This is a genomic window from Cupriavidus basilensis (genome assembly GCF_000832305.1).
GTDB lineage: Bacteria > Pseudomonadota > Gammaproteobacteria > Burkholderiales > Burkholderiaceae > Cupriavidus > Cupriavidus basilensis_F.
Genome location: NZ_CP010537.1, coordinates 57672 through 173014 on the forward strand (window position 1 = coordinate 57672; position 115343 = coordinate 173014).

A 115343-nucleotide genomic window follows, 5' to 3' on the forward strand; every position below is an offset into this window, starting at 1 on the left:
TCGTGAGCGTGCAGTATCGCTTGCTTTTCTTACTCGCGCAGCCCCGTTCGTGCTTCGCGCTCCACCCACACGTTGGCGCTGTCGCCACCGGCGGGCGAGAGTTCCATGCGGTACTCGTAGCGGTCCGGACGATATTGGCCAAGCAGGAATTGCACCGGGCGACCAGCCTTGTCCAGCACCACGCGGCGCACCGCCAGCAGCGCACCGCCCACCGGCACGTCCAGCAACGGCGCCACCACCACATCGGCCAGCCGGGCCGAGAGCGTCTGGCTGGCGCGCCCAAGCTTCACGCCCGCAGCCTCGAGCAGGCGCAGCATCGGCGTGATCTCGAGATCCTTGCGGTTCAGGCCGCGGCCGAGGTCGGCCGGCAGATACGTTGTGATGTGCGACAGCGGGCGGCTGCCGTAGTGACGCACGCGCACCACCTTGACCACCGGGTCGCCTGGCTGCAGGCCAAGCGCTTCGGCGACTTCCGGAGTGGCATGCACATCGTCGATCGAGATCACCTTGACCGAGGTCTTCTGACCCATGTCGATGATGTTGTCGAGCAGGCTGCCGGGCCGGTCGCCGAGCGTGACCGGCTTGATCGGATGCGGGTTGACGAAGGTGCCAAGGCCACGGTGACGGCGAACCAGACCCTCCTGCACGAGGCGATCGAACACGCGCCGCATGGTCACGCGCGAGGCGTGAAACTGCTTGGCGAGGTCGATTTCACCGGGCAAGGGGCCTTGACCAAAACGGCCTTCCACGATCTGTTGGCGTAGTACCACGTAAATCTGGTGATACAGGGGAACGACGGCTTCACTCATGGTTTCCCTTGTGATTGGGCGACAGGTTTGAATTAGCCTTAATGTACTTTAAATCAGACATAGAGCCTAGTCATGTTGTCATAAGTTGCTTATTAGTTGCTTAAACGTTGCCAAGGCGTTGCGCGCGCGCACTGCATAGGCAGCATGCAGCGCAATCTCCATACATTAAAGCCATTGCGTGGCAGGGCAGCGCATGCCGTGCCGGACTGCAACGGCCGGGTGTCATCCGAAGGGTTGAAACCCGTCGCGAGCGACGACCGGTGCACCGGCAGCGAGGCATGTTTCACTCGCGATACAGCGCTTGCACCAAGGGTTTTCCTTAGGAACCTCGCTAAAGTCCTGATAGCAGGGGAATTTCGGCTGTCCCGGGGAAAGCACGGCCATGCAGTGCGTCCGGCCGTGTCACAGCCGTGTGACATGTCGCGTGCGGTTCACAGCAGCGGCGCCCGCGCTCGTCCTCAGGAAGCTAGAGAAAGGCTGATTGGATGGCTTTGTAGCCCTTGTGTTTCAAGGGATTACGGGTTTCGAGCCACGCCCTGGCACCGATTATGCGCAATGAGAGGCTGGTTTGGCGGAATGCCGGACCTGAGCCTTTAGCCGGCGTTCTCCCCGAGTGCCGGAGCGAGGCTGAGCCGCTGTGACATCCTCCTGGGAGCTTTGTATGAAAAAGACCTTACTTGCGTCGGCGATTGCTTTAGCCCTTGGGGCTGGCAGTCAGGCCTGGGCCAATCCGACCAACACCAATGATCCGACGAAATCGGATAACTTCAACACCCAGACAGCCACCGCAACGTCGACCCAGTCGGGCGGCGGCGCGTTGGCGAATGAGAATTCCACGGCAAACCAAGACAACAGCACGCACAACTGGACCTCCAACAAGACCTCTACCAAGGTTTCGAGCAGGACCACCACCAAGACCAACTCCGACAATAGCGGCAAGGTCACCTTCGACGCCGGCTATGGCAACGCTGGCGCCAACAACGGCAGCACGGCCACTGCCAACTTCAGCAACGCCTTCAACACTAACAAGGCCATCGCGATCAGCAAGCTAGATGGCAAGGTGAGTGGCATCAGGATCGACGGTATCGGCAACGTTGCCACCAACTACGGCAACGCCAATGGCGGCGCCGGTGGCAAGGGCGGCGCTGGCTATGGCGGTACCGGCAAGGGCGGCACCGGTGGCAATGGCGGAAACAGTGGCAATGGCGGCAGCGGCGGCAGCGGCGGTTCGGCTAGCAACGGCAGCGCCAATGCAGGCTATGCCTCCAACGGCAGCGCCCACGCAGGCGACGGCGGCAATGGCGGCAAGGCCACTGGCTGGGGCGGCGACGGCGGCAATGCCAAGGCGTCTGGTGGTGATTCGCTTGCTGGTAGTGCTGGCCTGGGCGGCAAGGGCGGTGGTGTCTACAGTGACGGCGGCGGCGCGCTCGGTGCGGCAAAGACGGGCAGCGGCGGCAAGGGCGGTAGCGCTGGTAGTGATGGCGGTGGCGCGCTTGCGGCAAGCGTTGGCGTCGGTGGCGACAGCAAGGCCAGGGGCAATAACGGAAGCGGTGGCAACGGCGGTGCCGGTACGGCTGCCGCGACCGGCGGCGGCGCATCGGCATCGGGTGGCGCTGGCGGCTCCAGTGGCGCTGGCACGGCTGTGGCTACTGGCGGTGCAGCCGGCGGCACGGGCGGCGCAGGCGGCTCGGGTAGCGGCGGCGCGGCGACCTCTATCGCCGGTGCAGCCACTGGCACGGGCGGCGCGGGCGGTGCCCAAGCCAGCGTGGGCGGTAACGGCGGTGCAGGCGGCAGCGCGACCAATGGCGGCGCATCGACCATGGCCAGCAACGGCAGCGCAACGGCCGGCAACGGCGCGGTTGGCGCATCGTCCGGCGCCGGCGGCGCTGGCGGCGTGGGCATGGGCGGCACCGGTGGTACCGGCAATGGAGCAGTGGGTGGAGCCGGCGGCGCCGGCGGCACCAACTATGTCGATGCTGGCACCTTCAATATGTCCAACACCATGACCAGCGTTGGTCAGTCGGCAGCGGGCATCATGATCGCCAACCAAAACAGCGGCTTCGCTTCGCTGGTGCAACAAAGCGTCAACGTCCAGGCCAACCTGGCGGTCGGCAAGTAAGGCAAGTGCGTGGCGGTGGCGTGCGCAGCGGGTGGATGGCCCGCGCGCACGTCCCGCCGGCACGGCCTGACTCCGGCAACTTAGGGCATTCCGGCGCGTTGTTCGTGTCCGGGATGCCCATTCGACGAAGAGTCCACTCGTCTTTTGCATGGCCGCCAGGATGGGGACGGCACACAGAAGGCTGAAGGAGACACCAATGCGATCGGTCCGCTCCGCTGTCATCGCGATGACGACAGCAATCCTGGTTTGGCCTGGCTTGCAGGCCTACGCCGAGCCGCAGCCCGCCGGGCCATCTGCCGCAGTGCCTGCGGTCAACACCGGATCCGTCATGCATGCCGATGCGACGGGCCCGGAGCAAGTCCCTGCTGCCGTGATGGGCGTCGGTCAGCGCGGTGCCTTTGCCGGTCTCGGCAAGCCCGTCGCGAGCGACAAGCTGGACGGCATTCGCGGCGGCTCCGAACTGGTCGTCAATGACATGCGCCTGAGCGGCACCGTGGCGGACAACAGCGCGAACCGTGTGATCAGCGGTGCCAACAGCATTGCCGAAGGATCCTTCGCCAGCGCTGCGGGCTTGCCGACCGTGATCCAGAACTCGGGCTCCAACGTGCTGATCCAGAACGCAACCATCATCAACGTCCAGTTCAAGCCATGATGCTGCGCAAGCTGCTTTTGCAAGCTACGGTGCTGCTGGCTTCGGCCGGCGTGTCCGTGGCCTGGGCCGACTACGTCAACGTGCCCGGTGATGGCGGAAACTACTACAACGTGCGCGTCACCAGCCTCAAGGAGGCCCGGTACAAGACCACGATCCGCCAGCAATACGATTTCAGCTGCGGGTCTGCCGCGGTGGCCACGCTGCTCACTTACCAGTACGGCTATCCGATCAGCGAGCAGACGGTGTTCCAGAACATGTACGTCAACGGCGACCAGGCCAAGATCAGGCAGGAAGGGTTTTCATTGCTGGACATGAAGCGCTTCCTGGAGTCGCGCGGCTTTCTCGCCGATGGTTATGAATTGCCCTTGTCGAAGCTGGAGGAAACGCAGATACCGGCCATCGTGCTGGTAGTCGAGAGCGGCTACCACCACTTTGTCGTGGTCAAGGGCGTGCACGGCAACCGCGTGCTGGTCGGCGATCCGGCGCTGGGCACGCGCGCGCTGTCCCGCGAGCACTTCGAAGCGATCTGGGACAGCCAGTTGCTGTTCGTCATCCACAACCGCGAAGATGCCGCGCGCTTCAACCTGGCGGCCGACTGGCGCGTTGCGCCTACCGGCCCTTATTCAATGGGTATCAACCGGGATAGTCTGTTCTTCACCGTCATGCCTTCACATGGCGGTAGCGACTTCTAAGGAACGCACCATGTTCCAGACATCCTCAAAGCGCGGACAGCATCGACGCAGCGGTGGCGGTTCGGCCACCGCCGTCGTGCTGCTCGGTGCAGGCCTTGCCTGTGCCGGGCAGGTCCGGGCAGACGAAGGCACGGGGCTCGAGGCGCTCAACACGCTAGATGCGACCGACGCCGCGAGCTCTACGGCACCGCCTGCCATGCAGGCGGAATCCCCCAATCCTTACCTGGCTGCCGCACTCAGCAGCATGGCCGGCTGGACCCCGGCCCCGCACGAACCCAGCACGCAGGCGCTGGATGATCAGCCTTTGGCCGACCAACCGCCGGCGGATCGTCAGGCGGACCCACTGGCCGATCTGCTGGCAAGCAAAGACGCCATTCTCAAGGCCACACCCGACACCACTTCCGTCGCCCCCGCCGTCGAAAATCCGCGTCTGCTCGTACAAGGCGACAGCGCTGCCGAGTGGAAGCCGGTTGCGCAAGAGCGCTTGCAAGATCTTCGCGGCGGCTTTGCCGTGGCTGCCAAAACGGCCCCAGCAGCGATGGGGGATGTAGTCTCGCCAAGGCCGGCCGCCGCCCGGGCGCAAGCCGATGCGCCGCCCGTGCATGCCGCGCGCAGCACCATGGCGAGCTGGAAGCCGGTCGCGCAGGAGCGCCTGGATGACTTGCGCGGCGGCTTCGACGTGGGCGCGGGCCTGCAAGTTTCGTTCGGTATCGAACGCGCGGTGATCATCAACGGTGCCCTGGTGGTGGCAACCAGCCTTACTATTCCAGACGTGAGCCGCATCACGGCTGACCAGGCAAGCCGGCTGGCCGCGGCGCTCGGTGTGGCCACCGGCGCAGTGGCAGCGGCCAACGCGGCCGTGAACAACGCGCTGGCCTCCAACCCCGTTACAGCGGCCAACGGCAGTAGCGGTACCGGTGCCAGCAGTAGCAGCACCAGCACCGGCACCAGCGCGGCCGGCACGCCTGGCTCGTCGGTGACCACCCTGCCCGCTTCCGCGATAGCGGCGGCTGGCGCGGCCGTGACGAGCAACGGCTTGCTGAACCTGATACAGAACGGCCCTGGAAACAGCGTCGCCGCCAGCGCGCTGGGCGGCTCACCGGCGACGGTGATCCAGAACTCGCTGAACAACCAGACGATCCAGAGCCTGGTGACCATCAATGCGGGGGTGAACACCTTGCAAGCATTCCGCTCCGAGATGGCCGGCCAGGCATTGAGCAACGCATTACTGAATTCCGCTAGCCGAAGGTAGGCAATAGACGAGATGAACGGCAGCGGCTGGCAGTGGGTTGAGTAGTAGATAGCAATTGCGACAAGAGGGGCAGTATGCGTTAAGCAGGTTGCGGACTCCTGCACGAAGCAGTCCGTCGTCCGGGGGAGGAAGGCGAAATGAAAAAAGGGTCGCTGCGCGGCATCCGGCAGGCTGGGTGCTCGACTTTGCTTTTGCTTGGCGGAATGGCGCAAGGCCAGACCCCGCCCGATGATGGACCCACCGCTGCAAGGCTGGATGCCCTGAAGCGGGAGGTCACCGAGCAGGCTGCCGTCCTGGAGGCGATGAAGCGGTCGATGGCGGAGCAGGAGGCCACCATCCGCGAATTGCGCAGCGTGCTGGGCAACGACGTGCTAGCCAGAAAGCGCGGTGGCCAGCGCGCGCCGGGCACTGGCGTGACACCTGGCGACACGGCAACCAATGCTGCGGCAGCGGCCGCCGGCTCGGCCGGCACGCAACAGCTGCCCAACACCAGCAACGTGCCGCAAGTCGGCGTGGCGCAAGCCAGCGACGGGCAGGTGATGGCGCAAGCCGGTGACGAGCAACCAGTGGGCAAGCCGCCTGAAGCCAACACCGCGCCGCCGACGATCGCGCCGATCTTCGACCAGCCCGGTGTGCTCACACCCGCGGGCAAGATCGTGGTCGAGCCGAGCTTCCAGTACGGGTATTCGTCCAACAACCGCGTGGCGCTGGTCGGCTACACGATCATTCCCGCTATCCTGATCGGTCTGGTCGACGTGCGCGAGGTCAAGACCTCGACCTACATCGAGGCAGTTGCCTTCCGCTACGGCCTCACCAAGCGCCTGGAGATAGAAGCCAAGGTGCCCTACGTGCAGACCTCCGGCTCCACGGTAAGCCGCGAGATTTTCACCGGCACCGCCGTCGACAACGTCTTCAATGCGAGCGGCAAGGGCCTGGGCGATGTGGAAGCCACCGTGCGCTACCAGATCAACTATGGCAACGAGAAGATGCCGTATTTCATCGGCTGGCTGCGCTACAAGTCCAATACCGGCAAGAGCCCGTTCGACGTGGTCACCGATTGCGTGACGCGCTGCGTGGGCAATACCACCGGCACTGGCCTGCCGCTCGGGCTGCCCACCGGCACCGGCTTCCAGGCGGTGCAGCCCGGCATTACGTGGCTGCTGCCGACCGATCCGGCGGTGTTCTTCGGCACCCTCAGCTACCTGCACAATTTCTCGCGGGACAACGTCAGCCGCACCGTGCTCAACGGGGAGAAGGAGAACCTGGGCAAGATCGCCCCGGGCGATATCCTCGGATTCAACTTCGGCATGGGCCTGTCGCTCAACGAGCATGCGTCGTTCAGTATCGGCTACGACCAGAGCATCATCTGGCCGACCAAGCAAAACGGCCAGACCGTGCCGGGCTCGGTGCGCATTACGCAGGGCACCTTGCTGGTGGGCTATTCATACCGCTTCAACAGCCGCTACACGCTGAACCTGTCGGTAGGCGCCGGGCTGACGCGGGACACCCCTGACCTGCAGGTCACGCTGCGCCTGCCAATCACTTTCTGAGGACCGTTCGCGCGTGAAAAATCGCTGTCGGAATCGCAAGGTGATGCTGGGATCGCATGTCGATTTCATCGCCTTGCGCTTACTTCCCGACTGGCGTACAAATGAGAAAACCCGTCCCCAGGGCGGATACGGATGCTCCTCCACCTCCACCATCTGGCTTGGCATGGCTGCGTGAAGGCGGCTCCGCATGCACACCGCTGCCGGGATAGTCCGAAACGGCCTGACGTGGCCTGAAGCGAGGAGAGAGTCATGCGCAAACGTATCTTCTGGTTGTTGCCCGATCTTGCGAGTGCTCGCCGCACCATGGACGACCTGCTGCTGGCTCGCATCGAGAACAGCCACATCCACTTTGTCGCGCGCGATGGCGCCGATATGAGCGGCTTGCATGAGGCCAACCTGTTCCAGACTTCCGATATCGTCCATGCCGCCGAGATGGGGCTGATGGTGGGCGGCGGCATCGGCATCGTGGCGGGTGCGCTGGTCGCGATGTTCCCGATCGTCAGCGAGACTCCGCAATGGGGCCTGGTTGGCGTGCTGGCGGTGCTGGGCGCGGTGTTCGGCGCCTGGGCTTCCAGCATGATCGGCTGCTCCGCGCCCAACAGCCGGCACAAGGCTTTCGAAAAAGACATCGAGGAAGGCAAGATCCTGCTGATGGTGGACGTGCCGCGTGGCCGCATCGAGGAAATCGAAGCGCTGCTGCAATCGGCCCATCCGGAAGCCCGCTTCGCCGGGCTGGATCCCGCCGTTCCCGCCTTTCCCTGAGTTCTCCCTTGCGCTTGCCCTCATCCTGATGGGCAGGACGGTCCCGTTGTCACACCGAGGCTTGGCGGCCTGAGGGCCGCCAGCCCCCGGCGGGTACGCGCCCGATATTTCCCCAGCGAGCCCTCCCGCGCCGCTTTTGCAACAGCGATTTGCCGAATCGCCTTGCTTTGAGGTAATTTGCTTGTCGCGCGCCTATCCGTGGCGCGCATGACAAAGCAAAAGATTCGTAAGCGAACGAGGGGTCGGAGATGAAGACAACATGGATGGCGTGCGGCCTGCTGGCCGCCACGCTGGGTGGGCTTGCGCCGTTGGCACAGGCCGAGCAAGGGGTCACCAGGACCACCATCAGGATCGGGCAATCGGCCGGGGTGACCGGGCCGGTGGCGGGCTCGGTCAAGGAGCAGATCGCCGGGGCGCAGGTCTACCTGAAAACGGTCAACGCCAACGGCGGTGTAGGGGGGCGGCGCATCGAGCTGGTGACGTACGACGACGGTTTCGACGCCAAGCGCACGCCCGACAATGTGCGCAAGCTGATCCAGGAAGACAAGGTGTTCGCGCTCTTCATGGTACGCGGCACGCCGCAGAACGAAAGCATCCTGCCCATTGTCAACACAGAGAAGGTGCCGCTGGTGGCGCCGCTGACCGGCGCCATCACCTTGCATCGCCCGGTCAGCCGCTACGTGTTCAACGTACGCGCCAAGTACCAGGACGAGGTGGCCCGCGCGATCAACCATCTTGCCACCTCGGGCATGACCCGCATCGCCATCTTCTACGCCAGCGACGGCTTTGGCCAGGACGTGTTCGAAGGCTTCAGCACCGCGCTGCAGGCGCGCGGCGTGCAGCCGGCGGCCAGTGCCTCGTTTGCGCGCCCGATGGGCGATATCCAGGCCGGTGTCGCCGCCATCAACAAGGCCAAGCCGCAAGCGGTGCTGGTCATCGGCTCCGGCTCCGAGGCGGCGCGCCTGATCAAGGAACTGCGCCGCGGCGGCAGCCAGGCGCAGTTCGTCACGCTGTCCAACAACGCTGCCGATTCCTTTATCAAGGAGCTCGGCGAGGATGCGCGCGGCCTGATCATCACGCAGGTGGTGCCAGGCACCAATTCCAGCCAGATGAGCATTGCCAGCGAATACCGCAGCCTGGCGCGGCAGCAAGGCGTGGACCCGAGCAATGCCGGGATGGAGGGCTTCATGTCGGCCAAGGTGCTGGTTGAGGGCTTGCGCCGTGCCGGGCCGGACCTGACGCGCGAGCGGCTGGTCGGCGCGCTGGAGAGCCTGCGCGACTATGACCTCGGCGGCATCCTGATCAGCTACAGCCCGACGCGGCACACGGGATCGTCGTTTGTCGAAATGTCGATCGTGTCGTCCACCGGCAAGCTGATCCGCTAGTTTGTGATTCAGGACACTGGGCCCGCTGCGGTATAGTCGCCGCATGGCTACCTTACCTTTTTCCCTCGAAGGCCGCGTGGCGCTGGTCACCGGCGGCGCGCAAGGCTTGGGCCAGGCGATTGCCGCCGGGCTGGCGCAAGCCGGCGCGCACGTCATCGTCGCCGCGCGCAACGCCGAGCGCGTGCATGCCGCCGTTGCCGCGCTGGCCGCTGACGGCGGCCGCGCCGAGCCGCTGGTGCTCGACGTCACCGACGCGGCCGCGGTTGACGCCGCCTTTGCCCACATCGATGCCACGCATGGCCGCCTGGATATCCTCGTCAACAACGCCGGCGCGCGCAACCGCAGCAATATGGCGCACCTGAACGCGGCGGACCTGCGCGAGATGCTGGAGACCAACCTGGTGGCGCCTTACGCCTTGTGCCGCCACGCGGCGCAGCTGATGCGGCGCGGGCGCTACGGGCGCATCGTCAATGTCAGCTCGATCGCGGGGCAGGTGGCGCGTGCCAACGATGTGCTGTATCCCGCTACCAAGGGTGGGCTCGATGCGCTGACGCGCGCCATGGCAGCGGATCTCGGACGCGACGGGGTGACTGTGAATGCGGTTGCGCCCGGGTATTTTGCTACCGAGCCGAATCAGCCGATGGTGGATGATGCTGGCGTTGCCGAGTGGTTGCGGCAGAGGACTGCGCTTGGGAGGTGGGGGCAGCCGGAGGAGATTGCGGGGGCGGTGGTTTTTCTGGCTTCGGGGGCGGCTTCATATGTTACTGGGCATGTTTTGGCGGTGGATGGGGGGTATCTGGCGCATTTTTGATTTTTGATTTTGGGTTGAAACTGGAACTGCAACTGCAGCTGATTAACTTCAAAGTCAAAGGCAGTTTCACCACCCCTGCGGGGCGGCGACCTACTTTTTTGTCTTGCCAAAAAAGTAGGCAAAAAAGGCGCGCCGGATGGGGCGACTACCCCGAGGCGCCCCATACGGCCTGGTACACCTTGACGGCTCGCTTCGCATCGCGCTGGGGTGATTGCCGCCTGGGGGCGGCAATCACGGCTACACCGGATCGCGGGGCTGGCGCCATGCTTGTGCTGGTTCTCGTCGGTGCGCAGGACCATCTCGTCGATTACGCCTTCCCCTTCTTGAAATGCGCCTGCAGCGCTTCAATCATCGCTGCCGCTGCTGTCGAATCTCCCCTCTCTCTCAAGCGCACCAGGCAGATGTCCCGCACCAGCGAAGGCAACTGCATTGGGCGGATTGCCAGGCTTTCTTGCTGGAACTGGAATAGCGCCAGGGCTGGCACCACGGTTACGCCAAGTCCGGCGGCTACCAGCGCGGCTACGGTGGCCAGGTGTTCCACTTCCATGACGCCGTTGAGCTTGAGTGGATGCAGCGCGGCATCCAGGTGCTGGCGCACGCTGCTGGTGCGGGAGAGCTGGATAAAGGGCAGGCCTGCCAGCGCCTGGGGTGTCACGCGCCGCCGGCTGGCCAGGGGATGGCCGGCAGGGCAGACCAGGTGGAAGGTGTCTGTTACCAAGGGCTCGATGCGCAGGTCGCTGTCCTGCGCGGGGGCGGGCGCCAGCGCAAAATCCGCGCGTCCGCGCCTGACCAGGTCGATGCAGCCGTCCGCCAGCAGGTCGAACAGTTCGATGGTGATGCCGGGGTAGCGCTGGTGGAAGGCGGCCAGGATCGGCGGCAGGTCGCCTGCCGCCAGCGAGGGCAGCGCGGCGATCGAGACGCGTCCTTTGCGGCGTTCGGCATGGTCGCGCAGTTCCGCGAAGGCGGTCTCGAAATCGGCCAGCAGCCGCGCCGCCACGTCTTCGAAGCGCCGTCCTTCCACGCTAAGCTCCACGTGGCGCGTGGTGCGCTCGAACAGCCGCGTGCCAGCTTGCTCCTCCAGCGTCTGGATCAGCGCGCTGAAGGCGGATTGCGACAAGTGGCAGGCCTGCGCCGCGCGGGTGAAGTTGCGGTGCGTGACCAGGGCCACAAAGGCGCGCAGGTGTTTGACGGAGAGGTTCATTGGCAAGCGCCAGCGGCTTCGGTTTAATCTGGAAAGTCGATAGATTAATCCAAATTATCCGCTTTTTGGTTGACGGTGCCGCGTCTAGAATAGCCGCATCGGCCAGCATTCCCGCGCGCGGCCACCTCTAGTTCACCCGGTTCTCACCTGGCTTTCATCCTATGACCGCCCCTTTGCTGATCGGCTCCGGCGCCGGCTTCTCCGGCGACCGCACCGACGCCGCCCTGCCCGTGGTGCGCACGCTGATCGCAGCGGGCGGGCCGGCCGTGCTGATGTTCGAGACGCTGGCCGAGCGCACGCTGGCGCTGGCCCAGCTGGCGCGCCGCAACAATCCCGCCCACGGCTACGAGCCCCTGCTCGACGCCTTGCTCTCGCCGGTGCTGGGGTTGTGCCTGGCCAACGGCATTCCCATCGTCGGCAATTTCGGCGCGGCCAATCCCCATGCCGCAGCGCAGCGCGTGCGCGCGCTGGCGGCGGAGTTGGGCCTGGCACCGCCGCGGGTGGCGGTGGTGGAGGGCGACGATCTCTCGCACGATGCGGGCCGGGCGGTGCTGCGCAAGATTGTGGGCGCGGGCTTTCCGGAGGCACGCTTCGTTTGCGCCAACGCCTACATTGGCGCGCAGGGCATTGCCGATGCGCTGCGCGCCGGCGCGCAGGTCGTGGTGTGCGGCCGCGTGGCGGATCCCGCGCTGGCAGTGGGCCCGGCCATGGCGCATTTTGGCTGGTCGTGGCAGGACTGGGACCGGCTGGCGCGCGCCACCATGGCCGGGCATTTGCTGGAATGCGGGGCGCAGGTCACCGGCGGCTATTTCGCCGATCCCGGCATGAAGGACGTGCCGGATGTGCATGCCGTCGGCTATCCCATCGTGCGCCTGGATGAAGATGGCAATATCGAAGTAAGCAAGGCGGCGGATACGGGCGGCTGCGTGGACCTGCGCACGGTCAAGGAGCAGCTTCTCTACGAGGTGCACGATCCCGCCGCCTACCTGACGCCTGACGTCATCGCCGACATCAGCGCGGCCACGGTCGAGCAGATCGGCCCGGACCGCGTGGCGGTGCGCAATGTGCGTGGCTTTGAGCGGCCCGAGCAGCTCAAGGCCAACCTGTTCTACGAAGGCGGCTGGATCGCGGAAGGCGAGATCTCCTACGCCGGCCCGAACGCGGCGGCGCGCGCGCGCCTGGCTGCGCAGATCGTGCGCAAGCGCATGGACCTGCTCGGCCATGCGGTGCCGATCCGCTTTGACCTGATCGGTGTGCTGAGCGTCTTTGCCGACGATGGCGGCCGCCTGCTGCAACAAACACAACCCGGCGAGGCACAGGCGCAGGACGTACGCCTGCGCGCCGCGCTGGCGCATGAGGACAAGCCCGTGGCCGAAGCGCTGCTGCGTGAAGTCAATGCGCTGTACACCTGCGGCCCCGCCGGCGGCGGCGGTGTGCGCACCGCGTTGCGCGCGCGGCTGAACGCCATGTCCTGCCTGGTGCCGCGCAGCGCCGTCACCGCAAGCCACTCCCTGCTGCCATGAACGCAACCGCTACCCCTACCACCATCGCGCTCTACCAGCTCGCGCACGGACGCACGGGCGACAAGGGGGATCGCTCCAACATCAGCGTGATCGCCTACGACGCGCGCGACTTCGACCACCTTGTCGCGCATGTCACCGAGGACGCGGTGGCGGCGCTGTTCCGCTACCGCCAGCCGGCGGCGGTCAAGCGCTACCTGGTGTCCTCGCTGCAGGCGATGAACTTCGTCATCGACGGCGTGCTCGACGGCGGCGTGAACGATGCCCTCAACCTCGATACGCACGGCAAGGCGCTGTCTTTCCTGCTGCTGCAACTGGAAATCCCTTTGCCCCCGCGGCTGGCCGGCGCTGGCTGAAGCACAACACAGAAGCACAACACGGAAGCAGAACACCGAAGTAAAGCGACATACCAGAACGACAAACCAGAACGATTCCAGATTCGAACAGGAGACCAAAGATGTCCGCATACACCAAGCCCGCCTCCCGCCTGAAGGTGGTCACCGGCATCGCCGCCGCGGCGCTCGCGCTGCTGGCCGGCCCGGCGCAGGCGGAGTTTCCGGATAAGCCGATTCGCTTCGTGGTGCCGTTCGCCGCCGGCAGCGCCACGGACCAGCTCGCCCGCGCGATCGGCCAGGCCATTACGGTCGATGCCAAGGTGACGGTGGTGGTCGACAACAAGCCCGGCGCCAACGGCTTTATCGCTGCCAGCGACGTGGCCAAGGCCAGCCCGGACGGCTATACCGTGCTGATCAGCACCAACACCACGCATGCGGCCAACGAGCATCTGTTCAAGAAGCTGCCCTACGATCCGGTCAAGGACTATGTGCCGGTGACCGCGCTGGGCCGTGGCGGCCAGATCATGGTGGTCAACCCGCAGTTGCCGGTCAGCAATGTGGGGGAATTCATCGCGCTGGCCAGGAAGGAGCCGGGCAAGCTCAGCTTTGGCAGCGGCAGCTCGTCCTCGCGCATTGCCGGGGAGCTGTTCCAGCAAATGGCGCATGTGCAGTTGCTGCACGTGCCCTACAAGAGCAACCCGCTGGCCATCACCGACCTGCTGGGCAACCAGATCCAGATGATGATCACCGATACCGCCACCGGCCTGCCCCAGGTCAAGAGCGGCAAGCTCAAGGCGCTGGGTGTGTCGGGCAAGACGCGCTCGCCGCTGGCGCCCAATGTGCCGACCATCGACGAGGCCGGCGTCAAGGGCTATGAGATGAGCTACTGGTTCGCCGCCTACGCGCCGGCCAAGACGCCGCAGCCGGTGGTGGACAAGCTCAACGCCCTGATGGTGAAGGCCGCCAGGAGCGAGACCGCGGCAAACTTCTACCGGTCCACCGGCACCGACGTGTTCACCAGCACGCCGGCAGAGCTGGCCAAGTTCCAGGCGCAGGAATCGGCCAAGTGGGGCCGCATCATCAAGGCCGCCAACATCCAGCCTGAATAAGAGGCCATTTCAAAGCGAATCTGGCGCCTCGCCGTGCGATCCACCCGCACGGCGAGCCGGCCAGGCCAGCTTACTGGGCCAGCGTCGCCTTGTAGCCCACCGCATACGGCAGCTTGCCGGGCTTGGCGCTGCCCACCGGCTGCGACAACGCCGTGAACTCCGTCTCGTTGAGCACCGTCAGCCCGCCCAGCGCCGCGGCGGTCCTGCCGCTGCTCACCAAATCGGCGGGGGCCAGCGCCACCATGGCGGTGGCCCCCGCGCGCACGGCGCTCAGGTAGCTCGCGGTGTCGTCCAGGCGGTAGTTGTCCAGGTTGACGCGCTGGCGCAGCCAGTCACCCCAGTAAAACTCCGTGAACTCCGTGGCATCCGCCAGTTGCTGGTAGCCGATGTCGCGCGTGAAATACACCAGAGAGCGGTAGCGGTCGTTGCCCAGGCCGTTGCGCAGGCCGAGCGACGGCGGCAGTTCGGCCGGCGTGGCCGGGCGGTTGGCGGTGTCCTTCAGCCACATCAGCTTGCGCTCGCGCAGCGTGCGGAAGAACGTGGCGCGATCCTGCGTGGCCAGGTTGTCCTGCACCTTGATCCACATCTTCGCCTGCGGGCCACCATCGGCCGCTTCCCACATGCTGGTGAAGGTGTGATGGCCGTCGGTCAGGTACGGCTTGCCCGCCGGGCCGATCACCATGGTCTTCATATCCGCGGGCTTGTTGCCGACCGCCTTGGTGCAGGTGAAGGAGGCGAGATTGTCCAGGCGCGAAGCAGCGGTCGTCGCGCTGGCCTTGTTCTGGCCGTTGGCCTCGCAGGCATCGTCGAACTTCTTGGCCGGGTCGGCAGCGTAGCGGCCCAGCTTGTAGTAGATCTGGTCGAAGCCGATGGCCGGCTGGGTCGGGCGCAGGTCGGCCAGCGTGACCTGCACGATATCGCCGGCCTTGGCTTGCAGGTAGGTGGTGGTCGGGGTTTGCGCGGCCAGCGGCGTGCAAACGCCCTGGAGGCGGCGCTTGGCGCCGGGCACGTCACGCAGCTGGTAGGCCAGCTTGGCGGTGACCGGCAGCAGCGCTAGCGACGCGGCTTGCTGCTGCGCGGCGACGGTGTCCTGCCAGGTTCCGGAGATCAGCCCGTTGGCACCGGTGGCGATGGCGCCGCTGGCCCCCATGGCCCCGATGGCCGCGTTGTAGTTCAGCGTGACGTCCGTGGCGATATTATCGGCGGCGAGCCGGTTGCCCGCGATCGACACGATGTTGCGGCGGGTGCGGCCGGTGGCCGCGTTGCCGTCGTCCAGCTCGGCCTCGGCGCATAGCCAGTCGCCGTCGGCGGCGCCAGCGGCAATGGCCTGCGCGCTCTTGAGCACCCAGCTGCCGTTGCGCGGGCTGCCGTCGGCATTGCTGGCGGCTTCGTCGACGAACAGCGTTGCCTGGCCATCCTGGCGTGCCACGAAGAGGCGGCCGATCTTGCTGCCGCCCAGCGTCACGGCGAAGGCGCCGGGGAAGCGCTGCTGGTCGGCGTCCGCGGCGAGCGTGCCGTTTTCGCCGCCGGCGCAATTGTCGGCATAGGCGGCACCGGCGCAGGCGCGCACTGTCCCGTTCGCGGAGATCTTGACCTGTCCCACGACGGCCGTGGCGCCTGCCTGGCGCAGATAGTTGTAGACGCCCGCGACATCGCTCAGTTGCGCGCCCTTGTTGGCCGCGCTCACGTGGCCCTGGAGCAGCGCGCCGCCGCCCGCGAGGAGGTTGGGCACCTGGCCCAGCGCACCGGACAGCACGCCGGAATCGACCACGAACTCAAAGCCGATGGCGCTCGCGGCGGTGGCCAGGGCCGCGGGTACGTCGGCACTGGCCGCCGCCAGCGTGGTGACTTTGTAGGTGTCGCCGCTACGCGTGTAGCTGCCCACCAGCGTGCCCCCCAGGCCAAAGCGGGAATCGAGAAAGCGCAGCGTGACCTGGCCGGCGGCCGGCTGGTCGAGCGCAACGGACACGGTATCGCCGAAGCTCACCGCGCCGACATAGAGCGAGCCGCCCGCCAGCGGCGTGAGCGCGGCCGGCTGCGTCACCGCGCCGCCATTGCTGCCATTGCCTGCGGTGCTGGCGCCGCCCGCTTGCGCAGCCTGCGTCTGGTCGCCGCCGCCGCAGGCGGCCAGCGCTGCCGTTGCCAGGGTACAGGCCACTGCAGCCCATTGCTTTCGCTTGATCATCGATCCTTCACCCGTTCGTTGTTTTCGTTTGTTCTCGTGTGTTCTCGTTTGCCGCCCGCCTGTGGGGGCGGGCGGCGGCAGGGCCACAATCTATGTCGGCTTGATGACGTGCTCGTGACGAAAGGTCTTGAAGCAAAGGCAACCAGGCCGGTGCGATCGCGGGAACCGGCGCATGCCGAAGCAACCTTGCTGGCGGGAGGGCCGCGCCACCGCTGGCGCGGGAGGCGGGCTACCATGCCGCCAACCACTCAACCATGGCCGCGCGGCAGCCTCCGACCGGCCGCAGGCGCACGCAAGGCACGCATGAACGCACCCGCATCGACGTTTCCCGGCTCCCTCGATCCCCAGGCCCTGATCCGCACCTATATTCGCGCCAAGGACGAGAACCGCCCCCATCTGATGGCGCACGCCTTCGCTGCTGATGCCACGCTGGAGATGACGGTCAAGTCCGAGGCCATCACGTTCCCGGCACGCAGTGAAGGCCTGGCCACGATCAGCGACGTGCTGGTGCGGCGCTTCGGCCAGAGCTACGACAATGTCTACACGTTCTGCCTGGCAGAGGCCCCGCCCGCGGCCGATGCGCAACGCTATGGCTGCGACTGGCTGGTCGGCATGACCGACAAGGCCAGCGGCGGCGTGCGCGTGGGCTGCGGCAGCTACGCGTGGGAGTTCTCCGGGCAAGATGGCGCCCGGCGCGTGCAGGCACTCACCATCGTGATCGAGGCCATGGAGGTGTTGCCCGCCGACGCCGCGCAACAGGTGCTGGACGGCTGGCTGGCCCGCCTGCCCTATCCCTGGAGCACTGCCTCGCATGTTTGCGCGCAGGCTCCGGCAGTGGCACAGTTGGCACCGGCGCTGGCGTATCTGCGTTCCAGCGCGGCGCAAGGCAGCCGTTGATCAGGCAGCGGCACGTGGTCTTGCGTGGCTTGCCCTCCTAAAGGATCGTCCTATGCTCCCGCCCCGCATTGCTGGCCGCCTGACGGCGCTTTCGATGTTCTGCGCCCTCGCCCTTGCCGGTGTGCCCGCGCTGGCGCAGGTCCAGCCGCCAGCGGCCCCGCCGGCCAAGCAGAAGACCCAGGTGCCCGGCTACTACCGCATGATGCTGGGCCAGTTCGAGGTCACCGCGCTCTATGACGGCTATGTCGACCTGGACACCAAGGTGCTCAAGTTCACCAGCCCGGGCGAGGTACAGAGCCTGCTCGCGCGCATGTTCGTGGCCTCCACGCCCGGCATGCAGACCGCTGTCAATGCTTACCTTGTCAACACTGGCGCCAACCTGATCCTGGTCGATACCGGCACGGCGGCTTGCTTCGGCCCTACGCTGGGCCGCGTTGTCGAGAACCTGCGCGCGGCGGGCTATAACCCCGCCCAGGTCGATACGGTGCTGCTGACCCATATGCACGGCGATCACGTGTGCGGCCTGATGGCCGACGGCAAGGCCGTCTTCGCCAACGCCAACGTGTATGTCGACAAGGCCGAGGCGGGCTACTGGCTGGACGAAGCCAGCGCCGCGCGCGCACCACGGGACGCGCAGTCCTCGTTCGCCATGGCGCGCGCCGCCGTCGCCCCTTACCAGGCAGCCGGCCGGCTACGCACCTTTGGCGCGGGCGACCAGCTGGTGGCGGGCGTGAGCGCGGTGCCGGCGCGCGGGCACACCCCGGGCCACAGTGCCTACCTGTTCAAGTCAGGCAATCAAAGCCTGCTGGTGTGGGGCGATATCGTGCACAGCCACGCGGTGCAGTTCCGCCGCCCAGAGGTGGCGCTGGAGTTCGACTCGGACAGCACGCAGGCGGTGCGCACGCGCAAGAAGATCTTCGCCGATGCCGCGCGCGGCAAGCTGTGGGTGGCGGGCGCCCACCTGCCGTTCCCGGGGATCGGCCATGTGCGCGTGGAGAGCAAGGGCTACGCCTGGGTGCCGGTGGAATACGGGCCGGTGCGCACTGACCGGTAATATCGATGCGACCCCAGTGCCGCGTTGCCGCTTAGCGCTTGAACCCTAGCAACAGCACGCCGGCGCCAACCAGCGCGATGCCGGCCCACTCGCGCAGATTGGGACGCTCGCCGAGAAAGATCACGGCGAACATCGCCACCAGCAGCAGGCTCAGCTTGTCCACCGGCGCCACCTTCGAGGCATCGCCAATCTTCAGCGCCCGGAAATAACACACCCATGAGGCGCCCGTGGCAAGTCCGGAGAGCACGAGGAAGATCCACGTCCGCGGCGACAGCGCGAGCGGGTTGCTCCACTTGCCCGTGAGCACCACGAAAACACTCAGCACCACGATGATCACCGCCGTGCGCACCAGCGCGGCAAGGTCCGAGTTGACGCCTTCCAGCCCGATCTTGGCGAAGATCGCCGTCAGCGCGGCAAATGCGGCCGACAGCAACGCCCAATGAAACCAACCGGTGGAAGAGGCCATGTGTGGTTGTGCGCGATGAAGGGTTGAGCGGCAGGCCGGCCCGGGGGGCCCGGCTCAGGTGCGCCGGCGCTCCATGGCCACCAGCGAGGGCACAAAGCCGAGCTGCCCGAAGAAGGCCGCCTCGGACGAGCGCCCGGCGCGCAGCACCCACGTGATATCGGGATCCTTGCCGACGATGTGGCGCACCAGCGCGCGGCCGATGCCGCGGCGGCGATGGCTCGGCGTCACTGCGACCATCGACAGATAGCCGTTGGAGATGTCGTCGCACAGCGCCCGCGCGAAACCCACGATCTCTCCGTTATCGACCGCCACCACCACCCGTTGCGAGTTGGCGATCAGCCGGGCGAAGCGTTCCGTGTTGGCAACGCGGTGCGCCCACCCATTTGCCGCAAGGAGTTGTCTGGCCGCCTCGATCTCTTCTGGCAGCAGATTGCGGATTTCCATCGGGGCTCCCCATGCAAGCAGATACGGCAACTCGGCGCTGCCCTTCTGATGGGGGGCGTCACGAGGCGAGTGCGGCGCGGGGCCGCAAAAAGACTGCAGGCAGTGTAGCGAGCGCGCGAAGGCCCGTCAATTTGCGGCGGGCCATGTTGCTTCCGCTCTGTAGCGGGGTATCATGTTTCCCATGAATGCCTCGATCTTCTCTTCCGCCCATCCGGCCGATCAGCTGGCCGAGTTCTCCGACGCCGACGCGGCGCTGGCTCGCATCCGTGAAATCTACGATGCCTCGGTCGGCGCGATCCGCGCGCGCTTCGACGCCTTCGCCCAGGGCCAGCCGCTGCCGTCCGCGGCACATGCCTGCTATCCCTACCTGGGCATCTCGGTCAATCTCGAAACCATGGTCACCGACAGCCGGCCATCCTGGGGCACGGTTGCCTACCCCGGGGTCTACGGCACCACGGTCACCCGCCCCGAACTGCTGGCCGATTACTACCGCGACCAGATCGAGCGCCTGATACGCTACCACCGCGTGCCCGTGGTGGTCGGCGTCAGCCGCCGCCCGATCCCGTTGCCGTTCGTCATCGAAGCCTCCACCACGGACATCAGCTACACCCAGGCGCGCGAGCTCGAAGCCTCGTTCGTGCTGCCCGAGCTGAGCCGCATCGACGACGCCATCGCCAACGGCACCTATGAGCCGGTGCCCGGCGAAGCCTGGCCGCTCTCGATGTTTCCCGGCGAGCGCGTGGACCTGGCACTGCAGCGGCTCTATCACTACACCGGCACCGCGCCTCAGCATTTCCAGCGCTTTGTGCTGTTTACCAACTATCAGCGCTACGTCGACGAATTCATCGCGCTCGGCCGCTCGCTGATGGCCGCCGAAGACGCGCAAGGCGCGGATGGCTACGCGCGCTTCGTGGAACCCGGCGATGTGGTGCAAGAGCGCGGCGAGGCCGAGCCCGACGACGCCCTGCGCCCGCGCGCGCTGCCGCAGATGCCCGCCTATCACCTGGTGCGCGAGGACAAGCTTGGCGTCACGCTGGTCAATATCGGCGTGGGCCCGTCCAACGCCAAGACCATGACCGATCACCTGGCCGTGCTGCGTCCGCATTGCTGGCTGATGGTTGGCCACTGCGGCGGCCTGCGGCGCTCGCAACAACTCGGCGACTACGTCCTGGCGCACGCTTATGTACGCGACGACCACGTGCTCGATCACGACCTGCCGCCCTGGGTGCCGGTGCCGCCTATCGCCGAGATCCAGGTCGCGCTGCAAGAGGCCGTGGTGCGCGTGACGGGTTTGTCCGGCAACGAGATGAAGACCCGCATGCGCACCGGCACCGTTGTCTCCACCGACGACCGCAACTGGGAGCTCAAGTCCAAGGCGTTGTACGCCCGCTTCAACCAGTCTCGCGCGATTGCCATCGACATGGAAAGCGCCACTGTCGCGGCCAACGGCTTTCGCCTGCGGGTGCCGTATGGCACCTTGCTATGCGTGTCCGACAAGCCGCTGCATGGCGAACTCAAGCTGCGCGGCATGGCCAATGCGTTTTATCGGCAGCGGGTGAGCCAGCATATGTCGATCGGGCTGGAGGCGATTCGCATCTTGCGCGAGGGCGGTGCCGAGCAATTGCACTCGCGAAAGCTGCGCAGTTTTGACGAGCCGGCATTCCGGTAGGCAGGCTCCTGCCGGCGTTCCCGTGCGAGCGGGGACGCCGGTGTCTTGCATCCCTCACTCACCACGCGCTCGGGCCCCCACGCGCCTTGGCCAGCTTGCCCTCGAAATGCGCCACCAGGAAGTCAAGGAACGCCCTGACCTTGGCTGACATATTGTGCCGTTGCGGAAACACCGCATGGATGTCGGCGCTCGGCAATGCATAGTCCTCCAGCAGCAACACCAGCCGGCCGCTGCGCAGGTATTTCGCGAGATCCCATTCCGCCCGCTGCAAGATGCCTTGCCCGTCGAGTCCCCACGTCAGCGTGACTTCGCCGTCATTGCTGCTCAGCGGCCCGCGTAACTTGACCGTTTCGGTTCTCTTCCCCTTGGTGAACCGCCAGATGCCGTAGGCCGAGTCGTTCTGCCGCAGCACGATGCATTGATGCCGCGCCAGGTCATGCGGCATGGAAGGCGTTCCGTGCGCCTTCAGGTAGGACGGGGCCGCACAGACCAGCCGGTGGTTCGCCATCAGCTATTGGCGATATGCCTCGGCAGGCATAGAATCTCGCGCTTCGCCCAGCTTCAGCACCATGACTACGAATCCCCATGCGGTTATCACGCTGGCCAGCCTGACGCTCGCTGGCTGCCTGCGTTATCCGCATGCATCTGGCCATCTCGTTCGCACCGCGACGATCGCCGCGTGCCTTGCCGATCTGATGGGGCTGGATGCGGCGCACTGCGAGCGCATACGGCTCGTCACGCCGGCGCATGACGTGGGCAAGCTCGCCATCCCCGATGCCGTATTGCTCAAGCCCGGCAAGCTGCTCCCCGAAGAGCGGCAGGTGATCGAGCGGCATGCGGAGATCGGCGCGAACATACTTGCGGGCAGTGCGGACGCGCTGATGCGTCTGGCATCGCAGGTCGCGCACCATCACCATGAGCGTTTCGACGGCACGGGCTATCCATGCGGCCTGGCCGGCAAGGAGATCCCGCTGGCCGCGCGGATCGTGGCGATCGCCGATGCGTTCGATGCCATGACGGAGTCGCGCTGCTATCGCCCCGGCATGAGCGACGACGATGCGCTGTCGATTGTCTCGGCAGGCTCCGGCACGCAGTTCGACCCGGGCGTGGCGAGCGTTTTCCTCGCCAGCATCCCGCAGATACTGCGCAGCCGGAAGTCAGCGCAAGCGTTGCTGGATGCTGGTTCGGAGATGGCCGTGGTCGCGCGCTTCTATGGCTTGAGTCGCAACGCATTGCGGCAGATCCCGCGCCAAGCCAGAGCCTGACGCGGGATCCGCCGCGCGTTCGTTGTGCCGTGGTGCGACTTACCGCGTTTCGTCAGAAGCGGTAGCCCACGCCCATGCTGAACAGCCATGGATCCAGGCTCACGTTCGAGACCTTCACGCCGGCCGCCTTCACATCGCTCGACAGCCACACCTTCTTGACGTCGGCATTGAGGAACCAGTTCTTGGTGAGCTTGTAGTCCATGCCGATCTGCAGGGCCGGCGCCACGCTCCAGCTATCGAGCGACAGCGAATTGTTGGCAATGTCGGCGCCCCAGATGCGCGTGAAGTTCAGGCCGGCGCCGATATACGGGCGGAACGTGCCGTTGGGAATGAAGTGATACTGCACCAGCAGCGTCGGCGGCAGATGTGTGAAGGAGCCGATCTTGTTGCCATCGAGGTAGACGTTCTGCTTCTGCGGCACGGTCAGCACCAGCTCGGCGGCGATGTGCGGCGTGAAGAAGTAGGTGACGTCGAGTTCCGGAATCCACTTGTTGTTGACCGTGATGCGGTCCGAGGCGCCAACGCCGCCGATCGGGTCGGACTTGCCGGCCATGTCGAGATAGGTGCTGCGCAGGCGCACCATCCAGTTGCCCTGCGCTTCATCGGCAGCAGCAGCGGGCGTTGCGGCAACGGCGCCGAGCAAGGCAAGGGTGGCGATGGCGGTGGTGCACAGACGGGAATACAGGTGCTTCTTCATGATGGTTGGCTCGTGTTTTAGGAAACTTCACGCACAGTTTGGCGCAGCGTTTCCGGTCGAGCCTTGACCGAAAGCAAGAAGATGGGCACCTGTGGCGCGCGCATGCGCATGCGTCGCCGCGTTGCGACAGTCCCGGGCCGCGCAGCGCTCTTTCGCATTTCCAATCCCGGACCAAGCTTCTAAGGACATGCGCAAATATTCGTGGCGGCGAGTTTGCACCCGCCTTACGCTGTGCGCACAGTCAAGCAACGAGCATGTCGTGGGCGTCCCGCAAGGGCGTCTTTCCGGGTGTGCCCCGTGGGGGCGGGGCACACCGGTTTTTCTGCGCCGAGGCCTTGAGCCCGGGCGTGGGCGGCATCAATCGACCAGGGCGTCCTCGCGCTGCGACGGGCTGGCTGCAAGCAGGTGGCGGTTCACGCCCGACACCACGGCCTTGAGCGATGCCGTGACGATACTGGCGTCGATGCCGGCGCCGAAGCCCGTGGCGGAGTCTCCTACCCGCACTTCCACATAGCAGGCCGCGGCAGCATTGGCGCCGCACGACAGCGCGTGCTCGTGGTAATCCATCACGCGCACCGGCATGTCCAGCGCGCCGTTGAGGCCGCTGACGAACGCATCGATCGGGCCGTTGCCCCGGCCGCGCGCGCTGAGCGCTTCGCCATCGCGCAGCAACGCCACTTCGATCTCCACCTGGCCGTCGCTGCCGGACACCATCTGGTGGCCCATATAGCGCAGCGGCGCCTCATGTTCGAGGTATTCGCGCTTGAACAAGCCATACAAGTCATCGGCGCTGGCCTCGAGCCCGCTCTCGTCGGTCATCGACTGCACCGCGCGGCTGAACTCGATCTGCAGGCGGCGCGGCATATAGATGCCGTGCACCTGCTCCAGCAGGTAGGCCATGCCGCCCTTGCCGGACTGGCTGTTTACGCGGATCACCGCATCGTAGCTGCGGCCAAGGTCGGCCGGGTCGATCGGCAGGTAAGGCACCTCCCAGATCGCGTCCGCCTTGTGTTGCGCGAAGCCTTTGCGAATCGCATCCTGGTGCGAGCCGGAGAAGGCCGTGAAGACGAGGTCGCCCACATACGGGTGGCGCGGATGCACGGGGAGCTGGTTGCAATCCTCCACGCACTGGCGCACTTCATCGATGTCGGAAAAATCGAGCCCGGGGTCCACGCCCTGCGTGTAGAGATTGAGCGCCAGCGTCACCAGGTCGACATTGCCGGTGCGCTCGCCATTGCCAAACAGGCAGCCTTCCACGCGATCGGCGCCCGCCATCACGGCAAGCTCGGCGGCTGCCACCGCGGTGCCACGGTCATTGTGCGGGTGCACCGACAGTACGATGTCCGCGCGCCGTGCAAGATGCCGGTGCATCCATTCGACCTGGTCGGCGAAGATATTGGGTGTGCTGCATTCCACCGTGGTCGGCAGGTTGAGAATGAGCGGGCGCGTGGGGCCGGGCTGCCAGATCGCGGATACCGCATCGCAAACCTCGAGCGAGAAATCCAGCTCGGTCATGCTGAAGGTCTCGGGGGAGTATTCGTAGCTCCATGCCGTCTCGGGCATGCCGTCGGTCAGCGCCTTGATCAGGCGGGTGCCCTCCAGCGCGATCTCCTTGACCTCCTCGCGGCTCGCACCAAACACGATGCGGCGAAACGCGGGGGCGATCGGGTTGTAGAGGTGCACCACGGCGCGCGCGGCGCCGCGCACGGATTCGATGGTGCGCCGTATCAGGTCCTCGCGCGCCTGCGTCAGCACCACGATGGTCACGTCGTCCGGGATGCGGTCTTCCTCGATCAGCATCCGCACGAAATCGAAATCGGTCTGCGAGGCCGAGGGGAAGGCCACTTCGATCTGCTTCAGCCCGATCTTGACCAGTTGCTCGAAGAAGCGGAGCTTGCGCTGCGGGTTCATCGGCTCGATCAGGGCCTGGTTGCCATCGCGCAGATCCGTGCTCATCCAGACCGGCGCGCGCGTGATGCGCTTGGCGGGCCAGGTTCGGTCGGCGATATCTACGGCAGTGGCAGGGCGGTATTTGGTGGCGGGGTTGCGCAACATCATGACGGTTCTCCTTCCTCGCGGGAAGATGCAAGACACAAGAAGCAAAGGGCAAAAAGCAAAAAGCAGGACGCAGGATCGCCAGGGCGTTGAAGCGCTCAACAGCGAAGGCGTCAGAATGCCAATGCGGAAAAAGGGTGGCGCGAGGCTGCCGAACTGCCACTAGGCACTAGGCCCGGCAACCGATCAGTAGGTCTAGCAGTAGCGAGGAGGAAAGACGCGGCGCCGACAGGGCCGGTGCAACCACAGCAATGGCGGTACCCAGCGCGCAACCTGCTGCCGGCACGCGCGCGGCTGCAGCGATGCGGGAGGCATCGGCGGCGCGGCGGTGGAAGCAGGTGGCTTGGTGCATTGCGTAGTGTGTGGGAAGCGGTGCGGATGACCCGGATGGCGCGGATGGCGCGGCTTATGCCAATTACCAAGGTGCGTCGATCACTTGTACTTGTCATGCATGCCGAGCCCGCTGTTCAGCGCTCGGCATCCGGCAAGAATAGTCGAGAACGCGAACGGGCGTCAAGGACGAGTGCGCCGGGTCCCCTGCGGATAACCGGCTGGCCAGCCACCTCCGCCTGGCCTTCAGCACGGACTTGTGGTTGAGCCCCGACGTGCGTCAGCGTACATAGGCGCTGAACGCTCAGCCGTTTGGCTGGTACAGAAGCGTGCGCATCGTGACTAGCCTGGATAGCACGCGACCGTCCGATTCCGCCATTTTCCTGTCCGGTCGCGTCAACCTGACGAGTCTGGCCAGCGGCATCCTGCTTCGGCTTTTGTCGGCGGGGGGCCGGGATTCAACGCCATACGGGGAGACATCATGAGAAACACCAAGACGTGGCCAGCATGGCTGGCCTGCGCCGCCATGGCATTGCTGATGGCGGGCTGTGGCGGCGGCGGTGGCAGCTCGGGCGCCGCATCGCCCACCACCGCGAGCACCGCCGCGGATACCACTCCGGTGAAATACTCGGTGACGCTCACGATGACCTCGGGACAGGTCGGGGTGGGCCGCAGCATCTCGATGTCGGCCTCGGTGGTGGACAGCAAGGGAGCGGACGTCACGTCGTCCAGCACCTTTGCCTGGACGTCGTCCAGCAACGCCATCGCCACCGTGGTGCCGGCCGCAAACGGCAGCGCCACCATCACGGGTGTGGCGGTCGGCACGGCCACCATCCAGGTGGTGGCCACCGTCAAGGCGGCGGACAACAGCACCACGCAACTGCCCGCGCAAACGGCCACGGTGGCCGTGCAGCCCACCGCCGTCAGCTACAACCTCGCACTGTCGAATCCGGTCCTGTCGCTGGTTGACGGGCAGGTACAGCCGGTCACGGCGACGCTGGTCGATGGCAACGGCGGCGACGTCAGCGCAGCCGTGCACGACTGGGCCTGGGCCAGCTCGATTAGCAACGTACAGGTCAGCGCCGCGCAGAATGCCGCATCGCTGACGGGCGTCAACAGCTCGGATACCGCCGCCGCGGTCGGCACGGTCACGGTCTCGGTCACCGCGCCCAACGGCATTGCTGTCAGCGGGCAGATGCTGGTGACGGTGCAGAAGAACACTGGCTACACCTACCGGCTCGAGCTATCACAAGGGGGCGTGCCCATCAACGCGCTGTCGGTGCTGAACGGCTATCCGCAGATCTTCAACGCGCGCGTGATCCGCAGCGATTCGCATGATTCCACCGCGGATTTCGACGGCACCTGGCGCTACGCCGCCACCTCGCCAACGCTTTCCGTTGCGGCGGACCCCGCTACGCGGCAGGCCACGTTGAGCACCAGCATCGTGATCGGCACGCCCACCGTGCAGAGCTTGCTGCAGGTGAGCGCGGCCAGCAGCAAGATAGCGGGCACGCCCAAGGCCAGCCTGACCGTGACGGAGCAGCCGAAGTGGGCGCTGGTCTATAACGGGCCGCAACCGCTCAAGCTGCTGCTGTCGCTGCCCGTGCCGACTCCCGTCACCGCCACGCTCATGAATTTCGGCGCCAACGCGCCCTATCTTGGCTGCACGGGCTGGAGCTGGACCAGCAGCGCCAACGTAGCGTTCGCGGGTGGCGTCAATGCCGCGCAGATCGTGGTGACGCCTTTGGCGCTCGGCGATTTCACAGTGACCGCAACCTGCACGGCCGGCCCTGAACTGCAGCCGATTTCCATCACGATTCCGGGAACGGTGAGTTGATGCGGCGCCCAGCTTTGGCCTGAGCTTTCACGCGGCGCCCGGCATGTGTTCCTGCCGGGCGCCGTTGTTGATGGAGATCGTGCCACGCAGATGTTGGCGAGGAGGGAAAGAGCGAGGGAGGAGGTGCCGAAGACGCTGTGAACCAGCGCGGCGAACCCAAAGCGTACCCGTTTCTGCGTGGATCAAAAACGTGGCCAGCGATGGGTTTTGGGGCGTGACCGTGCTGCCAATCAGCGCTTGGCCACGAAGCGGATGACTTGCTCGCTGGCCTGCGTGACCGGCGCTGGCTGCGCGCTGCCAGCGGTGCTGGAGCCGCAGGTATTGCACCCGCCGCTGTCGCAGCCGCTCGCGCAGCCGGCCGCGGCCTGTGGTGCCAGCCAGGCTGCCGCGCGCCGGCGCCATCCGGTGGCATCGGTGCCACCCAGGCGCGCAGCCAGCCCGGCCTTGATCCGTTCGCGGGTGCGCGGCGCATAGCGGGCCAGCACGGAGATCGTGCAGGCCAGCACGATCAGCGGCACCAGCAGGGTTTCAACGGCGTGGTAGAGGCTCATGGCTGCAATGTCCTCGCTTCAGCTCAGCATCAGGGTGATGTGGTACGTGGCAAAGGCCGCCACGTAGCCGAGCCCGAACAGGTAGGCCGTCGAGGCAGCCATCACCTTCCAGGAGCCGGTCTCGCGCCGGATCACCGCCATCGTGGAGATGCACTGCGGCGCGAACACGAACCAGGCCAGCAGCGACAGCGCGGTGGCCAGCGACCATTGCGCGGCGATCATCGGCACCAGCTGGCTGGCCATGGCGTCCTCGCTGCCGGACAGCGCATAGACGGTGGCCAGCGCGCCTACGGCGACTTCGCGCGCCGCCAGGCCAGGCACCAGCGCGATGCAGATCTGCCAGTTGAAGCCGATCGGCGCAAAGACATGCTCAAGCGCCCGGCCGATCATGCCGGCGAAGCTGAAGTCGATGGCCGGGGCGGTGGCGCCGTCCGGCGGCGACGGGAACGTGGCCAGGAACCACAGCACCACCGTCAGCGTCAGGATCACCTTGCCCACGCGGGACAGGAAGATGCGGGCACGCTCCCACAGGCCGATCGCCACGTCGCGCACATTGGGGATGCGGTACGAGGGCAGCTCCATCATCAGCGGGTGGTCGGTGCGGTCACGGCGGAAATACTTCAGCACGTACGCCACCACCAGCGCGCTCACGATGCCCGCCACATAGAGGGCGAACAGCACCAGGCCCTGGAGGTTGAACATCCCCATCACCGTGCGCGCCGGGATGAAGGCGCCGATCAGCAGCGCGTACACGGGCAGCCGCGCGGAGCACGTCATCAGCGGCGCCACCAGAATGGTCGCGAGGCGGTCGCGCGGGTCCTGGATGGTGCGCGTGGCCATGATGCCGGGAATCGCGCAGGCAAAACTGGAGAGCAGCGGGATAAAGGAGCGGCCGGACAAGCCGGCGCCCATCATCAGGCGGTCGAGCAGGAAGGCGGCGCGCGGCAGGTAGCCGGATTCCTCCAGTGTCAGGATGAACAGGAACAGGATCAGGATCTGCGGCAGGAACACGACAACGGCACCCAGGCCGGCGATCAGGCCATCCACCAGCAGGCTGCGCAGCATGCCCTCGGGCAGATGGCTGCCGACGATCTCGCCGAACCAGTGCACGCCGCCCTCTATGCCGTCCATCAGCGGGGTGGCCCAGGAGAACACCGCCTGGAACATCAGGAACAGCAGCACGGCCAGGATCACCAGGCCGAACACCGGATGCAGCAGGATGCGGTCGAGCCGGTCGTCCATGGCCGCGGTACGTGCCGGCATGGTCACAGCGGCGTCCAGCAGGCGCTTGACCTCCTGGTGCACGTCCATGTCGGATGCCGGCTCGGGGGCGGCATCCGGCACTTGCGGCAAGGCCGCGTCCAGTGCGGCCAGCAGGCTGGCGGCGCCATCGCGCTTGACGGCAATCGTCTGGACCACCGGCACCCCGAGCGCGGCGGCCAGCTTGTCGCGGTCGATGCGGATGCCGCGCTTGGCCGCGGCATCGCTCATATTGAGCACCAGCACCATGGGCAGGCCCAGGCGGCGCAGTTCCAGCACGAAGCGCAGGTGCAGGCGCAGGTTGGTGGCATCCACCACCGACACCAGCAGGTCGGGGCGCGGCTCGCCCGGGCGCTTGCCCAGGCAGATATCGCGCGTGATGGCTTCATCCAGGCTGGCTGCATGCAGGCTATAGGCACCCGGCAGGTCCAGCACACGCACCTGCCTGCCGGCCGGCGAGACGAAATGGCCTTCCTTGCGCTCGACGGTGACGCCGGCGTAGTTGGCCACCTTCTGGCGGCTGCCGGTCAGGCGGTTGAACAGCGCGGTCTTGCCGCAATTGGGATTGCCCACCAGCGCAACGCGCAATGCGGGACGCTGGGAAGCGGAAGTCGGGTTGGCGACAGACATATTCTTGGCAGGTGCCCGGTCAGGCAGCGGAGCGTTTGGCGGCGGGCGCGTCGGGTTGCGCTGCCGGCGTGATGCTGGAGACGGTGGCGCTTAGCGCTTCCACGGTGATGCGGGCCGCTTCGGCGCGGCGCAAGGCAAACCGGGTAAAGCCCACCTGGGCGACAAGGGGATCCATGCCGAACGGTCCCAGCGCGATGACCTGTACGGCTTCGCCCGGCACAAAGCCGAGTTCGCGCAGGCGGCGTGCTACCGGATCGTTAGGAGAGTTGTCATCGATCGACACGATGACAGCGGCGGCGCGCCGCGGAAGTTCAGACAACCGCATGTGGCTTCCAGTCCGTTGGCGCGAGGCACGGCACGCAGTCGGCAAACTCACACCAGGGTTGGTAAATGAAAATCGTTCCTATTGTAGCCGATTTGCATGCGGGCGTTTTGATTTCGCGCAGTTGTGCTGTTCGTGCGCGCTGCCTGCATGGCGCACCACAATGCCGGCGGCGCGCAATCGCCCGAAGCGCACGTCAGGCAACATTCGGCCGCGCCCGCACCGATATCGGCGCCGCTCGCGAGTGTGAGCAGCGCGCTGGTGCCGGTGCCGCCGCCGAGGTCCTCCGTGCCGCGCAGGCCCCAGCGCGAGCCGCAGAGGCGGCAAGTGCAAACGCAAGGCGCAAGCGGTCGCACGGGATCCGTGATGGCCGTGGCGTCGCGGTGTTGCAACGGGATTGGGTGGGGGGCGGGCGGCGCGCGGCGCCCCGTGGGTCTCAGCTGGCCCTGGCGAGCTTTAGCAGGCTCTGTTGGCCTCTGTCGGCTTTTGTTTGTTTTTGTTGGTTTTTTGCGGGTCCTAGTCGACCCGCAGGCCGATCTGCGCGGCGAGCTTCTTCCAGCGCTCGATATCGGTGTTCACCAACTTCTGGAATTCCGCCGGGCTGCTGCTGGCGGTTGCAAATCCCAGTTGGGCGAGATTGGCCTTGACCTCCGGCTTGGCGACGGCCTTGGCGATGGCCGCGTTGAGCTTGTGCACGATGTCCGGCGGCGTGTGCGCCGGGGCCAGGATGCCAAACCACTGGTCCACGTCATAGCCACTGACCCCAAGCTCGCTCACCGAGGCCACGTCGGGCAGCAGCGGCGACCGGCCTTTGGAGGTGACGGCCAGCGCGCGCAGCTTGTTGGCCTTGAGGTAAGGCACCGTGTTGCTGAGCGTGTTGATGCTGACGTCGGCCTGGCCGCCCAGCACGTCAGCCAGCGCCGGAGCGCAACCCTTGTAGGGCACGTGCAGCAGGTCGATCCTGGCCGAGATCTTGAGTAGTTCGCCGGCAAGGTGCTGGGGCGTGCCGTTGCCGCAGGAGGCGTACGTCGGCGGCTTGCCCGAGCGCCCGGCCGCGAGCAGGTCATTGAAGGTCTGGATCCTGGAAGAAACGGGTACGGCGATGACGGATGGCACGGATGCCACGGAGATCACCGCGCTGAAGTCCTTGCCCGGATCGAACTGCAGGTTGCGGAAAACGCCGGGGTTGATCGCAAAGCTGCTGTTGACCACCAGCAAGGTATAGCCGTCCGACGGGCTCTTGGCGACGTACTCGGCGCCGATATTGCCGCTGGCGCCCGGCCGGTTGTCGACCACCACCGGCTGGCCCAGGCTGCGGCCCACCTCCGTGCCGATCACCCGCGCCAGCGTGTCGGTGCCCCCTCCCGCCGGGAACGTCACCACCAGCCGGATCGGCTTTTGTGGAAAGTCGCCGCCGATATTGGCGCTCGCCTGCGCGGGCAGGCCGAACAGGGTGGCCCCCAGCAAGGAGATCGATGCGAGACTGCGTACCACGGACAGGAATGTCATTTTTTGCCTCATCGGTTGAAGGAAATGATAGATCAGTGCGGCAGTGCGGGCGGCGCGCCCGGACGCGCTGCTAGTCCGCCAGGATACGAATCGGCGGCCCGGCAAGCTCCGCCGAAGCGTGGGCCCGTACGCCCGCCTCCAGATCGCTGGCGGTCTGGGCGTGGATCCTGAACAGCGGTTGCCCCGCAACGAGCCGGTCGCCCACCGTGCACAGCAGGTCCACGCCGGCGCCAGGCCGGCGTGGCGCACCGGCGCCGCGCGCAATGCCAGCGATGGCAAATCCGTTGATGTCCGCGACGACGCCCGCCGTGCTGGCCGGTACGGTGTGGACGTGCTGGCCAGGTGCATCCGGTGCCGCCCTTGCGCCCTGCGCAGCCACGATCCGGTCGAATGCGGCGCTTGCGGCTCCGCAGGCAAGCAATTCGCCCGCCATCCGCCGTCCCTCGGCGGGAGATCCCACGGCCGGGTCGAACGCAAGAATCTGTCCGGCAAAGAACAGGGCCTTCTCGCGCAGGTCCGCGGGTGCGTCGGGGCTGCCGTTGAGTACCTGCAGCACATCCCGCACTTCCAGTGCCGGGCCCACGCCGCGCCCGATGGGTTTGCTGCCGTGCGTCGCGAACGCGCGCACCTGCATGCCCAGCCCCGCGCCCACCGCTTCGAACAAGACGCCCAGGGCTTGGGCTTCGGCTTGCGACTTGAGCTTCGCCTGCGGGCCGAAGGGCAGGTCGACGATCACGTGGGTCGAACCTGCGGTGTATTTCTTGGAGAGGATGGATGCCACCGACCACCGGTTGGTGTCCAGGCCGAGCGGGCGCGTGATGGCATTCATCACATCGTCGATAGCCGAGTGATTAAGGCGGCCGTTCCAGGCAATGCAGGCCCGCGCTTGCTCCACGCAGCGGCGCACGTCGTCGATGTCCAGGTCCACCCGCGCCACCGTCTCCATGGCCTCGGCGGTGCCGGCCGCGGAAGTGATCGCGCGCGACGAGGTCTTGGGCATCGCCAGCCCGAACGCCGCGACGATCGGCACCACGATCAGCGTGATGCGGCTGCCCGGCACGCCGCCCATGGAGTGCTTGTCCACCACGATGGGTTCGTCCCAGCCGATCCTGGGGGCAAAGCGCGTGCGGGCACGCGCGACGCTGACCACTTCCGCATCGGTGAGGTGCTGCGAGGCAGCCACCAGGAACGCGGTCAGCTCGATCTCCGTATAACGGCCCTCCACCGCATCGCGCAACACGGCTTCGTATTCGGCCTCGCTCAAGGCATCGCCGCGCAGCTTCTTGCGCAGCACATCGCGGCTGACGGGGCCGGGAATCCGGCGCAGGCGCACCGTACTGCCGGGCGCAGCGCCCAGGCGATCGAAGAGGGCATCGGACAGGCCGATTTCTTCGTCCTGCAGCAAGGCCGGGCTCTCGACCACATGCAAGGCAGCGGGGATCTCGACCGTTCCCGAGCGCACGGCCATGCGGGTCTGGCCAGCGGAAAAGGCGGGCGACACATAAGCAATGTGCGCGTCGCCGGTGGCGATCGGCATGCGTCTGGCCTTGAGCGGCGCCGGCGCCGTGCGCAGCGCTTCCAGGAAGCGTGCGATGCCCACATCCATGGCCGCGTCGTTCGATACGCAGACGCTCGCCACGCCTGCGGGAATCGGATCGGGCATGCGCTCCAGCCTGCGCAGCACCGCGTCGCCGGATTCGCGTCCGCGCGCGGCAATGCGCTGCGCCAGCACCTGCAGCGGCGCCGTGACATGGATGACGACGAAGTTGCGCAGCTGGCCAGCCAGCGCGGCAACGATGCCGCGCGAGCCGTTGGCGATGACGTGCCGGCCGCGCTCCAGTTCATCCAGCAAGCTGGCCGGCAGCCCATAGCGCAAGCCATGCGCTGCCCACGTGATCAGGAAGGCGTTGGCCGCCTCGCGGGCCGAGAATTCGACCTGCGTCACGCCCTCGTGGTCCTCGCCCGGCGAACCCGTTGGCCGGGTGATGACGCGCCTGGCAAATACATAGCGCGGATCGGCCAGCAGCGCCGCCCTGGCACCGTCCATCAGCGAGTCCTTGCCCGCGCCGCTGGGGCCAACCACGAGGAAGAGGGTGCCGGCAGCCTGCATCGGCTTATCCCGCGTGGTGGAGACCGCCGCCAAAGCCGATGGCCCGACGCGGTTCGGATAGCGGGCGGCTTCCAGGCTGCTTGTGCATGTGTCGTTCCAGGTCTCGTGGTTCTTCATGGCCATCCTTATCCTTATCCATATCCTTCTCTTGGTCCCGTTTCGTCGGCTGTGCCGCAGATGTCCGCATACGTCCGCAGACAATATGCTTAGATATCGAAGTACAAGGGCAATGCTAGCACCAGATGAAATCTTGTCAAGATAAGTTCGACATCTAAGAATATGCAAGAGTCGGGCCATAGCCGGGAAGGGCCGTATCCACGGCCTGTGTCGGAGATTCCGGCAATGTCCAGCAGGGAAATCCCTCTGCGCGTGCGTTGTCGCGTCGCGCGTGGCGCAAGCCTGCACTGATGTAGCGCACACTACATCAGTACGAACCAAAATGGTTAGCTGGCGAAGTTCCGCCGGGAGAGCGGCGTGGCGGAACATACGGCCGCTTTGCCAACGCGTTATCATGCTTTCCATCATCGGGCGCGGGCACGGTCGGCGCCGACAAGGACTCCCACACCGTCTTATGGCCACATCGAAATTGACTGAAACGCAGGCGCCCGCCCAGCCGGGCGACATCGCCAACGAGCGCCTGGCGCATATGGTGAAGGACGCCGCCCGGGCCTATATCCGTGCCCTGCAGATGCGCCTGGCCGAACACACTGTTTCCTATGGGCACTGGACCATCCTGCGGATTCTCTGGGATCACGACGGCTTGTCGCAGCGCGAACTGAGCGACCTAGCGGGCGTCACGGAGCCGACCACGTTCGCGGCGGTCAAGGCGCTGGAAGCGCTGGGCTATATCGAGCGCACGCACCTGCCCGGCAACAAGAAGAATGTCCATGTGTTCCTGACCAAGACGGGACGCGCCCTCAAGCGCAAGCTGGTGCCGCTGGCCGAGGAGGTCAATGAGATCAGTGTCGAGGGCGTGTCGGCGGAAGAGGTGGCCACCGCGCGCAAGGTGTTGATCGCCATCAACCGCAACCTGGCCAAGGACGAGGCAGCGGCCCAGGGCACGGCACGGCGTGTGCCATCGACGCGCGAGCTGGGGCGGCTGCTGGCGGATCTTTGACCCAGTGACGGCGCTGGCGGCGAGCGCGGCATGAAAAAAAAGCGCGCGAGGCAGCAGCCAGGCGCGCGTCAAAGTGGCGGGAAGGAGTGACTCCCGCTCACACGGTATCTCTCACACGGTGTCTTTACACCGCCTGTTCACTCTGCTTGTTCACACCGCATCGTCCAGCCCGATATCCACGGCCGGCGCGGACTGGGTGATCTTGCTGGTGGAGATGTAGTCAACGCCGGTCTCGGCGATGGGGCGGATGGTCTCCAGGTTGATGCCGCCGGACGCCTCCACCTTGGTGCGCCCGTTGACGATGGCCACGGCTTCGCGCATGTCGGGCACCGACATGTTGTCCAGCATGATCACGTCCACGCCGGCCTGCAGGGCCTCACGCACCTGGTCCAGGCGATCGCACTCCACTTCCAGCTTGGTCAGCACGGGCAGTTGCCGGCGCGCGCGCGCAACGGCCGCGGCAATGCTGCCGCACACGGCGATATGGTTGTCCTTGATCATCACGCCGTTATCGAGCCCCAGCCGGTGATTCAGGCCCCCACCGCAGGTCACCGCGTGCTTCTCCAGCACGCGCAGCCCCGGCGTGGTCTTGCGGCTGTCGATCAGGCGCGCCTTGGTGCCGGCGATGGCCTCCACGTAGCGGGCGGTATGGTTGGCGATCCCGCACAGCCTTTGCATGATGTTCAGGGCGGTGCGCTCGGCAGTCAGCACGCTGCGCGCGGAGCCGCTGACGGCGATCAGGATGGCGCCCTTGGCGACCTTGTCACCGTCGTTGACGCGCACATCCACGTGCAGCGACGGGTCGTAGCGCGAGAACACGCGGGCGGCCACATCTACACCGGCGATCAGCATGGGCTCACGCGCATTCATATAGAACGAACCCGTCTCGCCCTTCTCGATCATGGTGTGGACCGTCAGGTCGCAGGCGCCGATGTCTTCGGTCAGCCACAGGTCAATCAGCTTGTCGGTTGCAAATGAGTCGTACATGCTTGGCTCCAGGGTTCCGGGGGTCCGGTGGGTTGATGTCGCGGTCTTGATGTGAAGGCGAAAAATACTTAGATATCGAAGTACGTGTGGCAATCCTAGCAGTTGCCGTGGCCTTGTCAAGTAATGTTCGACATCTAAGAATAATTTCGCGGCGACGCGCGATGTCCCGGCCTGTCATAGAATGCTTGTCGACGCACGGCCGGGCCAGGCCCCGGCCTTCCTGACATGCACAGACGGAGCACATGACATGATTCTCGAAATAGCGCAGTTCCAGATCAAACCGGGCACGGAGCCGGACTTCGAGGCAGCGGTTGCCAAGGCGGCGCCGCTCTTCAAGCGCGCCCGCGGCTGCCACGCCATGCGGCTGCTCAGGTCGATCGAAAACCCCTCGCATTTCACGCTGGAAGTCAAGTGGGAAACGGTCGAGAACCACATGGTGGATTTCCGCGAATCCGCGGACTTCGCCGAATGGCGCAAGCTGGTTGGCGACTACTTCGCCGCTGCGCCCGACGTGGGCCATGTCAGCGTGGCGGTCGAAGGGTTCTGAATCCGGACTGGCGGGGCGATCCGCCTCCTCCGCATGAGTGGGGTCCCGAATAACGCAATTGCGTTATTGGTGGAGGAAAGTGCAGCGGGTAAGCTGCTTGCACGCTGAACACCCCGTTCCACGCGTATTTGACATGCCACCTGCCGGTAAAGCAGGTGGCATTTTCTTTATGAGCCTGGTGTTTACCCTGGGTGCGTTCGCCATCGCAGGCGCTCGCCGCATCTCGGGGAGAGCCGGGAGGGCCCGGCTCTCTTTCTCCCTCATCTTCCTAATTCTCATCCCGCATCTTCTCCAGGAAGCGGTCGCGCGCGGGCTCGTCCGTTCCCGCCTTCCAGACGCAATAGACCTCCGACGGCACCGTCGCCTGCGCCAGCGGCAAAAACACCGCCCCCGCCATTGCCGACCTTTGCAGCGCCGCCGGCACCACCGCCACGCCGGTTCCTTGCGACACCAGGGACACCACCGACAGCCAGTGCCGCACCTCATGCCGGATCTGCGGATAGAAGCCCTGCGCCGCGCACATCTCGAAGATGCGGTTGTAGTAGTCGGGCGAGGCCTTGCGCGAGAACAGCACGAAGGGCTCGCCACGCAGCTCGCTCAGTGCCACGGTGGCCTGGCGCGCCAGGCGGTGGTCATGCGGCACGCAGCACAGGAAGGGTTCGCTATGGACTAGCGCGGTGGCCAGTTCGCTGGGCACGCGGTCGGTGTGGATGAAGCCGGCATCCAGCCCGTCATGCAGCAGCGCGTCGATCTGCTCCTGTGAGTTGAGTTCCGTCAGCGCCACCTGGATGCCGGGGTAGCTGGCCTGGAACTCCCGCAGGCGCTGGGGCAGGCCGCGGTACAGCATGGAGCCGACAAAGCCGATGCGCAGCCGCCCGACGGCGCCGGCCTCGATCTCGCGGGCCAGCAGGCGGGCCTCTTCGGCCTGGGCCAGCAGCGCGCTGGCCGATTCGCGAAAGGCCCGGCCGGCGGCGGTCAGGCGCACGCCGCGGCTGTCGCGCTCGAACAGGCGGGCGCCCACCGAGGCTTCCAGCTGCTGGATATTGAGCGATAGCGGCGGCTGCGAGATCGACAGGCGGCGGGCGGCCCGGCCGAAGTGGAGTTCTTCGGCGAGGACGAGGAAGTAGCGCAGGTGACGGAATTCCATGGCGATACAAAAAATATATGGACCAAGCCAATTTTAGAATTAGACACGAATCGCTGGACTTTGAATAATGCAGACAAAGTATCCGGCTCCACCTGCCGGCACACACAGGAGATACCCCATGCAGACCAGCGCAGCGCGCCAAACTGTCGTTTCGGCCACTTTGTCCGCCACGCCCGCGCATCCGGTGCCGGACCAGCAAGGCGTCAACCTGTTTGCCAGCGACCCTGACCTGCGCGCGCTGCTGCCGCTCTACCTCCCGCCCGACCTGTTCGCCCACCTGCTGCCCCACCTCGACCGCATGGGCGCGCTGGCCGGGGGCGTGCTGGACGAACTCGCGCATATCGCCGACCAGAACAAGCCCACCTTGTCGCACCGGACCCGCACCGGCATCGATGCGCAGCGCATCGACAAGCATCCCGCTTACGTGGAGCTGGAGAAGGTGGCGTTCTCCGAGTTCGGCCTGGCGGCGGCATCACACCGCGGCGGCGTGCTGGGCTGGGACAAGCCGATGCCCGCTGCGGCCAAGTACGCGCTGACCTACCTGTTCGTGCAGGCCGAGTTCGGCCTGTGCTGCCCGCTGTCGATGACCGATTCGCTGACCCGCACCTTGCGCAAGTTCGGCGATCCGGCGGTGGTCGAGCGCTTCTTGCCGAACCTCACCACGCAGGTCTTCGAGGACCTGTACCAGGGCGCCATGTTCATGACCGAGCAAGGCGCGGGCTCCGACGTGGCTGCCACCACCACCCGCGCCGCGCGCGATGCGCAGGCCGAGGGCGGCTGGCGCCTGTCGGGCGACAAATGGTTCTGCTCCAACCCGGACGCCGCGCTGGCGATGGTGCTGGCCCGCGTCGAGGACGAAAACGGCGAGGCCGCGCCCGGCATCAAGGGCGTGTCGCTGTTCCTGCTGCCGCGCACGCTGGCCGATGGCAGCGCCAACCACTACCGCATCATCCGGCTCAAGGACAAGCTTGGCACGCGCTCCATGGCCAGCGGCGAGATCCGCCTGGAAGGCGCGCATGCCTACCTGGTGGGTGAGCTTGGCCGGGGCTTCGTGCAGATGGCCGACATGATCAACAACTCGCGCCTGTCCAACGGCGTGCGGGCGGCCGGCCTGATGCGCCGCGCCTTGTCGGAGGGCCAGTTCATCGCGCGCGAGCGCCGGGCCTTTGGCAAGCGCCTGCTGGACATGCCGCTGATGCGCCGCCAGCTGCTCAAGCTCGCGCTGCCCACCGAGCAGGCCCGCACCATGGTGTTCCAGACCGCCGAGGCGCTGCGCCGCGCCGACGCCGGCGAGGCTGATGCTTATGCGCTGATGCGCGTGCTCACGCCGCTGATCAAGTTCCGCGCCTGCCGCGATGCGCGCAAGGTCACTGGCGACGCCATGGAAATGCGTGGCGGCTGCGGCTATATCGAGGAGTGGAGCGACCCGCGCCTGGTGCGCGACGCGCATCTCGGCTCGATCTGGGAAGGCACCAGCAATATCGTTGCCCTTGACGTGCTGCGTGCCATCCGCCGCGAAGGCGCGCTGCCCGTGCTGGAAGCCCATCTCGCGGGCTTGCTGCAAGCCACGCCGATGCATGCCGGGGCGCGCGCCACGTTTACCGCGGCAATCGCCAGGGCCGCGAAGCTGGCCGCCCGCGCCGCCGAAGCCGGCGCCGATGGCGACGTGCTGGCGCGCCAGGCCGCCTCCGCGCTGTACCACGTGACCAGCGCGGTCGCCATGGCCTGGGAAGCCGGCCGCATCGGCTCGGTGCGGCGCATGCGATTGGCCCAGCTGGTGCTGGTCCATCGTGTGCTGCCCCAGGATCCGCTGGCCGGCGAGGCTGAACCCTGCTGGCTGGCCGACACCATCGCGCCGCCCGCCGGCGGCGCCATGAGCGCCACCGGCGAGGTGGAGCAGGTCAACCTCTTCTGACGCATTACCGCAAATCCGACAAGCCCCCCGCGGCGCCCCACGGCGGCGCACACGCCGGCGCCGCATCGGCTGCCCGGCGCAAGAAGACCTAAACCAGGAGACAACCATGACCCTCTGGCAACGCCTCGCCGCTGTCGCCGCCTGCACCCTCTGCGTGGGCATTGCCCCCGCGCTGGCGCAGAAGGACTTCCCGTCCAAGCCCATCATGATGATCGTGACCTACCCGCCCGGCGGCCCCACCGACGTGATGGCGCGCACCCTGGCGTCCGCGCTCAAGGGCAGCCTTGGCCAGACCGTGGTGGTGGAAAACCGCGCCGGCGCCGGCGGCAATATCGGCGCCGAAGCCGTGGCGCGCGCGGAGCCGGATGGCTACACGCTGATGTTCGGCACCTCGGCCCCGCTGGCGATCAATGTCAGCCTGTACCGCAAGATCAACTACGACCCGGTCAAGAGCTTCGCGCCGATCATCCAGATCGGCCAGTTGCCCAACGTGCTGGTGGTGAATCCCTCGGTGCCCGCCAAGACCGTCGGTGAGCTGATCGCCTACGGCAAGGCCAACCCGGGCAAGCTGACCTATGCCTCGTCCGGCAATGGCGCGTCCTCGCACCTGGCCGGCGTGCTGTTCAACAACCTGGCCGGCACGGACTTCCGCCATATTCCCTACAAGGGCACCGGCCCCGCGCTCAACGACCTGCTTGGCGGCCAGGTGAGCATGAGCTTCACCGACGTGCTGACCGCGCTGCCCTTCATCAAGAGCGGCAAGTTCCGCGTGCTGGGCGTGACCACCAAGAGCCGCTCGCAGGCGCTGCCCGATGTGCCCACCGTGGCCGAGCAGGGCGTGCCTGGCTTCGACGTCTCGGTGTTCTTCGGCGTGGTCGCCCCGGCCGGCACGCCGCCGGCGGTCATCGCCAAGCTCAACCATGCCTTTGCCGATGCGCTGCAACAGCCCGCGGTGCGCAAGACCCTGCAGGCGCAAGGGCTGGAACTGCCGCCGTCGACCTCGCCCGAGCAGCTTGGCAGCTTCGTCAAGGCAGAGGTGACCAAATGGCGCGGCGTGGTGCAAAAATCGGGTGCTCAGCTGGACTGAGCCAGCGGCACGCCCCGCCAAGCCAGGCTATGAATCATGGCCGGTTCGGCGGTAGTATCGACGTTTGCCAACCTGCGTGCAGTCCAATGCACCTGGCGGCATGTGGGCGAATTCGTGGGCATCGCGGCATAGCGGTGCCCGTTTTGCCTTCATGCTGCCCCAACCTGCCCTGTGCCCGCCATGACCGATCTCTCCTTGCCCGCGCCCGTCAACGAATTTGCCGGTGAAGCGCCCGGCCTGCTGTTTGCCCTGCCGATGCCCATGGCCCGCGTGTTCGGCCTGACCGGCGTGCACATCAACGCCAAAGAGGCGCGCGTGAGCATGGCCTACCACCCGGACCACACCAACAGCCGCGGCGACGTGCACGGCGGCGCGCTGGCCACGCTGCTCGATTGCGCGCTGTCCTGCGCCGCGCGTGGCCACGATCCGCGCCGCTTCGGCGTGGCCACGATCGACCTGTCGGTGCATTTCACCGCGCCCGGGCGCGGCGAGCTGACCGCCAACGCCTGGTGCGAGCGCCGCGGCCGTTCCCTGTGCTTTGCGCGCGGCGAGATCCGCGATGCGCAGGGCGAGCTGCTGGCGCTGGCCACCGGCACCTTCAAGCTGCTGGATCGCACGCCCGCGCCGGCCGCCTGAGCCAGGCCCGCGTTTTTCGCCGCGCGTTCATCGCCGCACGTTCATCGCCGCAGTTACGGAACCCCTCTCATGAGCAAACTCCCTGTCTCGCCCGGCGCGCTCGCCGGCATCCGCGTGGTCGATCTCTCCCGCATCCTGGGCGGGCCGTTCTGCGGCCAGATCCTTGGCGACCATGGCGCCGACGTGCTGAAGATCGAGCCGCCCCAGGGCGACGATACCCGCACCTGGGGCCCTCCGTTCAAGGACGGCGTGGCCTCTTATTACTTCGGCCTGAACCGCAACAAGCGCGTGATGCGGCTGGACCTGAGCGCCGATGCCGACCGCGAGGTGCTGCTTGCCCTGCTGGCCGACGCCGACGTACTGGTCGAGAACTTCAAGACCGGCACGCTGGAAAAGTGGGGGCTGGGGTTTGACGCGCTGTCGGCGCGCTTCCCACGCCTGGTGCACTGCCGGGTTTCCGGCTTTGGCGCGGACGGCCCGCTCGGTGGCCTGCCCGGCTACGACGCGGCCATCCAGGCCATGGCGGGCATCATGAGCATCAACGGCGAAGCCGGCGGCGACGCGCTGCGCGTGGGCTTGCCGGTGGTGGACATGGTCACCGGGCTGAACGCCGCGCTGGGCGTGTTGCTGGCCCTGCAGGAGCGCGAGCGCAGCGGGCGCGGCCAGTTTGTCGAGGCGGCGTTGTATGACTCAGGCCTGTCGTTGCTGCATCCGCACGCGGCCAACTGGTTCATGAGCGGCAAGGAGCCGACCCGCACCGGCAACGCGCATCCGAACATCTATCCGTACGACACCGTCGCCACCGCCACCGACCCGATCTTTCTCGCGGTCGGCAACGATCGGCAGTTCCGCATCCTGTGCGAGCACCTGGAGATGCCGGGGTTTGCCGACGATGCGCGCTACGCTACCGCCGGCGCGCGCTCGGTCAACCGTGCCGCGCTCAAGGTGGAGCTGGAAGCGCGCATGGGCAAGCTGGATGGCAAGGTGCTCGCCGATACGCTGGTGGCCGCCGGCGTGCCGTGCGCGCCGGTGCTGTCGGTGGCGCACGCCTTGCAGCATCCGCACACCGTCCACCGCGAGATGGTGGTGGAAATGGCGGATGGCTACAAGGGCCTTGGGTCGCCCGTCAAGCTCAGCCGCACGCCCGCCACCTACCGCTACGCGCCGCTGGCAGAGGGCGACCAGTTCCTGCCGCGCGACGCCGCCAACGACGGCGAGTAAGCGGCGGGGCTGTGCCCGCTCGGCGGGTGAGCAGGGCAGTGGCTCAGCAGGTCAGTGGGGAATCATCCCCGTGAGCACATAAGCCTGCAGCATGGTGATGATGCCCACGATCATCGCGAACAGCAGGCTGTGCTTCACGGTAAAGCGGAACAGCTCGGATTCCTTGCCGACCAGCCCGGTGGCCGCGCAGGCGACCGCGATGGATTGCGGCGAGATCATCTTGCCGGTCACGCCGCCGGTGGTGTTGGCCGCCACCAGCAGCGTGTCGGATACGCCGATCTGGTGCGCGGTGGTGCTCTGCAACGAGCAGAACAGCGCATTGGACGACGTGTCCGAGCCAGTCAGGAACACGCCCAGCCAGCCCAGGAAGGGCGAGAAGAACGGAAACGCCGCGCCCGTGCCGGCCAGCAGCAGTGCCAGCGTCGACGACATGCCCGAGTAGTTGGCGACAAAGGCGAAGCCCAGTACCAGCCCGATCGACAGGATCGGGCGGCGCAGCTCCATCAGCGTTTCGCCGAAGGTGGCCAGCGCAGCGCCTGGCTTCATGCGCAGCAGCACGGCGGAGATCAGCGCGGTCAGCAGGATGGCGGTGCCCACCGCCGATACCAGGTCGAGCTTGAACACCGCTTCGTAGGCCTTGGGCTGTGCCACGATCGGCGCGGCCTTGATCACCAGCTGGTCCAGCGCCGGCACATGGAACTTCAGCACCCACCCAGCCAGCGCGCCGTTGCCGACGAACAGCGCCTTGAACGACGGCAGGCTCCACACCGTCACGATGGCGGTGAGGATGCCGAACGGCGCCCACGCGCGCACGGTCTGCGCCACGGTGTAGGGCGAGGCGCGGCGGTTGTTACCCGCCCCGTCGCCCGCCCCGTTGCCGAAGCTGCCCGCATCGCTTGCCAGCCCGCCACCCATGCGCGCCAGTGCTGCCGCACCGCCGCCCGCCTTCACGGCGCCGCCAGCCCGCTGGCTTGCGCTCTTGGGCTGCCACACCTTGAGGAACAGCGTCAGCGACACCAGGCTCACCAGCGCCGAAGTGATGTCCGGCAACTCCGGCCCGATATGGTTCGAGGTGAAATACTGCGTCACCGAGAAGCTCGCGCCGGTCACCAGCGCCGCCGGCCACGTCTCTTTCACGCCGCGCTTGCCGTCCATGATGAACACCAGCCAGAACGGCACCGCCAGCGACAGCAGCGGCAATTGCCGGCCGGCCATCGCGCCGATGTGCATGGCATCGATGCCGGTCACCTGGCCCGCCACGATGATGGGAATGCCCATGGCGCCGAAGGCCACCGGCGCGGTATTGGCGATCAGGCACAGGCCCGCCGCATAGAGCGGGTTGAAGCCCAGGCCCACCAGCAGGGCTGCGGTGATGGCCACCGGCGCACCGAAGCCCGCGGCGCCTTCCAGGAAGGCGCCGAAGGCAAAGCCGATCAGCAGCATCTGCAGGCGCTGGTCATCGGTGATGGCCAGCACGGACGCGCGGATGATGTCGAACTGCCCGGTCTTCACCACGATCTTGTAGAGGAAGACCGCGGTCACGATGATCCAGGCGATCGGCCACAGCCCGTAGGCAAAGCCGAAGCCCGCGGCGGCGAGCGCCTGCGGCACCGGCATGCCGTAGGCGAAGATGGCCACGCCTAGCGCAAGGAGCAGGGTGATGGCTGCTGCCACGTGGCCTTTCATGCGCAGCACGGCCAGGGCGAGGAAGAAGAAGAGGATGGGTAGCGCTGCTGCGAGTGCGGACAGCCACAGGCTGCCTAGTGGTGTGTAGGTCTGGGTCCAGGGTTGCACGGTGGGTCTCCTCCGGGGATTGTGTTTGAGTGGAATGGATTGGGGCGTTTTGTTGCTTGCGTTTTTTTGTCTGGTTTTTGTTGGCTTGGGGATGCGTCGGTATTTGTTCTGCAACTGCGTTGTTGCGTTGCTGCCTTGTTGCATGACTGCGAAGTCAAAGGCTTAAAGGCGTAAAGTCAAAGGCAGTTTCACCACCCCTGCGGGGCGGCGACCTACTTTCTTGTCTTGCCAAGAAAGTAGGCAAAGAAGGCGCGCCGGATGGGGCGACTACCCCTCGTGATTCGACGAAAAGAGCGGCCGGGACCCAAACTCGCATCGCCTTAAGGCGATACTCAGACATGGGTCCCTCTTTTCCGCTCTTTTCGCCGAATCACGAGGCGCCCCATACGGCCTGGTAAACCTTGACGGCTCGCTTCGCATCGCGTGGGGGGCTCGCTTCGCATTGCGCAGTGTTGCCCGCTGGCGGGCCTACACATCAGCGCATTTGTTGTGTCTGTTCCTGGTGCCTGCCTACTCCGCCTGTCCGCGCTCGCGCAGCAAGTCCGACAGACTGCGCGGCGCGGGGGTAAGCGGTGCGCGGTGCCGGGTCCACCCGAGTTGGTGTTTTGGCGTCAGCACCCGCAGCCGCGTGGCGGCCCAGCGGAACAGCCGGTAGGCGAGCGGATGCGCGAACGCGCCGCTCCAGAAGCGCCAGACCAGGTGCTCGCCGCGGCTGAACTTGGTGCCTTGGCCGCGCAGCGGATGCGCGACCTGTTCGCTGGGATCGCGGTTGGCTTCGGTGCGCAGGCGGATCAGCAATTGCGGAATCGGGATGCGCACGGGGCAGACTTCGCCGCAGGCGCCGCAAAGGCTGGAGGCGGTGGCAAGGTCCGCCGTGGCATCGAGCCCGAGCAGGTGCGGCGAGATGATCTTGCCGATCGGGCCGGGGTAGGTAGTGCCGTAGGCATGGCCGCCGATGCGCGTGTACACCGGGCAATGGTTCATGCACGCGCCGCAGCGGATGCACTGCAGCGTGGCGCGCAGTTGCTCATCCGCATAGGCCTGGCTGCGGCCGTTGTCCAGCAGCACCAGGTGCACCTCGCGCGGGCCGTCGCGCTCGCCCGCGCGGCGCGGGCCGGAGATCAGGTTGAAGTAGGTGGTGATGGCTTGCCCGGTGGCCGAGCGCGTCAACAGGCTGGCCAGCGGCACGATGTGCTCAAGCCGGGCCACCACCTTCTCCATGCCCATGATGGCGATATGCACATCGGGCACGGTGGTGGACAGGCGGCCGTTGCCCTCGTTTTCCACCAGCCACAGCGTGCCGGTGTCCGCGGCGGCAAAGTTCACGCCGGACAGGCCGATGTCCGCGTTGACGAATTCCTGGCGCAGCGCGCGCCGGCCGGTCTGGATCAGTTCGTCCACGTCCTCGGTATAGGGCGTGCCGGGGATATGCTGCTCGAACAGCTCGGCAATGTCGCCGCGGGTCTTGTGGATGGCCGGCATCACGATGTGCGACGGTTTCTCGCCCGCGAGCTGCACGATGTACTCGCCCATGTCGGACTCGATGCAGTCGATGCCACGCTCGGCCAGGTAATGGTTCAGCTCGATCTCCTCGCTGGCCATCGACTTGCCCTTGATCACGCGGCTTGCCTGGCGGGCCTGCGCGATGCCGTGCACGATCGCATTGGCCTCGTCCGCGGTCTCGGCCCAGTGCACCTGCACGCCGGCCGCGGTGAGCTTGTCCTCCAGTTGCACCAGCAGGTCCGGCAGTTGCGACAGTGCGTGCTGGCGGATCGCTTCGCCCAGGTCGCGCAGTTGCTCCAGCTCGTCGCCGTCGGGGAACTGCACGGCACGCTTGGCCTGCAGGAAGTCCATGGCGCCGCGGAAGCTGCTGCGCAGCTTGGGATCGTCCAGCGCCGCGCGCGAGCGCGCCTTGAAGTCCGCGGCGGGCACGAAGTGCAGGGGGGCGGCGCTGTCCTGGGCCGTCGTCGATGTACTCATTGCGCGGCTCCCGTCCCGGCGCTGCCGGTCACGATAATGACCCACAGCTCGCGCGGGCCATGCGCGCCGTAGGCCAGTGTTTGCTGGATGTCCGAGGTCTTGGATGGGCCGGATACCAGTACCAGGTTGGTCGGCATGCCCGCGCTCCAGCGCTCGGCGCGCGCGGCGCAATGCAAGTCCGGATGCAGCGTCTCGGCGTACACCAGCGCGATATGCAGCGGCGGCACCAGCGAGACCGTGCGTGGCGTTTGCGCGTCGGGCGCCAGCACCAGCGTGCCGGTGGCGGCAATGCCGGAGCGCGCCACGGTAAAGCCCGCGTCCACGGTGTCGAAGAGTTCCGCCTTCCACGCTTCGATGGGGCGCGCGTAAGACAGCGGCGCCACGCTAGCGGGCAAGGCGCGCATCAGCGCGGCGCCTTGCTCGGCGGCGGGGTCCAGCAGCAGGCGGCGCACGCCGGCGGCTGCGAGCTTGCCTGCGAGTTGCGCGGGCCAGGCCTCGGCGCTGGCGCACCAGGCCAGCGCGTGCGAGGCGCCCAGTGCCGCCTGCATGGCCTGCGCCAGCTCGGCGGGGGTGGCCGCCTCGCGGCGGGCGTCGTAGTGCGCATCGATGCGCGCATCCAGCTGGCTGGCATCGGCAGTGGTAGCGGGTGCGGCTGCGCGTAGCCGGCCGAGCATGCGCTCGCGGGCGCTGAGCGTGCTCATGCTTGCTCCTTGGCGGCGCCGCCGGTGCGTCGCCACAGGAAGCTGGCGATGTGCTCGACAGGCAGCGGCGCGCCCTGGTGCCTGGCCGCGTGCCCGATATTGAGCAGGCAGCCGCAGTCGGCTGAGACCAGCCGGTCGCAGCCGGTGGCGCAGGCCGAGGCGATCTTGTCCTGCACCATGGCGCCGGAGATGTCGGGATGCTTGAGCGAGAAGGTGCCGCCAAAGCCGCAGCATTCGGATTCGCGCTGATGCTCGGTACGCGTGACGCCGGGCAGGGCGTCGACCAGGGCCACGCCATGGTCGCGCGTACCCATTTCTCGACGGGCGGCGCAGGAGGTGTGCAGCACCACGGTTTCGGGCGGCTGGCCGGCGACGCCGCTCACGTCGAAGCGGACTTTCAGCACGTGCAGCAGGAATTCGCTCAGCTCGTACACGCGCTCGGCCAGCAGGGCGGCCTTGGGGCCAGCCACGGGATCTTGCGCGAACAGCTGCGGCCAGTGGTGCCGCATCATCCCGGCGCAAGAGCCGGAGGGCACGATCACCGGCCACGGTTCGGCGAACAGATCCAGCTGGGCCAACGCCACCGCCCGGGCCTGTTCCGGGTTGCCGCTGCTATAGGCAGGCTGTCCGCAGCAGCTTTGCCCGCGAGGGAAGTGCACGGTCAGGCCCTCTCGCTCCAGCAGCCGCACGGCGTCCAGGCCGGCTTGCGGCACGAACATGTCGACCAGGCAGGTGGCGAACAGGTAGACCTGTGCCGGGGCAGGGGGATAGCGCCTTTGCTTCATGTCTCGCTCCGTGGGTGCAGCCGCCTGGCTGTGGGGCTCAGGGCTGGCCGTTGTTTGAGCGCATAATTCCGCGAGACGCGCGCCAGTTCAAATTGGTTGGACCAGTTGGGCGTGGCGAACGGATTTCGGAGCGAGAGGATGGCGGCGGGCAGGCAGGCGCGCGGGCGCGTGGAAGAGGTGATGCGGAAACTGGAAACGGCGATGCTGGACGGCACCTGGCCGGCCGGTGCCCGCCTGCCCGCGGAGCGGCTCCTGGCCGAGCAATATGGCGTGGCGCGCAACACCATCCGCGAGGCAACCCAGCGGCTGGCGGCGCGAGGCTTGCTGCAAAGCCGGCAGGGCGCAGGGGTGTTCGTCACCGAGCAGCTGCGCACCGGCTTTGCCTCGCCATGGCGCCAGCTGGTGGCGGACCACCCGGTGCTGCGTGACGATATCCTGGAGTTTCGCCGGGTGCTGGAGGGCGCTACCGCTTACTTTGCCGCATTGCGCGCGGATGCCGGGGATCTCAAGCGCATCCGCGGCCTGCTCCGCGCGCTGGAAGCCGCCCGCCAGCAAGACGACAAGGCGGCCGAGGCCGAAGCGGACGCCAAGCTGCATGAGGCCATTGCCCAGGCCTCGCACAACACCATGTTCCTGCACCTGCATACCAGCGTGATCGGCATGCTGCGCGAACACATCACCATCAACGGCACGGGCCTGCGGGTGCAGGACGAGGATGCCTCCGCGCTATTGCTGCTGCAGCACCGCACGCTGTGCGAGGCCATCTGCGCGCGCCGCCCGGAGGAGGCGCGCACCGCCATGCAGACACACATCGACTTTGTGCGCAGCCGGGTGGAGCCGCAAGGAGACGGGGCAAGCGCCTAAGGGGCCATTTCAAAAAAATTCTGGCGTCGTTGCGCGGCCTTGGCGTACCACTTGTACTGTCTGCGGCCGCGCGCCTAGCCAGAACCGCTTCGCTTCATTTTGAAACAGCCCCTAAAGTCGGGCACTGGATCGGTGGACACCGGATCGGCCGGAATTGGTCCTACCGGTGGCGCCAGGCGTCAGATCAGGCCCCTGTTCGACAGCTCGCGCTTGAGATAGGCGTAGTAGATCGGCCCCGCAATCACGCCGGCGACGCCGTACAGCGACTCCATCAGCAGCATTACCGTGAGCAGTTCCCAGGCGGCGGCATTGATGCGCGCGCCGATGATGCGCGCATTGAGGAAATACTCGAACTTGTGGATCACCACCAGGTAGAACAGCGAGGCGATCGCCATGGGCAGCGAAATCGACAGCGAGGCCACCACGATGCCCGTGTTCGACACCAGGTTGCCCAGTACCGGCAGCAGCCCGACCAGGAAAGTGAGGGCGACCAGCGTCTTGGCCAGCGGCAGGTGCACGCCAAACAGCGGCAGTACCACCAGCAGGTAGATCGCGGTGAGCACGGTGTTGATCAGCGAGATCTGCACCTGGGCGAAGATGAACTGCGAGAACGCCAGCTGCAGGTTGCGGGCGCGTTCCACCAGCGCCGAGGCCAGCGGCCGGCGGTTGGGCTTGGAGATGGCGCGGTACAGCGCCACCATCGCGCCAATCACCAGGCCGATCAGGATATGCGCGAGGCTGCGCAGCACCTCGGTACCGAACTTCTGTGCCATCTGCGCGTGCTCGCGCAGCCAGGCAATGAGGGCATTGGCCAGCTCGTCCACGCCGCGCGGCAGCGCGTTGCTGACCCAGACCGGCAACTGGGCGCGGGACTTGTCGATGATGTCGGCGGTGCGGATCAGCAAGGTGTCGAGCGTATTGCCGTCGCCGCTGACAAAGCGCACCAGCGCCCAGCCCCCAAGCGTGAGCCCCAGCAAGGTGACAGCGGAGAGAATCGCCACCGCCAGGGCGTCGTGGCGCTGGTGCAGGCGCACCAGCTTGGGCGCCAGCACGTCTACCAGCGAGTACAGCAGCAGGCCCGCCATGAGCGCCGCCACCAGGTTGGCCTGCATCACCATCCAGAGCGCCAGGGCGGTCAGGATATAGGCGGCAGTCGTGACATTGAACCACTTTGTGTCCGGCAAGCGGGGTGTGCGTGGCGGATCGGGTTGATGCATCAAGTCTCCTGCATTGAGGGGCCATGCCGTCTGGTGGACGGCCGGGCGTCTGTGCATTGTACGGCGCTCGATTGTCGGTCCCGGAAGCGGTGAAGGCAAGCGCGCCGCGCATGGCGCGCAGGCCGGGGCGAGAGGTCAGGCAAGGGGAGGGGGGAGCGTGCGCGCGAAGGCGCCCGAGAGGGGGGGCTGAAGGTGCTCTTGAGCGACCTCCAGGGCGTAAGGGCGCGTGAGGCGCAGCGCCTAGTTCGGCCCGCCGTGTCCCGCCGGTCCGCGCAAGGCGGCCGACGGCAGTTCGCCGAACATGCGGCGGTAGTCTTGCGCAAACTGCGACAGGTGATGGAAGCCCCAGGCGCCGGCCACGTCGGATACGGTGCTGTGGGCCGCGCCGGACTTGAGGTCGCGGCGCACGCCGTTCAGGCGCAGCGCGCGCAGGTAGGCCGCGGGCGACATGCCGGCGACATCCTCGAAGCAGTACTGCAGCGCGCGCCGGCTCAGGTGGAAATGCCGGCACAGGTCCGGCACCGTGATGGCGTCCGCCGTGTGGGCCAGCAGGTAATCGCGGATGCGCTGCACGGTGCGCTGGCGGTTGATATGGGTCACAGAGGGGCGCTGCGCGCTGTCGCTCGATGCCATCAGCAGGGTGACCAGACTGCCCAGCAGCCGCTCCTGCAGGTCGCCGCAGAACAGTGCTGAATCGACCTTGTCCGCGGCAATGCCGGTGACGCCTGCCCGCGCCGCATGGTGGCCGGCCGCTTCCGAGAGGATCTCCATCAGCGCGCGGCACAGCCGGGCGCGCGCCCATGGCTGGACCGACAGCACTTCGCGCTGGCCCAGCACGCTGGCTGGGTCACGGTGCTCCACTTCCTCCATGTAGCGGGCGAACTCGGCCGTCTCCACCACGATGCCGAAAATCCCGAAATCCTCCGGCGTGCGCAGCTCGAACTCGGTGCCACCGGGCCGCACCGCGATGGCCGTGGGCTTGATCGCCATGCCACCCACCGTGGCTGGCGCCTGCACCGACGGCAGCGGCACGCCGAACCACATCGCATCGGGCCATGCCATGCAGGATTGCCGCAGGCTGCGGTTGGTGCGCTCGATAAACACCTGGGCATGCGGCAGCCACAGCTCCCGTACCTCGCCGGTGAAACTGCCGGGCGAAAGCTGGTCATAGGTCTGGTTCCAGCGCGAGAGGTTGCTGGCGTGCTCGTCGGCATCATGCGCGGCGGTCACGCGGAAGATGCCCTGGCGGCCTGGGTGGCCGCCGGCGCGGCTATCGGTGCTGCGATCGAACGTAGCGCTCATGGCGAAGTGGGGGCATTCGGTGCAAAGCGTTTCTGCAGCAAGTTTCATTCCACCGCCGGGGTGGCGCATCCGCTGCGCCGGTGCCTGCGGAGGTGGTCGCGTCCGTGGTCTTTGCACGAGTCGAAGGCAATGCTGCCGATTTTCGATAACGCTGCCCGCACGGTTTTGGCGATGATGCCGGAAACGCCACCGGCAAGGCAATGGACCGCCGGTGGCAACCTGCCCCGGAGAAACCCTAGCCATGTCCAGCCAGCCCCATGCCTCGCCGCCCTCGTCTTCCGGTTCGTCCGGTGGCGCCCAGACCCTGACACAGACGCTGGGCACCGTACAGCTATGGGGCATCGCCGTGGGGCTGGTGATCTCCGGCGAATACTTTGGCTGGAGCTTTGGCTGGGCCAGCGCCGGCACGCTCGGCTTCATGGTCACGGCGATCGCGGTGGCCACCATGTACGCCACCTTCATCTTCAGCTTCACCGAGCTGACCACCAGCATCCCGCATGCCGGCGGGCCCTTTGCCTACGCGTATCGCGCGTTCGGGCCGGGCGCGGGCTATCTCGCGGGGCTGGCCACGCTGATCGAGTTCGTGTTCGCGCCGCCCGCCATTTCGCTGGCCATCGGTGCGTATCTCAATGTGCAGTTTCCGGGGCTTGACCCCAAGCTGGCCGCAGTGGGCGCCTATATTGTCTTCATGGGCCTGAATATCATCGGCGTGCGCATTGCGGCCACCTTCGAGCTGGTGGTGACGCTGTTTGCCATCTTCGAGTTGCTGGTCTTCATGGGGGTGGTGGCGCCGGGCTTCTCGGTGGCCAATTTCGTCAAGGGTGGCTGGTCCGGGCAGGATGCCTTTTCGCTGGCGGCGGTGCCCGGCATGTTCGCCGCGATTCCGTTTGCGATCTGGTTTTTCCTCGCCATCGAAGGCGTGGCGATGGCAGCGGAAGAAGCGCGCGATCCGCGCCGCTCGATTCCCATCGCCTACACCACCGGCATCGTCACGCTGGTGCTGCTTGCCATTGGCGTGATGGTGTTTGCCGGCGGCGCTGGCGACTGGACCAAGCTGGCCAACATCAACGATCCGCTGCCGCAGGCCATGAAGATGATCGTGGGCGATAACTCCGGCTGGCTGCACATGCTGGTGTGGCTCGGGTTGTTCGGGCTGGTGGCGTCGTTCCACGGCATCATCCTGGGCTACTCGCGCCAGATCTTCGCGCTGGCCCGCGCCGGCTTCCTGCCCGGCTGGCTGGCGCGTGTGCACCCGCGCTTCGCCACGCCGCACCGCGCCGTGCTGGCCGGTGGCGTGGTCGGCATCCTGGCCATCTACAGCGATGACTTCATCTCCATCGGCGGCCAGCCGCTGACCGCCAATATCGTCACCATGTCGGTGTTCGGCGCGCTCACCATGTACCTGTTCAGCATGGCCAGCCTGTTTCGCCTGCGGCGCAGCGCGCCGGACATGGCGCGGCCGTACCGCACGCCGTTCTACCCCGTCTTCCCGTTGATCGCGCTGGCGGGCGCGGTGGTCTCGCTGGGCGCCATGATCTGGTTCAACCCGCTGATCGCGCTGATCTATGCCGGCGTGCTGGCGGCGGGCTACGCGCATTACCACTGGCGCGGGCGGCATCTGGTGGCGTTTGGCGACCTGGCCGGCAGCGGGCCGCAGGCGAGCGCGCCCGTGGCAGCCCCCGCAGACTGAGACGCATCATGGCCTTCGCCCACACCGTTGCCTCGCGGCGTCACCTGTTCGCCGATCTCAAGACCCTGCTCGCCAAGGCCAGTCCGGCACGCTCGGGCGACTACCTGGCGGGGCTGGCGGCTGCCAGCGAGGAGGAGCGCATGGCCGCGCGCATGGCGCTGGCCGAGGTGCCGCTGGCGCATTTCCTGAGCGAAGCGCTGGTGCCCTACGAGCAAGATGAGGTCACGCGCCTGATCGTCGACCGCCATGACGCCCGGGCCTTCCGCGAGATCGCGTCGCTGACCGTGGGGGACTTTCGCAACTGGCTGCTGCTGCACGAGACCGATTCCGCCGTGCTCACGCGCGTGGCGGCGGGCATCACGCCCGAGATGGCCGCTGCGGTCAGCAAGCTGATGCGCAACCAGGACCTGGTGGCGGTGGCGCGCAAGTGCCGGGTGGTCACGCGTTTTCGCAACACCATCGGCCTGCCCGGGCGGCTGTCCGTGCGGCTGCAGCCCAACCATCCTACCGACGACGCGCGCGGCATCGCCGCCTCGATGATCGATGGGCTGCTCTACGGCTGCGGCGACGCCACCATCGGCATCAACCCGGCCACCGACAACCTCGGCGCCATCGTCACGCTAATGCGCCTGATCGACGACCTGCGCCGCCGCTACGACGTGCCCACGCAGTCGTGCGTGCTGACCCACGTCACCAACACCTTGCGCGCGATCGAGCAGGGTGCGCCGGTGGACCTGGTGTTCCAGTCGGTGGCGGGCAGCGAGCGCGCCAACGCGGGCTTTGGCATCAGCCTGGCGTTGCTGGCCGAGGCGCACGACGCCGCGCAAAGCCTGGCGCGCGGCACGGTGGGCAACAACGTGATGTACTTCGAGACCGGACAAGGCAGCGCGCTGTCCGCCAACGCGCATCACGAGGTGGACCAGCAAACCATGGAGGCTCGCGCCTATGCGGTAGCGCGCGCGTTCTCGCCGCTGCTGGTCAATACCGTGGTGGGCTTCATCGGCCCCGAGTATCTGTACGACGGCAAGCAGATCATCCGTGCCGGGCTGGAGGACCACTTCTGCGGCAAGCTGCTCGGCGTGCCGATGGGTTGCGACGTCTGCTACACCAACCATGCCGAGGCTGACCAGGACGATATGGACACGCTGTTGACGCTGTTCGGCGTGGCCGGCATCAACTTCATCATGGGCGTGCCAGGCGCCGACGACATCATGCTGAACTACCAGAGCACCTCCTTCCACGACGCGCTCTACCTGCGCGACGTGCTAGGCCTGCGCCCCGCGCCGGAGTTCGAGGCCTGGCTGCAAGCCATGGGCATCTTTGGCGAGGACGGCCGGCTGCTTGAGCTCGCCGAGCGCCAGCCGCTGCTGCAACTTGCCCACGGCTTGTAAGCCGATAGAGCGCGCCCCTAAGCCATGAGCCACAAACTGATCCACGACAATCCCTGGCAGCGCCTGCGCCAGTTCACCGCCGCGCGCATCGCGCTGGGCCGCGCGGGCCACAGCCAGACCACGGAGGCGGTGCTCGCCTTCGGGCTGGCGCATGCGCAGGCGCGCGATGCCGTGCACCTGCCGCTTGCGCGTGCGGCCATCGAGCAGGCCCTGCACGATGCGGGTTTGGGCAGCGTGGACGCGCACAGCGCCGCGCCGGACCGCCAGCATTACCTGCGCCGCCCCGACCTGGGGCGCCAGCTTGACGAAGCCAGCCGTGTGCGGCTGGCGCAGGCGCGGCCCGCCGAAGCACCCGACGTGGTGTTCGTGATCGCCGACGGCCTTTCCGCCCTCGCGGCCGAACGCCATGGCGTGGCACTGCTGCTGCACGTACGGGAGCGCCTGCCGGATTGGCGCATCGGGCCGGTGGTGGTGGCCGAGCAATCGCGCGTGGCGCTGGGCGACGAGGCCGGCCACCTGCTTGGCGCGCGCCAGGTGGTGATGCTGATCGGCGAGCGGCCCGGGTTGAGTTCGCCGGACAGTCTCGGCATCTATCTCACGCATGACCCGCGGCCCGGCCGCAGCGATGCCGAGCGCAACTGCATCTCCAATGTACGGCCCGAGGGGCTGCCCTACGCGCAGGCCGCCGACAAGCTCGCCTTCCTGCTGCGCGGCGCGCTGGCGCTGGGGCGCAGCGGCGTGGACCTGAAGGACGACAGCGAGCACGCGGCGCTGCCCGAGCCAGCGCCGGGCGCGCTGCCTGCGTCGGGCCCGACGCCCGGTACAAGGACCGACTGAGAAGCCGATCGATCCGGCCGCCCACGCAGGCGGCCGGGCATTGCCGTGCCGTGTTGCCATCGCATCACAACAACGAAGACAACGAAGAAGAGGAAATCGCCATGAAGCACAAGAGCCTGTTGATCGTATCCCTGCTGGCCGCCGCGTTCGCCGCGGGCGGCTGCGCCACGCAAGCCCCCGCCGTACCCGCCGCGCAGGCGCAGGGCGCCACCCAGCCGCTGGTCAAGGGCAACTGGGACGCCTTCAATCGTGGACGCATCGACGCCCTGATCGCCGCCTACGGCAAGGGCAGTCCGGCCTACGACGCGCGCAAGCCGCCGTATGCGGTTTTCGACTGGGACAACACCAGCGTCTTCCTCGACATCGAGGAGGCCGTGTTGGTCTACCAGCTGGAGCAGCTGCGCTTTGGCGCCACCCCGCAGCAGCTCGACACCGCCATCCGCGTCAACATCCCGGGCAAGGACTTCAACGCGCCGTTCAACAACGCCGCGGGCCAGCCGGTCAATATCGACAAGGTGGCGCCGGACATCATCGAGAGCTACACCTGGCTCTACCAGAACTACCGCGGGCTGAAGGGCACGCAGTCGCTCGAGCAGGTCAAGGCCAATCCGCACTACCAGAACTTCATCGCCAAGATGCGCTACCTGTATGAAGCCATCGGCGATAGCTTCGACCATGCGGTGGCTTATCCGTGGGTGACTTACCACTTCGCCGGCATGACCGAGGCGCAGGTGCGCCAGCTCACGGCCGATACCGTCACCTGGCAACTGGCGCAGCCGATCGAAAAGGTGAAATGGACCAGCCCGGCCGCCCTGCCCGGCCGCGCCGGGGTGGTGTCGGTGAGCTGGAAGAACGGCCTGCGGCTGGTGCCGGAGATGCAGGATCTCTACGGCAAGATGCGCAATGCGGGATTTGATGTCTGGGTTTGCTCGGCGTCGTTTGTCGATGTGATCAAGGAGATCTCCTCCAACCCCGCCTATGGCTACAACAACGCCGCTGAGCGCGTGCTGGCGATGGAGCTGGAGCGCGATGCGCAAGGCGTGATCCAGCCCGAGTTCCGCCGCGGCTACGACCAGACCCAGGGCAAGGGCAAGACCAAGACCATCGAGCGCTTCCTGGTGTCGCGCTACGGCTACGGCCCGGCGTTTGTCGCCGGCGACAGCGAAGGCGACCAGAACATGATGCAGGACTTCGCCGACACCCGCGCCGTGCTGATCGTCAACCGGCTGCGCGCCAGCGATATCGGCAAGCTGTCCGGCGTGGCCGTGCAAAGCTACGGCAAGCCCGATGCCAAGTACCTGCTGCAGGGACGCGACGACAACAAGGGTCTGTTCGTGGCATCGCAGCAGCACACGCCGCTGGGGGCGACGCAAGGGAAGTTGTTGAAGTAGGCGGCGGGAGCGGCCGAGTCCATCCTTCCATGCGGCCGCTACAAAGCAGGGTCAGCGCGGGTGGCCTGCGCGGGCGCCCGCGGCTTGACCTGCGGCAGTCGTGTGACCGAAAGGCGCTCAATCCAGATCAAACACCCGTCCCGGGCTGAGGATGTTGTGCGGGTCCAGCGCGCGCTTGATCAGCCGCATCAATCCCAGCTCCTGCGGCGTGCGCGAGCAGTGCAGGTAGGGCTTCTTGTGAAAGCCGATGCCGTGCTCGGCGGAGACGCTGCCCTTGAACTCCCGCACCACGCCGTACATCACGTCGGAAATCTCGTGCTCGGGGAAGTCGAGGTCGGTGGCGCCGGGCAGGTACACGCTGACGTGCAGGTTGCTGTCGCCCACGTGGCCGAAATTGACCGGCTCGGCATGCGGCCACACTGCCAAGAGGCGGGTGCGCAGCGTCTCGGCGAATTCGCCGATGCGGCCGATCGGCAGGCTGACGTCATAGGCCGCATTGGGCGACCACATCACCGGGAATTCGGCCACCGCATCGCGCAGTTGCCAGAAGCTCTGCGCTTCCTTGTGGCTGGATGCGACCGCCGCGTCCTGGATCAGGCCGGCTTCCATCGCGGATTCGAGCATGCTTTCAAAGACCGGCGCGTCCTGCGAGGCGTCGTTGCCCTGCAGGTCGAGCAGCACGTAGAAGGGATGGCCGGCGGGCAGCGGCGCGCGCACGCCGGGCACGCGCGTGGTCACCAGCCCGTAGAAATCCGCCCACATGACTTCAAAGGCTGACAGCCGCCCCGAGAGCTTGCGCTGCGCATGGCGCAGCAGGCGCACCACGTCATCGTAGGTTGCGAGCGCGCACAGCGCCGTTTGCGTGGCGCTGGGCAGCGGCGCCAGACGCAGCACGGCGCGGGTGATCACGCCCAGGGTGCCCTCGCTGCCGATAAACAGCTGGCGCACGTCGTAGCCGGCGTTGTTCTTTTGCATCTTGTTGAGTGACGACACCACCGTGCCATCGGCCAGCACGGCTTCCAGCCCCAGCACCTGGTCGCGCATCATGCCGTAGCGGATCACGCGGTTGCCGCCCGCGTTGGTGGCGATATTGCCGCCGATCTGGCAGCTGCCGCGCGCGCCCAGGTCCACCGCGAGCAGCCAGCCAGCCGCGCGAGCCGCCTCCTGCGCCGCCTGCAGCGTGGTGCCGGCCATCACGGTCATGGTGCCGGCCTGCGCATCGATCTCTTCCACGCCGCGCATGCGCTCCAGCGAAAGCACCAGCTCGCCGCCTTCGGGCGTGGCGGCGCCGGCCAGGCCGGTCAGCCCGCCTTGCGGCACCACGGGCTGGCGCAGCCGATGGCATAGCGCCAGCACGGCGGCCACGTCTTGCGTATTGCGCGCACGCACTACCGCCAGCGGCGGCACCGCGCCCAGCGGCGCATACCAGTCCTTGCGAAAGCGGGTCTCGATGGCGTCGCCGGTTTGCAGCCCGGGCGCGTCCAGCAGCGTGGCGAGTTCCCTGAGCAGGGCGGAGGACGGGGCGGGTTGGGGAGCGGGACTTGCCATGTGCGGTGTGTGTGAAGGAGAAGGGTGCTAATGCTATGGGAGGATGGGGATAGCGTTAAGGGCCAATCGGGCTGGCGACGATGGCACCATCGCCGCAATGGGGGGTGCCGGTGAGCTTGCCGCTTCCGCGGCGTTGTCCGCGGCGTTGTCCGTGGCCTGGAAGTCAGCATCGGTTTGGCCGGGCATCGGCACACTCAGGCCCCGCTCCAGGCCTCCCGGTTGATCCCCGCTGCCGGCGCGCGGCGCGGCGCCTGCGTGCGCGCCAGATGCTCCAGCGCGGGTTCGATCACCTCCGCCAGCTTGTGGAAGGCCGGCGCGATCTCGTCGTCCGGCACGCAGGCATACCCCAGCAGCAAGCCCTGGTTGGTCGCCCGCGCGGGGTCCGCGAAATAGCGCGACAGCGGCCGCGTCGACAGGCCCTGGGTACGCGCCGCCATGCTGATGCCGAGGTCGTCGGCGCCCGGCGGCAGGTGGATCACCATGTGCAGCCCGGCTTCATGCGTGGAGGTGGGCCAGTCCGCGCCCAGGCGCGTGGCGATGGCCTCGCGCAGCAGCCCCTGGCGCTGCGCGTAGCGCTGGCGCATGCGGCGGATATGCGTGGCGTAATGCCCCTGCTCGATAAAGTCGGCCAGCACCGCTTGCTGCACCAGCTGCCCCTCGCGGAACAGCTCCGACAGCCCGGTGGCGAAATGCGGCGCCAGCGGCTTGGGCAGCACCATGAAGCCCATGCGCAGGCCGGGGAACAGCGTCTTGGAAAACGTGCCCATGTAGATCACGCGGTCATGTTCATCCAGCCCCTGCAGCGAGGCAAGCGGGCGGCCCTCGAAGCGGAATTCGCTGTCGTAGTCGTCCTCCACGATCCACGCGCCGCGCTGGCGCGCGTATTCCAGCAGCATGCGCCGGCGCGACAAGCTCATCACCATGCCCAGCGGATACTGGTGTGACGGCGTGGCAAAGATAAAACGCGGCGGGTTCTGCAGCGTGGCCGCATCCGGGGCGAGGCCCTCGCTATCCACCGGCACGGGGATGGTTTCGATGCCGGCGCTGTTGAGCAGGCTACGGGTGCCCCAGTAGCCGGGGTCTTCCATCCAGGCCTTGTCGCCGACATCGCCCAGCAGCCGCGCGATGAGGTCGATGGCCTGGTGGATGCCGGTGGTCAGGATGATCTGCTCCGGCTCGCAGCGCACCGAGCGCACCAGCCGCAGGTGCTCGGCCATCACGCGGCGCAGCGGCAGGTAGCCACCGTTGTGCGCATACGTCAGAAGCTCGGGCTTGGGGGCGCGCCAGTGCTTGTTCAGCAACCGTGCCCAGACCGCGTGCGGAAACAACGAAACGTCGGGTACGCCGGAGACGAACGCACCCCATTGGCGATCCGACGCACCAGAATGCGACACCAGATGCTGCCCACGCCGCGAAAGCGCGAAGCGGTTCTGATTTTGCTGCGCTGCGAGCACTGGCATGGTGCCACTTCGCACCCTAACGGTGTGCAATGCACTATGGTCGGGAAAACTCTGCGACACGAAGGTGCCACTTCCGCTGGCTGCGGTGACATAGCCCTCCGCCAGCAACTGCTCAAATGCATAAAGCACGGTATTGCGGGAAACCCCTATCTCCTTCGCAAGCAGGCGCGACGCAGGCAGCTTGCTACCCGCAACCAAAGACCCAGCAAGGATTTCCTGCCGGATGATCTCGTAGAGCTGGCGGTTCATATGCGCGCCGTTTTTATCCGCAGCACCATCCGCGGGCCGCTCCAGACGCTGCAGCAGCAGCTCCGACAAAATCGTCTCTTTCAAAGTGGCCCCGCGCGAAAAGAAAAATATGGATCTATGTATGGTACCAATGATCGGCTAAGTTTCGACACATCTTGTTTCGATCGTCGTTTTTCTCAACGACGCTTTGCCGCTCAGGCCGATTCGATCCTCTCCGGGCACGTTCCAAGCGCGCGCTCCGGACAGCCAGTGGAGCCACTTATGCAACGTCCCACCGCTACGCCTTCTACGCCTTCTACGCCCGCCACCCCCGCGCTTTCCACCGATGCCATCGCCGCCGCCGTGCGCGCGCTCGAGCCGTACATGGTGCGTACGTTGTCGGAATTCGTGGCCGCACCCAGCCCCTCCGGGCAGGAACAGCCGGCCGTGGCGTTCATGGAAGGCGCGCTGCGCGAGTTGGGCCTGGAGCCGGAGCGCATCTACCTGCGCAGCGAGACGTTGAAGGACCTGCCGCTGTTCTCGCCGCCATGCTGTCCGGACGGCGGACGCTACAACCTGCTGGCCACGCATCGCCCGGCGACCAAGGGCGGCCGATCCGTGCTGTTCAACGGCCACCTGGACGTGGTGCCCACCGGCCCGGAGTCGATGTGGCGCCAGTCGCCGTATGCGCCGTTTGTCGAGGACGGCTGGCTGTTCGGCCGCGGCGCGGGCGACATGAAGGCCGGCATCATCTGCACGCTCGCTGCCTATAAGGCGCTGAAAGATCTCGGCGTGCAGCCCGCCGGCGCGGTCGGCTTCAACGCCGTGCTTGAAGAAGAGAACACCGGCAACGGCGCGCTGGCTACCGTGGCCGCGCTCGCCAGCGCGGTGGGCGCGGGCAAGCTGGCCTCGTTCGACACCGTTGTGATTCCCGAGCCGCTGGGCGAGAACCTGATGAGCGCGCAGATGGGCGTGTTCTGGATGTTCGTCGAACTCACCGGCCGCCCGGCGCATGCCGCCTACATGACCACCGGCGTGAACCCGGTGGAGGCCGGCATCGAGGTGATGGCCGACCTGCGCAAGCTCGAGGCCGAGTGGAACCTGCCGGAAAACCGCCCCGCCGTGTACCGCGACCACGCGCACCCGATCAACTTCAACCTCGGCCAGATCCAGGGCGGCGAATGGAACTCGTCGGTGCCCTGCACCTGCACGCTCGGCATTCGCATCGGCTTCTTCCCGACCATGAGCGTGACCGATGCCAAGGCGCGCGTGCAAGCCTGCGTGCGCGGCACGCTGGAGCGCCTGGCCAGCAACCTCACGCTCGATATCCGCTACGAAGGCTTTCACGCGCCGGGCTGCGAGTTCGATCTCGATGTGCCCAGCATGCAGGCGCTTGGCGAAGCCCACCGCAAGGTCAATGGCGAAGAAGTGCGGCGCGAAGCCACCACCGCCACCACCGACGCACGGCATTTCCGCCTGATGCTGGAAACGCCGGTGACCTGCTACGGCCCGCAGGCCCGCAACATCCATGGGATCGACGAGTCGGTTTCCATCCAGAGCATGGTGCGCGTTGCCACCACGCTCGCGCAGTTCATGCACGACTGGTGCGGCGTAGAGCCGGTCAGCGCTTGAAGTCCACGCAGCAACCCGTCTTCGCGTATCCGCAGATCACGATCACCACCACAGGAAACTGACCGATGAAACACCTCACCCAACACCTGAAAAAGAGCTTTGGCAAAAGCCTGGTGTCGATGGCGCTGGCAACCGCCGGCCTGACCCTGGCACCGGCACTGCTGCCCGCGGGCAGCGCGGTTGCGCAGACCGTTGGCGGCACCTTGTCCGGCATCGTGCAACCCGAGCCGCCGATCCTGATCAGCGCGATGAACTCGCAGGCGCCCACGCAATATGTCGCCGGCAAGATCTACCAGGGCCTTCTGACCTACGGCCCGGACCTCAAGCCGCGCCCGGAGCTGGCCAAGTCGTGGAAGGTGTCGCCGGACGGCCTGACCTATACCTTCGAGCTGCAGAGTGGCGTGAAGTGGCATGACGGCAAGCCCTTCACTTCGGCTGACGTGGTGTTCTCGATCGACAAGATGCTGCGCGAAGTGCACGTGCGTACGCGCGCCGTGCTGAACAAGTACATGGAATCGATCCGCGCCGTGAACGACAGCACGGTCGAGATCAAGCTCAAGGAAGCGTTCCCGCCGTTTATCTCGATGTTCGAGACCGGCACCATGCCCATGATGCCCAAGCACATCTACGACGGCACGGACTACCGCAACAACCCGGCCAACCAGAAGCCTGTCGGCACCGGCCCCTTCATGTTCAAGGAATGGAAGAAGGGCGCCTATATCAAGCTGGCCAAGAACCCCAACTACTGGAAGAAGGGCAAGCCCTACCTGGATGAACTGGTGTTCTACGTGATCCCGGACTCGGCCTCGCGCGCGGTGGCCTTCGAGAAGGGCGACGTGCAGGTGCTGCGCGGCGGCGACGTGGACAACGTGGACGTGAAGCGCCTGCGCGCGTTGCCCAATGTGGAATACACCACCAAGGGCTGGGAGCTGTTCTCGCCGATGTCGAACCTGCTGATGAACATGCGCAAGCCGCCGTTCAACAACGTCAAGGTACGCGAGGCGGTCATGCACGCGCTCAATCGCAAGATGATCGTGGACAACATCTTCTTCGGCATGGGCAAGCCGGCGGTCAGCCCGTTCGCCTCCGCCACGCTGTTCTTCGACAAGACCACACCCGTCTATGACTTCAACCTGAAGAAGGCGCGCGAGCTGATCAAGGAATCCGGCGTCAACGTGGGCCAGTACCCGGTCAAGATCCTGTCGTCATCCTATGGCGCCAACTGGGACCGGCTTGACGAGTACATGAAGCAGATGCTGGAACAGCTTGGCTTCAAGGTCAGCATCGAGTCCGCCGATGCCGGCACGTGGTCCGCCCGCGTCAGCAACTGGGACTTCGACCTGACCGCCACCTACACCTACCAGTACGGCGATCCGGCGCTGGGCGTGGAGCGGCTCTACGTGACCAAGAACATCGTCAAGGGCACGCCGTTCGCCAATGTGCAGGGCTACAGCAATCCGCAGGCCGATGAACTCTGGGCCAAGGCCAGCGTCACCATGGACCCGGCCGAGCGTCAGAAGCTCTACAGCCAGGTGCAGAAAATCCTGATGACGGAAGTGGCCGCGGGCAACCTGTTCGAGCTGGAGTTCCCCACGCTGTACCGCAAGAACGTGAAGAACCTCGTGACCACCGCCATCGGCCTGAACGAGTCGTTCGACAACGTTTCCATCGAGAAGAACTGAGTACGCTGCTACCCAGGTAACAAGTCGCCAGTCAGTTCACGCGCCGGGCCATCCGCCCGGCGCGCGCGTGGAGCATGCCGTGAATTTCCTCTCTTTCCTGCTATCCCGGCTGTGGAAGGCCCTCGTGGTCGTCCTCGGCGTGGTCATCATCAATTTCTTCCTGATCCGCATGGCGCCTGGCGACCCCGCCACCGTGCTGGCGGGTGAGGCCGGCGCGGGCGATGCTGCCTTCGTTGGCCAGTTGCGTCAGCAGTTCGGGCTGGACCAGCCGGTGCTCACGCAGCTTGGCATCTATCTCAAGGGCGTGGCCAGGCTCGATCTTGGCTACTCGTATCGCAATCACCTGCCGGTGCTCGACCTGATCCTGGACCGGCTGCCCGCCACCATCGTGCTGATGAGCGGCGCCTTTGTCTTTTCCATCGTGCTTGGCGTGTTTCTCGGCGTGATCTCGGCGCGCACGCGCTATGAGAACAAGCGGCGCTGGATCGACAGCGCGGTGATGTCCGCGGCGTTGCTGTTGTACGCCACGCCGCTGTTCTGGCTCTCGCTGATGGCCATCATCCTGTTCTCGGTGGTGCTGGGCTGGCTGCCGGCGTTTGGCATGGAAACCATCGGCGCAGGCTATACCGGCCTGGCGCGCATCCAGGATGTGGCGCTGCACATGATCCTGCCGACCATCTCGCTCGGCTGCTTCTTCATGGCGGTGTACGTGCGCCTCACGCGCGCCTCGATGCTGGAAGTCATGGGCATGGACTTCGTCAAGACCGCGCGCGCCAAGGGCGTGCCCGCTGGCCGCGTGATCCGCGTGCACGTGCTGCGCAACGCGCTGCTGCCGGTCATTACCTTTGCCGGCATCCAGCTCGGCCAGATGGCCGGCGGCGCGGTGCTGACCGAAACCGTGTTCTCGTGGCCCGGCATTGGCCGGCTGATGTTCGATGCCCTGCTGCAACGTGATTACCAGTTGCTGCTCGGCATCTTCTTCGTCACCTCGGCGCTGGTTGTGTTCTTCAACCTGGTGACCGATATCGTCTACCGCTTCATCGACCCCCGCATCTCGGTGGGCGGCAAGGGAGCCACGGCATGAAAGCCTTCGCACAACGTTATTGCCGCAATTACGGCGCCGTGATCGGCCTGGTCGTGCTGCTGCTGGTGGTCGCCGTGGCGCTGCTCGCGCCGGTGCTGTACGAGGAGTCACCCTGGCTGATGGTGGGCGATCCGCTGGTGCGTCCGTTTGCCGACGCGGCGTTTCCCTTTGGCACCGACATGCTCGGGCGCGACATCACCGCTGGCATGCTGTACGGCGCGCGCGTCTCGCTGCTGGTGGGCGTGATATCCACCGGCGTGGCGCTGGTGTTCGGCATCCTGATCGGCTCGGTGGCCGGCTATTGCGGCGGGCGCATCGACGACGCGCTGATGCGCTTTACCGAGTTCTTCCAGACCATCCCGCAACTGGCGATGGCGGTGGTGATCGTGGCAATCTTCAATCCCACCATCTACTCGATCGTGGCCGCCATCTCGATGGTGTCCTGGCCGCCGGTGGCGCGTCTGGTGCGCGGCGAGTTCCTCACGCTCAAGCAGCGCGAGTTCGTGCAGGCTGCGGTGGTGATCGGGCAAAAGCCGCTGCGCATCATCCTCACGCAGATCCTGCCCAACGCCATGTCGCCCATCATCGTGTCGGCCTCCTTCATGGTGGCCACGGCAATCCTGACGGAATCCGCGTTGTCCTTCCTGGGCCTGGGCGACCGCAACATGATGAGCTGGGGCTTCATGATCGGCGCGGCCCGCACCATGATCCGCGAAGCGTGGTGGATGAGCGTGTGGCCCGGCGTGGCCATCCTGCTGACGGTGCTGTCCATCAATCTGATCGGCGAAGGCCTGAACGACGCCATGAACCCGCAACTGCGCCGCCGTGGCGAGTAACGACAAGGAAGACGCCACCATGCAAGCACAAGACAAGCTACCGCTGCTATCCGTGCGCGAGCTCACCATTGCGCTGCCCGCGGGCGGTGACCGTGCGCACGCTGTGAAGGAGGTCAGCTACGACCTGCACGCCGGCGAGATTCTCTGCATCGTCGGAGAATCCGGCTCGGGCAAGTCGATGAGCGCCAACGCCATCATGGGCCTGCTGCCGCCGTACCTGAAGCCGCAGGGCGGCCAGATCCTGTTCCAGGGCAAGGACTTGCTCACGCAGGATGAGCAGACCTTGCTGTCCATGCGCGGCAAGGCCATGGCCATGGTGTTCCAGGAGCCGCTGTCGGCGCTGAACCCCGTGATGACGGTGGGCGACCAGATCGCCGAGGTCATGCGCGTGCACGACGCCTACCCCGGCGAGGCGCGGACAAAGCGCGTGCTGGAACTGCTGGAGTTCGTCGGCCTGCCCGATCCGGCCACGCTGATCCATAGCTATCCGTTCCGCCTGTCCGGCGGGCAGCGCCAGCGCGTGGTGATCGCCATGGCGCTCGCGCTGGAGCCGGCGCTGCTGATCGCCGACGAGCCGACCACTGCCCTGGACGTGACCACGCAGGCCCAGATCCTGGCGCTGATCAGGCGCATCCAGGCGGACAAGGGCATGGGCGTGATGTTCGTCACGCACGATTTCGGCGTGGTGGCGGAAATCGCCGACCGCGTCGCGGTGATGGAGCGGGGCGTGCTGGTGGAGGTGGGCCCGGTGCAGCAGGTGCTCAACCATCCGCAGCATCCCTATACCCGCCGCCTGATCGGCGCCGTGCCGCACGGGCGCGCCAAGGCGCGCGACCAGCAGGCGGCCGAGACCGTGCTGGAAGTGCGCGACCTGCGCAAGACGTATTCCTCGGGCGGCGGCCTGTTCAGCAAGAAGCGCGTGGTCAACGCCGTGGACGGCGTGAGCTTCAGCGTGCGGCGCGGGCAGACGCTCGGCATCGTTGGCGAATCCGGCTCGGGCAAGTCCACCATCGGCAAATGCCTGCTGAAGCTGACCGACATCGACGGCGGCGAGCTGCTGTTCGACGGCCAGGACATCGCCCGGCTGACGGAGCGCCAGTTCCGCCCGCTGCGCAGCGATGTGCAGATGATCTTCCAGGACCCGTTCGCCTCGCTGAACCCGCGCCATACGGTGGGCCGCATCATCACCGATGGGCCAATCGCCAATGGCGCGGCGCTGGCGCAGGCCCAGGCGCGCGGGCGTGAGCTGCTGCAGCTGGTGGGCCTGGAGCCTTCCGCGTTCGACCGCTATCCCAACCAGTTCTCAGGGGGGCAGCGCCAGCGCATTGGCATTGCGCGCGCGCTCGCGCTGGATCCCAAGTTGCTGGTGGCCGATGAATCCGTCTCCGCGCTGGATGTCTCGGTGCAGGCGCAGGTATTGCAACTGCTGGCCGACCTGCAGAAGCGGCTGAACATCGGCCTGATCTTTATCACCCACGACCTGCGCGTGGCCGCACAGATCTGCCACCACGTGATCGTGATGCACAAAGGCCGCGTGGTGGAGTCCGGCCCGCCCGACCAGATCTTCGACGCGCCGCAGCATGCCTACACGCAGCGGCTGATTGCCGCGATTCCCGGCAAGGAGTGGGACCCGACCCTGATCCGCGCCGCGGCCTGACCCCGATAGCACAACCCCGACAGCACAACCGATATCAAGGATGGAGCAACAGATGAAGAATGCCGAACTGGTTCGCCGCAAGGATGCCGCCACGCCCCGTGGCGTTGGCGTGATGTGCAACTTCTTCGCCGAGCGTGCCGAGAATTCGGAGATCTGGGATGTGGAAGGCAAGCGCTATATCGACTTCGCCGCCGGCATCGCCGTGCTCAACACCGGCCACCGGCACCCGCGCCTGGTCGAAGCCATGCAACGCCAGCTTGAGCGCTTCACGCACACCGCCTACCAGATCGTGCCGTACGCCAGCTATATCGAGCTGGCCGAGCGAATCAACCAGCGCGCGCCCGGCCGCGGCGCCAAGAAGACGGCGTTCTTCACCACCGGCGCCGAGGCTGTGGAGAACGCCATCAAGATCGCCCGCGCCGCGACCGGCCGCCCGGGCGTGATCGCCTTCTCCGGCGGCTTCCACGGGCGCACCATGATGGGCATGGCGCTGACCGGCAAGGTAGTTCCGTACAAGGTGGGCTTTGGCCCGTTCCCCGGCGAGGTCTTCCACGCGCCGTACCCGTGCGCGCTGCACGGCGTGTCGGTGGAGGACGCGCTCAAGGCAATGGAGCACCTGTTCAAGGCCGACGTGGATCCCAAGCGCGTGGCCGCCATCATCTTCGAGCCGGTGCAGGGCGAGGGTGGTTTCAACGTGGCGCCGCCGGCCTTCGTCAAGGCGCTGCGCGCGATCTGCGACGAGCACGGCATCCTGCTGGTGGCCGATGAAGTGCAGACCGGCTTCGGCCGTACCGGCAAGCTCTTTGCCATGGAGCACTACGACGTGGCGCCCGACCTCACCACCATGGCCAAGAGCCTGGCCGGCGGCATGCCGCTGTCGGCGGTGTGTGGCCGCGCGGAGGTGATGGACGCCCCCGCGCCCGGCGGCCTGGGCGGCACCTACGCCGGCAACCCGCTGGCGGTGGCCTCGGCGCTGGCGGTGCTGGACGTGCTGGAAGGCGAGCAGTTGATCCCGCGTGGCGCGGCACTTGGCCAGCGCCTGGTCGCGCGGCTGGAGGCCCTGAAGGCGCGCGTGCCGCAGATCGCCGAGATCCGTGGCCTGGGCGCGATGGTGGCGGTGGAATTCCGCCGCGCCGACGGCGCGCCGGATGCGGAGTTCACGCGCGAGGTGCAGAACCGCGCGCTGGAGCAAGGCTTGCTGCTGCTGTCCTGCGGCGTGTACGGCAATGTGATCCGCTTCCTGTTCCCGCTGACGATTTCCGACGCGGTGATGAACGAAGGGCTGGATATCCTGGCCGATGTGCTGACGCGCTGAGCCGCGAAGCCACCCACGAAGCCACCCACGAAGCCACCCACGAAGCCACCCACGAAGCCATCCACGAAGCCATCCACGAAGCTATCCACGAACAGACAGAGAGAGTCAGAACGATCATGCAACTCAAAGACCCCACCCTGCTGCGCTCGCAAGCCTTTATCGGCGGCCAGTGGCAGAGCGCCGACAGCGGCGCCACCTTCCCCGTGACCAACCCCGCCGACGGTTCGCTGATCGGCACCGTGCCGCTGATGGGCGCGGCGGAAACCACCCGCGCCATCGAGGCGGCCCGCGTGGCGCAGGCCGCATGGCGCCGCAAGACCGCCCGCGAGCGTGCCCAGGTGCTGCGTGCCTGGTACGACCTGATGCTGGCCAATGCCGACGACCTGGCCGTGCTGATGACCACCGAGCAAGGCAAGCCGCTGGCCGAGGCGCGCGGGGAAGCCGTCTACGCCGCATCGTTCCTGGAATGGTTCGCCGAGCAAGCCAAGCGCGTCCACGGCGACGTGCTGGCCACGCCCGCGTCCGACAAGCGCCTGCTGGTGGTCAAGGAACCGGTTGGCGTGTGCGCGGCCATCACGCCGTGGAACTTCCCGCTGGCCATGATCACCCGCAAGGCCGGCCCGGCGCTGGCGGCGGGTTGCGCCATGGTGCTCAAGCCGGCAGAAGACACACCGCTGTCGGCGCTCGCGCTGGCGCTGCTGGCCGAGCGCGCTGGACTGCCCGCCGGCCTGCTGAGCGTGGTGACGGGCGACGCCGCCAGCTCGATCGAGATCGGCGCAGAGCTGACCGGCAGCCCGGTGGTGCGCAAGCTCAGCTTTACCGGCTCCACGGAAGTCGGCCGCATCCTGATGCGCCAGTCGGCGCCCACCATCAAGAAGCTGTCGCTGGAACTCGGCGGCAATGCGCCCTTCATCGTGTTCGACGACGCGGACCTGGACGCCGCCGTGGAAGGCGCCATGGCTTCCAAGTACCGCAACGCCGGCCAGACCTGCGTCTGCGCTAACCGCCTCTACGTGCATGACAAGGTGTACGACGCCTTTGCCCAGAAGCTGGTTGCCGCGGTAAAGACGCTCAAGGTCGGCCACGGCCTGGAGCCCGGCGTGCAGCAAGGCCCGCTGATCAATGAAGATGCGGTCGCCAAGGTGGAGCAGCACATTGCCGATGCCCTGGGCAAAGGCGCGCGCCTGCTCACGGGCGGCAAGCGCCACGACCTGGGCGGCACCTTCTTCGAGCCCACCGTGCTGGCCAACGTCACGCCGGACATGGTGGTGGCGAAACAGGAAACCTTCGGCCCGCTCGCACCGCTGTTCCGCTTCACCAGCGACGAGGAAGTGGTCAACATGGCCAACGATACCGAGTTCGGCCTGGCCTCCTACTTCTTCAGCCGCGACATCGGGCGCATCTGGCGCGTGGCCGAGGCGCTGGAGTACGGCATGGTGGGCATCAACACCGGCCTGATCTCCAACGAGGTGGCGCCTTTCGGTGGCGTCAAGCAATCCGGCCTGGGCCGCGAAGGCGCCTCGTACGGCATCGAGGAATACCTGGAGGTCAAGTACCTCTGCATGGGCGGCGTGGACCGCTAAGCCCTCGGCACAACGTAACGCGTCTTCAGGAGAAACCACCATGAGCAGACCCCAGGCCGTACCCACCGTGCAGGTGGACAATGATCGCGTGGTCGTGACCGAGTGGCGCTTTGCGCCGGGCGCGCAGACCGGGCATCACCGCCACGGCTACGACTACGTGGTGGTGCCGATGACTACCGGCGCGCTGCGGCTGGAGACGCCGGCCGGCGAAGTCGTCAGCCAGCTCGTCGCGGGCCAAGCCTATTACCGTGGCGCGGGCGTCGAGCACAACGTGATCAACGCGCACGAAGGCGAATGCGTGTTCGTGGAAATCGAGATCAAGCCCGTTGCGCCGCCTCCCGCAGCCGGGAAACCGTGAGTCTCACCTGAAAAAAACATGCGTGCCTTCTTCTCGGATGACCAACTGCTGCACCAGCCTCGCCAGTTCATGCGTGCGGGCCGCCTGTGCGAACCCACCGACGTGCCCGCCCGGGCCCACGCGCTGCAACGCGCGCTGGCCGGGCGCGGCATCACGCTGGCTGAGCCGGCCGACTTCGGCCGCGCGCCGCTGGAGGCCGTGCACAGCCCGGCGTACCTGGATTTTCTAGGCTATGCGTACGAGCGCTGGATGGCGCTGGCGCGGCCCGGGTTCGAGCCGGGCATCGAAGTGCTGCCCAATCTTTCGCCCTACTACAACGGCCGCGTGGACCAGCCGCGCCGCGTGCCGTGCCCGACGGATTCCATCATTGCCCAGGCCGGCTATTACCTCGGCGACCTGAGCGCGCCGCTCGGGCCGCAGAGCTGGCGCTCCATCCTGCGCTCCGCGCACAGCGCCGTGGCTGCCGCCGAGTCCGTGTGCGAGCAACAGGACCGGCAAGGCATCGCCTATTCGCTGTCGCGCCCGTCCGGCCACCATGCGCACAGCGATCGCGCGGTGGGCTTTTGCTACGTCAACAACTCAGCCATCGCCGCCGAGACCTTGCTCAAGCGCTTCAGCAAGGTGGCGGTGCTCGACGTGGACGCGCACCACGGCGATGGCACGCAGCAAATCTTTTACCAGCGCTCCGACGTCATGACGATCTCCCTGCACGCCGATCCGAGCGCCTACTACCCGTTCTATACCGGCTACGCTAATGAGCGTGGCTACGGCGCGGGCTATGGCTACAACCTGAACTTTCCCCTGCCGCACGGCACCGAGGACGCCGGCTTTCTCGGCGCGCTCGACAACGCGCTCGATGCCCTGCGCGACTACCGTCCGCAGGCACTGGTGCTGGCACTGGGCTTCGACACCTACATCCACGATCCCATCAGCGTGCTGCGCGTGGGGCTGGATGCCTATCGCGGCATTGGCGAGCGCATCAATGCGCTGGGCGTGCCCACGGTGGTGGTGCAGGAAGGCGGCTACGAGGTCGAGGCCATTGGTCCGGCGCTCGATGCCTTCTTGTCGGGCCTCGTGCCCGCCACGGCCTGAGCCACATGCCGCAACCCTCGCGCTACCCGATTCCACTTGCACAAAGAGAGCCGACATGACGACACTGAAGATCGATGGCGACCGCCTCTGGCAGTCCTTGATGGCATTGGCGCGCATCGGTGCCACGCCGCGCGGCGGCAATGCGCGCCTGGCGCTTACCGCGCTTGACGGCCAGGGGCGCGACCTGGTCACGGGCTGGATGCGCGATGCCGGCCTTGCCGTCACGGTTGACAAGGTCGGCAATATCTTCGGCCGCCGTGCCGGGCGCAACGACAGCCTGCCACCGGTGATGACCGGCAGCCATATCGATACGCAGCCCACGGGCGGCAAGTTCGACGGCTGCTTTGGTGTGCTGGCCGGGCTGGAAGTCATGCGTACCCTGAATGAGCAGGGCGTGCGGACCGAGGCGCCGCTGGAGCTGGCGATCTGGACCAACGAGGAAGGCACGCGCTTCGTGCCGGTGATGATGGGCTCGGGCGTGTTCGCCGGCATCTTCCCGCTGCAGACCGCGCTGGACGCGACAGACAACAACGGCAAGCGCGTGGACGATGAACTGCGTGCCATCGGCTACGCCGGCAGCGCCGAAGTGGGCGGCCGCCAGATCGGCGCGTATTTTGAGGCGCATATCGAGCAGGGCCCGGTGCTGGAGGACGCCGATAACGTGATCGGCGTGGTGACCGGCTCGCTGGGCCTGCGCTGGTACGACGTGACCGTGGCCGGCATGGAAGCCCACGCCGGCCCCACGCCGATGCCGCTGCGCCGGGATGCGCTGTATGGCGCGTCATTCATCCTGCAAGAGGTAGTGCGCATCGCGCACGATTTCGCGCCGCACGGGCGCGGCACGGTGGGCGTGCTCGATGTCCACCCGGCCTCGCGCAATGTGATTCCCGGCACGGTGAAGTTCACGGTGGACCTGCGCCACCAGGACGCCGGCGAGCTGGCCGAGATGGACGCCCGCCTGCGCGCGGCCTGCGACGCGCTCGGGCAAGGCAAGACCACGGGCAACCCGCTCGGCGTGCAGATCGAAGACGTGCAGTATTTCCCGCCCACGCCGTTCGCGCCGGAACTGGTGGGGCACGTGCGCCAGCAGGCGGCGGCGCTGGGCTACACGCACCAGGACATCGTCACCGGCGCTGGACATGACGCGGTGTACATCGCCACGGTGGCCCCCACCGCCATGATCTTTGTCCCGTGCAAGGACGGCATCAGCCACAACGAAGTGGAAGACGCCAAGCCCGAGCACCTGGAAGCCGGTGCCAACGTGCTGCTGGGCGCGATGGTGGCACAGGCTGGTGGCGTGAGCGCCTGAGCTGCCTGAGCTGCCTGAGTTGCCTGAGCGGCGACGTTCCCCGGAGCCGTCACGGATCGGTCCAAACCAGTGCGCCGGCCAAGCAGGATGCACCGCGGCGCGAAGCCCCGCTGACCATCGCGGTGCGTTAGCCAACCCAACACCACGGTAACGGCGGGGGCGGCCCCGCCGCGTCCGCGCAGACCGGCTTTCCGGCCCAAACCGGATGGCACAGCACTTGCAATTCAAGCGCATCGCCCGTCGCTGCCACCACGACGGTTCACGTCTTCACTTCCAGAAGCAAGGAATCCCATGTCCTTCCGTTTTCTCCAACACCGCACTGGCGCCATCGCGCTGTCGGCCATGCTGGCCACCGGCCTGGTTGCCACGTCCCCCGCATCGGCGCAAGCCACACACGACTGGCCCACCCAACCCGTGCGCATCGTCGTGCCGTTCCAGGCGGGCTCCGCTACCGATCTCATCACGCGCCAGCTCGGCATCGGCCTGGGCCGCGAGTACGGCCAGACCTTCGTCGTCGAAAACCGGCCAGGCGCCGCGGCCATGATCGGCAGCGAGGCAGCCGCGCGCGCGCCTGGAGACGGCTACACCTTGCTGATGTCGGGGCCCGCTTCCATGGTGACCAACCGCTTCCTCTACAAGAAGCTCAGCTACGATCCAGACGCCTTCGAGAAGGTCGCGGTGGTGGCCATCACGCCAAACATCCTGCTGGCCAGCCCTGGCCTGCCCTTCAAGACGCTGCCGGAAATGATCGCTTATGCCAAGGCCAACCCGGGCAAGCTGACCTATGCGTCGTTTGGCGCGGGCACCACGTCGCACATGGCAGGCGAGATGCTCAAGGCGCTGGCTGGCATCGATATCGTCCATGTGCCGTACAAAGGCGCGGGCGAGGCGATTCCCGCTTTGCTGTCCGGACAGGTGTCGATGTACTTCGACACCATCATGACGGGGTTGCCGTATGTGAAGGCGGGCAAGCTGCGCGCGCTGGGTGTATCCAATGCCAGGCGCTCGCCGATGGCGCCGGATATTCCCACCATTGCCGAGCAGGGCTATCCGGGCTTCGATATCGCGCCCTGGTATGGGATTGTCGCGCCGAAAGGCACGCCAGCCGAGGTGGTTGCCAAGTTGAATGTCTCGATCAACAAGCTGCTCAAGGACCAGGGTTTTCGCGAGAAGCTCGCCGCAACCGGCGCGGAGCCGCGCGGTGGTTCAGTGGCCGATTTCAACGCCATGGTAGGCGCGGAAATCCCGCGCACGGAGAAGCTGGTCAAGCAGTCGGGGATCAGCCTGCAGTAGCGTGTCTGGCGCGAGGCAAAAAAAAGCACCCGGCGAACCGGGTGCTTTTTCCGCTCTTGCCTGATACCGGAAGCCTATCAAAAATCATTCAAGAATCATTCAAGACTTACCCAAGAATCACCCATTACATCATGTGGCGTGAGAAGCGCCCGTGCTCGGCGCCGACCATCAGGTCGGCGAACTGTTCGCTGCTCATGTGCACGAGTTGCTGGTGATCGCCGGCTTCGAAGAACACTTCGGGCTGGGCCAGCAGCGCATCGTCGAGGTAGGTATGCATGCCGTAGGCCATGGCTACCGGCGGGATGGCGCCCAGGTCGCAATCCTTGAAGACTTCGCGGATCTCCTCTTCGTGGGCCAGTACCAGCGTGCGGCCGGATTGCGCGCAGATGGCTGCCAGGTTCAGGTGATGGCTGGACGGGATGACCGCGGCTACGTAGCCGATGTCATCCTCCAGCAACAGGGTCTTGGCCAGGCGATCTCCGGGAACGTGCGCTGCCTCCGCAGTGGCCATGCTGCTGAGGGTGTAGGGATGGCGGATGGTGTCGAAACGGCTGTTCCTGCTGTTGAGGCAATTTGCCAGGGTGGTAGCCAAGGCCATGATGCGTCTCCTTCGCTGTACGTTGCGCTCAGGGCCGCGACGGACCCTAGCGCTTCCTACTATAGACGGTGCCTTTGGTGCCGGGGTGCCATGCGTGGCGCGTCATGCTTCGTCGTGCGCATCCATGGGCGGCAGGCGGCGCGGTTGTGGCCACAGGGCCTGCAGTTCGGTCTTGAGGAAGTTCAGCAGGTAGCGCGTGGCCATGGTCTGGTAGCGGTTGGGCATGGTCAGCATATAGAGGCGGCTGCCGAACACGCTGATGTGGTAATCCGCCAGCACGGGCAGCAGGATGCCCGCGTCGAGTTCCGCGCCGATGGCATAGAGCGGGAAGATGCCCAGGCCCAGGTCGCCCAGCACGCCGTCCTTGAGGAAGGCGAAATTCTCCGAGCTCAGCGTGGGCTCCAACGCCACTTGCTCGCGCACGGCGTCGCTGCCGGTGCCGCGCGTGCCGAAGGCCTTGAGCTTCTGGCCGATGGGCGAGGCGCAGACGATGGCGTGGTCCTTGAGATCGGCCAGGTCGCGCAGGGGCGGCTGCGTGGCCAGGTAGCCGGGAGACCCGCACACCACCCACTCGACCACGCCGATCTCGGTTGCCACCACCGAGTCTGGCGGCGTGGAGATGATGCGCAGCGCCACCTCCACGTCCTCAGACACCAGGTTGTGGATGCGGTTGTCGAACACCACATCAAGGGTGATGTCGGGGTAACGGTGCTTGAACTTCACCAGCAGCGGCGAAAGCATCGCGTGCCCCAGCCCGGTAGGCACCGACAAGCGCACATGGCCATGCAGGCTCTTGCCCATGCTGTTGATCAGCGCGTTGGCCGCCGCCACTTCACCGAGGATGTTGCGCCCGTGCTCGTACAGGCCGGCGCCCACGGGCGTGGGCTCGACGTGCCGGGTGGTCCGGCGCAGCAGCTGCACGCCCAGCGCTTCTTCCAGCGCCTTCAGGTGGTAGCTCACGTTGGCGCGGGTCATCTTGAGCTTGCGCGCGGCAGCCGAGAGATTGCCGGCGTCGACGATGTCCACGAAAAGGCGTAAGGCGTTCAGGTCCATTTGTTCATTTGGTGGCTTGCTCTTGCTCGGGTAAAAGCGTGCTGGCGTTGACGGGCATGGCAAACAGTTTATCAAGTGTGCCGCGCGTCCAATGCGCAAAGGATCGCGCCGAGGCATTCCCTTTATGTTCCCTGATGCCGAAGCGATGATTTTCGTCAGAAACGATTTCTTCCAGTGCGGGGGAGCGGACTGCCACTACATCGCATCGAGCGGCGGCAATAGCCGCAGCAGGCTTTGGCCGGCATGCTGGACAGCTTCGCCTGCGCGCAAGACTGGCCAGGCTCCAGCATGAGCTTGCAGGCAATGCCCGCCAGCGCGCCGAAGCGGCGGAACTCGCGCGGTGCTATCGGCGTCTCAGGGGTTGGCTCCGGACTATGTGGCATAGCGTTTTCCCCAATATTGGCGTCGCCGGCTTTCTTTGGAATGGCGCGATTTGCACGGTATCACCGGGCCCGGTCGGTAAGGAGAGGAGAGGAGAAATTCGCAAGGTCTTTGCGTTGGATGTGGTCCGGCGCCGATTGAAAAGATAGGGAAAGACAGGGAAAGACAGTGAGCACTGGATTCTGCATGCGCGAATACAGCGTATCAAACGCTGTGCCGGAGCCGGTCCGCCGTGGGCTTGCATCGCACTAGCGGCTCGCCATTTTCGGTTTGTGGATGATTGACAGGACTTGAATGCCAGGCATCAAAGCCAGGATCGAGTCCAGGCGTGGATGCATGCGAGCTTGCGCTGAAAAGTGGATATTGCTTAGCTTCAGGCCCATGCGTTTATCCGGTTTGGGGGCAATTACGGCAAAACCGGGCGCGCTCCGACAGGCTTTTCTATCACATTGTCCGTACATTTTTCGTGGCGGGACGGGTATTGCGGCTTCCATGCCTGCGGGGCAATGGCCTTTCAGAAACCTTTCGGGATGTTGTCATATTGTGTCATCGCGCTGTCGGGTGAATGCACCGTCAGCACGCATGCCAAACACGGGATCCAATGGGGGGATCCGATGGGGGGATCCAATGACGGGATCCAATGGCGCCGGTCGCATGGCAGAGAAATCCGGCATATAGGGTATTACCTGAACCCGCATTGCGATCCGGAATGCGCAGGCTTAGCGCATGCGATCCGGCGTCCAATCGCACCCGCATTCGGCGTGTCCATGGCGTTTTCTATTCTTGTGCAAAGCGGGTCGGTTGTATCAACTTCTTACGCGATTGGATTTTCTTTAATCAAACGTGGTAGTCTATGCCAGCAAATTTTCCCCTATCATTGAATTAACACCGCTCCAGGAGAATCAAAATGGCAACTTACAAGCAGCTGATTGCAGAGAAGGAAGCGCTCGAAGCAAAGCTGGCCGAGATGCGTGCCAGCGAAGTGGCGGGCATTATTGCGCAGATCCAGGGCCTGATGGCGGAGTATGAGCTGACGGCAGAAGACATCGCCCCGAAGCGCCGCCGGGGCCGTCCGGCTTCCAGCGCGAATGGCGCCGTGGCCAAGCCCAAGTCCAACCTGCCCGCGAAGTATCGCGATCCCAAGACCGGCGCCACCTGGACCGGCCGTGGCCGCGCACCGGGATGGCTGGGTAAGAACCGTGCCCGCTTCCTGATCGCCGAAGCCTGATCGCATTGCTGTCTCAGTGACACAGTGGCGCCGGCCCCGCCGGCGCCAGCTTCTCCTTTTGCGGGCGCTGCGGCAAGCCATTGGCCGCGCCGTGCGCAGGGCCAATGGCGCCCCTCATCAAATTCCCCCCCCCCCAGACCCAATATGAAAAAAGCGCTGCTTTGCGCGTTGATGCTCTGCGCGTCTTTTGCCGCGCAAGCCGACGAAAAATTGTTGTCAAAGCAATACGGGGCCTGCATGGATCGTCCGGATGTCACGACTGCTGGCATGCATGACTGCATCGGGGCGGAGACGGCGCGGCAGGATAAATCGCTGAATGCCGCTTATAAAGGCCTTCAACAGGCATTGCCTCCCGCCAGGAAAGCAACATTGCTCGACGCCCAGCGCGCCTGGCTGAAGTTCCGGGACGCCAATTGCAGCTTCCAGGCCGATCCCGATGGCGGCACGATCGCCGGTGTCAACGCATCTGCCTGCCTGATGCAGATGACGGCGGACCGGGCGCGGGAGCTTAGCGATTTCGCCGCCGAAGCGGCAGGGCGCTAGCCAGCAGGAGGCCAGCGGCACCAAGAAGATGCCTCTTTGTGCCCTTCTCCCGATTGTCAAAAGGGATTATCCATTCTGTTCAAGACATGTGGGATTGTCAAAATCGGGTGACGGCGTACCATGTCGGGCACATCGTTGCTTGCTTTGACCGGAGATCCCCATGAGCCTGGATGCAGAATCCTTTTCGCTGCTGCGCGCGTCGGTGCAGCGTTTCATCGACGAACGCCTGAAGCCGGCGGAAGACACGCTCGAGGAAACCGACGATGTGCCGGCGGACATCGTTGCCGACATGAAGGAGATGGGCCTGTTCGGAATCTCCATCCCTGAGAACTACGGTGGCATCGGCCTGTCGATGTCGCAGGAATGCGACGTGGTGTATGACCTTGGCCACACAGCCTTCGCCTTCCGCTCGGTCTTTGGCACCAATGTCGGCATCGGCTCGCAGGGCATCCTGATGGACGGCACCGAGGCGCAAAAGCAGGAATACCTGCCCAAGATCGCCAGCGGCGAACTGGTGATCTCGTTCGCGCTGACCGAGCCCAATGCCGGCTCCGACGCGGCCTCGCTGCAGACCAAGGCCGAGCTCGACGGCGACCACTACATCATCAACGGCACCAAGCGCTTCATCACCAACGCACCGCGCGCGGGCGCTTTTACCCTGATGGCGCGCACCGGCGGCACCGGCGCTTCGGGCATCTCCTCGTTCATCGTGCCGGCCAACACCCCGGGCATTTCGCTTGGCAAGCCGGACAAGAAGATGGGCCAGCGCGGCACCAAGACCTGCGACGTGGTGCTGGAAAACGTGCGCGTGCCGGCGGCCAACATCATCGGCGGCGTGCCCGGCGTTGGCTTCAAGACGGCCATGAAGGTGCTCGACCGCGGCCGCCTGCATATCTCGGCGCTGGCCTGCGGCATGGCGCACCGTCTGATTACCGATGCCGTGGCCTATGCCAAGGAGCGCAAGCAGTTCGGCCAGCCGATCGGTGATTTCCAGCTGATCCAGGCCATGCTGGCCGATAGCCAGGCCGAGCTGTACGCCGGCTTGTCGATGGTGCGCGATTGCGCCCAGCGCTACGACGCCAAGACCCCGGGCAAGAGCGATCCGGAAGTCAGCATGCTGGCCTCCTGCACCAAGATGTTCTGCACCGAGATGGTGGGCCGCGTGGCCGACCGCGCCGTGCAGATCCATGGCGGCGCCGGTTATATCGCCGAGTACAAGGCAGAGCGTTTCTATCGCGACGTACGCCTGCTGCGCCTGTACGAAGGCACCACGCAGATCCAGCAACTGATCATCGCCAAGCAGCTGCTGCGCGACTGATCGGTGGGCGCGGATGCCCGCCGGCACGACCGGCGGGCATCCGCGAGAGGGCCCGTGCCGCACTAATGCCACTCGTGGGCAGCGTGCATCGGCCTGGCCAATGGACGCGCGCAACGCAATGTCTTGTTGTCTCAACGGAGGCTGCCTCAATGGCTATTGCCGCTCTCAAGGTTCCCGCTGGCTACGCCGGATTTCCGTCCATGCGCGCCCCTTGCCGCCTCGATGCGCCGCCCTCGCAGGCGGTGCCCGGCAATGACCGCGCGGGCCCGGACAGCACCGCGCCTTGCTACCCGATCATCGAAGCGCTGATGGCCTGCGCCGCGCGGCCCGCCTACACGCCGCTGGACTGCATCCGCCTGGCGCTCGATGCGGCCGGCGCGCTGGGCCGCGACGATCCGGTTTCCTCGGTCCAGCCAACCCGCCTGCAAAGCTTCGATGGCGCGCTGTATCGCACGGGCACGGGCGCCTGGACCATCCTCTACAGCGATAGCCTGGCAGCGACGGATGTGCGCTTCATGATTGCGTACCTGCTGGGCCGGCAGCTTCTGGGTGGCAGCGAGCTGGATTACGTGGAGTGCACCAACGCCGAGCTGATGGCCATGCCAGACGATGACTCGGCCGGCGGGCTCGCCTATGCCTTTGCCAGCCGGCTGCTGATGCCGCTCAATGCCTGCCGCCTGGCCTTGCCCGGCGCGGTGGACCTCGATGTGCTGGACGCGCTGGCCGAGCGCCTCTGCCTGCCGGTGCATCACGTGGCGCGGCGCTGGCTGTCCTATACCTCGCACAAGGCCGTGCTGACGCTCAAGCGCGATGGCGCTGTGCTGGGCATGTGGGCGAGCGAGACGGCGTTCGGGCTGCGGGCCGATGACCTCGGTGGCGGCATGGGCGTGCGCACGGCGTCGCAGGCATTGTTGCTTGGCGACGGCGTGGGCATCGAGCTGGCAGTGGGCCCCAGGCACGTGGCAAGCCGGGCAGGCGCGCGCCAGCGCGCCGCCTTTCCCATCTGACGCGTTGGCGCGTCAGTGCTCGTGGTGCAGGTACCTGGCCTGCCGCGGCAGCCGGAAGCTGACCAGGAACACGATCACCATCATCGCTGTCACGTACCAGTAGAAGCTGGATTCGTGGCCCAGCGATTTCAGGTCCAGCGCGACATACTCGGCCGAGCCGCCGAAGATCGCGTTGGCCACGGCATAGGCCAGCCCCACCCCCAGCGCCCGGATCTCGGTCGGGAACATCTCGGCCTTCACGATGCCGCTGATGGAGGTGTAGAGGCTCACGATGGCCAGCGCCAGGGAGATCAGCGCGAAGGCGACAAAGGGGCTTTTCACGCTCCCGAGCGCCGTCAGGATCGGAACCGTGGCCAGCGTGCCGAGCGCGCCGAACAGCAGCATATTGGTGCGCCGCCCGATGCGGTCCGACAGCGCGCCGAAGAACGGCTGCATGCACATGTAGAAGAACAGGCAGCCGGTCATCACGTAGCTGGCTGTCTTGATCGACATGCCGGCCGAGTTGACCAGGTACTTCTGCATATACGTGGTGAAGGTATAAAAGATCAGCGAGCCGCCCGCCGTATAGCCAAGCACGGTGAAAAAGGCCGCCTTATGGTTGCGGAACAGCTCCGTCAGCGTGCCAGCCTCCTTGCTCGCCCGGGTGGCGGCGGACGTCGTTTCATGCAGGGTGCGGCGCAGGAACAGCGCCACCACCGCCGTGATGGCGCCGATCACGAACGGGATGCGCCAGCCCCATGCCTTGAGCTCGGCCTCGTCCAGGAACTGCTGCAGCACCACCACCACGAGCACCGCCAGCAACTGGCCGCCGATCAGCGTGACGTACTGGAACGACGAAAAAAACCCCCGCTGGCCCTTGAGCGCCACCTCGCTCATATAGGTGGCGGTGGTGCCGTACTCGCCGCCGACGGACAGTCCCTGCAGCAACCGCGCGACCAGCAGCAGCGCCGGCGCCCAGGCACCGATGCTGTTGTAGGTGGGCAGGCTGGCGATCAGCAGCGAGCCGCAGCACATCATCGTCACCGAGATCAGCAGCGAGTTCTTGCGGCCATGCCGGTCGGCAATCCGCCCGAACAGCCACCCGCCAATCGGCCGCATCAGGAAGCCCGCGGCAAACACGCCGGCGGTATTCAGCAATTGCGCCGTGGGATCGGATTTGGGGAAGAAGGACCCCGCGAAGTAAATGGCGCAGAACGCGTAGACGTAAAAGTCGAACCACTCGACCAGATTGCCGGAAGACGCGGCCACGATCGCGTAGACGCGCTTGCGCTTTTCCTCGGCGCTCGGCGGCGCATCGAGCAGGGGGGCGGACAGGTCTGTCATGGTTTGTCTCTTCCGTTCGGCATGTCGCCCACGCTAACAAGCCGTGGTGCGAGATCGGCACGCAGAATTCCAGTGTAGTGCGATTGCGCCGTGATGGCGGCGCAGGGTGACCTGACTTGCACTACTTGGGGGGGGCGGAAGGGAATGGCTGGCGAGGTGGCTCGCTGCCCGTAGCGGCGGGGCGCCGGCCGAAAAACGCGTCTGGCCGCATCACGCGGCAGGGCTGGCGCCATGAGTCGCGGCAGCGGGGCGAGGCAACTGGCCAGGTCCGCTGCGTTTGACGTGAATGACGCCTGTTGGTGGGTCTTACTGAGTCTTGCTGTGTCTTGCTGCGTTTTGTCTGCGTTACTGCGCTTCTTGCGGCCAGACTCCGTCTACATCCCTTAGCAGATGGCCTGCCAGGATGTAGTCGCCCAGCCGGGTCGCCTTGGCTTCGAGATCGAGCAGTTCATGGTCGGCAAGCGTGCCGAGATCGAACTGGCAATACAGATTGCGCTGCCTGAAGGTGGTCTTGGTCTTGGCCAGCCCTTCGATCAGGGCTTCGCGCGAATGGACGGCAATGCTCTCCTGTCCGCGGTATTGCACTTTGATGCCGCGTTTCTCTCCGAGCCGGCCGAGTTCGACGGCGTCCTGCCATCCGGTTTCATAGTCCAGCTCAAGCGCCAGCACATCTTTCGATGCGAGAAGCCGAAGCGCTTCTGCTTTGCTGCTAGCTCGCACTATTGACATCCACACCTCTTATATCGTCTTATACTGTACGAATATACAGTCAACGCGTCATTGCGGCAAGGGGTTGCCCCCAGGCCGTTGGGACTACTGCGCCAGCGGTGTCTTGCGCCGCCCTGCGTTGCCACCATTTTCCTCCAGTATTGCCCTTTAGGGGGCGGCCACGGCTTCGTTTGCCGGCCCGTCCGCCTTTATCGTCCTTATCGCCTTCATTGTCTTTATCGTCGCCCCGGCATCTTGCACTGCCGTGACAGAAAAATCTCCCGCATACACATGTACCACCCGCGCCGGGTCCAGGTGCTTGCGGATGGCCGCGTTGACCTGTTCGACGCTCGCCGTGGCGATACCTTGCTCGTATTGCGTGACAAAGCGCATCGTGCGCCCCAGAAATAGCTGGCTGGCGAGCGTGCCGGCCAACGTGGAATCGCTGGTGCGGGCCAGCATGCCTTGCTGCAGCAGGCCACTCTTGGCTTGTGCCAGCTCCTGCGGCGTGATGCCGGCGGCTGCCAGCCGCGACAGTTCCTCCTCCACGCCACGCTTGAGCTTGTCCAGGTTCTGCGGCGCATAAAGCGCTTGCATGCCGAAGCGCCCGTTGGTATCGAGCGCGCCCACCTGAACGAAACTGCCGACACTGTAACTGATGCCGTCGCGTTGGCGCAGGCGATCCGCCAGCCGGCTCTTGAGCGCGCTTGCGCCGAACACACGATTGGCGATCACCAGGGCCGGATATTCCGGCGCATCGCTGGTCAGCGCCACCGGCAGCGCGGCCAGGTAGATGGCATTGGCCTTGTCCGGCGTCTCGCGGATCAGGTGGGCTGGTGCCAGCGGCACGAAGGGGCGCTCGATCCGGGCGTAGGGCGCCTGGGCCTGCCAGTCGCCGAACAGCGTGGCCAGTTGCGCCTGCGCCGCCTCGCGGTCGAAGTCACCGACCAGCGCCGCCTGGCCATGGCTTGCGCCGTAGAAGCGCGTGTGGAAGGCGCGCAGGTCGGACAGTTGCACTTGCCGCAGCGCCGCGATGTCCTCCTGCGGGGTGCCGACGTAGCGCGGATCCCCCAATGGGTAGGGATTACCGTGACGGCCAAGCACGTTCGACGCGATTGCCTCGGGCTGGCCCAGGCCGCTCTCGATGCCGGCGATGGCGTTGGCGCGCAGGGTCTCGAACTCCGCGGCGGGCAGGCTCGGCTCGCGCAGGATGTCGCGCAGCAGCGCGAGCGTGTCGGCCAGCGTGTCGCGGCGCGCTTCAAAGCGCACAGTGACCGCCTCGGCATCGCCCTGGACCGACACCACCGCCTTGAGCGCGGACAGGCGGTCGGCGATCTGCTGGCGCTCCAGGCGGGCGGTGCCGCGCATCAGCATGGCGGCCGTGAGGCTGCCGACCGCGTCCTGGCCTTGCAGGCTGTTGACGTCGCCCATGCGCAGGATCAGCGTGCCGTTGACAGTCTGGCCGCGGCTGGGCTTGGGCAGCAGCGCGAACTGCATGCCGTTGGCCAGCTTGCCGCGCAGCGTGTGCGCCTCGATATTGTCCGGGCTGGGATCAAAGGCGGCCACCGCGGCCTTGGACGGCTTGCCCTGGTAGGCCGCCACCAGCGCGGCGACGTCCGGCGCGGCGGGCATGGTGGCCCGGGCCAGCGTCTCGGCCGGCGCATCGCCGGGCATGTCGATGGGGATGAAGCGGCCGAGCGTGCAGTTGCTGGCGCGCAGATAGTTTTGCGCGACCCGTTGCAGGTCCGCCAGCGTGACGCGCTCGGCTTGCTGGTGTGCCACCAACAGCAGGCGCCAGTCACCCTTGGCGATGGCCTCGGACAAGGCGATGGCGTAGCCCGAAGGATTCTCCAGCAGGCGCTCGTAGCTGTTGAGCAGGCGGGTGCGGGCACGGTCCAGCTCCACCTGCGTCACCGGCCGGGCGGCAAAGCCCTCCACCTGCGCCACCAGCACCTGCCGCGCGGCTTCGAGGTCCTGCGTCTTGCTTAGCCCGGCGGCGAACAGCACCGAGCCGGGATCCTTCATGCCCGATACCGAGCCAGACTGCCAGCTGGCCTTGCCGCTCTCGACCAGCGCCTTGTACAGGCGGCCGCCCGAGCCATCGGTCAGGATATCGGCGAGCAACTGCAGGGCCACCGTATCCGGATGCGCGCCCGGCGCGATGTGATATTGCACCGCGACCAGCTGCGAGTCGCCCACGCGGCGCAGCGTCACCTCGCGCGCGCCCTCCTGCGGCGGCTCCACGGTGTACTGGACCGGCAGCGCGCGCGTAGGCCGGGGAATCGCGCCGAAGTACTGACCGATGCGCGCGAGCGTGGCGGCCACGTCGAACTTGCCCGCCACCACCAGCACCGCGTTGTCAGGCTGGTAATAGCGGCGGTAGAACTCCTGCAGGTTGCCGATGGCGACGTGTTCCACGTCGCTGCGCGCGCCGATCGGCGCCTTGCCGTAGTTGTGCCAGCGGTAGGCGGCCGAGCGCATCTGCTGCATCAGCATGCCAGCGGGATTGTTCTCGGCGCGCTCCATCTCGTTGCGCACCACCGTCATCTCGCTGTCGAGCGCCTCGCGGGCGATAAAGCTGTTGACCATGCGGTCCGCTTCCATCTTCAGCGCCCAGTCGAGGTTTTCCTCGCTCGCGGTGAAGCTCTCGTAGTAGTTGGTGCGGTCGAACGCGGTGGTGCCGTTGAACTGCATGCCGCGGCGCGTGAGCTCCTGCGCAATGGTGTTGCCCGGCAGCGCCGGCGTGCCCTTGAACAGCAGGTGCTCGAGCAAGTGCGCCATGCCGGTCTCGCCATAGTTCTCATGGCGGCTGCCGACCAGGTAGGTCATGTTGACCGTGGCGACGGGCTGCGCAGCATCGGGCGCAAGCAGCACGCGCAGGCCGTTGGGCAGCCGGTACTCGGTAATGCCTTCCACGCTGACGACTTCCGCCGGCGCCGCGCCGGGCAGCTTCGCGGCAGCAGGCGCCGGCGCGTGGGCCACGCCCGGCGCGGCGTTTGCGGATACGCTGAAAGCCAGGGCTAGCAGCAGGGAAAGGCGCTTGATGACGAGACGCATGCGGAATTCGAAGTCTGGATTGGCTCCCTTGTCGCGGAGATCGGTACGATCCTGCGGGGCGCGGCAAGGCAGCGGCAAGGCTGGCCCGGTGGCCGATTCTAGCTGTTGCCGCGCCCGCAGGGCCATGCAGCCGCGTTTTCCAACCAGTGCGCAGTGAATTTGGGAATTTTCTGCACCCTTCAATATCTATGGCAGCGCACTGGCATCATCCATCGCCACTCTCGTCCTCCGGCACATCCATCGCGGCGGCCAGCTCACTCAACACCAGCGTCTCGTGCGCCAGCACGGCCACCAGCGAAAGCAGATGGGCCTGGGTCTCTTCACCAAGGTTGCAGAAGGTGCCACCCGCCGCGTTCTCGACGGCAACCGACAACAACGCATTGAGCTGCGCGGTTTTTTCGGCGGCGAGGCTTAGCGGGCTTTCGGATGGCGCATGCGCGGTCAGGAAGGTATCGCGGCCCGTGCGTTGGGCGGTGATGTTGTAGCGCGGGTAGTTATACATCGAGCGCCCTCCGTTGGGAGGCGCGCAGGCGCTGGTGGATGACGGGGAGCTTGAGGGATGCGATTTGCCCGGAATGGGCGAGCGAAGACTGGGGCATGGGAGTGCCTCCTTCTTAAGCGATTTCGACTCCGCTCCCCGCTGCTAATCGGGGTGGGCGGGCGCATGGCGAGGTTAGCAGACCGGTAAGAAGGAACCAGCGAGCCCGAAGGCTCCCCCGCCAAGGCCCGCCCATAGGAACGTGCGAAGGCGCGACGGACAAAAACCGCCTGGCGGCGGTTGTCCGCCTTCCTAAACGGGCTGCTAAACCCGGCCGCTGTGGTTGCAGCGACGAGCGGAGTATAGCGTCGCGAAATGCAGCCTAACCCAGCCGCAACAAAAAGTCACACCCGCTGCACCATTCAAGAAATATTCATCGCAGATCCAGATTTGTCTCATTGATTCCGATGAGGAATTACGCGCAAATAGAGGGGCGAGTTTGCGCACAAGGCCCATCCTGAAAGAGAGCGTATGCAGGAAGACAAACAGTCCATCGACATTCGGGAGGCCCAACTCAACCATGAGGCGAAGAATTGCCTGCGTTGGCGACGAACTGGAGCGCGTTGTAGCGGAGGGCCTTGAATGCCCCAGGCACCTGCGCAAGCCCCGGAGTTCAGTCCGGGGTAAGCAGGGAATCTGGGGATTAGTGCGGTGCCTGCTGCTGCTCGATGTACTGCCGCAGGATATCCAATGGAGCCCCGCCACACGACGCCGCGAAGTACGACGGAGACCACAGCACGCCGCGACGTTTCAACCACGGATGGAAGTCCCCGAACTCCTGCCGCAGCAAACGGCTGGAAACGCCCTTGAGCGACGCGACGAGCGTGGATAGAGCCACCTTCGGTGGGTAGCTCACCAGAAGATGCACGTGGTCATGCTCGCCGTTGAACTCCACCAACTCCGCGTCGAAGTCCCGGCAGACACTTTCGAGAATTCGCCGCATCGCTTCAAGGTGCTCTTTCTTGAACATGTTGCGGCGATATCTTGCGTTAGTTTCGAATACAAAAATACACTTCGCGTCATGGGAACCGTAAAGACACTGAAGCTGCGCATCAAGGACAAGCACGCGAAAGCGATGCTTGCGATGGCACGCGACGTCAATACGGTCTGGAACTTCTGCAACGAAACCCAATACAGAAGCCTCAAGCGGTACTGCAACAAGCCGAAAGTCTGGTTGTCCGGTTTCGATCTCCAGAAGCTCACCGCTGGATTCAGCAAGTGCGAAGGCGTACACGTCGATTCGAGAACGATTCAGGAAACGTGCAAGGAATTCGCGACCCGGCTCAAGCAGTTCAAGAGACAGAGGCTGAACTGGCGCGTAAGCGACCGGAAGTCGCCGAAATACTCGCTCGGCTGGGTTCCGTTCAAAGGCGAAGGCATTAAGTACAGGAACGGGCAATTACACTTCAACGGGCTCAAGATCGGCCTGTGGGACTCCTACGGCCTGTCGAAGTACGAGCTTGGAGCGGGCAGATTCAATGAGGACTCGCGCGGGCGCTGGTACGTCAACATCGCGGTCAAGGTTGAGGTCGAAGAAAAGCGCGTGCCGGATGGAACAACCGCGCTCGGGATCGACCTTGGCCTGAAGACGGCGGCGACGTACAGCGACGGCTCCGAGTTCGCCATGCCGAAGTGGTATCGGCTGTCTGAGGCGGATCTGGGAATCGCCCAGCGGGCGAACAAGAAGCGGCGCGTGAAGGCTATCCACGCGCGCATCGCAAATCAGCGCAAGGACGCCATCCACAAGGAAACGACGGCGCTGGTCAAGAAACATGCAGCAATCTTCGTAGGCAACGTGAACGCGAAAGCGATGGCAAAGACGAGCATGGCTAAGTCCGTGCACGATGCCGCGTGGACGACGTTCAGGACACAACTCAAGTACAAGGCCATCAGGCAGTGTGTGGTGTTCGAAGAGGTCAACGAGGCGTTCTCAACCCAGACTTGCTCGTGCTGTGGCGTTATCCCGCCCAGCAGTCCGAAAGGTAGGGCTGGTCTTGGAATAAGGCAGTGGACTTGCTGTGCGTGTGGCGCGGAACACAACCGCGATACGAACGCCGCAAGGAACATCGCCCGCTTGGGACTTCAAGCGCTTGAAGAAGGAATCTCCGGGGTTTAGCCCGCAGAGGAAGTCAAGCCGATAACCCGGCAGCAGGTGACCATCGGCGCCATTGTCGTTTATGCCGCGGTGGCGTTCCTTCTGGCTGCCGTGCTGCTGCTGCTGGTGGGGTTGGTGTTTGTACTGGCGGCTCTAGCCCGGTGGTCCCCTGTCCGTTGGCGCATGCTCAGTGCCTACTGCATCGGGTTCGCACTGTTCGGCGGGGCGGTGGTCTTCGTGTCGCAGTGGATCGCCGCGCGTCTCCCATCGTGAACACAGCCGTCCATCGGCGATGGCTGGCTCGCGTGCCGCTGCCAACTCGACGGTAACAATTTTAACGCTGGCTCCAGTTGAAATTCGTACTTGTCCGATTTCAATCGTCGCCCTCCGTTGCTAGGCTGCGCAAGTTGTTGCATATATTCGGCGGCGCGAGCTGACGCTTACGCGTAACGGTCAGGGCTGCAGGTCGGTCAGTCTTCAACGGGGAAACGCTAATGCAAAACTACCTAAAGACTGATCTATCGCTTCATCACAGGACCATGAATCATGGCCGCGCTTATGACATCGCGCTCATCCAATGCATCGATGACTCGCACACCGATTGAATCAGTGATTCTCTGGATCGTTCGAGGCGATCAACTAAAATCCATAAACTAATAGATTCATTGATCAAGAACGACGTAATTTATTTTCTCTAAAACAAAGGTGAGCGAAATTGAATAAGAAAGAAAAAATTATATTCGTAACGAAGATCGTGTCGGTAACTGGATTTTTGTTTTTTTCGACGTTAATAATATTCTTTTTTATGCAGCCTCCTGAGACCGGGGTCGGGCTATTTGTTCTGGCAATCGCGCTCATTGCCTCATCTATTGCAACTATTTTATTTATAAATACAAATAAAAATTGTATATATGATTTTGTGATTGGTAGGGATTTCAGGCGTTTGGTTGACATTATCATCGGGTCAAGAAAGTAGTAACCGATAACTGACCAGCGGGGCGTAGGTTGAGAGAGCTAAGCGCTTCATGAGAAGCATCTCTATACTGCCGGGCCGAACATGAAGCGCAACATAGACGATAGCCGCATTGACGCCGCCGGAACTGACGAAGGAACAACGTGCCGAGTTCGAGGCTCTGGCGAGAAGCCGCCGTGATTGGAGAGCAAGAGACAGGTCCCGGACGATTCTGATGTTTAGCCTCGGCGTGCCAGCCAAGGAGGTAGCCAGGCAGCAGGAGTTGACGTTGGAGGCGGTGTACGAGAGGCGCTATCGTTGGTTGGAAAAAGGCATGGCGGCGCTGTCGGACGCGCCGCGTAGCGGTGCGCCGTCCTCGGGGAGTTGGTCGAGCAAGCCCAGCGTGGCGAAATCGAACTCGCCTACCTAGACGAAGCTGCCTTCACGCAAGCGCAGCCCAATCGAAGTGCCCGGACCCCAGTCGGGTCAAACACATGATTGAAGCCCGGCGCGGTAAGCGTCTGAACGTGGTCGGGGCACTGCTCTCCTCGGGAGGGCTGTTTGCAGTGAAATTGTGGGAGACGATGACTTCGGTGCTGTTCGTTGCATTTCTCGGCCTGCTGGTCGAACACGTCGGCAAGCCGCTGACCGTCATTCTCGACAATGCCTCGGTCCACACGGCCCGCGCACTACGGCCTTATCTCCGGCTGCTACAAAGGAAAGGCTTGACGTTGTACTTCCTGCCGCCGTACAGCCCGGAGTTCAATCGCATTGAGAAGCTCTGGCACAAGATGAAATACGAGTGGCGGGTCTTCAAGGCCCGCGACGCCAAAACCCTTGAAGCTGATGTCGATGTAATCATTCATGGATTTGGGACAGCCTACAGATTCACTTTTTGTTGAAAGATTAACCATCCCTACCTTCTTAAAAGAAATGGCGAACTCCAACACGGAACAATAGCTGATTCCGATTGGAAGAGACATTTGCGGCGCCGGCTACGTAGGCGACATCGAGAACGGAGCCGGTCGCATCACCACCAACATGCTGATACACCCCTTGCAGGTAGACATCGGTCCGCTTCGAGAGGAGGTAATCCGCCATCAGCCCGATCGAATGGTAGGTTGGATGCTGCTTTCCTGAGGTTGTGTTGAAGTCGGCGCGCGTATAGCTGTACATCGCGCCCAGCCAATACGACGCGCCAAACTGGTATTTGGCATTGACCTCGATATTCTGGAAGCGCAGCGAAGACGGCTTGCCCACCGCCGGAGCGATCGGACCAACATAGCCTGAGCTTTGAGGATCGTTGACGTCAGTATTGGAATAGGCGAGTCCCAAGGCTGCCTTGCCGATGGTGTACGCCGCGCCGGCGCCAAAGATCCTCAGCCGGCTACCGAGCAGGTTCTGGTCTCCGCCATTGTTGATCGCGCCGTAAGACGTGGCAGAAGGATTGTCAGCTTGAAGGTAGGCGGCGGACAGCAACAATCCGCCAGCCGTGTATTGGCCCCCAACGCTAACCAGCCGATTGTTTGAGATCCTCACATCGTCACTGAAACCGTACATTGCCCCGAACTTCAAGCCACCTAGCGGCGGGCTGGCGTACTTGACAGTGTTGTTTGTCCGGAACGTGTTGATCAGGTTGTCGTTGTCGTACGGGTGGGCGAACATGTATCCGCCCCAGGTGCCACCGGCAGAGTTCTGTGCAAGGAAGTCCACCACGGAATCGTACTGACCGCCAACTGTGAGTGCGCCCAGCGTGTCACTGGACAATCCCATGTATGCCTGACGTCCGAACAGAAGCCCGCCCTGGAACGCCCGCCCGGTATCCACGTCGAACCCGTTCTCAAGCTGGAATATGGTCTTGACCCCGCCGCCGAGATCTTTGGCCCCCTTGAGCCCCCACCGACTACCGTGCGGAAATCCGCTGGCGAGCGCGACCTGGCTGTGGCCGCCAACGTTATTCGTATAGTTAAGCCCCTAGTCGAGCACGCCATACAAAGTCACCGTGCTCTGTGAGACTGCTGGCGCAGCCATGGTGCACAAAACTACTGCGACGAACAATCGCATCTTCATTTTCGTCTCCCGGAACATATTCTTGTCCTGATCGTTTGAGGATGTTTCGATTGCGACGTTGCTCACGCTGATCGTTCGGCGAAGCCAACGGAATCGGGTGACAAGCGGGCGATCTCAGCCGATGGCTGACCGCTTGCGTGGAGTCGAGCGTCAGTCCAGATGAACTCACTGTCCGTGAGCGCGCTCCTGCTCGTGCGAATCGGCACGGTCCGACGGGGAAGAGGCACCTGAACGTCGCCCCCGTGTTGCCAACCAGCACAGGATCGACCCCGCGCACACCATGGATGCGCCTTTCCAGAAGCCGAGCGAAAGTGGGGTGCGCAAAAGCGTGGCCGCCAGGGCCGCAGAAAGCACCGGGATAAAGTACGAAGCGCCGGCGAGGACAGTCACGTTGCCATGCAGGATGCCTACATTCCAGGCCGCATAGCCGAAGCCCATCGCGCAAGCGGCCATCGCAAGGTAGATGATTGCTCCATAACTGAAATCCATCGCACCGCCGCCTGCGGCGAAATATTTGATCCACAGGGCCAATGCCGTCAGCATGAAGAACAGCGTGATGCCGTTCCTGCCTTCAGCAATCCTGCTGGTGACCGTGCAATAAGCGGCCCAGATCAACGCACCGCAGAACGCCAGCCCATAGCTCAGAGGATTGTCCTTGATGTTCGCCGCCATTCCGGCGAAGTCCAGACCTTGGTCGCCGCCAAGCACCATGCAGATCCCGAGGACGGAAACCAGGAAGCCGGGAACGATCAAAAGGTTCGACTTTTGATTGTTGAATGCAATGGCCGACAGCATCGTAAAGGTCGGCCACAAGTAATTGACCATCCCCACCTCGATGGCCTGCCTGCTGCTGTTGGCATAGCCAATGGACAGAGAAAGGCACAGCTCGTAGGAAACGAACAGGATGCTTCCCCAAACGAGATAGCGCCGGGGAAACGTACTCATTCTGACAAAACCAACCGAGAAGAAGAGCAAAACGGACGCGGCCGTGTAAATCATGGCGGCGCCACCGACGACCCCGAGGCTTTGACTGACACCGCGAATCAGACCGACGATCGAACTCCACAATAGAATGGCGATGAGCCCGATGAGTGTTGCCTTTTTTTTGCTTTGCATAACACCTGCTTGCACTGACATGTCGATCTGAAAGGGAATCCGATTCGTTTTTGGCACACATGCTCAGCCGCAGTCAACCTAATCTTGTCATGGCCGGGCCGAGCATGGTTTGTCTTTCACCTATTTGACCGCTGCGCGATCCGGCACGTCTATCCAGATGGTCTTGATTTCGGTGTACTGGTCGTGTGCCCAGATCGACTTGTCGCGCCCACCGAAGCCCGACTCCTTGTAGCCACCGAAGGGGGTGGTAACGTCACCCTCCCCAAAGCAATTGACCGTAACGACACCTGCGCGGATTTCTCGCGATAGCCGGATGGCGTTGTTCAGATTGCTCGTATAGACGGACGCCGCCAACCCGTAGACGGAATCGTTCGCCAACGCGATGGCCTCTTCCGTGCTGGTGAACGTCGTGACCGACAGGATCGGACCAAATATCTCCTCCTTGAACAACCGGCTGTGCTGGCCCACGCCATCGACCACAGTCGGCTCGACAAAGGTCTCTCCTTCAGTACCCCCACCAAAGGCCACACGCAGATTTTCGGCATTGGCCAGTTCGATATAGGACTGACCCTTCCGGAAATGCGATTCGCTGACTAGCGAGCCGATGCGGTGTTCCGGGTCAAGCGGGTCGCCCATCTTCCATTCACGCAGGTGAACGCCGATATGTGCCAGCAGATTATCCTTGACCTCGGCATGGACGATCAGGCGCGACGATGCCGAGCAATTCTCCCCCATGTTCCAGAAGGCACCATTGACGACGTGCTGCGCCACGACATCGATATCTTCGACGTCGTTCATCACAACCGCAGGGTTTTTCCCGCCGCATTCCAGCACGATGCGTTTCAGGTTTGAGTCCGCAGCGTACCTGAGAAACAGCCGGCCAGTGTCCGTCGAACCGGTGAAGCTCACCATGGACACATCCATATGCTTGCCCAGCGGTTCGCCAACATCCTTGCCGCCTCCGGGTAGCACGTTGAATACGCCGGCAGGCACCCCCGCTTCGTGGGCCAGTTCGGCCACGCGCAATGCGGTCAGCGTGGTCTCCTTGGCGGGTTTGACGATGATCGAACAGCCGGCTGCCAGCGAGGGGCCGATCTTCCACGCAAGCATCAGCAACGGGAAGTTCCACGGCAGGACGAGCCCGACCACCCCAATGGGCTCGCGGACCACCAGAGACAGGGCATTCGATCCTACTGGTGCCGTGCTGTCGTAGATCTTGTCGATCAGTTCGGCATGCCAGCGAATCGTATGGATCGTCTCCGGCACGTCAGTGGCCTGACATTCCCGGATTGGCTTGCCACTGTCGAGGCTTTCCATGACCGCCAGCTCATGCGCGTGCTGCTCGAGCAGATCGGCGAAGCGCAGCAACGTAGCCTTGCACTGCGCCGGCGAGCGGCGATGCCAGCGTCCATCCTCGAAAGCGGCCTTGGCCTTCGCCACCGCGATGTCCACATCAAGAGCATCGCAAGCGGTGATCTCGGGCAGCTACAGCGGTGGCAGCAGCGTGAAGGCGAGCGATCCAAACCTCGGGCCGGTGCAGCCCACGCACGTTACGGCTGACGGCGGGCAGGATCGATCTGGTACTTGTAGCCGTTGGCTAGCGTAGCGGGTGTGACTTTTTGTTGCGGCTGGGTTAGGCTGCATGGCGCAACGCTATACTTCACTCGTCGCTGCAACCACAGCGGCCGGGTTTAGCAGCCCGGATGACAGAGGCGGACAGCCGCCACCAGGCGGCGTTTTTGCATCCGTCGTGCCTCTGCACGTCCTTATGGGCGGGCCTAGGCGGGGGAGCCTTCGGGCTCGCCGGTTCTCTGTCCCGGTCTGCTAACCCCGCCTTGCGCCCGCCCACCCCGATTAGCAGCGGGGAGCGGTGTCAAAGTACGCTGACAGAGGAGGCACTCCCATGCCCCAGTCTTCGCTCGCCCATTCCGGGCAAATCGCATCCCCCAAGCTCCCCGTCATCCACCAGCGCCTGCGCGCCTCCCAACGGAGGGCGCTCGATGTATAACTACCCGCGCTACAACATCACTGCCCAACGCACGGGCCGCGATACCTTCCTGACCGCGCATGCGCCATCGGAAAGTCCGCTAAGCCTCGCCGCCGAAAAAACCGCGCAGCTCAATGCGTTGTTGTCAGTCGCAGTCGAGAACGCGGCGGGCGGCACCTTCTGCAACCTTGGTGAAGAGACCCAGGCCCATCTGCTTTCGCTGGTGGCCGTGCTTGCGCACGAGACGCTGGTGTTGAGCGAGCTGGCCGCCGCGATGGATGCGCCGCAGGGCGAGGGCGGCGATGGATGATGCGAGCGCGCTGCCGTGCTGCCGCTGTGCAGGTGGTCTTCGTGTCGCAGTGGCTGGCCAATGCACGCCGCAGAGCCAAATGTCCGAATCCAGCTAGTCCTGCTCTCGCAACGGAGTAGCATGCTGGCTATGAAACTCGATCCGGATACCTGCTACAAGGCCGTGGCTTCGCACGACCGCCGCTTCGACGGGCGCTTCTTCGTGGGCGTGTCGTCCACTGGCGTCTACTGCCGGCCGATCTGCGCGGTGCGCACGCCCAAGCGCGAGAACTGCACGTTCTACGACAGTGCTGCCGCGGCCGAGAAGCAGGGTTTCCGGCCCTGCCTGCGCTGCCGGCCCGAGCTGGCGCCGGGACACGGGCTGGCCGACCTGTCGGGGCGCCTGGCCCAGGCCGCGGCCACGCTGATCGACGAGGGCTTCATGGTGGATGCCGGCGTGGCCGGGCTGGCGGCGCGCATCGGCATTACCGAGCGCCACCTGCGCCGGCTGTTCGATGCGCAGTTCGGCGTCTCGGTGCTGGAGTATGCGCAGACGCAGAGGTTGCTGCTGGCCAAGCGTTTGCTGACCGATACGGGGCTGACCGTGACCGACGTGGCGCATGCCGCTGGCTTTGGCAGCGTGCGGCGCTTTAACGATGTGCTCAAGACGCGCTACGGGCTGACGCCCATGGCCATGCGCAAGCGCGCCGCCGACAATGTGGCCGACGAGCTGGTGTTCGAGCTGGGCTACCGCCCGCCGATGGCGTGGGCCGCGTTCCTGCAGTTCCTGGGCGTGCGCGCGGTGGATGGCATCGAGCAGCTTGGCGATGGCACCTACGCGCGCACGCTGGCGATCGACAGCGGCGGCCGCACGCATGTGGGCTGGCTGCGGTTGGAGCACGTCGCGCGCCGTCATGTGATCAGGGTGACGTTGTCCGGTTCGCTGGCGCACGTGATTCCGCAGGCGCTGGGCCGCGTGCGGCGGTTGTGCGACCTGGGCTGCCGGCCCGATGTGGTCGATCAGCATCTGGGCCCGCTGGCTGCCGAAGCGCCCGGCATGCGCTTGCCGGGCGCGGTGGATGGCTTCGAGATCGCCGTGCGCGCGGTGGTGGGCCAGGTGATCTCGGTGAAGCACGCGCGCACGCTGCTGGCGCGGCTGGCCGAGCGCCACGGTTTGCCGCTGGCGCAGCCCATGCCGGCGCTGCGCGTGACGTTTCCCGGCGCGGCTACGCTGGCTGGCGTGCCGCCCGAGGCCTTGCGTGAGATCGGCATCCCGCTGGGCAAGGGCCGGGCCATTCATGCCATCGCGGCCCGCGTGGCGGCGGGCGCGCTCAAGCTGGAGCCTGACGCTGCGCCGGAAGACACCATGGCGCGCCTGCGCGAGGTGGAAGGCGTGGGCGACTGGACCGCGCAATACGTGGCCATGCGCGCGCTCGGCTGGCCGGATGCCTTTCCTGGCACCGACTATGTCTTGCGCAAGGTGCTCGGCATCGCTACCGTGCGAGGCATGAACCAGCATGTCGCGCAGTGGGCGCCGTGGCGCGCCTACGCCGCCGTCCACCTGTGGCGGCGCTACGAGGAACACAAGCCGGATAAGCCGGATAAGCCGGACAAGTCGGACAAGTCGGACAAGTCGGACAAGTCGGACAAGTCGGTACGAGGCGACAAGACAAGGGACACAACCAGCGACACAACAAGGAACACACCATGATTGCCTACCGCATCGTCGCCAGCCCGTTGGGCGAAGTGCTGCTGCGCGTCGACGGCGCGCGCTTGAGCGGGCTGTTCTTCTCCGGGCAGAAGTACTACCCGGCGGCGGCCACGCCTGACACCAACTTGCCCGCCGCCGCGAAGCCCGTCTTCGAGCAGGCCGCCGATGAACTGGCCGACTATTTCGCCGAGCGCCTGCAGGTCTTCACGGTCCCCATGGTGCTGGGCGGCAGCCCGTTCCAGCACGCGGTCTGGCAGGCACTGTGCGAGATCCCGTTCGGCGAGACCACGTCATATGGCGAACTGGGCGCCGGGCTGGGCCTTGCCCCCACCCATGCGCGCGCGATCGGCGGGGCGGTGGGGCGCAACCCTTTGTCGGTGATCGTGCCTTGCCATCGCGTGCTGGGCGCCAGCGGCGACCTCACTGGCTATGCCGGTGGCACCGAGCGCAAGCGCGCGCTGCTCCGGCTCGAAGGCACGGCCGCGGCCATGGCACTGCCCATCCTGCGTCAGTCGGCGTTGGCATGTTGAGCCAGCGGCATCGCGCCGCTGCGCTTGACCACCCGCGCCAGGCCGTCACGGGAGGTGGGACCGATGGCACGTTTGTTCGTGGCGATTGAGGTACCGCCAGCGCTGGCGGTGGCGTTGCTGGCTCGCGTGCCGCGCGTGGCTGGCATCCGGGCGGCGGCACCGCATCAGGTCCATCTCACGCTGCACTTCCTTGGCGAGCAGGACGACGCCACGGCGGCGTGCATCGAGCGGGCGCTTGGGGCCGTGCGCGGCGCGGCCTTTGCGCTCACGGTGAAAGAGGCTGGCTATTTTCGCGGGCGGCGGGCGAGTGTGCTGTGGGCGGGCGTGGCGCCCCATGCGGCGCTGGACAGCCTGCATGCGCAGATGGCGCAGGCGCTTGCCGGATGCGAGGGCGCGACGTTACCGGATGCTGGCGCGCAGCAGCATGCGCGCTTCCATCCTCACATCACGCTGGCGCGCTGCGGGCCTGCCGTGGCGGATACCGCGCTGCAGGCATGGCGCGACGCGCAGGCCGGGCTGGTGTGCGAGCCGTTCCCCGTGGAGCGCTTCATCCTGTATCAAAGCCACCTGCGCGCGGGCGGCGCGCAGCATGTATGCCGGCGTGCGTATGTGCTGGACCCGGCGGCAGGCTGATGCCGCCGGCAAGGGCCGGCAAGGGCCGGCAAGGGCCCGCGTTATGCCAGGTTGCCCAGGCCAAGCGCCACCCCAAGCGCCAGCAATACCGAGCCAATCACCCGATCCAGCCAGCGCTGGCGCCGCAGCATGGCGGCGCGCAACGCGGGCGTGGAAAAGCAGCACGCAATCAGGCCAAACCAGGCCAGGTGCGCCAGCGACATGAACAGGCCATAGCCGAACTGCACGGCCAGCGGCGTTTGCGCATTCACCACCTGCGTATAGGTGCTGACCACGAACAAGGTGGTCTTGGGATTGAGCGCATTGGTGAGAAAGCCCATCTTGAGCGCGCCGGGCGCTGTCAGCGCAGGGGTGCCCGCATCCGCGCCGAGCGGCGGCGCATTCGGGTCCGGCGCGCGCTTGCGCAAGGTCTGGATGCCGATCCAGATCAGGTAGGCGGCGCCGAGCAGTTTCACCACCGTCAACAGGTTGTGCGCGTGCTCCATCAACAACGCCACGCCAAACATCGTGTAGAAAACGTGCACCTGTACGCCAAGGGCGATGCCGAGCGCGCACAGCAGCCCGGCCTTGCGGCCATGCACGAAGCTGTTGCGCATCACCATGGCGAAGTCGGGGCCCGGGCTGATCACGGCCAGCACGGTGATGGTGGCGACGGCCAGCAGTTCGGTGAGAGGGTGCATTTGTATGAAGATCCTTGACCGGAAAGAAATCGGGTTTCAGGCATTCTCTGCGCTGATATGTGGCGCCACAACCGATTTATACTTGTGCAAATCCGTGAGAAAAACTGACACATCAAGGCAAGCATGCACTGGCTGGGCGGAATCCGTTTCTTCGAAGCCGCGGCGCGGCACCAGAGTTTCATGCGGGCTGCGGACGAACTGCACCTGACCCACGGCGCGGTCAGCCGCCAGATTCGCCAACTGGAGGAGGCGCTCGGCGTGACGCTGTTCGAGCGCCGCAACCGGGCCGTGTTCCTGACCGAGGCGGGGCATATCCTGCATGCTGCCGCCACGCAGTCGCTCGACGTGCTGGGCGCGGCCGCGCAGCGCATCCGCGCGCATGGGCAGCCCAGGGCGCTGGTCTTGTCGTGCGAGCCCACCATCGCCATGCGCTGGCTGATTCCCCGCCTGCCGCGCTTTACAGAGTCGCATCCGGAGGTGACGCTGCACCTGATGGCCGCTGGCGGTCCGGTGGACTTTGCGCGCAGCGGCGTGGACCTGGCGCTGCGCCGCAACGATTTTCATGTGGGGCCGGAACTGCATGCCCATGAAGTTGCCGAGGAATGGGTGGGCGTGGTCTGCCGCGCCGGGGCCAGCGCCGGGGCATCGTCGCACCGGCTGCATACGCGCTCGCGCCCGGATGCCTGGCAGCGCTGGGCCAAGGCCGCTGGCGGCGCGCAGCGCTTTGGCGCGGACGCCTGGTACGAGCATTTCTACCTGACCATCCAGGCCGCCGCGGCCGGGCTTGGCTGCGCGATCGCGTCGCGCCTGATGGTGGCCGACGAACTTGCCGATGGCCGCATCGCCGCGCCGCGGGGCTTCGTGCGCGACGGATCTTGCTATCAGTTGCTTTCGCCAGTGGCGTTCGAGCACGATGCGCGGCGTCGCGCGGTCAGGGACTGGCTGTGCCAGGAGGCGCAAGCATCGCTCGGCGCGGATCCGGCGCAGGTGGCCGCATCGCCACATCCTGTGCGCGGGGCCAAGGGCGCGGCAAAACGCGGTGGGCGCAAAGACGGCAAATGAGGCGCGAACCCGCCCCGGCGGGCTACCCCACGGAAGTCTGGCTCAAGTTTTGCCACACTTCGCCGTTGTTCAAACAAGAGCTTGCGCAGCAGCAGGCGTCGCGCTTAACATGCGGCGCTAGCCGCTCGCCCCCGCTTGCATCCGGGTGCGTGCGGCAGCCCGAATTCCCCCGTCGCAAGCCAGTCTGGCGCGACGCAGGCCTCTCTCAGACGTTTGCGTGATTTTCATGAGTCTCCAAGATTCCCCGGAGCAATCCGAGCTTGACGCCGGCGCGTTGCCAGACGACCGCTATCGCCTTACCCATTCCTCGCAGATTGGCACCGTGCTGCGCGACCTCGCCTGGCAGAAGTGCATCCTGAACGTGCGCGCGCGTACTGCCCACGAGATGGTCACGTCCGTGCTGCATGTGGATCCGGCCAGCCGCACCTTTGTCTTCGACTGGTGCTCCACCGAGCCCGAGCGGCAGGCGCTGCTGGCCTCCAACGAGAATGCCTTCTCGGCGTCGCTGCGCGGGGTGCCCGTGAACTTCATGATCGGCACGCCCGAGATCACCCAGTACAAGGGTGGCCCGGCATTTTCCGCGCCGTTCCCGGAGAAGCTCTATCACTTCCAGCGCCGCCGTCATTTCCGCGCGCGCACGCTGGTTACCAAGGGCTATGTCTGCACCATCAAGATGAGCGACGGCACCGCGCTCAAGCTCGATATTGCAGATCTCTCGCTCTCGGGCGTCGGGTTGCGCTCCAAGACCGTGGACGCCACGCAGTTGCCGGTGGGCACCACCATCTCCGGCGTGCATCTGGATTTTGGTGCGCTGGGCAAGCTGGACCTGAGCGTGCAAGTGGTGGGCCACTGGCTGGCCGGGCGCGATGACAGCGCCATTCACCATTTCGGCTGTGCGTTCTCCAACCTTGACGGCCGCATGGAGAATTTCCTGCAGCGGCTGGTGTTTGCGCTGGAGCTTGCCAGCCGCGGCTAAGCGCATCTGGCCGCCGTTTTCGCTCAACCCGCGCTGATGCGAATCCGGTTGCGGCCGGCGCGCTTGGCTTCATAGAGCGCGCGGTCCGTGTGCGCCAGCCATTCGTGGTGGCCCGCCATGCCGGCGTCGAAGGCGGCCACGCCAAGGCTGGCGGTGTGGCCACGCAGCGCGGCAATGCCCGCGCCGGCAGCTGTGCCCGGCTGCAGCGAGCGCGACAGACGCTCGGCCATTTCCACCGCCTGCGTCAGGCTCGCGCCACTGAGCAGCACGCCAAACTCCTCGCCGCCGTATCGCCCCACCAGGCATTGCCGCGTTTCACCGCGGGCCGCCGTGCCGTGCTGCGCGGCGTGCTGCATTACCAGCGCGGCAAAGGCCTTGAGCGCTTCGTCGCCAGCCAGGTGGCCATGGGTGTCGTTGAGCTGCTTGAAATGGTCGATGTCGAGCAGCACCAGGCTGGCGGTGCTGCGCCTCCCGGTCTTGCAGGCCTGGAATTCCGCGGCCAGCATGGCTTCCCAATAGCCCCGGTTGAGCACGCCGGTGAGGCCGTCCAGGCGGCTGTTGGCCTCGATCTGCTTGCCGTGCGCGGCCAGGCGGCGGGAGATGCTGTAGGTGGTGCGCCCCAGCGCCAGCGGGTAGAGCACCAGCATCGGCAGGCTGGCGACGATGGTGGTGAGGTTGGCCTGCGGATGCCAGGCCGCGCCGAAGGCCACGATACCTGCCAGCGCCCCCGCCAGGTGCCACCCCAGGCCATGCAGCAGCAGGCGCGTGCCGCCCGCCGCTACATTGTTCATGCTCATCATCGCCAGGATCAGCACGCTTGGCAGCAGGTTGAATTTCATGGCCGCGGCCCAGACGCCGCCGAGCACGGCATCGATCATCATGTTCTGGATTTCCGCACGGAACGGCACCTCGCTGCGCCTTGAGCGCCAGGCAGCGACGTGCGGCCAGGCAAAGCCGTGCAGGAAGACCAGCGCCAGCAGCCAGCGCGGCACGCCCGCTTCCAGCATGGCCGCCGCCACCGCAAAGAACCCGATCGCCAGCCCGATGGCGCGCATGGCGTAGACCCGCCGGACAAAACGCATGCCCTTGCCTGCCAGCGGGTTAAGGGTGCTTTGCGCCATGCGTGTGCGGTTCCTTGTCGGTTTTGGTTTCAGGCGGCTCAGGCAGTTCAGGCGGCGATCAGCTTGCCGATCGCCACTGCCGCTTCGCGCATCGGCGGCAGCAGGCGCGAGATCATCTCTGCTTCCGATACCTGCGCCGCGCGCACGCTGACACTGATGCCCGCCATGACGCTGCCCGAGATGCCGCGCACCGGCACCGCGATGGCGCGCAGGCCGGGTTCCAGCTCTTCGTCGATCAGCACATAGTCCAGTTCGCGCGCATGCGCAAAGCTGGCCTCCAGCTCGGCCCTCGAGATCTTGGTCTGCAGCGTGCGCGGGCGCAGGTCGACGTGATCGAAGAAGTCTTCCAGCGCCGGCTCGGCCAGGTGGGCCAGCAGCATGCGGCCGATCGATGTGCAGTACGCCGGCAGCCGGCTGCCCATGCCGAGCGAATAAGTGAGCACCCGCTGCACCTCCGAGCGCACCAGGTAAAGGATGTCGGTATCGTCCAGGATGGCCAGTGCCGAGGTCTGCTGGATGCGCGTGCTCAGCGCGTCGAGGATCGGCTGGGCCAGCGACACCAGCGACGTCGACGAGAAATAGGCATGGCCCAAGTGCAGCACGCGCGGGCGCAGCGCGAACTGGCCGCCTTGCTGGCTGACGTAGCCAAGCTGCTCCAGCGTGTACAGGCAGCGCCGCACCGAGGCACGCGAGAGCTGGGTGCGCTGCGCCACCTGGGAAATGGTGAGCGGGCGCTTACGCTCGGAGAAGGCTTCGAGCACGCTCAGGCCACGCGCTAGCGACAGCATGAAATTCGGGTCGCCGGCAAAACTGTTGAGAAGGTCGGCCTGGGGGCGGGCGACGCGGACAGTGGCGGCCGTTGCCTGGCCAGGGCTGCTGGGAATGGGGGCGTCCATGTGGGCGAGTGCGCGCGGGTTGTTCGATAATCGCGCATCTTAAACCGGCTGGGCTCCTCGGGCCAGCGCTTTTGTTGCGACCGATCCCCATTTTGGTGCGGGGATCGGGTTGGCCGGCTAAAAAAACGTCGCCGTCTCAAGGGAACGGCGACTGGAAGGGTGTGTCATCAAGACGGGGGTCCCGGCGACACGTCCAGCATAGGACGTGACCGTTAGACATTAAATACAACTTCCGAGGGGATTCATGTCTCGCCATGTCTCAGCCGCCGGGCGCGCGTGGCGCCTGGCGCCCCCCGCCGCCCCCTGCCGTGACGGGGCGGGTAAAATCGCGCCCTTGATGCCGCCGTCCCGGTCCGTCCCCGCCAAGCATTGCGTGGCGGGCCCGGCCAGCGCCCGCAGCCCACCGCGCAGCCCCGAATTGAAGCCAGCCATGACCCATCAGCCCGAACTCTCCCCCGAAGCCGACGACCCGGACGCCGCCGGGGACAACGCAGAAAAGATCCAGGAGCCGCGCCTGTGGCGCGCCGACGGCTGGACCGCCCGCGTGATCAAGAACGAGGACGATGACGGCTGGGCCGTTGCCATGATCAAGGACGGCGAGCCCGAGCCCGCCCTGGTTGGCCCATGGACCATGGGCCGCGACAAGAAGAACCCCAAACCGCTGGACACCAACGCCTTCTCGACGCTGGTCAAGACCGCCTCCGAAGTGCTGCGCCGGCACGAGCAGCAACTGCATGCCATGCTGCACAAGAGCGTGATCGTCGACACGGATACGGCGCGCATCAGCGTGACGCTCGACATCGTGCCCGACGAAGACAATCCCTTCGCGGTGCTGCGCGCCACCGACGAGCTCGGCGACGAACTGGCCCAGGTGCGCGTGTCGCCGGGCTTCAAGCTGAGCAAGGCCAGCGCCGCGGACTGGATCGAGAACGCGTACCGCAAGCCGCGCTGAGCGGCCAGGAGAACGCTCGCACAGCGCGGTTGAACAGCGCCGAGGCCGAGCTTGCCGCCTCAGGCCAGCAGCACCAGTGCGATGGCGATCGCCGCCGGCAGGCCCTGCACCCACAGGATCTTGCGGCTGGCCGTGCAGGCGCCGAAGATGCCGGCCACCAGCACGCAGCACAGGAAGAACAACTGCACCGGCACCGCGGCGGTGGCCAGGCCCCACAGCAGGCCGGCCGCGAGAAAGCCGTTGTACAGCCCCTGGTTGGCCGCCAGCGCCTTGGTGGCGACGGCGAATTCCTGCGTTAGCCCGAAGGCCCGCATGCCCTTGGGCTTATCCCACAGGAACATCTCCAGCACCATGATGTAGACGTGTTCCAGCGCTACCAGCGCGACAGCTGCAAGGGACAACCATGTCATGACGGAATTCTCGGCAAGGGAAAGTAGGGGAGGGGGCGTTTTGCTGCGCTAGCGTTTCGGCGCAGGGGCAAGCCGCGCGATCAGCGCGGCATGGCGCGGGTGCGATGCCAGCAGGCTGCCGGCATCGGCCAACTCGAACTCGCTGAACTCAAAGCCCGGCGCCACGGTGCAGCCCACCAGCGAGAAGCCATCCGGATCGCTGCGCTCGGCGGCGAACCAGCAGCCAGCCCTGACCACGGCCTGGAACACCGCGTCGTCATCGGCGAGCGCGTTGCCCAGCCGGTGCGTGGTGAGGCTCCCGTCTTGGTCCAGCACATGCACGTTGAGCGGGCAGCCCGCGTAGAAGTGCCACACCTCGTCGGAGCGGATGCGGTGCCAGGCGGAGTAGGCGTTGTCGCACAGCAGGTAGTAGATCGCCGTGGAGGCGGCATGTGTGGCGGGATTGCCGGCCCCCTCACTCGACTGACGCAACACACGCGCGGCGTCGCGATGGGTCTCGCGGTAGTAGCCGCCTTCCGGATGCGGCTGCAGGCCGAAGCGCTGGATCAGTTGGTCTTTGTCTTTGTGTTGCGAGTCAGGTCGGGCAGGCATGCGTGGCGCTCCGGGATCGGTAGCCGCCATCATGCCCGCTTGCCGGCGCCGTAAGCAACCAGCGTCCTTGTGCATCCACGCCGCGCTGCGCAGCGTATCTGGTTTAACCGCGCGATTCACGTGTGGCCGGACCAGCGCAAGGCGCTGCTCCCCTGCAAGCCAGCCGCGATCCGCCGATCGCCCTGAAGGAGATTGCCATGACCCGCCATTTCTTCAAGTCCTTGATGACTTCGGCCGCACTTGCCAGCATTGCCGCCACGGCGGTTCCGGCGCAAGCCGCTGGCCCCAGGGATAGTGCCGTGTCCGGGGATCGCTACGGCTACGTCTTCCATGCGTCGCGTTTCGATGTCTATAGCGATGGCGCGCGCCTGGACCCGGCTGCCGCTGCGGCGACGGGCGCGGATGCCAGCCGCCGGAGCAAGCCGGATCCGTTCTCGGACGGCGCGCGCAAGCTGGCTGGCATGGACCGCGGCGGCGTTTCCGCGGATCCGTCGCGCACGGTTGATCCGTTCTCGGACGGCGCGCAAAAGCTGGCCGGCATGGACCGCAGCGGCCCTTCCGCAGATCCCGCGCGCAAGTTCGACACCTATCAGGACGGCGCGCATGCCTGACCATCGGTGCAATAACCGGGGCAACAACCGGGGCAACAACCGGGGCAACAACCGGGGCAACAACCGGGGCAACAACCGGAGCGCTGGCCCGCGGCCTCGCAGGCGCCTCGTTCAGGGTTTTTGAAGTTTGCATGCAAGTCAACGCACTGCACCGCGCCACCTTGGTGGCACACTACTGCCTATGCCCGTTGGCGCGAGCATCCTCGCTTGCGCCGATTACCTTGCGGGGGCGAAAACGGCCATAGTGCGGGAGATCGGTGTGGGTGAATTGCAGTCCTTGCTGGAGAGCCACGGCGTGATGCTCGTGTTTCTCAATGTGCTGGCCGAGCAGGCCGGGCTGCCGGTGCCGGCCGTTCCGATGCTGTTCGTTGCCGGCGCGCTCGGCATGCGCGAGGGCGGCCCGGCGCTGGGTGCCGTGCTGGCGGCCGTTATCCTGGCCTGCCTGATTGCCGATACGGCCTGGTACTTCGCCGGCAAGCGGCTCGGGCAACCCATGCTGCGCACCATCTGCCGCGTTTCCATCTCTCCTGACAGCTGCATCCGCCAGACCCAGTCGCTGTATTTGCGCGTGGGTCCGCGCTCGCTGGTGTTCGCCAAGCTGCTGCCGGGCGCCGGCGCACTGTCCACCGCCATGGCTGGCATGACCGCCACGCCGTTCGCGGTGTTCCTGTTCTACGACGCCATCGGGGCGCTGGTGTGGGCCGGCGGCGCGTTGCTGGTTGGCGTGGTGTTCACCGATTTTGTCGAAGTCATCCTGAACGCCTTCAGCATCTATGGCCCGGTGGCCGTCATGGTGGTGCTGGGCGCCTTCGCCGCCTTCGTCGCGTGGAAGTTCTGGCGGCGCGTGCGCCTGTTGCGCCGCACCCGGCGTGTGCCCCGCATGTCGGTGGAGGAGCTCGAAGCGCGCCGGCTAGGCGATCGCTTCCCGCTGGTGCTCGACGTGCGCAGCGACGCGGTGGAGCGGATCCCCGGCGCGACGATCATCGACCTGAATGCGCCGCTGGAATTACTCTCCGAGCATCCGACCAGCATCGACATCGTGGTCTACTGCGCCTGCCCGCATGAGGTATCGGCAGCGGTGCTGGCGGAACGCCTGAAGGCGGCCGGCTACGCCAATACCTGGGCGCTGGCCGGCGGCTTCGACGAATGGAAGCGCCTGCATGGCGAGGCATCGCAGGCCACTGCCACCGAGGGCGATGCCGCGGTGGCGCTTGCGTCACACGCGGGCGGTCCCGGCGCGCTGCGCTAGCGCGGCGCGGGTCAGCAGCCGACCCAGTAGGCGTAGCCCACCAGCCGGTCGCCGAGGAAGTACAGGCGGTACTGGTCGCCGTCGCCGTCCAGCGTGTAGAGCGTGGTGTAGGCGAGCTGCTCGAGCGGGTCGCCCTCGTCGCGGTCGGACGGGCTGCGTACCTTGCCCGGTGCCTCAGCCAGTTTCCAGCGCGGGTTCTTGCGCAGGGCCGTGTTGAGCTGCGTCAGCGTGGAGGCAGCGGTAACCTCCTGGTTTTCCAGCTTGAGCGTCAGCCCGGCCGGGATGCCGTGCAGCGCGCGGATTACGGCGTCGCCGCTGCGGCCCACTTCGATCAGCGCATCGGGGTAGTGGTAGTCCATCAGGTGCTCTTCGTCGAGCGCCGTGCCGCATTCATCCTGGTTGGGCGTGATGTCCGGCGGCTTGCCCCACGCCGCCTGCACGTCCGCCATGCTGGTCAGCCCGCGCAGGGCGACCAGCGGGCGCGCCAGCGGCGCGGGCGCATAACCGGGCTCGTCGTCCGGCTGGGCAGCGTCGTCGGCGCGCGCTGCCTGCGCATCCGATGAGGCGGCGGCGGATGGGGATGTGGCGGAGGTGGCCGGAGCCGGTTCATTGCGTTCGCATCCAGGCAGCGCGGCTAACGCGGCGCAGGCGGCGAGGGCGGACAGGCAGCGGGACAGCGCGGGGCCGTCGGTGTCGTTCAGGCGGAGCATGTTGCAAGAATAGCCGCTAAGGCGGCGACTGCGTCAGGAGCGCAACCATACACCGAAGCGCGCCCGCTGAGAATGCCCGCGTGTGGCTTGCCGCACGTCCGGGCGCCGCCGCGCCTGGTTTCAGTGCGCAGCGCCGGCGCGCTGGAAACCTGTCATGTCGGGATAGATCGCGCGGATCTTGCCCCATTCCACCACGTTGAAGAACTGGCACTTGCCAGCGCCGAAGCGCTTGGCTACTTCCACGCAGAAGCGCACTGCTTCGGCAATGTCGATCTCGTGGTTGGCGCTGGTGGCGCTGCCCGAGACCACCGACTGCGCCGTCAGCGCCACGCCTACCACCGGGGCGGCGGTGGCCACATGCGGCTGCATGATGCTGTTGAAGTGGTACAGGCCGTTGTGATAGGGCGTGATGTCCTGCTGCGAGATCGGGAAGGTCACTGCCGGGCAACCGGTGGTGGACTCCATCGTTGCGACCAGGTCCGGGCTCACGCGCAGGATGTAGCCCTGCATGGCGGTGGGGGAGATCGCAAAGCCGCGCTGCTTGATGATGCTGTTGCCCTTGGAGGCATCGAGCGACAGGATCGCATCCATTTCCGGCAGCACCTGGTACGCGTTCATGGTGTCGGACGACACCGGCATGCCCATGAAGGGCACCGGATCGTGCGGCTGCATCGACACGTTGGTGGACAAGTGCGTGGTCACGATGACGTCGCCGGCCAGGTGGTCGCCCTTGTGCTTCATCTGCGCCAGCTTGAGCGCCACGGCCAGGCTGCCGATCGGGCCGTCCGCGTCGGACACCAGGCCTACCAGTTCCGGGCGCGCGCCGATGGCGCCATTGCGGCCGATCACGCCTAGCGTGGGGGCTTTGCCGCCGCCGCGCTTGCCTTGGGTGCCGGGGATGACGATGGTGAGGAAGTCGGTGGTGTTTGTGGTGGGTTCCGGCGGGGCGTTGTTGATGGTGACGACGTCTACCGTTACGCCGGCGGCGGTGTAGGCACCGAACAGGTCGCGGACGACTGCGCCGTTGGCGTTGGGGCTGTCCAGGGCTTCGTGGATGACTAGGGTTTGTTGCAGGGTCATGGGGGGCTTCTTGAATGGGTTGGGTTTAAGTCAACTTCAAAGGCCTGAGGTCAAAGGCTTTGAGTCAAAGGCTTAAAGTCAAAGGCTTAAAGTCAAAGGCGGTTTCACCACCCCTGCGGGGCGGCGACCTACTTTCTTGTCTTGCCAAGAAAGTAGGCAAAGAAGGCGCGCCGGATGGGGCGACTACCTCCTCGGGCTTCGACGAAAAGAGCGGCCGGGACCCAAACTCGCATCGCCTTGAGGCGATACTCAGACATGGGTCCCTCTTTTCCGCTCTTTTCGCCGAATCCCGAGGCGCCCCATACGGCCTGGTACACCTTGACGGCTCGCTTCGCATCGCGCTGGGGTGATTCCCGCCCTTCGGGCGGGAATCACGGCTACACCAGTTGGTTGATTGCCGATGGTTAGCTCCCCTCTCCCACTTGTGGGAGAGGGGCCGGGGGAGAGGGCGGGCGCTCGTTGCGGCTGCGTGCTGGAACAAACCACGGGCTTCGCTTCAAGTGGCTCCTAGCTAAGCCACCCCTCTCCCCGGCCCTCTCCCCCTGAGGGGAGAGGGAGAGACAGCCGTCGTCATAACGCGCGGCTTTGGCCCCTTCGGCGGCTTCGGCAAACGCCCCAACCCGGCGCGACGCTTCTCCCCGTACCTTCAAAACAAATGGCGCATGCCCAGCATCACGGTGGTCTGGTTGTTGCGGCCGTCCAGTTTCTTGCCGCTGTCGCCGGTCCAGTTGGTCGTTGCGTTGCCGAACAGGCCGGACCAGTCGCCATGTACCCAGTCATACGCCAGCGCCAGGTAGAGGTCGGTGCGCTTGCTCAAGGCGTAGTCCGCCACGCCGTAGGCTGTGGTGCGGTTGCCGCTGAAGGCGTCGGCGCGGGTGCGGTCGTGCATCACGCTGGCGGTCAGCGTGACGGCGGGGGTGACCGTGTAGTTGGCCCCCACGGTGAAGAAGTCGTCGCGCCGGCTGCCGCCGAACACCGAGTTGAACGCGGCGCGGTTGGTGGCGGTGGCGGCGGTCGACATGCTGGTGATGGTGGCGGTATCGGTGCCGCCCTTGGACGAGTCAAAGCCGGCGTCGCGGTCGCTGTGGATATAGTTGGCGAACAGGCTCGCGCGGCCCACCGAGGCCTTCAGCCCGGCCAGGTAGATGCGCGCGGCGCGGCTCATGCTGTCGCGGGTTTGCTGGAAGTCGCCCACGGCCACGAGCGGGCCTGAGGCGTACTTCATGCCCAGCGAGACCGACGACATCGCGGAGCCCTTGCCGGCGGTCTCGCCCAGCGCGTACTCGGCAATCAGCGCCAACGGGCCGTAGTTGCCGGTGTAGCTGATCGCGTTGTCGTAGCGCTGGCCGGTCAGGAAGACCATCCACGCATTGGACGGCGCGGCGCCCACGCCGAGCGGGTCCACGTAGTACAGCATGGTGTTGGCCGTGGTGTACTGCCGGCCCAGCGCCACTTCGCCGTAGCGCTTGCTGCCGATCTTCACATAGGCCTGGCGCCCGAACAGCTGGCCCTGCTGGTCGAGCTTGCCGGTGTCCGCCAGCAGGCCGTTTTCCAGCACGAAGCCCGCTGACAGATCGCCGCCCAGGTCTTCGCTGCCCCTCAGGCCGAAGCGGCTGCCGGACAGAAAGCCCTCGCCACCCTGTTGCAGGCTAGCCAGCGCGCTGCCGTTGGGGTCCGAATGGGTCTGGTAGGTGAGCGCGGTGTCGATCACGCCGTACAGCGTGACGCCGCTTTGCGCCATTGCGGCGGCGGGCAGGCTCAATGCGAGCGCGCCAAGCCAGTGCTTGTTGGTCATGGTTTTTCTCCTCCAAGGGCAATAGGGGGCCCGCGCAGGGGTCTTTCGCCCTGCGTCGGGGTGTGGCGTGGGTGGTGCGGCGCCGCGCGGCGCCGGGATTCAGGTCCCGGATTCGAGCCCGGAAATCAGGCCCGGAAGTCTTGCCAGCCGTCCATGCCGGCCGGCCCGGTGATACGCGACAAGGGGAAGGTCTCGCCCTCGCGCAGTGTCTCTACCTGTCCCTCGGCCGTGAAGTGCAGCGCGTGGCGCTCGCCCAGCACCGTGCCGTTGCTGCCGTCGGAGAACAGCGCGGAGCCCTCCGGCAGCGCGAAGACCTGCTCCGGCGCGTTGATGTGCAGGAACTCCGCCAGGCGCTCTTCGCGGCTTTCGCCGTTGTGGCCGGCGGGCTTGCCGCCGATGAAGTGCGGGTTGATCTGGAACGGCACCAGGCGCAGCGCGCGCAGCGAGGGCGGCTGCACGATGGGCATGTCGTTGGTGGTGCGGATGGTCGGGCAGGCCACGTTGCTGCCAGCGCTCCAGCCCACGTACGGCGTGCCGGCCTGCACCTTGGCGCGGATCGCGTCGACGAGATCGGCGTCGTACAGGCGCTTGAGCAGCGCGAACGTGTTGCCGCCGCCCACCGCGATGGCTTCGGCCTCGTCCACCGCGCGGCGCGGGTCGGCGCTGTGGTGGATGGACGCCAGCGCGTAGCCCAGGCGCTCGAACACCGGCTTGACCATGCCTTCGTAGGTATCGAAGCTGAAGGTCACGCCGGCGAAGGGGATGAACAGGACTTTGCGTGGCTCGTGCCTGAGCAGGGCATGGATCTGCGCGTCAGCGTGTTCGAGGTAGCCGAGGTTGTCCTTGCGGGAGCTGCTCATCAGCAAGATGCGTTGGTTCATGTCGGGTTCCGGTAGTTCAGTCGTGATGTCAGGCTCAGGCCACGGCGGCGGCGATCAGTTCGGCCACGCGGTCGATTTCCTCATGGGTATTGAAGTAATGCAGCGAGACGCGTGCCATGGTGGACACGCCGTAGCGCGCCAGGATGGCATCGGCCATGAAGTTGCCGGCTTCGATGATGCACTGCTGCTGCTCCAGCGCGGCTACGATCTTGGCCGGGTCCACGCCGCGCACATTGAAGGGCACGATGCCGATGCGCTCGGCGGCATTGGATGGGCCGTAGAGTTCGAAGCCAGCGACGGCGCAGAGTTTTTCCACGGCGTAGGCGGTGAGATTGCGCACGCGCGCTTCGATGGCGTCGATGCCGATGCGTTCGGCATAGCCGATGGCGGTGCCCAGGCCGAGGATGGCCGGCACGATCGGGCAGCCGGCTTCAAACCGGCGCGCGCCCGGCACCAGCGACAGCGCGCCGGTGGCGCGGTCATAGCTGCCGTTCCACCAGCCCACCAGCGCGGGCTCGATGGTCTCGATCAACGCGCGGCGCACGTAGAGAAACCCCGATCCTTCGGTGGCGCGCAGCGCCTTGCGCCCGCAACCGGCCAGGAAATCGCAATCCAGCGCCTGCACGTCGGAGCGCAGCATGCCCACGCTTTGCGCGGCATTGACCAGCGACAGCACGCCGTGCGCGCGCGCCACCGCGCAAATGGCGGCGGCCGGCTGCACCGCGCCGGTGGAATTGGGCAGGTGCGAGAACGTCAGCAGGCGCGTGCGCGGGGTGACGGCGGCGGTGAAGCTGTCGGGGCTCAGCAGGCCTTGTGCATCGGCCGCCACCATCTTCACCACGATGCCGTGGGTTTGCTCCAGGCGCTTCCACGGCAGCAGGTTGCTGAGCATTTCCGTGTCGGCCACCAGCACTTCGTCGCCCGCTTGCCAGGCGACGCCGCGCGCCACGATGGAGATACTCTCGGTGGCATTCTTGGTGAAGGCGATCTCGTCGGCGGCCGCGCCCAGCAGGCCGGCGAGTTGTGCGCGCGCGGCTTCCACGCGGGCATAGGTGGCCTTGCGGAAGGCCGGCAGGTAGATGCCAACGTGGCCGGTATCGAGCAGGTACGCGCGTACGGCGTCGAGCACGGCGTCCGGCGGCAGCGAGGCCGCCGCGGTATCGAGATAGATGGTGGAGGCCGTCAGCGGGGTGTCGGCGCGGATTGCTTGGATATCCATGGAACGTCTCGGGGTGATGCGGGAAAGAAGGGGCTTCGGCAAGGCTTACTTGCGCAGCTTGGTGACCGAGCCGAAGAAGCTGAACAGCGCGTCGCCCGCGATCACGCCACCGGCGAAAGCGCTCATCTCCGCGATATCGCGCTCGCCACGCAGGCGCAGCAGCACGAAGCGGATCAGCAGCCCTGCGAGTACGGCCCAGCCGGCCAGCGGCGAGGCGATCAGCATGCCGGTGGACAGCAGGATGCCAAGCTGGCGCCTGGAGCCGCCCAGCAACTGCAACAGCGCGCCCGGAATGGCCCAGATCACCAGGTTGCGCGCAATCTCGGCGGACGAGCCGGCCTTGATCGACGCGGCATAGACGCGGTCCACCGGCGGCAGCAGGCCCTGCGAGAAGAAGGTGCCGTGGAACACCAGCACCACCACGGCCGCCACGGCAAAGCCGATCATCGCGGCGAAGAACTGTTGCTTGCGCCCGGCCAGCTCCGCCTCCATGTCGCGGCCTTCGCCGCGCAGCAGGTAGCCGGTCTTGAGGTCGTAGCCCATGTCGGCAAAGGCCGGGCCGGTGGCGGCGGAGAAGCCCACCAGCACCGCCAGCGCCGTCGGCGGGAAACCGATCAGGATGCCGATGGTCAGCGTGATCAGCGCCACCGCGAAGGCCGGGAACCAGCCCGAATGCATGGCCGCGATGCCCACGATCAGCTCGTGCACATAGGCGGCAAACGCGGCGTAGAGCACGAATGCCACCAGCATGCCCAGCGACATATCCGAGACATGGCCGGCCAGCACCGAGATCAGCAGTGCGATGGCCAGGTAGACCAGGAAGCCGCCCGAGAGAATGCGGCTGGCGCGCGCGGCCGGGACTTCGATGGTGCGCGCGTCGGCGGCCGGGGCGTTGCGCGACTTGTGGATCTCGCGTGCCACCTGGAACAGCGCCACCAGCCCGGCGCCGATCATCAGGCCGTGCGGGATATAGGCCTTGGCAATGTCGATGCCGAGCAGCGGCACCGAATAGCCGCGCGTCAGCAGCCCCAGGCCAAACATGGTCAGCGCGGCCAGGTTGCCGAGGAACGCGGCACCAAAGGCCGACATCGGGATGCCCAGCCAGGCCCCGCCCACGCCCACCGCGATGCCCAGGCCGAGAAAGGCTGCCTTGCGCCCGCCGCGGTCGCCAGCCCAGATCGCCTCGGCGGTGGCGATGCCGGCCGGCCAGGTGCCGGTCGCCGGGAAGATCTTGCTGCCGAACAGGAAGTACAGCATGGCGCCGTCGACAAACATGGCGATCACCGCGCCGATCAGCATCGGCGTGGCCAGCTCCGGCATGCCCATGGCGTAGGGCACGCCGAGCGGGATCATCAGGGAATTGGCCGCGCCGAAGGTGGCCGAGGAAATCGCCGTCTGCACCAGGTTCTGGCGCTCCAGCACGCGAAATCGCCGCGTGATCTCCAGCGGAATGCGCGAGAACACGATGGCGATCAGCGCGCCGATGATCGACGTGTTGGCCGAGATGCCGAGCGAGACGATCAGCTGCATGCCGATCATCGCGCCGAAGACCGACAGCCCCACCGATACCAGCAGCAGGAAGGGCTCGGTGATGCGCGCGCGCGTGGCGGGCTTGGCCGCCAGGGGTGGGTTCATTGCTGCCGGGGTTTCCATGGGTCTACCTTTCATCATCTGTCCTGCCAGTGTTCTCCGCATGTTTTTTTAGCGGATGAAGCCGGCGACCTCCTCGATTGGCCCCTTGGCCCGGCGCATCGCGTCCAGCAGGCGGGGAACGGCCTGTATGTCCAGTCTTTGCAGTGGCCCGACGATGCCCAGCGATCCCACTACCGTGCGCCTGTCGCGCGACCAAAGCCGCAGCGCCAGCCCGGCATGCGATCTTTGCGTTTTGCTGTTTTGTCTCCATTTGAGAGACAGTGTCTCTGTTATTGTGGAATGCTAGGCCGCGCTGTGGGCCCGAACAATCCGGGTAAACACCGAACGCCGCTGCGCAACGGCGCACGCGTGCGCGCTTTGCCACGCCATGACGCCGCCTATACTTGGGCGGGAATGTGCGAATGTGCAAAGGAAAGGGCCCCGCATGCCGGTTCAAGAGCAGCCTTCGGATGACGAACTGGCCCGCATCGCGCGCCGGCGCCGGCAGCTCGGGATTGCCCGGCGCGCGCGCGATGGCGACAGCAACTGGGCGCTGGCGCTCTCGGGCGGCGGGATCCGCAGCGCGACGTTCTGCCTGGGCGTGATGCAGGCACTGGCCAAGGCGCCTACGCCACCGGTGGCCGGTCCGGCCGCTGCGGACGCCATCCAGGAAGGCGACGGACCGGACGCCATCGTCCCCGCCCCCGAGCCAGCCACCACCGCCTTGCTCGGCCAGTTCGATTACCTGTCCACCGTCAGCGGCGGCGGCTACATCGGCGCTTTCTTCTGCAGCCTGTTTGTGCCGGGCCGGTTGAAGCCGGACACCACGCCGCCGGAGGCTGCGGCACTTGCTTACCGCACGTTGCAGCATGAGCCGCCGGGGCGCATCCGCTCGTCGGCGTCCTACGCCCCAGACCCGGGGCGCGCCGCAGTGGCGTGGCTGCGCGAGAACGGGCGTTACCTGACGCCGACCGGGGCCGGCGATTCGCTCTACGCGGCCTCGCTGGTGGTGCGCAACTGGTTCGCCATGCAGTACGTGATCGGCAGCGCGCTGCTGTTGCTGCTGGCGGTGCTGGCGCTGCTGCGCCATCTCGCCATCGGCACCTGGCTCGACCTGGGCCGGCACGAGATGGACCTGCTGCACGACGCTCGCCAGGTGTTCAACGAGGGCGGCCTGGCGATCTGGTGGAGCGAGCTGCTGTGGCTGCCGCTGGCGGCGCTCCTGCTGTTTGCCGTGCCGCCGGGCGTGGCGTACTGGCTGGTCTATCCGCGCGGCGGCGATGGCAATGCGGCCTTGCGCTTTGACAGTCTCGCCACGCGCCTGGCCGCACTGGCCGGCGTGGCGATGCTGGTGATGGCTGCGGCACTGCACCACCTCGGCCCAGGGCTGGTGCTGTCGTGCCTGCTGCTGGCGATGGCGGTGCTGGCGCTGTCAGGCGTGGCTTGCTGCTTCGTGTTGTGCCGGGTGCCGCCGGCGACAGTGCAGGACTACCGGGTGCGGGCCACGCGCCTGCTGAGCCAGGCCATCGGCGTTGCGCTGTGGCTCGCGGCGCTGGGCGTGGCGGACACCGTGGCGCGCACCTTCTATCTCTACACGCAGGCCTCCCATCAGCCCTGGCGCACGCTCGGGCTGGCGGGGATGCTGGGTGCGCTGGTCTGGCTGATCCGCTATGGCGCGGCGCTGGTCGATGGCAAGGCCGGCACGCGGCGCGCGCGTCTGCCTGTGTCGCTGCTGGCCGGCGCTGCCGCCGCCGTGGTGGCGCTGCTGGTCTTCGTGCTGTGGTCGTGGCTGGTGCTGTGGGTGCGGTGGAACGGCGGCGAGCCGCTCGACTGGTTCACCTTCGGCAATGCCTACACCACGCCAGTGCTGTGCACGCTGAGCGTGCTGGCGCTCGGGCTGACCATGATTGCCGGGCGTTTCGCCGGTTTCCTGAACCTGTCGACGCTGCAGCCGTTTTACTCGGCCCGCCTGACCCGCGCCTACCTCGGCGGCTCCAACGGCAAGCGCTTCATGCCCGGCAGCGGCGCGGCGCCCGCTCAGCAGCATGCCAGCAGGCGCGCCAGGTTCAGCGTGGCCGAGCCCGCGCACGGCGACGCGCTCAGCCTGAACACCTACTACGATCCCGCCATGCTGGCGCCGCTGCACCTGATCAACGTCACGCTCAACCTTACCGTGGATCCCGCCGAGCAACTGGTGCAGCGCGATCGCAAGGGCAAGCCGCTATGCGTGGCGCCAGGCCCCTTCGTGCTGCCGGCGACGGGCTCTCGCGCCGTGCCCGAGGATTCCTTCGTACGCTTCACCGTGGACGGGCAGCGCTATTTTCCGCAGACGCACAAGGCGGGCGGCAGCGAGCTCTCGCAGTCGCGCACGCTGGGTGACTGGATCGCGACCTCGGGCGCGGTGGTCTCCACCGGGCTGGGCCGCTCCACCACGCTGGGCACATCGCTGCTGCTAGGGTTGGCCAACCTGCGCCTGGGCACCTGGTGGCCGTCGTACCCGCTGGATGCCGGCAGCGCGCCGCGCGCCGGCGGCGCCGAGCGCAACCGCGTGCAGGCGGAGCGCGCCGGGACGCCCTGGCTGGGCGGATTGATCACGCTGTTTCGCACGCAGTATTACCTTGCCTGCGAGCTGAGCGCGCGCTTTCACGGTACGCGGCGCGGCTGGCAATACCTGTCGGACGGCGGGCATTTCGAGAACACTGCCGTGTATGAGCTGCTGCGGCCCGAGCGCGGGGTGGGGCTGGTCGTGCTGTGCGATTGCGGGGCGGATCCGGACTACCAGTTCGGCGACCTGGCCAACCTGATCCGGCTCGCTCGCATCGACATGGGGCTGGAGATCGTGGTCGATGCCGCGGCCGCCGGCGATGCCGTGCTGGGCGGCGTGTTCGGCACGCAGGAAGATTTTCTGCCGGCGGCCCGGCAAGGCCAGGCGGCGGCCAACAAGTGCGCGCTGCTGCTGAACGTGTTTCGGGCGGATGAGCCCGCCGCCACGCGCCGTCCCGTATCGCGCATCGTGCTGCTCAAGCCCTGCCCGATTGCCTCGGCGCCGGTTGATGTGCAGCAGTACGGCGCCGGCCATCCGGCCTTTCCGCAGGAACCCACGATCGAGCAGTTCTTCAATGAAGCGCAGTGGGAGAGCTACCGCGAGCTGGGGTTCTCCATCGGCCAGCTTGTGTTC

General features: G+C 66.0%; 98 protein-coding genes and 2 pseudogenes (1 of these 100 only partly in view). 55 read left to right on the forward strand and 45 right to left on the reverse strand.

From position 1 onward, the window contains the following. Positions 1-29 precede the first annotated feature (29 nt). Positions 30-809: a GntR family transcriptional regulator gene (locus RR42_RS21095; RefSeq protein WP_043352707.1), complete on the reverse strand. Its 780-nt coding sequence runs from the start codon at positions 807-809 to the stop codon at positions 30-32. A gap of 661 nt (positions 810-1470) precedes the next feature. Between RR42_RS21095 and RR42_RS40460 the strand changes: the two genes are divergently transcribed. The 8 genes from RR42_RS40460 to RR42_RS21135 all read left to right on the forward strand — a co-directional run bounded on the left by RR42_RS40460 (position 1471) and on the right by RR42_RS21135 (position 10032). Continuing rightward, a complete protein-coding gene (locus RR42_RS40460) occupies positions 1471-2928 on the forward strand; it encodes a hypothetical protein (protein WP_043352710.1) in 1458 nt (485 codons plus the stop codon). A 196-nt stretch (positions 2929-3124) separates the two neighbouring features. Then, on the forward strand, positions 3125-3580 hold the full coding sequence (locus RR42_RS21105; protein ID WP_043352712.1) for a hypothetical protein: 456 nt from the start codon (positions 3125-3127) through the stop codon (positions 3578-3580). Beyond that, positions 3577-4272, forward strand: a complete 696-nt coding sequence (locus RR42_RS21110) for a C39 family peptidase (protein ID WP_043352716.1) — start codon at positions 3577-3579, stop codon at positions 4270-4272. The genes RR42_RS21105 and RR42_RS21110 overlap by 4 nt, the downstream gene beginning before the upstream one ends. 10 nt (positions 4273-4282) lie before the next feature. Further along, complete coding sequence (locus RR42_RS37825; RefSeq protein WP_052494837.1) at positions 4283-5524, forward strand: hypothetical protein; 1242 nt, start codon at positions 4283-4285, stop codon at positions 5522-5524. Between the two features lie 137 nt (positions 5525-5661). Continuing rightward, entirely contained in the window at positions 5662-7074 is a 1413-nt protein-coding gene (locus RR42_RS21120; RefSeq protein WP_043352718.1) for a hypothetical protein, read from the forward strand. Between the two features lie 249 nt (positions 7075-7323). After that, on the forward strand, positions 7324-7836 hold the full coding sequence (locus RR42_RS21125; RefSeq protein WP_043352720.1) for a hypothetical protein: 513 nt from the start codon (positions 7324-7326) through the stop codon (positions 7834-7836). Between the two features lie 248 nt (positions 7837-8084). Then, positions 8085-9221, forward strand: a complete 1137-nt coding sequence (locus tag RR42_RS21130; RefSeq protein WP_043352721.1) for an ABC transporter substrate-binding protein — start codon at positions 8085-8087, stop codon at positions 9219-9221. A gap of 43 nt (positions 9222-9264) precedes the next feature. Further along, positions 9265-10032, forward strand: coding sequence for an SDR family oxidoreductase (locus tag RR42_RS21135; protein WP_043352722.1), 768 nt, complete (start codon positions 9265-9267; stop codon positions 10030-10032). A gap of 307 nt (positions 10033-10339) precedes the next feature. On the opposite strand, the gene RR42_RS21140 is transcribed toward RR42_RS21135, so the two are convergent. After that, positions 10340-11233 (reverse strand): LysR family transcriptional regulator, encoded by an 894-nt coding sequence (locus tag RR42_RS21140; RefSeq protein ID WP_043352725.1) that lies wholly within the window; start codon positions 11231-11233, stop codon positions 10340-10342. 161 nt (positions 11234-11394) lie between these two features. On the opposite strand from RR42_RS21140, the gene RR42_RS21145 reads away from it, so the two are divergent. From RR42_RS21145 to RR42_RS21155, 3 genes are all read left to right on the forward strand, one after another. Next, positions 11395-12756, forward strand: coding sequence for an acyclic terpene utilization AtuA family protein (locus RR42_RS21145; protein WP_043352730.1), 1362 nt, complete (start codon positions 11395-11397; stop codon positions 12754-12756). Then, positions 12753-13109 carry a hypothetical protein gene (locus tag RR42_RS21150; protein WP_043352733.1) on the forward strand — a complete coding sequence of 119 codons (357 nt, stop codon included), beginning with the start codon at positions 12753-12755 and terminating at the stop codon, positions 13107-13109. The genes RR42_RS21145 and RR42_RS21150 overlap by 4 nt, the downstream gene beginning before the upstream one ends. Before the next feature lie 101 nt (positions 13110-13210). Continuing rightward, positions 13211-14197 (forward strand): Bug family tripartite tricarboxylate transporter substrate binding protein, encoded by a 987-nt coding sequence (locus RR42_RS21155; protein ID WP_043352737.1) that lies wholly within the window; start codon positions 13211-13213, stop codon positions 14195-14197. Positions 14198-14267: 70 nt separating this feature from the next. Here RR42_RS21155 and RR42_RS21160 read toward each other — a convergent pair whose 3' ends face one another. Then, entirely contained in the window at positions 14268-16382 is a 2115-nt protein-coding gene (locus tag RR42_RS21160) for a ParB/Srx family N-terminal domain-containing protein (RefSeq protein WP_052494838.1), read from the reverse strand. Positions 16383-16685: 303 nt separating this feature from the next. Between RR42_RS21160 and RR42_RS21165 the strand changes: the two genes are divergently transcribed. Both RR42_RS21165 and RR42_RS21170 read left to right on the forward strand, forming a co-directional pair. Then, the gene (locus RR42_RS21165) at positions 16686-17279 is read left to right on the forward strand and encodes a hypothetical protein (RefSeq protein ID WP_043352740.1); all 594 of its coding nucleotides are present in this window, start codon (positions 16686-16688) and stop codon (positions 17277-17279) included. Positions 17280-17331: 52 nt separating this feature from the next. Next, positions 17332-18333 (forward strand): MBL fold metallo-hydrolase, encoded by a 1002-nt coding sequence (locus tag RR42_RS21170; RefSeq protein ID WP_043352744.1) that lies wholly within the window; start codon positions 17332-17334, stop codon positions 18331-18333. A 31-nt stretch (positions 18334-18364) separates the two neighbouring features. On the opposite strand, the gene RR42_RS21175 is transcribed toward RR42_RS21170, so the two are convergent. Next, positions 18365-18799: an EamA family transporter gene (locus RR42_RS21175; RefSeq protein WP_043352746.1), complete on the reverse strand. Its 435-nt coding sequence runs from the start codon at positions 18797-18799 to the stop codon at positions 18365-18367. Between the two features lie 54 nt (positions 18800-18853). Beyond that, positions 18854-19243 (reverse strand): GNAT family N-acetyltransferase, encoded by a 390-nt coding sequence (locus RR42_RS21180; RefSeq protein ID WP_043352749.1) that lies wholly within the window; start codon positions 19241-19243, stop codon positions 18854-18856. A gap of 172 nt (positions 19244-19415) precedes the next feature. Here RR42_RS21180 and RR42_RS21185 point away from each other — a divergent pair, with 172 nt between their 5' ends. Next, positions 19416-20912 (forward strand): AMP nucleosidase, encoded by a 1497-nt coding sequence (locus RR42_RS21185; protein ID WP_043352751.1) that lies wholly within the window; start codon positions 19416-19418, stop codon positions 20910-20912. 58 nt (positions 20913-20970) lie between these two features. Here RR42_RS21185 and RR42_RS21190 read toward each other — a convergent pair whose 3' ends face one another. After that, complete coding sequence (locus RR42_RS21190) at positions 20971-21420, reverse strand: LysR substrate-binding domain-containing protein (protein WP_419188904.1); 450 nt, start codon at positions 21418-21420, stop codon at positions 20971-20973. Between the two features lie 61 nt (positions 21421-21481). On the opposite strand from RR42_RS21190, the gene RR42_RS21195 reads away from it, so the two are divergent. Next, positions 21482-22177, forward strand: coding sequence for an HD-GYP domain-containing protein (locus RR42_RS21195; protein ID WP_043352753.1), 696 nt, complete (start codon positions 21482-21484; stop codon positions 22175-22177). A gap of 52 nt (positions 22178-22229) precedes the next feature. Here the strand turns inward: RR42_RS21195 and RR42_RS21200 are convergent, their stop codons facing one another. Both RR42_RS21200 and leuA read right to left on the reverse strand, forming a co-directional pair. Continuing rightward, positions 22230-22874 carry an OmpW/AlkL family protein gene (locus RR42_RS21200; RefSeq protein ID WP_043352755.1) on the reverse strand — a complete coding sequence of 215 codons (645 nt, stop codon included), beginning with the start codon at positions 22872-22874 and terminating at the stop codon, positions 22230-22232. A gap of 357 nt (positions 22875-23231) precedes the next feature. Then, entirely contained in the window at positions 23232-24929 is a 1698-nt protein-coding gene (gene leuA, locus RR42_RS21205) for a 2-isopropylmalate synthase (RefSeq protein ID WP_043357532.1), read from the reverse strand. An 811-nt stretch (positions 24930-25740) separates the two neighbouring features. On the opposite strand from leuA, the gene RR42_RS21210 reads away from it, so the two are divergent. Next, positions 25741-27096, forward strand: a complete 1356-nt coding sequence (locus RR42_RS21210) for a hypothetical protein (protein WP_052494839.1) — start codon at positions 25741-25743, stop codon at positions 27094-27096. A gap of 230 nt (positions 27097-27326) precedes the next feature. Here the strand turns inward: RR42_RS21210 and RR42_RS21215 are convergent, their stop codons facing one another. From RR42_RS21215 to phnN, 5 genes are all read right to left on the reverse strand, one after another. Then, positions 27327-27647: a DUF6587 family protein gene (locus RR42_RS21215; RefSeq protein ID WP_043352757.1), complete on the reverse strand. Its 321-nt coding sequence runs from the start codon at positions 27645-27647 to the stop codon at positions 27327-27329. An 18-nt stretch (positions 27648-27665) separates the two neighbouring features. Continuing rightward, positions 27666-29537, reverse strand: a complete 1872-nt coding sequence (gene feoB / locus RR42_RS21220) for a ferrous iron transport protein B (RefSeq protein ID WP_043352759.1) — start codon at positions 29535-29537, stop codon at positions 27666-27668. A 19-nt stretch (positions 29538-29556) separates the two neighbouring features. After that, complete coding sequence (locus RR42_RS21225; RefSeq protein WP_043352761.1) at positions 29557-29862, reverse strand: FeoA family protein; 306 nt, start codon at positions 29860-29862, stop codon at positions 29557-29559. Positions 29863-30375: 513 nt separating this feature from the next. Continuing rightward, on the reverse strand, positions 30376-31368 hold the full coding sequence (locus RR42_RS21230) for a tripartite tricarboxylate transporter substrate binding protein (protein ID WP_043352763.1): 993 nt from the start codon (positions 31366-31368) through the stop codon (positions 30376-30378). A 70-nt stretch (positions 31369-31438) separates the two neighbouring features. Then, positions 31439-33478: a phosphonate metabolism protein/1,5-bisphosphokinase (PRPP-forming) PhnN gene (phnN, locus tag RR42_RS21235; RefSeq protein WP_043357536.1), complete on the reverse strand. Its 2040-nt coding sequence runs from the start codon at positions 33476-33478 to the stop codon at positions 31439-31441. A 571-nt stretch (positions 33479-34049) separates the two neighbouring features. Between phnN and RR42_RS21240 the strand changes: the two genes are divergently transcribed. Then, positions 34050-34595, forward strand: coding sequence for a MarR family winged helix-turn-helix transcriptional regulator (locus tag RR42_RS21240; RefSeq protein ID WP_043352765.1), 546 nt, complete (start codon positions 34050-34052; stop codon positions 34593-34595). 150 nt (positions 34596-34745) lie between these two features. Here the strand turns inward: RR42_RS21240 and nadC are convergent, their stop codons facing one another. Next, positions 34746-35582, reverse strand: coding sequence for a carboxylating nicotinate-nucleotide diphosphorylase (gene nadC / locus RR42_RS21245; protein WP_043352766.1), 837 nt, complete (start codon positions 35580-35582; stop codon positions 34746-34748). 247 nt (positions 35583-35829) lie between these two features. Between nadC and RR42_RS21250 the strand changes: the two genes are divergently transcribed. After that, positions 35830-36129 carry an antibiotic biosynthesis monooxygenase family protein gene (locus tag RR42_RS21250; protein ID WP_043352767.1) on the forward strand — a complete coding sequence of 100 codons (300 nt, stop codon included), beginning with the start codon at positions 35830-35832 and terminating at the stop codon, positions 36127-36129. Between the two features lie 268 nt (positions 36130-36397). Here the strand turns inward: RR42_RS21250 and RR42_RS21255 are convergent, their stop codons facing one another. Further along, positions 36398-37276, reverse strand: a complete 879-nt coding sequence (locus RR42_RS21255) for a LysR substrate-binding domain-containing protein (protein WP_043352769.1) — start codon at positions 37274-37276, stop codon at positions 36398-36400. Between the two features lie 118 nt (positions 37277-37394). On the opposite strand from RR42_RS21255, the gene RR42_RS21260 reads away from it, so the two are divergent. From RR42_RS21260 to RR42_RS21275, 4 genes are all read left to right on the forward strand, one after another. Beyond that, positions 37395-39191 carry an acyl-CoA dehydrogenase family protein gene (locus RR42_RS21260; protein ID WP_043352772.1) on the forward strand — a complete coding sequence of 599 codons (1797 nt, stop codon included), beginning with the start codon at positions 37395-37397 and terminating at the stop codon, positions 39189-39191. Positions 39192-39297: 106 nt separating this feature from the next. Beyond that, on the forward strand, positions 39298-40278 hold the full coding sequence (locus RR42_RS21265; protein ID WP_043352773.1) for a Bug family tripartite tricarboxylate transporter substrate binding protein: 981 nt from the start codon (positions 39298-39300) through the stop codon (positions 40276-40278). A 180-nt stretch (positions 40279-40458) separates the two neighbouring features. Continuing rightward, positions 40459-40914 carry a PaaI family thioesterase gene (locus RR42_RS21270; RefSeq protein WP_043352775.1) on the forward strand — a complete coding sequence of 152 codons (456 nt, stop codon included), beginning with the start codon at positions 40459-40461 and terminating at the stop codon, positions 40912-40914. A gap of 69 nt (positions 40915-40983) precedes the next feature. Continuing rightward, positions 40984-42135: a CaiB/BaiF CoA transferase family protein gene (locus tag RR42_RS21275; protein ID WP_043352777.1), complete on the forward strand. Its 1152-nt coding sequence runs from the start codon at positions 40984-40986 to the stop codon at positions 42133-42135. 51 nt (positions 42136-42186) lie between these two features. On the opposite strand, the gene RR42_RS21280 is transcribed toward RR42_RS21275, so the two are convergent. The 4 genes from RR42_RS21280 to RR42_RS21295 form a co-directional block, all read right to left on the reverse strand. Beyond that, the gene (locus RR42_RS21280; protein WP_043352779.1) at positions 42187-43929 is read right to left on the reverse strand and encodes a lactate permease LctP family transporter; all 1743 of its coding nucleotides are present in this window, start codon (positions 43927-43929) and stop codon (positions 42187-42189) included. Between the two features lie 510 nt (positions 43930-44439). Next, positions 44440-45909, reverse strand: coding sequence for a LutB/LldF family L-lactate oxidation iron-sulfur protein (locus RR42_RS21285; RefSeq protein WP_052494841.1), 1470 nt, complete (start codon positions 45907-45909; stop codon positions 44440-44442). Further along, a complete protein-coding gene (locus RR42_RS21290; RefSeq protein ID WP_043352782.1) occupies positions 45906-46610 on the reverse strand; it encodes a LutC/YkgG family protein in 705 nt (234 codons plus the stop codon). The genes RR42_RS21285 and RR42_RS21290 overlap by 4 nt, the downstream gene beginning before the upstream one ends. Next, entirely contained in the window at positions 46607-47395 is a 789-nt protein-coding gene (locus tag RR42_RS21295; protein WP_043352784.1) for a (Fe-S)-binding protein, read from the reverse strand. The genes RR42_RS21290 and RR42_RS21295 overlap by 4 nt, the downstream gene beginning before the upstream one ends. Before the next feature lie 138 nt (positions 47396-47533). Here RR42_RS21295 and RR42_RS21300 point away from each other — a divergent pair, with 138 nt between their 5' ends. Further along, entirely contained in the window at positions 47534-48259 is a 726-nt protein-coding gene (locus RR42_RS21300) for a FadR/GntR family transcriptional regulator (protein ID WP_043352786.1), read from the forward strand. 179 nt (positions 48260-48438) lie between these two features. Here RR42_RS21300 and RR42_RS21305 read toward each other — a convergent pair whose 3' ends face one another. Both RR42_RS21305 and RR42_RS21310 read right to left on the reverse strand, forming a co-directional pair. Next, a complete protein-coding gene (locus RR42_RS21305) occupies positions 48439-49476 on the reverse strand; it encodes an AI-2E family transporter (protein ID WP_043352789.1) in 1038 nt (345 codons plus the stop codon). 240 nt (positions 49477-49716) lie between these two features. After that, positions 49717-50826 (reverse strand): helix-turn-helix domain-containing protein, encoded by a 1110-nt coding sequence (locus RR42_RS21310; RefSeq protein ID WP_158408292.1) that lies wholly within the window; start codon positions 50824-50826, stop codon positions 49717-49719. A gap of 193 nt (positions 50827-51019) precedes the next feature. Here RR42_RS21310 and eat point away from each other — a divergent pair, with 193 nt between their 5' ends. The 4 genes from eat (at position 51020) to RR42_RS21330 (ending at position 56087) form a co-directional block, all read left to right on the forward strand. Then, entirely contained in the window at positions 51020-52468 is a 1449-nt protein-coding gene (eat, locus tag RR42_RS21315) for an ethanolamine permease (protein ID WP_043352794.1), read from the forward strand. Positions 52469-52476: 8 nt separating this feature from the next. Next, positions 52477-53859, forward strand: a complete 1383-nt coding sequence (locus RR42_RS21320; protein ID WP_043352796.1) for an ethanolamine ammonia-lyase subunit EutB — start codon at positions 52477-52479, stop codon at positions 53857-53859. A 24-nt stretch (positions 53860-53883) separates the two neighbouring features. Beyond that, positions 53884-54696, forward strand: a complete 813-nt coding sequence (gene eutC / locus RR42_RS21325) for an ethanolamine ammonia-lyase subunit EutC (protein ID WP_043352799.1) — start codon at positions 53884-53886, stop codon at positions 54694-54696. Between the two features lie 101 nt (positions 54697-54797). Further along, positions 54798-56087, forward strand: a complete 1290-nt coding sequence (locus RR42_RS21330; protein ID WP_043357538.1) for an HAD family hydrolase — start codon at positions 54798-54800, stop codon at positions 56085-56087. A 117-nt stretch (positions 56088-56204) separates the two neighbouring features. On the opposite strand, the gene RR42_RS21335 is transcribed toward RR42_RS21330, so the two are convergent. Together RR42_RS21335 and RR42_RS21340 are read right to left on the reverse strand one after the other, a co-directional pair. Then, positions 56205-57635 (reverse strand): FAD-binding oxidoreductase, encoded by a 1431-nt coding sequence (locus tag RR42_RS21335; RefSeq protein WP_043352801.1) that lies wholly within the window; start codon positions 57633-57635, stop codon positions 56205-56207. A gap of 194 nt (positions 57636-57829) precedes the next feature. Beyond that, positions 57830-59428, reverse strand: coding sequence for a PLP-dependent aminotransferase family protein (locus RR42_RS21340; protein WP_173430724.1), 1599 nt, complete (start codon positions 59426-59428; stop codon positions 57830-57832). 177 nt (positions 59429-59605) lie between these two features. On the opposite strand from RR42_RS21340, the gene RR42_RS21345 reads away from it, so the two are divergent. The 11 genes from RR42_RS21345 (at position 59606) to RR42_RS21395 (ending at position 73164) form a co-directional block, all read left to right on the forward strand. Then, positions 59606-60955 carry an ArgE/DapE family deacylase gene (locus RR42_RS21345; protein ID WP_043352805.1) on the forward strand — a complete coding sequence of 450 codons (1350 nt, stop codon included), beginning with the start codon at positions 59606-59608 and terminating at the stop codon, positions 60953-60955. A 65-nt stretch (positions 60956-61020) separates the two neighbouring features. Then, complete coding sequence (locus RR42_RS21350; protein WP_052494842.1) at positions 61021-62637, forward strand: ABC transporter substrate-binding protein; 1617 nt, start codon at positions 61021-61023, stop codon at positions 62635-62637. A 79-nt stretch (positions 62638-62716) separates the two neighbouring features. Beyond that, complete coding sequence (locus RR42_RS21355) at positions 62717-63721, forward strand: ABC transporter permease (RefSeq protein ID WP_006159720.1); 1005 nt, start codon at positions 62717-62719, stop codon at positions 63719-63721. After that, positions 63718-64557, forward strand: a complete 840-nt coding sequence (locus tag RR42_RS21360; protein WP_043352806.1) for an ABC transporter permease — start codon at positions 63718-63720, stop codon at positions 64555-64557. Before RR42_RS21355 ends, RR42_RS21360 begins: the two co-directional genes overlap by 4 nt. A 19-nt stretch (positions 64558-64576) precedes the next feature. Further along, the gene (locus tag RR42_RS21365; protein ID WP_043357542.1) at positions 64577-66214 is read left to right on the forward strand and encodes an ABC transporter ATP-binding protein; all 1638 of its coding nucleotides are present in this window, start codon (positions 64577-64579) and stop codon (positions 66212-66214) included. Positions 66215-66266: 52 nt separating this feature from the next. Then, positions 66267-67529, forward strand: a complete 1263-nt coding sequence (locus RR42_RS21370) for a 4-aminobutyrate--2-oxoglutarate transaminase (protein WP_043352807.1) — start codon at positions 66267-66269, stop codon at positions 67527-67529. A gap of 116 nt (positions 67530-67645) precedes the next feature. Continuing rightward, positions 67646-69112, forward strand: coding sequence for an NAD-dependent succinate-semialdehyde dehydrogenase (locus RR42_RS21375; protein WP_043352809.1), 1467 nt, complete (start codon positions 67646-67648; stop codon positions 69110-69112). 40 nt (positions 69113-69152) lie between these two features. After that, positions 69153-69470, forward strand: coding sequence for a cupin domain-containing protein (locus tag RR42_RS21380; protein WP_043352811.1), 318 nt, complete (start codon positions 69153-69155; stop codon positions 69468-69470). An 18-nt stretch (positions 69471-69488) separates the two neighbouring features. Then, positions 69489-70562, forward strand: a complete 1074-nt coding sequence (locus RR42_RS21385; protein ID WP_043352812.1) for a histone deacetylase family protein — start codon at positions 69489-69491, stop codon at positions 70560-70562. Between the two features lie 55 nt (positions 70563-70617). Next, positions 70618-71871, forward strand: a complete 1254-nt coding sequence (locus RR42_RS21390; protein ID WP_043352814.1) for a Zn-dependent hydrolase — start codon at positions 70618-70620, stop codon at positions 71869-71871. 291 nt (positions 71872-72162) lie between these two features. Then, on the forward strand, positions 72163-73164 hold the full coding sequence (locus RR42_RS21395) for a Bug family tripartite tricarboxylate transporter substrate binding protein (RefSeq protein ID WP_043352816.1): 1002 nt from the start codon (positions 72163-72165) through the stop codon (positions 73162-73164). A gap of 124 nt (positions 73165-73288) precedes the next feature. On the opposite strand, the gene RR42_RS21400 is transcribed toward RR42_RS21395, so the two are convergent. From RR42_RS21400 to RR42_RS39805, 3 genes are all read right to left on the reverse strand, one after another. Then, complete coding sequence (locus RR42_RS21400; protein WP_043352817.1) at positions 73289-73762, reverse strand: aminoacyl-tRNA deacylase; 474 nt, start codon at positions 73760-73762, stop codon at positions 73289-73291. Positions 73763-73864: 102 nt separating this feature from the next. Continuing rightward, on the reverse strand, positions 73865-74815 hold the full coding sequence (locus tag RR42_RS21405) for a LysR family transcriptional regulator (RefSeq protein WP_043352819.1): 951 nt from the start codon (positions 74813-74815) through the stop codon (positions 73865-73867). A gap of 4 nt (positions 74816-74819) precedes the next feature. Then, on the reverse strand, positions 74820-75011 hold the full coding sequence (locus tag RR42_RS39805; RefSeq protein ID WP_144409914.1) for a hypothetical protein: 192 nt from the start codon (positions 75009-75011) through the stop codon (positions 74820-74822). Positions 75012-76103: 1092 nt separating this feature from the next. Between RR42_RS39805 and RR42_RS21410 the strand changes: the two genes are divergently transcribed. The 4 genes from RR42_RS21410 (at position 76104) to RR42_RS21425 (ending at position 79292) form a co-directional block, all read left to right on the forward strand. Continuing rightward, positions 76104-76424, forward strand: coding sequence for an H-NS histone family protein (locus RR42_RS21410; RefSeq protein ID WP_043352821.1), 321 nt, complete (start codon positions 76104-76106; stop codon positions 76422-76424). Positions 76425-76568: 144 nt separating this feature from the next. Beyond that, positions 76569-76967: a lysozyme inhibitor LprI family protein gene (locus tag RR42_RS21415; protein ID WP_043352823.1), complete on the forward strand. Its 399-nt coding sequence runs from the start codon at positions 76569-76571 to the stop codon at positions 76965-76967. Positions 76968-77127: 160 nt separating this feature from the next. Further along, positions 77128-78285, forward strand: a complete 1158-nt coding sequence (locus RR42_RS21420; protein WP_043352825.1) for an acyl-CoA dehydrogenase family protein — start codon at positions 77128-77130, stop codon at positions 78283-78285. 149 nt (positions 78286-78434) lie between these two features. Further along, positions 78435-79292 (forward strand): hypothetical protein, encoded by an 858-nt coding sequence (locus RR42_RS21425; RefSeq protein WP_043352827.1) that lies wholly within the window; start codon positions 78435-78437, stop codon positions 79290-79292. 12 nt (positions 79293-79304) lie between these two features. On the opposite strand, the gene RR42_RS21430 is transcribed toward RR42_RS21425, so the two are convergent. From RR42_RS21430 to tnpA, 5 genes are all read right to left on the reverse strand, one after another. After that, the gene (locus RR42_RS21430; protein ID WP_043352829.1) at positions 79305-80615 is read right to left on the reverse strand and encodes an MFS family transporter; all 1311 of its coding nucleotides are present in this window, start codon (positions 80613-80615) and stop codon (positions 79305-79307) included. 345 nt (positions 80616-80960) lie between these two features. Further along, positions 80961-81344: a hypothetical protein gene (locus tag RR42_RS21435; RefSeq protein WP_006159736.1), complete on the reverse strand. Its 384-nt coding sequence runs from the start codon at positions 81342-81344 to the stop codon at positions 80961-80963. Positions 81345-81491: 147 nt separating this feature from the next. Further along, positions 81492-84380, reverse strand: a complete 2889-nt coding sequence (locus tag RR42_RS21440; RefSeq protein WP_236702143.1) for a M16 family metallopeptidase — start codon at positions 84378-84380, stop codon at positions 81492-81494. 205 nt (positions 84381-84585) lie between these two features. Then, complete coding sequence (locus RR42_RS21445; protein WP_043352830.1) at positions 84586-84882, reverse strand: hypothetical protein; 297 nt, start codon at positions 84880-84882, stop codon at positions 84586-84588. A gap of 679 nt (positions 84883-85561) precedes the next feature. After that, on the reverse strand, positions 85562-85984 hold the full coding sequence (gene tnpA, locus RR42_RS21450) for an IS200/IS605 family transposase (protein ID WP_082055272.1): 423 nt from the start codon (positions 85982-85984) through the stop codon (positions 85562-85564). On the opposite strand from tnpA, the gene RR42_RS21455 reads away from it, so the two are divergent. From RR42_RS21455 to RR42_RS21470, 3 genes are all read left to right on the forward strand, one after another. After that, entirely contained in the window at positions 85940-87034 is a 1095-nt protein-coding gene (locus RR42_RS21455) for an RNA-guided endonuclease InsQ/TnpB family protein (RefSeq protein ID WP_043357547.1), read from the forward strand. The genes tnpA and RR42_RS21455 overlap by 45 nt on opposite strands. A gap of 36 nt (positions 87035-87070) precedes the next feature. Continuing rightward, complete coding sequence (locus RR42_RS21460) at positions 87071-87286, forward strand: hypothetical protein (RefSeq protein ID WP_043352832.1); 216 nt, start codon at positions 87071-87073, stop codon at positions 87284-87286. A gap of 1173 nt (positions 87287-88459) precedes the next feature. Continuing rightward, the gene (locus RR42_RS21470) at positions 88460-88867 is read left to right on the forward strand and encodes a transposase (protein WP_063778449.1); all 408 of its coding nucleotides are present in this window, start codon (positions 88460-88462) and stop codon (positions 88865-88867) included. Between the two features lie 22 nt (positions 88868-88889). On the opposite strand, the pseudogene RR42_RS21475 reads toward RR42_RS21470, so the two are convergent. The 3 genes and pseudogenes from RR42_RS21475 to RR42_RS21485 all read right to left on the reverse strand — a co-directional run. After that, a pseudogene (locus RR42_RS21475) lies at positions 88890-90035 on the reverse strand (porin). Positions 90036-90200: 165 nt separating this feature from the next. Further along, complete coding sequence (gene yddG, locus RR42_RS21480; RefSeq protein WP_043352835.1) at positions 90201-91151, reverse strand: aromatic amino acid DMT transporter YddG; 951 nt, start codon at positions 91149-91151, stop codon at positions 90201-90203. Between the two features lie 120 nt (positions 91152-91271). Continuing rightward, positions 91272-92636, reverse strand: a pseudogene (locus RR42_RS21485) (aldehyde dehydrogenase); the annotation flags it as partial. A 515-nt stretch (positions 92637-93151) separates the two neighbouring features. Here RR42_RS21485 and RR42_RS21490 point away from each other — a divergent pair. From RR42_RS21490 to thpR, 4 genes are all read left to right on the forward strand, one after another. Further along, on the forward strand, positions 93152-93448 hold the full coding sequence (locus RR42_RS21490) for a hypothetical protein (protein WP_043352837.1): 297 nt from the start codon (positions 93152-93154) through the stop codon (positions 93446-93448). A 129-nt stretch (positions 93449-93577) separates the two neighbouring features. Beyond that, on the forward strand, positions 93578-95137 hold the full coding sequence (locus RR42_RS21495; RefSeq protein WP_236702263.1) for a DNA-3-methyladenine glycosylase 2 family protein: 1560 nt from the start codon (positions 93578-93580) through the stop codon (positions 95135-95137). Beyond that, the gene (locus RR42_RS21500) at positions 95134-95667 is read left to right on the forward strand and encodes a methylated-DNA--[protein]-cysteine S-methyltransferase (protein ID WP_043352840.1); all 534 of its coding nucleotides are present in this window, start codon (positions 95134-95136) and stop codon (positions 95665-95667) included. The genes RR42_RS21495 and RR42_RS21500 overlap by 4 nt, the downstream gene beginning before the upstream one ends. Positions 95668-95730: 63 nt before the next feature. After that, positions 95731-96300 carry an RNA 2',3'-cyclic phosphodiesterase gene (thpR, locus tag RR42_RS21505; protein WP_043352841.1) on the forward strand — a complete coding sequence of 190 codons (570 nt, stop codon included), beginning with the start codon at positions 95731-95733 and terminating at the stop codon, positions 96298-96300. 41 nt (positions 96301-96341) lie between these two features. Here the strand turns inward: thpR and RR42_RS21510 are convergent, their stop codons facing one another. Then, the gene (locus RR42_RS21510) at positions 96342-96980 is read right to left on the reverse strand and encodes a LysE family translocator (protein ID WP_043352842.1); all 639 of its coding nucleotides are present in this window, start codon (positions 96978-96980) and stop codon (positions 96342-96344) included. Between the two features lie 123 nt (positions 96981-97103). On the opposite strand from RR42_RS21510, the gene RR42_RS21515 reads away from it, so the two are divergent. After that, complete coding sequence (locus RR42_RS21515) at positions 97104-98042, forward strand: LysR substrate-binding domain-containing protein (protein ID WP_043352845.1); 939 nt, start codon at positions 97104-97106, stop codon at positions 98040-98042. Between the two features lie 226 nt (positions 98043-98268). Beyond that, the gene (locus RR42_RS21520) at positions 98269-99018 is read left to right on the forward strand and encodes a flagellar brake protein (protein ID WP_043352847.1); all 750 of its coding nucleotides are present in this window, start codon (positions 98269-98271) and stop codon (positions 99016-99018) included. Positions 99019-99041: 23 nt separating this feature from the next. Here RR42_RS21520 and RR42_RS41640 read toward each other — a convergent pair whose 3' ends face one another. Both RR42_RS41640 and RR42_RS21530 read right to left on the reverse strand, forming a co-directional pair. After that, complete coding sequence (locus tag RR42_RS41640; protein WP_043352848.1) at positions 99042-100139, reverse strand: diguanylate cyclase; 1098 nt, start codon at positions 100137-100139, stop codon at positions 99042-99044. Between the two features lie 47 nt (positions 100140-100186). Further along, positions 100187-101035: an IclR family transcriptional regulator domain-containing protein gene (locus tag RR42_RS21530; RefSeq protein WP_043352851.1), complete on the reverse strand. Its 849-nt coding sequence runs from the start codon at positions 101033-101035 to the stop codon at positions 100187-100189. Positions 101036-101465: 430 nt separating this feature from the next. Between RR42_RS21530 and RR42_RS21535 the strand changes: the two genes are divergently transcribed. Next, on the forward strand, positions 101466-101987 hold the full coding sequence (locus tag RR42_RS21535) for a hypothetical protein (RefSeq protein WP_043352852.1): 522 nt from the start codon (positions 101466-101468) through the stop codon (positions 101985-101987). Positions 101988-102046: 59 nt separating this feature from the next. Here the strand turns inward: RR42_RS21535 and RR42_RS21540 are convergent, their stop codons facing one another. Together RR42_RS21540 and RR42_RS21545 are read right to left on the reverse strand one after the other, a co-directional pair. Beyond that, the gene (locus RR42_RS21540; protein ID WP_043352854.1) at positions 102047-102397 is read right to left on the reverse strand and encodes a DUF1304 domain-containing protein; all 351 of its coding nucleotides are present in this window, start codon (positions 102395-102397) and stop codon (positions 102047-102049) included. Between the two features lie 48 nt (positions 102398-102445). Further along, the gene (locus RR42_RS21545; RefSeq protein ID WP_043357554.1) at positions 102446-102988 is read right to left on the reverse strand and encodes a cupin domain-containing protein; all 543 of its coding nucleotides are present in this window, start codon (positions 102986-102988) and stop codon (positions 102446-102448) included. Between the two features lie 197 nt (positions 102989-103185). Between RR42_RS21545 and RR42_RS21550 the strand changes: the two genes are divergently transcribed. Together RR42_RS21550 and RR42_RS21555 are read left to right on the forward strand one after the other, a co-directional pair. Continuing rightward, positions 103186-103599 carry a hypothetical protein gene (locus RR42_RS21550; RefSeq protein WP_043352855.1) on the forward strand — a complete coding sequence of 138 codons (414 nt, stop codon included), beginning with the start codon at positions 103186-103188 and terminating at the stop codon, positions 103597-103599. Positions 103600-103858: 259 nt separating this feature from the next. Beyond that, complete coding sequence (locus tag RR42_RS21555; RefSeq protein WP_043357556.1) at positions 103859-104848, forward strand: VTT domain-containing protein; 990 nt, start codon at positions 103859-103861, stop codon at positions 104846-104848. Between the two features lie 11 nt (positions 104849-104859). Here the strand turns inward: RR42_RS21555 and RR42_RS21560 are convergent, their stop codons facing one another. The 6 genes from RR42_RS21560 to RR42_RS21585 form a co-directional block, all read right to left on the reverse strand. After that, the gene (locus RR42_RS21560; RefSeq protein WP_043352858.1) at positions 104860-105558 is read right to left on the reverse strand and encodes a hypothetical protein; all 699 of its coding nucleotides are present in this window, start codon (positions 105556-105558) and stop codon (positions 104860-104862) included. Positions 105559-105678: 120 nt separating this feature from the next. Next, entirely contained in the window at positions 105679-106638 is a 960-nt protein-coding gene (locus tag RR42_RS21565) for a DUF1177 domain-containing protein (RefSeq protein ID WP_043352859.1), read from the reverse strand. A gap of 646 nt (positions 106639-107284) precedes the next feature. Further along, a complete protein-coding gene (locus RR42_RS21570; RefSeq protein WP_043352863.1) occupies positions 107285-108433 on the reverse strand; it encodes a porin in 1149 nt (382 codons plus the stop codon). A 125-nt stretch (positions 108434-108558) separates the two neighbouring features. Further along, positions 108559-109314, reverse strand: a complete 756-nt coding sequence (gene pepE, locus RR42_RS21575; RefSeq protein ID WP_043352865.1) for a dipeptidase PepE — start codon at positions 109312-109314, stop codon at positions 108559-108561. 34 nt (positions 109315-109348) lie between these two features. Further along, on the reverse strand, positions 109349-110533 hold the full coding sequence (locus tag RR42_RS21580) for an aminotransferase class V-fold PLP-dependent enzyme (RefSeq protein ID WP_043352868.1): 1185 nt from the start codon (positions 110531-110533) through the stop codon (positions 109349-109351). A 45-nt stretch (positions 110534-110578) separates the two neighbouring features. Beyond that, entirely contained in the window at positions 110579-112168 is a 1590-nt protein-coding gene (locus RR42_RS21585; protein ID WP_144409915.1) for an OPT/YSL family transporter, read from the reverse strand. Between the two features lie 442 nt (positions 112169-112610). Here RR42_RS21585 and RR42_RS21590 point away from each other — a divergent pair, with 442 nt between their 5' ends. Beyond that, positions 112611-115343, forward strand: partial view of a hypothetical protein gene (locus RR42_RS21590; protein WP_052494845.1) — the 5' portion only. 51 nt of this gene lie beyond the right edge of the window; only the first 2733 of its 2784 coding nucleotides appear in the window; it begins with the start codon at positions 112611-112613; its stop codon lies off the right edge, out of view.

Bases quoted from the DNA above. Each gene is read 5' to 3' on its own strand.
- RR42_RS21095 (WP_043352707.1), bottom strand. From the start codon at position 809: ATGAGTGAAGCCGTCGTTCCCCTGTATCACCAGATTTACGTGGTACTA.
- RR42_RS40460 (WP_043352710.1), top strand. From the start codon at position 1,471: ATGAAAAAGACCTTACTTGCGTCGGCGATTGCTTTAGCCCTTGGGGCT.
- RR42_RS21105 (WP_043352712.1), top strand. From the start codon at position 3,125: ATGCGATCGGTCCGCTCCGCTGTCATCGCGATGACGACAGCAATCCTG.
- RR42_RS21110 (WP_043352716.1), top strand. From the start codon at position 3,577: ATGATGCTGCGCAAGCTGCTTTTGCAAGCTACGGTGCTGCTGGCTTCG.
- RR42_RS37825 (WP_052494837.1), top strand. From the start codon at position 4,283: ATGTTCCAGACATCCTCAAAGCGCGGACAGCATCGACGCAGCGGTGGC.
- RR42_RS21120 (WP_043352718.1), top strand. From the start codon at position 5,662: ATGAAAAAAGGGTCGCTGCGCGGCATCCGGCAGGCTGGGTGCTCGACT.
- RR42_RS21125 (WP_043352720.1), top strand. From the start codon at position 7,324: ATGCGCAAACGTATCTTCTGGTTGTTGCCCGATCTTGCGAGTGCTCGC.
- RR42_RS21130 (WP_043352721.1), top strand. From the start codon at position 8,085: ATGAAGACAACATGGATGGCGTGCGGCCTGCTGGCCGCCACGCTGGGT.
- RR42_RS21135 (WP_043352722.1), top strand. From the start codon at position 9,265: ATGGCTACCTTACCTTTTTCCCTCGAAGGCCGCGTGGCGCTGGTCACC.
- RR42_RS21140 (WP_043352725.1), bottom strand. From the start codon at position 11,233: ATGAACCTCTCCGTCAAACACCTGCGCGCCTTTGTGGCCCTGGTCACG.
- RR42_RS21145 (WP_043352730.1), top strand. From the start codon at position 11,395: ATGACCGCCCCTTTGCTGATCGGCTCCGGCGCCGGCTTCTCCGGCGAC.
- RR42_RS21150 (WP_043352733.1), top strand. From the start codon at position 12,753: ATGAACGCAACCGCTACCCCTACCACCATCGCGCTCTACCAGCTCGCG.
- RR42_RS21155 (WP_043352737.1), top strand. From the start codon at position 13,211: ATGTCCGCATACACCAAGCCCGCCTCCCGCCTGAAGGTGGTCACCGGC.
- RR42_RS21160 (WP_052494838.1), bottom strand. From the start codon at position 16,382: ATGATCAAGCGAAAGCAATGGGCTGCAGTGGCCTGTACCCTGGCAACG.
- RR42_RS21165 (WP_043352740.1), top strand. From the start codon at position 16,686: ATGAACGCACCCGCATCGACGTTTCCCGGCTCCCTCGATCCCCAGGCC.
- RR42_RS21170 (WP_043352744.1), top strand. From the start codon at position 17,332: ATGCTCCCGCCCCGCATTGCTGGCCGCCTGACGGCGCTTTCGATGTTC.
- RR42_RS21175 (WP_043352746.1), bottom strand. From the start codon at position 18,799: ATGGCCTCTTCCACCGGTTGGTTTCATTGGGCGTTGCTGTCGGCCGCA.
- RR42_RS21180 (WP_043352749.1), bottom strand. From the start codon at position 19,243: ATGGAAATCCGCAATCTGCTGCCAGAAGAGATCGAGGCGGCCAGACAA.
- RR42_RS21185 (WP_043352751.1), top strand. From the start codon at position 19,416: ATGTTTCCCATGAATGCCTCGATCTTCTCTTCCGCCCATCCGGCCGAT.
- RR42_RS21190 (WP_419188904.1), bottom strand. From the start codon at position 21,420: ATGGCGAACCACCGGCTGGTCTGTGCGGCCCCGTCCTACCTGAAGGCG.
- RR42_RS21195 (WP_043352753.1), top strand. From the start codon at position 21,482: ATGACTACGAATCCCCATGCGGTTATCACGCTGGCCAGCCTGACGCTC.
- RR42_RS21200 (WP_043352755.1), bottom strand. From the start codon at position 22,874: ATGAAGAAGCACCTGTATTCCCGTCTGTGCACCACCGCCATCGCCACC.
- leuA (WP_043357532.1), bottom strand. From the start codon at position 24,929: ATGTTGCGCAACCCCGCCACCAAATACCGCCCTGCCACTGCCGTAGAT.
- RR42_RS21210 (WP_052494839.1), top strand. From the start codon at position 25,741: ATGAGAAACACCAAGACGTGGCCAGCATGGCTGGCCTGCGCCGCCATG.
- RR42_RS21215 (WP_043352757.1), bottom strand. From the start codon at position 27,647: ATGAGCCTCTACCACGCCGTTGAAACCCTGCTGGTGCCGCTGATCGTG.
- feoB (WP_043352759.1), bottom strand. From the start codon at position 29,537: ATGTCTGTCGCCAACCCGACTTCCGCTTCCCAGCGTCCCGCATTGCGC.
- RR42_RS21225 (WP_043352761.1), bottom strand. From the start codon at position 29,862: ATGCGGTTGTCTGAACTTCCGCGGCGCGCCGCCGCTGTCATCGTGTCG.
- RR42_RS21230 (WP_043352763.1), bottom strand. From the start codon at position 31,368: ATGACATTCCTGTCCGTGGTACGCAGTCTCGCATCGATCTCCTTGCTG.
- phnN (WP_043357536.1), bottom strand. From the start codon at position 33,478: ATGCAGGCTGCCGGCACCCTCTTCCTCGTGGTTGGCCCCAGCGGCGCG.
- RR42_RS21240 (WP_043352765.1), top strand. From the start codon at position 34,050: ATGGCCACATCGAAATTGACTGAAACGCAGGCGCCCGCCCAGCCGGGC.
- nadC (WP_043352766.1), bottom strand. From the start codon at position 35,582: ATGTACGACTCATTTGCAACCGACAAGCTGATTGACCTGTGGCTGACC.
- RR42_RS21250 (WP_043352767.1), top strand. From the start codon at position 35,830: ATGATTCTCGAAATAGCGCAGTTCCAGATCAAACCGGGCACGGAGCCG.
- RR42_RS21255 (WP_043352769.1), bottom strand. From the start codon at position 37,276: ATGGAATTCCGTCACCTGCGCTACTTCCTCGTCCTCGCCGAAGAACTC.
- RR42_RS21260 (WP_043352772.1), top strand. From the start codon at position 37,395: ATGCAGACCAGCGCAGCGCGCCAAACTGTCGTTTCGGCCACTTTGTCC.
- RR42_RS21265 (WP_043352773.1), top strand. From the start codon at position 39,298: ATGACCCTCTGGCAACGCCTCGCCGCTGTCGCCGCCTGCACCCTCTGC.
- RR42_RS21270 (WP_043352775.1), top strand. From the start codon at position 40,459: ATGACCGATCTCTCCTTGCCCGCGCCCGTCAACGAATTTGCCGGTGAA.
- RR42_RS21275 (WP_043352777.1), top strand. From the start codon at position 40,984: ATGAGCAAACTCCCTGTCTCGCCCGGCGCGCTCGCCGGCATCCGCGTG.
- RR42_RS21285 (WP_052494841.1), bottom strand. From the start codon at position 45,909: ATGAGTACATCGACGACGGCCCAGGACAGCGCCGCCCCCCTGCACTTC.
- RR42_RS21290 (WP_043352782.1), bottom strand. From the start codon at position 46,610: ATGAGCACGCTCAGCGCCCGCGAGCGCATGCTCGGCCGGCTACGCGCA.
- RR42_RS21295 (WP_043352784.1), bottom strand. From the start codon at position 47,395: ATGAAGCAAAGGCGCTATCCCCCTGCCCCGGCACAGGTCTACCTGTTC.
- RR42_RS21300 (WP_043352786.1), top strand. From the start codon at position 47,534: ATGGCGGCGGGCAGGCAGGCGCGCGGGCGCGTGGAAGAGGTGATGCGG.
- RR42_RS21305 (WP_043352789.1), bottom strand. From the start codon at position 49,476: ATGCATCAACCCGATCCGCCACGCACACCCCGCTTGCCGGACACAAAG.
- RR42_RS21310 (WP_158408292.1), bottom strand. From the start codon at position 50,826: ATGAAACTTGCTGCAGAAACGCTTTGCACCGAATGCCCCCACTTCGCC.
- eat (WP_043352794.1), top strand. From the start codon at position 51,020: ATGTCCAGCCAGCCCCATGCCTCGCCGCCCTCGTCTTCCGGTTCGTCC.
- RR42_RS21320 (WP_043352796.1), top strand. From the start codon at position 52,477: ATGGCCTTCGCCCACACCGTTGCCTCGCGGCGTCACCTGTTCGCCGAT.
- eutC (WP_043352799.1), top strand. From the start codon at position 53,884: ATGAGCCACAAACTGATCCACGACAATCCCTGGCAGCGCCTGCGCCAG.
- RR42_RS21330 (WP_043357538.1), top strand. From the start codon at position 54,798: ATGAAGCACAAGAGCCTGTTGATCGTATCCCTGCTGGCCGCCGCGTTC.
- RR42_RS21335 (WP_043352801.1), bottom strand. From the start codon at position 57,635: ATGGCAAGTCCCGCTCCCCAACCCGCCCCGTCCTCCGCCCTGCTCAGG.
- RR42_RS21345 (WP_043352805.1), top strand. From the start codon at position 59,606: ATGCAACGTCCCACCGCTACGCCTTCTACGCCTTCTACGCCCGCCACC.
- RR42_RS21350 (WP_052494842.1), top strand. From the start codon at position 61,021: ATGAAACACCTCACCCAACACCTGAAAAAGAGCTTTGGCAAAAGCCTG.
- RR42_RS21360 (WP_043352806.1), top strand. From the start codon at position 63,718: ATGAAAGCCTTCGCACAACGTTATTGCCGCAATTACGGCGCCGTGATC.
- RR42_RS21365 (WP_043357542.1), top strand. From the start codon at position 64,577: ATGCAAGCACAAGACAAGCTACCGCTGCTATCCGTGCGCGAGCTCACC.
- RR42_RS21370 (WP_043352807.1), top strand. From the start codon at position 66,267: ATGAAGAATGCCGAACTGGTTCGCCGCAAGGATGCCGCCACGCCCCGT.
- RR42_RS21375 (WP_043352809.1), top strand. From the start codon at position 67,646: ATGCAACTCAAAGACCCCACCCTGCTGCGCTCGCAAGCCTTTATCGGC.
- RR42_RS21380 (WP_043352811.1), top strand. From the start codon at position 69,153: ATGAGCAGACCCCAGGCCGTACCCACCGTGCAGGTGGACAATGATCGC.
- RR42_RS21385 (WP_043352812.1), top strand. From the start codon at position 69,489: ATGCGTGCCTTCTTCTCGGATGACCAACTGCTGCACCAGCCTCGCCAG.
- RR42_RS21390 (WP_043352814.1), top strand. From the start codon at position 70,618: ATGACGACACTGAAGATCGATGGCGACCGCCTCTGGCAGTCCTTGATG.
- RR42_RS21395 (WP_043352816.1), top strand. From the start codon at position 72,163: ATGTCCTTCCGTTTTCTCCAACACCGCACTGGCGCCATCGCGCTGTCG.
- RR42_RS21400 (WP_043352817.1), bottom strand. From the start codon at position 73,762: ATGGCCTTGGCTACCACCCTGGCAAATTGCCTCAACAGCAGGAACAGC.
- RR42_RS21405 (WP_043352819.1), bottom strand. From the start codon at position 74,815: ATGGACCTGAACGCCTTACGCCTTTTCGTGGACATCGTCGACGCCGGC.
- RR42_RS21410 (WP_043352821.1), top strand. From the start codon at position 76,104: ATGGCAACTTACAAGCAGCTGATTGCAGAGAAGGAAGCGCTCGAAGCA.
- RR42_RS21415 (WP_043352823.1), top strand. From the start codon at position 76,569: ATGAAAAAAGCGCTGCTTTGCGCGTTGATGCTCTGCGCGTCTTTTGCC.
- RR42_RS21420 (WP_043352825.1), top strand. From the start codon at position 77,128: ATGAGCCTGGATGCAGAATCCTTTTCGCTGCTGCGCGCGTCGGTGCAG.
- RR42_RS21425 (WP_043352827.1), top strand. From the start codon at position 78,435: ATGGCTATTGCCGCTCTCAAGGTTCCCGCTGGCTACGCCGGATTTCCG.
- RR42_RS21430 (WP_043352829.1), bottom strand. From the start codon at position 80,615: ATGACAGACCTGTCCGCCCCCCTGCTCGATGCGCCGCCGAGCGCCGAG.
- RR42_RS21435 (WP_006159736.1), bottom strand. From the start codon at position 81,344: ATGTCAATAGTGCGAGCTAGCAGCAAAGCAGAAGCGCTTCGGCTTCTC.
- RR42_RS21440 (WP_236702143.1), bottom strand. From the start codon at position 84,380: ATGCGTCTCGTCATCAAGCGCCTTTCCCTGCTGCTAGCCCTGGCTTTC.
- RR42_RS21445 (WP_043352830.1), bottom strand. From the start codon at position 84,882: ATGTATAACTACCCGCGCTACAACATCACCGCCCAACGCACGGGCCGC.
- RR42_RS21455 (WP_043357547.1), top strand. From the start codon at position 85,940: ATGGGAACCGTAAAGACACTGAAGCTGCGCATCAAGGACAAGCACGCG.
- RR42_RS21470 (WP_063778449.1), top strand. From the start codon at position 88,460: ATGATTGAAGCCCGGCGCGGTAAGCGTCTGAACGTGGTCGGGGCACTG.
- yddG (WP_043352835.1), bottom strand. From the start codon at position 91,151: ATGCAAAGCAAAAAAAAGGCAACACTCATCGGGCTCATCGCCATTCTA.
- RR42_RS21490 (WP_043352837.1), top strand. From the start codon at position 93,152: ATGTATAACTACCCGCGCTACAACATCACTGCCCAACGCACGGGCCGC.
- RR42_RS21495 (WP_236702263.1), top strand. From the start codon at position 93,578: ATGAAACTCGATCCGGATACCTGCTACAAGGCCGTGGCTTCGCACGAC.
- RR42_RS21500 (WP_043352840.1), top strand. From the start codon at position 95,134: ATGATTGCCTACCGCATCGTCGCCAGCCCGTTGGGCGAAGTGCTGCTG.
- thpR (WP_043352841.1), top strand. From the start codon at position 95,731: ATGGCACGTTTGTTCGTGGCGATTGAGGTACCGCCAGCGCTGGCGGTG.
- RR42_RS21510 (WP_043352842.1), bottom strand. From the start codon at position 96,980: ATGCACCCTCTCACCGAACTGCTGGCCGTCGCCACCATCACCGTGCTG.
- RR42_RS21515 (WP_043352845.1), top strand. From the start codon at position 97,104: ATGCACTGGCTGGGCGGAATCCGTTTCTTCGAAGCCGCGGCGCGGCAC.
- RR42_RS21520 (WP_043352847.1), top strand. From the start codon at position 98,269: ATGAGTCTCCAAGATTCCCCGGAGCAATCCGAGCTTGACGCCGGCGCG.
- RR42_RS41640 (WP_043352848.1), bottom strand. From the start codon at position 100,139: ATGGCGCAAAGCACCCTTAACCCGCTGGCAGGCAAGGGCATGCGTTTT.
- RR42_RS21530 (WP_043352851.1), bottom strand. From the start codon at position 101,035: ATGGACGCCCCCATTCCCAGCAGCCCTGGCCAGGCAACGGCCGCCACT.
- RR42_RS21535 (WP_043352852.1), top strand. From the start codon at position 101,466: ATGACCCATCAGCCCGAACTCTCCCCCGAAGCCGACGACCCGGACGCC.
- RR42_RS21540 (WP_043352854.1), bottom strand. From the start codon at position 102,397: ATGACATGGTTGTCCCTTGCAGCTGTCGCGCTGGTAGCGCTGGAACAC.
- RR42_RS21545 (WP_043357554.1), bottom strand. From the start codon at position 102,988: ATGCCTGCCCGACCTGACTCGCAACACAAAGACAAAGACCAACTGATC.
- RR42_RS21550 (WP_043352855.1), top strand. From the start codon at position 103,186: ATGACCCGCCATTTCTTCAAGTCCTTGATGACTTCGGCCGCACTTGCC.
- RR42_RS21560 (WP_043352858.1), bottom strand. From the start codon at position 105,558: ATGCTCCGCCTGAACGACACCGACGGCCCCGCGCTGTCCCGCTGCCTG.
- RR42_RS21565 (WP_043352859.1), bottom strand. From the start codon at position 106,638: ATGACCCTGCAACAAACCCTAGTCATCCACGAAGCCCTGGACAGCCCC.
- RR42_RS21570 (WP_043352863.1), bottom strand. From the start codon at position 108,433: ATGACCAACAAGCACTGGCTTGGCGCGCTCGCATTGAGCCTGCCCGCC.
- pepE (WP_043352865.1), bottom strand. From the start codon at position 109,314: ATGAACCAACGCATCTTGCTGATGAGCAGCTCCCGCAAGGACAACCTC.
- RR42_RS21580 (WP_043352868.1), bottom strand. From the start codon at position 110,533: ATGGATATCCAAGCAATCCGCGCCGACACCCCGCTGACGGCCTCCACC.
- RR42_RS21585 (WP_144409915.1), bottom strand. From the start codon at position 112,168: ATGAACCCACCCCTGGCGGCCAAGCCCGCCACGCGCGCGCGCATCACC.